99 protein-coding genes and 1 other annotated feature (2 of these 100 running past the window's edge) are annotated in these 115,343 nt (G+C 51.2%); of the genes, 54 read left to right on the top strand and 45 right to left on the bottom strand.

Annotated elements, in window-relative coordinates:
• The 5 genes from NR114_RS01400 to NR114_RS01420 form a co-directional block, all read right to left on the bottom strand.
• On the bottom strand, positions 1 to 3 hold the 5' end (the start) of the coding sequence (locus NR114_RS01400) for a malate:quinone oxidoreductase (RefSeq protein WP_020825962.1). 1,575 nt of this gene lie to the left of the window's left edge; the window shows 3 of its 1,578 coding nt (coding positions 1-3); it begins with the start codon at positions 1 to 3; its stop codon lies beyond the left edge, outside the window.
• Between the two features lie 447 nt (positions 4 to 450).
• Positions 451 to 1,023 carry a GNAT family N-acetyltransferase gene (locus NR114_RS01405; RefSeq protein ID WP_020825963.1) on the bottom strand — a complete coding sequence of 191 codons (573 nt, stop codon included), beginning with the start codon at positions 1,021 to 1,023 and terminating at the stop codon, positions 451 to 453.
• Positions 1,024 to 1,211: 188 nt separating this feature from the next.
• Positions 1,212 to 2,639, bottom strand: a complete 1,428-nt coding sequence (gene phoA / locus NR114_RS01410) for an alkaline phosphatase (RefSeq protein WP_256813903.1) — start codon at positions 2,637 to 2,639, stop codon at positions 1,212 to 1,214.
• Positions 2,640 to 2,906: 267 nt separating this feature from the next.
• Positions 2,907 to 3,614, bottom strand: a complete 708-nt coding sequence (locus NR114_RS01415; RefSeq protein ID WP_256813904.1) for a glutathione S-transferase N-terminal domain-containing protein — start codon at positions 3,612 to 3,614, stop codon at positions 2,907 to 2,909.
• Positions 3,615 to 3,676: 62 nt separating this feature from the next.
• The gene (locus NR114_RS01420; protein WP_020825967.1) at positions 3,677 to 4,360 is read right to left on the bottom strand and encodes a helix-turn-helix transcriptional regulator; all 684 of its coding nucleotides are present in this window, start codon (positions 4,358 to 4,360) and stop codon (positions 3,677 to 3,679) included.
• Between the two features lie 79 nt (positions 4,361 to 4,439).
• Here NR114_RS01420 and NR114_RS01425 point away from each other — a divergent pair, with 79 nt between their 5' ends.
• The 3 genes from NR114_RS01425 (at position 4,440) to NR114_RS01435 (ending at position 6,567) form a co-directional block, all read left to right on the top strand.
• Complete coding sequence (locus tag NR114_RS01425; protein ID WP_256813905.1) at positions 4,440 to 5,504, top strand: cytochrome P450; 1,065 nt, start codon at positions 4,440 to 4,442, stop codon at positions 5,502 to 5,504.
• Entirely contained in the window at positions 5,501 to 5,848 is a 348-nt protein-coding gene (locus tag NR114_RS01430; RefSeq protein WP_256813906.1) for an antibiotic biosynthesis monooxygenase, read from the top strand. Before NR114_RS01425 ends, NR114_RS01430 begins: the two co-directional genes overlap by 4 nt.
• Positions 5,849 to 6,072: 224 nt before the next feature.
• Positions 6,073 to 6,567, top strand: coding sequence for an ATP-binding protein (locus NR114_RS01435; protein WP_115059424.1), 495 nt, complete (start codon positions 6,073 to 6,075; stop codon positions 6,565 to 6,567).
• Positions 6,568 to 6,638: 71 nt separating this feature from the next.
• Here the strand turns inward: NR114_RS01435 and cynS are convergent, their stop codons facing one another.
• Together cynS and NR114_RS01445 are read right to left on the bottom strand one after the other, a co-directional pair.
• Positions 6,639 to 7,109: a cyanase gene (gene cynS / locus NR114_RS01440; protein ID WP_046374089.1), complete on the bottom strand. Its 471-nt coding sequence runs from the start codon at positions 7,107 to 7,109 to the stop codon at positions 6,639 to 6,641.
• 18 nt (positions 7,110 to 7,127) lie between these two features.
• Positions 7,128 to 7,781 (bottom strand): carbonic anhydrase, encoded by a 654-nt coding sequence (locus NR114_RS01445; protein ID WP_046374088.1) that lies wholly within the window; start codon positions 7,779 to 7,781, stop codon positions 7,128 to 7,130.
• 114 nt (positions 7,782 to 7,895) lie between these two features.
• Between NR114_RS01445 and cynR the strand changes: the two genes are divergently transcribed.
• The 3 genes from cynR (at position 7,896) to NR114_RS01460 (ending at position 11,049) form a co-directional block, all read left to right on the top strand.
• Positions 7,896 to 8,798 carry a transcriptional regulator CynR gene (cynR, locus tag NR114_RS01450; RefSeq protein ID WP_256813907.1) on the top strand — a complete coding sequence of 301 codons (903 nt, stop codon included), beginning with the start codon at positions 7,896 to 7,898 and terminating at the stop codon, positions 8,796 to 8,798.
• An 82-nt stretch (positions 8,799 to 8,880) separates the two neighbouring features.
• Positions 8,881 to 9,297 (top strand): MchS3 family protein, encoded by a 417-nt coding sequence (gene mchS3, locus NR114_RS01455; RefSeq protein ID WP_046374086.1) that lies wholly within the window; start codon positions 8,881 to 8,883, stop codon positions 9,295 to 9,297.
• Positions 9,298 to 9,456: 159 nt separating this feature from the next.
• Positions 9,457 to 11,049, top strand: coding sequence for an ABC-F family ATPase (locus NR114_RS01460; RefSeq protein ID WP_071827008.1), 1,593 nt, complete (start codon positions 9,457 to 9,459; stop codon positions 11,047 to 11,049).
• Between the two features lie 99 nt (positions 11,050 to 11,148).
• Here the strand turns inward: NR114_RS01460 and moeB are convergent, their stop codons facing one another.
• Positions 11,149 to 11,904 (bottom strand): molybdopterin-synthase adenylyltransferase MoeB, encoded by a 756-nt coding sequence (gene moeB, locus NR114_RS01465; RefSeq protein WP_234529095.1) that lies wholly within the window; start codon positions 11,902 to 11,904, stop codon positions 11,149 to 11,151.
• A 2-nt stretch (positions 11,905 to 11,906) separates the two neighbouring features.
• Positions 11,907 to 13,145 (bottom strand): molybdopterin molybdotransferase MoeA, encoded by a 1,239-nt coding sequence (gene moeA / locus NR114_RS01470; protein WP_046374084.1) that lies wholly within the window; start codon positions 13,143 to 13,145, stop codon positions 11,907 to 11,909.
• 92 nt (positions 13,146 to 13,237) lie between these two features.
• Here moeA and NR114_RS01475 point away from each other — a divergent pair, with 92 nt between their 5' ends.
• The 7 genes from NR114_RS01475 to NR114_RS01505 all read left to right on the top strand — a co-directional run bounded on the left by NR114_RS01475 (position 13,238) and on the right by NR114_RS01505 (position 20,740).
• Positions 13,238 to 13,774: a DUF924 family protein gene (locus NR114_RS01475; RefSeq protein WP_234529096.1), complete on the top strand. Its 537-nt coding sequence runs from the start codon at positions 13,238 to 13,240 to the stop codon at positions 13,772 to 13,774.
• 409 nt (positions 13,775 to 14,183) lie between these two features.
• Entirely contained in the window at positions 14,184 to 15,140 is a 957-nt protein-coding gene (locus NR114_RS01480) for an isoaspartyl peptidase/L-asparaginase family protein (RefSeq protein ID WP_020825978.1), read from the top strand.
• 19 nt (positions 15,141 to 15,159) lie between these two features.
• Positions 15,160 to 17,037: a dipeptide ABC transporter ATP-binding protein gene (locus tag NR114_RS01485; RefSeq protein ID WP_234529097.1), complete on the top strand. Its 1,878-nt coding sequence runs from the start codon at positions 15,160 to 15,162 to the stop codon at positions 17,035 to 17,037.
• 23 nt (positions 17,038 to 17,060) lie between these two features.
• The gene (gene gsiB / locus NR114_RS01490) at positions 17,061 to 18,599 is read left to right on the top strand and encodes a glutathione ABC transporter substrate-binding protein GsiB (RefSeq protein WP_234529098.1); all 1,539 of its coding nucleotides are present in this window, start codon (positions 17,061 to 17,063) and stop codon (positions 18,597 to 18,599) included.
• A 50-nt stretch (positions 18,600 to 18,649) separates the two neighbouring features.
• Complete coding sequence (gene gsiC / locus NR114_RS01495; RefSeq protein WP_046374081.1) at positions 18,650 to 19,570, top strand: glutathione ABC transporter permease GsiC; 921 nt, start codon at positions 18,650 to 18,652, stop codon at positions 19,568 to 19,570.
• A gap of 9 nt (positions 19,571 to 19,579) precedes the next feature.
• Positions 19,580 to 20,488: a glutathione ABC transporter permease GsiD gene (gsiD, locus tag NR114_RS01500; RefSeq protein ID WP_170868507.1), complete on the top strand. Its 909-nt coding sequence runs from the start codon at positions 19,580 to 19,582 to the stop codon at positions 20,486 to 20,488.
• 27 nt (positions 20,489 to 20,515) lie between these two features.
• Positions 20,516 to 20,740 (top strand): hypothetical protein, encoded by a 225-nt coding sequence (locus NR114_RS01505; RefSeq protein ID WP_234529099.1) that lies wholly within the window; start codon positions 20,516 to 20,518, stop codon positions 20,738 to 20,740.
• A gap of 679 nt (positions 20,741 to 21,419) precedes the next feature.
• Here NR114_RS01505 and fghA read toward each other — a convergent pair.
• From fghA to NR114_RS01520, 3 genes are read right to left on the bottom strand one after another with little or no spacing between them, the layout of a single operon-like run.
• On the bottom strand, positions 21,420 to 22,262 hold the full coding sequence (gene fghA, locus NR114_RS01510; protein ID WP_044549306.1) for an S-formylglutathione hydrolase: 843 nt from the start codon (positions 22,260 to 22,262) through the stop codon (positions 21,420 to 21,422).
• A gap of 14 nt (positions 22,263 to 22,276) precedes the next feature.
• Entirely contained in the window at positions 22,277 to 23,404 is a 1,128-nt protein-coding gene (locus NR114_RS01515; protein ID WP_020825986.1) for an S-(hydroxymethyl)glutathione dehydrogenase/class III alcohol dehydrogenase, read from the bottom strand.
• A 28-nt stretch (positions 23,405 to 23,432) separates the two neighbouring features.
• On the bottom strand, positions 23,433 to 24,350 hold the full coding sequence (locus NR114_RS01520) for a LysR family transcriptional regulator (protein WP_046374078.1): 918 nt from the start codon (positions 24,348 to 24,350) through the stop codon (positions 23,433 to 23,435).
• 107 nt (positions 24,351 to 24,457) lie between these two features.
• On the opposite strand from NR114_RS01520, the gene NR114_RS01525 reads away from it, so the two are divergent.
• The 7 genes from NR114_RS01525 (at position 24,458) to mglC (ending at position 32,890) form a co-directional block, all read left to right on the top strand.
• A complete protein-coding gene (locus NR114_RS01525; RefSeq protein WP_020825988.1) occupies positions 24,458 to 25,615 on the top strand; it encodes a YbfB/YjiJ family MFS transporter in 1,158 nt (385 codons plus the stop codon).
• A gap of 247 nt (positions 25,616 to 25,862) precedes the next feature.
• A complete protein-coding gene (gene folE / locus NR114_RS01530) occupies positions 25,863 to 26,531 on the top strand; it encodes a GTP cyclohydrolase I FolE (RefSeq protein WP_041414357.1) in 669 nt (222 codons plus the stop codon).
• A 68-nt stretch (positions 26,532 to 26,599) separates the two neighbouring features.
• Positions 26,600 to 27,781 (top strand): DUF418 domain-containing protein YeiB, encoded by a 1,182-nt coding sequence (gene yeiB, locus NR114_RS01535; protein WP_306217641.1) that lies wholly within the window; start codon positions 26,600 to 26,602, stop codon positions 27,779 to 27,781.
• A 129-nt stretch (positions 27,782 to 27,910) separates the two neighbouring features.
• Positions 27,911 to 28,948, top strand: a complete 1,038-nt coding sequence (gene galS / locus NR114_RS01540) for an HTH-type transcriptional regulator GalS (protein WP_020825991.1) — start codon at positions 27,911 to 27,913, stop codon at positions 28,946 to 28,948.
• A gap of 254 nt (positions 28,949 to 29,202) precedes the next feature.
• The gene (gene mglB, locus NR114_RS01545) at positions 29,203 to 30,195 is read left to right on the top strand and encodes a galactose/glucose ABC transporter substrate-binding protein MglB (RefSeq protein WP_020825992.1); all 993 of its coding nucleotides are present in this window, start codon (positions 29,203 to 29,205) and stop codon (positions 30,193 to 30,195) included.
• A 164-nt stretch (positions 30,196 to 30,359) separates the two neighbouring features.
• Complete coding sequence (gene mglA, locus NR114_RS01550) at positions 30,360 to 31,868, top strand: galactose/methyl galactoside ABC transporter ATP-binding protein MglA (protein WP_020825993.1); 1,509 nt, start codon at positions 30,360 to 30,362, stop codon at positions 31,866 to 31,868.
• 11 nt (positions 31,869 to 31,879) lie between these two features.
• Positions 31,880 to 32,890 (top strand): galactose/methyl galactoside ABC transporter permease MglC, encoded by a 1,011-nt coding sequence (gene mglC / locus NR114_RS01555; protein WP_012005998.1) that lies wholly within the window; start codon positions 31,880 to 31,882, stop codon positions 32,888 to 32,890.
• A 66-nt stretch (positions 32,891 to 32,956) separates the two neighbouring features.
• Here mglC and sanA read toward each other — a convergent pair whose 3' ends face one another.
• The 7 genes from sanA to metG all read right to left on the bottom strand — a co-directional run bounded on the left by sanA (position 32,957) and on the right by metG (position 41,508).
• Positions 32,957 to 33,694, bottom strand: coding sequence for an outer membrane permeability protein SanA (gene sanA / locus NR114_RS01560; RefSeq protein WP_020825994.1), 738 nt, complete (start codon positions 33,692 to 33,694; stop codon positions 32,957 to 32,959).
• Positions 33,695 to 33,861: 167 nt separating this feature from the next.
• Positions 33,862 to 35,559 carry an NAD-dependent malic enzyme gene (locus NR114_RS01565; RefSeq protein WP_020825995.1) on the bottom strand — a complete coding sequence of 566 codons (1,698 nt, stop codon included), beginning with the start codon at positions 35,557 to 35,559 and terminating at the stop codon, positions 33,862 to 33,864.
• Between the two features lie 222 nt (positions 35,560 to 35,781).
• Positions 35,782 to 36,666 (bottom strand): cytidine deaminase, encoded by an 885-nt coding sequence (cdd, locus tag NR114_RS01570; protein WP_256813910.1) that lies wholly within the window; start codon positions 36,664 to 36,666, stop codon positions 35,782 to 35,784.
• 135 nt (positions 36,667 to 36,801) lie between these two features.
• Positions 36,802 to 37,497, bottom strand: a complete 696-nt coding sequence (locus NR114_RS01575) for a CidB/LrgB family autolysis modulator (protein WP_020825997.1) — start codon at positions 37,495 to 37,497, stop codon at positions 36,802 to 36,804.
• A complete protein-coding gene (locus NR114_RS01580; RefSeq protein ID WP_020825998.1) occupies positions 37,494 to 37,901 on the bottom strand; it encodes a CidA/LrgA family protein in 408 nt (135 codons plus the stop codon). Before NR114_RS01580 ends, NR114_RS01575 begins: the two co-directional genes overlap by 4 nt.
• 136 nt (positions 37,902 to 38,037) lie before the next feature.
• Positions 38,038 to 39,261: an MFS transporter gene (locus NR114_RS01585; RefSeq protein WP_256813911.1), complete on the bottom strand. Its 1,224-nt coding sequence runs from the start codon at positions 39,259 to 39,261 to the stop codon at positions 38,038 to 38,040.
• Positions 39,262 to 39,480: 219 nt separating this feature from the next.
• Positions 39,481 to 41,508, bottom strand: coding sequence for a methionine--tRNA ligase (metG, locus tag NR114_RS01590; protein WP_020826000.1), 2,028 nt, complete (start codon positions 41,506 to 41,508; stop codon positions 39,481 to 39,483).
• 160 nt (positions 41,509 to 41,668) lie between these two features.
• On the opposite strand from metG, the gene apbC reads away from it, so the two are divergent.
• Complete coding sequence (apbC, locus tag NR114_RS01595; RefSeq protein ID WP_256813913.1) at positions 41,669 to 42,781, top strand: iron-sulfur cluster carrier protein ApbC; 1,113 nt, start codon at positions 41,669 to 41,671, stop codon at positions 42,779 to 42,781.
• Between the two features lie 67 nt (positions 42,782 to 42,848).
• Here the strand turns inward: apbC and NR114_RS01600 are convergent, their stop codons facing one another.
• A complete protein-coding gene (locus tag NR114_RS01600) occupies positions 42,849 to 43,463 on the bottom strand; it encodes a phosphatase PAP2 family protein (protein WP_020826002.1) in 615 nt (204 codons plus the stop codon).
• Positions 43,464 to 43,706: 243 nt separating this feature from the next.
• Between NR114_RS01600 and udk the strand changes: the two genes are divergently transcribed.
• The 4 genes from udk (at position 43,707) to dcuC (ending at position 48,488) form a co-directional block, all read left to right on the top strand.
• Complete coding sequence (gene udk, locus NR114_RS01605) at positions 43,707 to 44,348, top strand: uridine kinase (protein WP_020826003.1); 642 nt, start codon at positions 43,707 to 43,709, stop codon at positions 44,346 to 44,348.
• A 126-nt stretch (positions 44,349 to 44,474) separates the two neighbouring features.
• The gene (gene dcd, locus NR114_RS01610; RefSeq protein ID WP_012006010.1) at positions 44,475 to 45,056 is read left to right on the top strand and encodes a dCTP deaminase; all 582 of its coding nucleotides are present in this window, start codon (positions 44,475 to 44,477) and stop codon (positions 45,054 to 45,056) included.
• A 44-nt stretch (positions 45,057 to 45,100) separates the two neighbouring features.
• Positions 45,101 to 46,936, top strand: a complete 1,836-nt coding sequence (gene asmA / locus NR114_RS01615; RefSeq protein WP_256813914.1) for an outer membrane assembly protein AsmA — start codon at positions 45,101 to 45,103, stop codon at positions 46,934 to 46,936.
• 193 nt (positions 46,937 to 47,129) lie between these two features.
• Positions 47,130 to 48,488 (top strand): anaerobic C4-dicarboxylate transporter DcuC, encoded by a 1,359-nt coding sequence (gene dcuC, locus NR114_RS01620; protein ID WP_020826005.1) that lies wholly within the window; start codon positions 47,130 to 47,132, stop codon positions 48,486 to 48,488.
• 28 nt (positions 48,489 to 48,516) lie between these two features.
• On the opposite strand, the gene NR114_RS01625 is transcribed toward dcuC, so the two are convergent.
• On the bottom strand, positions 48,517 to 50,103 hold the full coding sequence (locus NR114_RS01625; protein ID WP_129983570.1) for a TerC family protein: 1,587 nt from the start codon (positions 50,101 to 50,103) through the stop codon (positions 48,517 to 48,519).
• Between the two features lie 694 nt (positions 50,104 to 50,797).
• Here NR114_RS01625 and galU point away from each other — a divergent pair.
• From galU to NR114_RS01695, 14 genes are all read left to right on the top strand, one after another.
• On the top strand, positions 50,798 to 51,697 hold the full coding sequence (gene galU, locus NR114_RS01630; protein WP_149573379.1) for a UTP--glucose-1-phosphate uridylyltransferase GalU: 900 nt from the start codon (positions 50,798 to 50,800) through the stop codon (positions 51,695 to 51,697).
• Positions 51,698 to 51,742: 45 nt separating this feature from the next.
• A complete protein-coding gene (locus tag NR114_RS01635) occupies positions 51,743 to 52,636 on the top strand; it encodes a UTP--glucose-1-phosphate uridylyltransferase (protein ID WP_256813915.1) in 894 nt (297 codons plus the stop codon).
• A gap of 292 nt (positions 52,637 to 52,928) precedes the next feature.
• Positions 52,929 to 54,065, top strand: a complete 1,137-nt coding sequence (locus NR114_RS01640; protein WP_256813916.1) for a polysaccharide export protein — start codon at positions 52,929 to 52,931, stop codon at positions 54,063 to 54,065.
• 13 nt (positions 54,066 to 54,078) lie between these two features.
• A complete protein-coding gene (locus NR114_RS01645; RefSeq protein WP_197820405.1) occupies positions 54,079 to 54,513 on the top strand; it encodes a protein tyrosine phosphatase in 435 nt (144 codons plus the stop codon).
• 16 nt (positions 54,514 to 54,529) lie between these two features.
• Complete coding sequence (wzc, locus tag NR114_RS01650; protein WP_197820407.1) at positions 54,530 to 56,701, top strand: tyrosine-protein kinase Wzc; 2,172 nt, start codon at positions 54,530 to 54,532, stop codon at positions 56,699 to 56,701.
• 251 nt (positions 56,702 to 56,952) lie between these two features.
• On the top strand, positions 56,953 to 58,386 hold the full coding sequence (gene wbaP / locus NR114_RS01655) for an undecaprenyl-phosphate galactose phosphotransferase WbaP (protein WP_256813917.1): 1,434 nt from the start codon (positions 56,953 to 56,955) through the stop codon (positions 58,384 to 58,386).
• Positions 58,387 to 58,449: 63 nt separating this feature from the next.
• The gene (locus NR114_RS01660) at positions 58,450 to 59,487 is read left to right on the top strand and encodes a glycosyltransferase family 4 protein (protein ID WP_256813918.1); all 1,038 of its coding nucleotides are present in this window, start codon (positions 58,450 to 58,452) and stop codon (positions 59,485 to 59,487) included.
• An 89-nt stretch (positions 59,488 to 59,576) separates the two neighbouring features.
• Positions 59,577 to 60,788, top strand: coding sequence for a hypothetical protein (locus tag NR114_RS01665; protein ID WP_256813919.1), 1,212 nt, complete (start codon positions 59,577 to 59,579; stop codon positions 60,786 to 60,788).
• Positions 60,785 to 61,771 (top strand): glycosyltransferase family 1 protein, encoded by a 987-nt coding sequence (locus NR114_RS01670; protein ID WP_197820415.1) that lies wholly within the window; start codon positions 60,785 to 60,787, stop codon positions 61,769 to 61,771. The genes NR114_RS01665 and NR114_RS01670 overlap by 4 nt, the downstream gene beginning before the upstream one ends.
• 57 nt (positions 61,772 to 61,828) lie before the next feature.
• Positions 61,829 to 63,010 (top strand): cellulase family glycosylhydrolase, encoded by a 1,182-nt coding sequence (locus NR114_RS01675; protein WP_197820417.1) that lies wholly within the window; start codon positions 61,829 to 61,831, stop codon positions 63,008 to 63,010.
• A gap of 69 nt (positions 63,011 to 63,079) precedes the next feature.
• The gene (locus NR114_RS01680; protein ID WP_197820418.1) at positions 63,080 to 64,597 is read left to right on the top strand and encodes a hypothetical protein; all 1,518 of its coding nucleotides are present in this window, start codon (positions 63,080 to 63,082) and stop codon (positions 64,595 to 64,597) included.
• A gap of 35 nt (positions 64,598 to 64,632) precedes the next feature.
• Positions 64,633 to 65,610, top strand: a complete 978-nt coding sequence (locus NR114_RS01685) for a polysaccharide pyruvyl transferase family protein (protein ID WP_197820420.1) — start codon at positions 64,633 to 64,635, stop codon at positions 65,608 to 65,610.
• 454 nt (positions 65,611 to 66,064) lie between these two features.
• On the top strand, positions 66,065 to 67,219 hold the full coding sequence (locus NR114_RS01690; protein WP_256813920.1) for a glycosyltransferase family 4 protein: 1,155 nt from the start codon (positions 66,065 to 66,067) through the stop codon (positions 67,217 to 67,219).
• A 235-nt stretch (positions 67,220 to 67,454) separates the two neighbouring features.
• Positions 67,455 to 68,633, top strand: a complete 1,179-nt coding sequence (locus NR114_RS01695) for an O-antigen ligase family protein (protein ID WP_256813921.1) — start codon at positions 67,455 to 67,457, stop codon at positions 68,631 to 68,633.
• 13 nt (positions 68,634 to 68,646) lie between these two features.
• Here NR114_RS01695 and NR114_RS01700 read toward each other — a convergent pair whose 3' ends face one another.
• Entirely contained in the window at positions 68,647 to 69,711 is a 1,065-nt protein-coding gene (locus NR114_RS01700; RefSeq protein WP_256813923.1) for a glycosyltransferase family 1 protein, read from the bottom strand.
• 496 nt (positions 69,712 to 70,207) lie between these two features.
• Here NR114_RS01700 and NR114_RS01705 point away from each other — a divergent pair, with 496 nt between their 5' ends.
• From NR114_RS01705 to wecA, 8 genes are all read left to right on the top strand, one after another.
• Positions 70,208 to 72,850: a DUF4214 domain-containing protein gene (locus NR114_RS01705; protein ID WP_256813924.1), complete on the top strand. Its 2,643-nt coding sequence runs from the start codon at positions 70,208 to 70,210 to the stop codon at positions 72,848 to 72,850.
• Positions 72,851 to 73,236: 386 nt separating this feature from the next.
• Positions 73,237 to 75,003 (top strand): type I secretion system permease/ATPase, encoded by a 1,767-nt coding sequence (locus NR114_RS01710; protein ID WP_020826025.1) that lies wholly within the window; start codon positions 73,237 to 73,239, stop codon positions 75,001 to 75,003.
• Positions 75,004 to 75,057: 54 nt separating this feature from the next.
• Positions 75,058 to 76,389: an HlyD family type I secretion periplasmic adaptor subunit gene (locus NR114_RS01715; protein ID WP_020826026.1), complete on the top strand. Its 1,332-nt coding sequence runs from the start codon at positions 75,058 to 75,060 to the stop codon at positions 76,387 to 76,389.
• Between the two features lie 2 nt (positions 76,390 to 76,391).
• Positions 76,392 to 77,771: a TolC family outer membrane protein gene (locus tag NR114_RS01720; protein ID WP_044549370.1), complete on the top strand. Its 1,380-nt coding sequence runs from the start codon at positions 76,392 to 76,394 to the stop codon at positions 77,769 to 77,771.
• 304 nt (positions 77,772 to 78,075) lie between these two features.
• Positions 78,076 to 79,500, top strand: coding sequence for a mannose-1-phosphate guanylyltransferase/mannose-6-phosphate isomerase (locus tag NR114_RS01725; RefSeq protein ID WP_197820430.1), 1,425 nt, complete (start codon positions 78,076 to 78,078; stop codon positions 79,498 to 79,500).
• A 15-nt stretch (positions 79,501 to 79,515) separates the two neighbouring features.
• A complete protein-coding gene (gene cpsG / locus NR114_RS01730; protein WP_116690849.1) occupies positions 79,516 to 80,883 on the top strand; it encodes a phosphomannomutase CpsG in 1,368 nt (455 codons plus the stop codon).
• 216 nt (positions 80,884 to 81,099) lie between these two features.
• On the top strand, positions 81,100 to 82,113 hold the full coding sequence (galE, locus tag NR114_RS01735; RefSeq protein WP_048761738.1) for a UDP-glucose 4-epimerase GalE: 1,014 nt from the start codon (positions 81,100 to 81,102) through the stop codon (positions 82,111 to 82,113).
• A gap of 514 nt (positions 82,114 to 82,627) precedes the next feature.
• A complete protein-coding gene (gene wecA / locus NR114_RS01740) occupies positions 82,628 to 83,665 on the top strand; it encodes a UDP-N-acetylglucosamine--undecaprenyl-phosphate N-acetylglucosaminephosphotransferase (RefSeq protein ID WP_048761739.1) in 1,038 nt (345 codons plus the stop codon).
• A 153-nt stretch (positions 83,666 to 83,818) separates the two neighbouring features.
• Here wecA and NR114_RS01745 read toward each other — a convergent pair whose 3' ends face one another.
• The 5 genes from NR114_RS01745 to NR114_RS01765 all read right to left on the bottom strand — a co-directional run bounded on the left by NR114_RS01745 (position 83,819) and on the right by NR114_RS01765 (position 89,571).
• Positions 83,819 to 84,967 carry a glycosyltransferase family 4 protein gene (locus NR114_RS01745; protein WP_048761744.1) on the bottom strand — a complete coding sequence of 383 codons (1,149 nt, stop codon included), beginning with the start codon at positions 84,965 to 84,967 and terminating at the stop codon, positions 83,819 to 83,821.
• 14 nt (positions 84,968 to 84,981) lie between these two features.
• Positions 84,982 to 86,151, bottom strand: coding sequence for a glycosyltransferase (locus tag NR114_RS01750; RefSeq protein ID WP_242498836.1), 1,170 nt, complete (start codon positions 86,149 to 86,151; stop codon positions 84,982 to 84,984).
• Positions 86,079 to 86,972 (bottom strand): glycosyltransferase family 2 protein, encoded by an 894-nt coding sequence (locus NR114_RS01755; RefSeq protein WP_123905307.1) that lies wholly within the window; start codon positions 86,970 to 86,972, stop codon positions 86,079 to 86,081. Before NR114_RS01755 ends, NR114_RS01750 begins: the two co-directional genes overlap by 73 nt.
• Before the next feature lie 78 nt (positions 86,973 to 87,050).
• Positions 87,051 to 88,289 (bottom strand): oligosaccharide flippase family protein, encoded by a 1,239-nt coding sequence (locus NR114_RS01760; protein WP_129983577.1) that lies wholly within the window; start codon positions 88,287 to 88,289, stop codon positions 87,051 to 87,053.
• Positions 88,270 to 89,571, bottom strand: a complete 1,302-nt coding sequence (locus tag NR114_RS01765) for a hypothetical protein (RefSeq protein ID WP_234530996.1) — start codon at positions 89,569 to 89,571, stop codon at positions 88,270 to 88,272. Before NR114_RS01765 ends, NR114_RS01760 begins: the two co-directional genes overlap by 20 nt.
• A gap of 277 nt (positions 89,572 to 89,848) precedes the next feature.
• Here NR114_RS01765 and gndA point away from each other — a divergent pair, with 277 nt between their 5' ends.
• Positions 89,849 to 91,255, top strand: a complete 1,407-nt coding sequence (gndA, locus tag NR114_RS01770; RefSeq protein WP_020826040.1) for an NADP-dependent phosphogluconate dehydrogenase — start codon at positions 89,849 to 89,851, stop codon at positions 91,253 to 91,255.
• Positions 91,256 to 91,329: 74 nt separating this feature from the next.
• Here gndA and hisIE read toward each other — a convergent pair whose 3' ends face one another.
• From hisIE to hisL, 9 genes are all read right to left on the bottom strand, one after another.
• Complete coding sequence (gene hisIE / locus NR114_RS01775) at positions 91,330 to 91,944, bottom strand: bifunctional phosphoribosyl-AMP cyclohydrolase/phosphoribosyl-ATP diphosphatase HisIE (RefSeq protein ID WP_048761750.1); 615 nt, start codon at positions 91,942 to 91,944, stop codon at positions 91,330 to 91,332.
• The gene (gene hisF, locus NR114_RS01780; protein ID WP_046374042.1) at positions 91,938 to 92,714 is read right to left on the bottom strand and encodes an imidazole glycerol phosphate synthase subunit HisF; all 777 of its coding nucleotides are present in this window, start codon (positions 92,712 to 92,714) and stop codon (positions 91,938 to 91,940) included. Before hisF ends, hisIE begins: the two co-directional genes overlap by 7 nt.
• Complete coding sequence (gene hisA / locus NR114_RS01785) at positions 92,696 to 93,433, bottom strand: 1-(5-phosphoribosyl)-5-[(5-phosphoribosylamino)methylideneamino]imidazole-4-carboxamide isomerase (RefSeq protein ID WP_020826043.1); 738 nt, start codon at positions 93,431 to 93,433, stop codon at positions 92,696 to 92,698. Before hisA ends, hisF begins: the two co-directional genes overlap by 19 nt.
• A gap of 5 nt (positions 93,434 to 93,438) precedes the next feature.
• Complete coding sequence (gene hisH, locus NR114_RS01790; RefSeq protein ID WP_046374040.1) at positions 93,439 to 94,029, bottom strand: imidazole glycerol phosphate synthase subunit HisH; 591 nt, start codon at positions 94,027 to 94,029, stop codon at positions 93,439 to 93,441.
• Positions 94,029 to 95,096 carry a bifunctional histidinol-phosphatase/imidazoleglycerol-phosphate dehydratase HisB gene (gene hisB / locus NR114_RS01795; protein WP_129983578.1) on the bottom strand — a complete coding sequence of 356 codons (1,068 nt, stop codon included), beginning with the start codon at positions 95,094 to 95,096 and terminating at the stop codon, positions 94,029 to 94,031. The genes hisH and hisB overlap by 1 nt, the downstream gene beginning before the upstream one ends.
• A complete protein-coding gene (gene hisC, locus NR114_RS01800) occupies positions 95,093 to 96,181 on the bottom strand; it encodes a histidinol-phosphate transaminase (protein ID WP_187962584.1) in 1,089 nt (362 codons plus the stop codon). The genes hisB and hisC overlap by 4 nt, the downstream gene beginning before the upstream one ends.
• Positions 96,178 to 97,485 carry a histidinol dehydrogenase gene (gene hisD / locus NR114_RS01805; RefSeq protein WP_256813925.1) on the bottom strand — a complete coding sequence of 436 codons (1,308 nt, stop codon included), beginning with the start codon at positions 97,483 to 97,485 and terminating at the stop codon, positions 96,178 to 96,180. Before hisD ends, hisC begins: the two co-directional genes overlap by 4 nt.
• A 4-nt stretch (positions 97,486 to 97,489) precedes the next feature.
• Positions 97,490 to 98,389 carry an ATP phosphoribosyltransferase gene (hisG, locus tag NR114_RS01810; protein WP_041414374.1) on the bottom strand — a complete coding sequence of 300 codons (900 nt, stop codon included), beginning with the start codon at positions 98,387 to 98,389 and terminating at the stop codon, positions 97,490 to 97,492.
• 195 nt (positions 98,390 to 98,584) lie between these two features.
• Positions 98,585 to 98,711, bottom strand: a sequence feature (His leader region).
• Positions 98,687 to 98,734 carry a his operon leader peptide gene (gene hisL / locus NR114_RS01815; RefSeq protein ID WP_101495319.1) on the bottom strand — a complete coding sequence of 16 codons (48 nt, stop codon included), beginning with the start codon at positions 98,732 to 98,734 and terminating at the stop codon, positions 98,687 to 98,689. (Overlaps the previous feature by 25 nt.)
• Before the next feature lie 229 nt (positions 98,735 to 98,963).
• On the opposite strand from hisL, the gene NR114_RS01820 reads away from it, so the two are divergent.
• The gene (locus NR114_RS01820; RefSeq protein WP_020826049.1) at positions 98,964 to 99,788 is read left to right on the top strand and encodes an SDR family oxidoreductase; all 825 of its coding nucleotides are present in this window, start codon (positions 98,964 to 98,966) and stop codon (positions 99,786 to 99,788) included.
• Here NR114_RS01820 and NR114_RS01825 read toward each other — a convergent pair.
• Positions 99,781 to 100,722: a LysR family transcriptional regulator gene (locus tag NR114_RS01825; protein WP_256813926.1), complete on the bottom strand. Its 942-nt coding sequence runs from the start codon at positions 100,720 to 100,722 to the stop codon at positions 99,781 to 99,783. The genes NR114_RS01820 and NR114_RS01825 overlap by 8 nt on opposite strands.
• A gap of 246 nt (positions 100,723 to 100,968) precedes the next feature.
• Between NR114_RS01825 and speB the strand changes: the two genes are divergently transcribed.
• Both speB and NR114_RS01835 read left to right on the top strand, forming a co-directional pair.
• A complete protein-coding gene (gene speB / locus NR114_RS01830) occupies positions 100,969 to 101,901 on the top strand; it encodes an agmatinase (protein WP_256813927.1) in 933 nt (310 codons plus the stop codon).
• A 73-nt stretch (positions 101,902 to 101,974) separates the two neighbouring features.
• Positions 101,975 to 103,357: a sodium:solute symporter gene (locus NR114_RS01835; RefSeq protein WP_256813928.1), complete on the top strand. Its 1,383-nt coding sequence runs from the start codon at positions 101,975 to 101,977 to the stop codon at positions 103,355 to 103,357.
• Between the two features lie 39 nt (positions 103,358 to 103,396).
• Here NR114_RS01835 and corA read toward each other — a convergent pair whose 3' ends face one another.
• Positions 103,397 to 104,377: a magnesium/cobalt transporter CorA gene (gene corA, locus NR114_RS01840; RefSeq protein ID WP_122077970.1), complete on the bottom strand. Its 981-nt coding sequence runs from the start codon at positions 104,375 to 104,377 to the stop codon at positions 103,397 to 103,399.
• Positions 104,378 to 104,388: 11 nt separating this feature from the next.
• A complete protein-coding gene (locus tag NR114_RS01845; RefSeq protein ID WP_020826054.1) occupies positions 104,389 to 104,808 on the bottom strand; it encodes an N-acetyltransferase in 420 nt (139 codons plus the stop codon).
• Positions 104,809 to 104,939: 131 nt separating this feature from the next.
• On the opposite strand from NR114_RS01845, the gene NR114_RS01850 reads away from it, so the two are divergent.
• On the top strand, positions 104,940 to 106,037 hold the full coding sequence (locus NR114_RS01850) for a PQQ-dependent sugar dehydrogenase (RefSeq protein ID WP_046374033.1): 1,098 nt from the start codon (positions 104,940 to 104,942) through the stop codon (positions 106,035 to 106,037).
• A gap of 39 nt (positions 106,038 to 106,076) precedes the next feature.
• Here the strand turns inward: NR114_RS01850 and NR114_RS01855 are convergent, their stop codons facing one another.
• Both NR114_RS01855 and NR114_RS01860 read right to left on the bottom strand, forming a co-directional pair.
• Positions 106,077 to 106,697, bottom strand: coding sequence for a glutathione S-transferase family protein (locus NR114_RS01855; protein WP_020826056.1), 621 nt, complete (start codon positions 106,695 to 106,697; stop codon positions 106,077 to 106,079).
• 106 nt (positions 106,698 to 106,803) lie between these two features.
• On the bottom strand, positions 106,804 to 107,460 hold the full coding sequence (locus NR114_RS01860; RefSeq protein ID WP_048761769.1) for an HAD family phosphatase: 657 nt from the start codon (positions 107,458 to 107,460) through the stop codon (positions 106,804 to 106,806).
• A 294-nt stretch (positions 107,461 to 107,754) separates the two neighbouring features.
• On the opposite strand from NR114_RS01860, the gene NR114_RS01865 reads away from it, so the two are divergent.
• Positions 107,755 to 108,774 (top strand): isopenicillin N synthase family oxygenase, encoded by a 1,020-nt coding sequence (locus NR114_RS01865; protein ID WP_256814037.1) that lies wholly within the window; start codon positions 107,755 to 107,757, stop codon positions 108,772 to 108,774.
• Positions 108,775 to 108,843: 69 nt separating this feature from the next.
• On the opposite strand, the gene NR114_RS01870 is transcribed toward NR114_RS01865, so the two are convergent.
• Both NR114_RS01870 and NR114_RS01875 read right to left on the bottom strand, forming a co-directional pair.
• Positions 108,844 to 109,989 (bottom strand): PLP-dependent aspartate aminotransferase family protein, encoded by a 1,146-nt coding sequence (locus NR114_RS01870; RefSeq protein WP_256813930.1) that lies wholly within the window; start codon positions 109,987 to 109,989, stop codon positions 108,844 to 108,846.
• Between the two features lie 14 nt (positions 109,990 to 110,003).
• Entirely contained in the window at positions 110,004 to 111,371 is a 1,368-nt protein-coding gene (locus tag NR114_RS01875) for a cystathionine beta-synthase (protein ID WP_256813931.1), read from the bottom strand.
• Positions 111,372 to 111,835: 464 nt separating this feature from the next.
• Here NR114_RS01875 and NR114_RS01880 point away from each other — a divergent pair, with 464 nt between their 5' ends.
• Positions 111,836 to 113,041 carry a serine hydrolase gene (locus NR114_RS01880; RefSeq protein WP_020826062.1) on the top strand — a complete coding sequence of 402 codons (1,206 nt, stop codon included), beginning with the start codon at positions 111,836 to 111,838 and terminating at the stop codon, positions 113,039 to 113,041.
• A 68-nt stretch (positions 113,042 to 113,109) separates the two neighbouring features.
• Here NR114_RS01880 and NR114_RS01885 read toward each other — a convergent pair whose 3' ends face one another.
• Both NR114_RS01885 and NR114_RS01890 read right to left on the bottom strand, forming a co-directional pair.
• Positions 113,110 to 114,477 (bottom strand): L-serine ammonia-lyase, encoded by a 1,368-nt coding sequence (locus tag NR114_RS01885; RefSeq protein ID WP_020826063.1) that lies wholly within the window; start codon positions 114,475 to 114,477, stop codon positions 113,110 to 113,112.
• A gap of 90 nt (positions 114,478 to 114,567) precedes the next feature.
• A protein-coding gene (locus NR114_RS01890; protein WP_020826064.1) for an HAAAP family serine/threonine permease crosses the window boundary here: on the bottom strand, positions 114,568 to 115,343 show its 3' portion. The gene runs 520 nt beyond the window's last position; 776 of the gene's 1,296 nt are visible here — the last part of the coding sequence; its start codon lies off the right edge, out of view; its stop codon occupies positions 114,568 to 114,570.

Consider the following 115,343-nt stretch of genomic DNA (forward strand, 5'->3'; position numbering starts at 1 on the left):
CATTGAATCAAATCTCTTGTGTGTAAATTCTACTCATTGCAGGTGAAAGAATTTATCGGGAGTTACCCTGGAAATAAGTAAAACTAACCCGCCCGGCTAAGCCGAGTGACAGTGATAATGTCTTTTTGTTAATCGTTTTCTTAACGAAAAGTGGATTATTACAGGCTGTCTGGGGACAGGTTGTTCAACTCTGGTTACTGCGGGGATATTATTGTTTGCAATATTGTTAAAAACTACTTTTGTAACTAAAAAAATCCCATTAAAGGCAGGAATCATTCATTTATTATTTTTATTTAAATATAACCGCTAAATTAATAAGGTCTAATTGCCGCTGATTTAAACGATATGCCATTATCACACAATATTTATGGAATAATGGCAAATAGCAGCAGGTAACAAAATGAAAATGGCCGCCGGGCATTTCAGTGTGGCCAAGATGCTGGTTGACGCTTAGCGGCGGGCCTTCATTGCTGCCGACGGCCACTCTTCTTTCAGCAGTGCATAAATCAGTTCATCACCCCATTGGCCATTGAAACGATCGTTTTGTCGCAGGTGCGCCTCTTTGCGCATCCCCAGACGTTCGACGACCCCGATAGACCCCTGATTGGCAGCATCGAGCCGGGCAAAAATGCGGTGGCAGCCCACTTGGTTAAACCCCCGATCCAACACCGCTTGCACGGCTTCGCTGGCATAACCTTTACCGGCATAAACCGGGCTGAAGATATAACCGATCTCGGCTTGTAATGCTGCGCGGTTAGCCAGTTTCAACAACACTTCACCGATCAACTCTCCGCTGTCCTTTAGGGTGACGGCGCAATAAAAAATATCGCCGTCCTGACAGAAGCGCGAAGCTATCGCCTGAGCAAGCTGATCGGCCAGTTGCGCGTTGTCCGGGGTGGGGGCATACAGATAACGATAGACCTCCGGCAAACGGTGGTAAGTCGAGTAGGCTTCGAGATCGTCGGGCGTGAAGCGGCGCAGTTGCAGGCGTTCGGTGTCGAAGGGCAGGGTAATCAAATGCAAGAGCTCATCCTTATTGTCGGGTGGGATCACATTGGTTTGTTTACGGACAGGGCAGAACATTTTTGCGAGGAATACAGGTCCCACAATATAGCAGTAGCCTGGAGGTTTCAAACGGCGAAAACCCTGTTCATCGCCGGCGTGAGCAACGATGAACAGGGTTTAATTAATCAGTGGACGGGGTCGTTAGCTTACTTGATCGCCATGGCGTCACGCATGGTATAGAACAAATCTGTCTGATCGGTCAGCCCGACGACGTTGGCGGCATGCGGGCCGTAGGCGGCAACACGCAGCTGGGTGCCGGTGTGGCCCTGCGAATCCTCTTCCGAGTTGCCGTAGCTGATGGTCATCGGCGCGCCATCTTTGGTGGTCAGCATTTGCGTCAGGCCGGGCGCTTTGGCGTCGGCGGCGATAATCTGGCTGGAGTGAGCATGGTCAGCGGTGACGATCACCAGAGTGTTGCCGTCGGCACGGGCGAATTCCAATGCTTTCTGCACGGCTTCATCCAGATCGACAGTTTCCCCGAACTGGCCGCACGGGTTGGCGGCATGATCCTGTTTGTCGATCGATGCGCCTTCAACCTGCAGGAAGAAACCATTTTTGTTGGTTTTCAGCAGGTCGATGGCTTTCTCGGTCATAACCGCCAGCGTCGGGATATCCGCCGTACGTGCCGGGTTGTTCTGACAGGTAACCGCAGGCTGGTCGAGATTACCGTGATAGCTGGCCTTCGGCCCCTGCCAGCGTACCGGCATATTGCCGGCGGCAAACAGCCCCAACAGCGGCTTTTTCTGATTGGCGACGTTAACGGCGTTCAGGGCATCGAGGTTTTCCACCCACTGATAACCTAATGCAGTTGCCTGCTCTTTCAGTGATTTTCCCTGCCATTCGCCGCTTTTGGCTAACTGATTAAAGGATTTTGCTCCGCCGCCTAAGGTGACGTCGGCGCGGGCTTTGAGTAACTGTTCACTGATCGAACCGCGGCCGCCATTTTCCAGCGCGTTGGTTGCGCATTTTTCACTGGTCTCTTCCGGGCCGTAACATTTACGCGAGGTGACGTGGGAAATCTGTGCCGCAGGTGTGGCGTCTTGCAACTCTGCGGTGGAAACGTTGCCGGTGGCTTTACCCGCCGCTTTGGCAATTTCCAATAAGGTCGGTTGGTCTTTGCCATTAACGTCAACGCCCAGCGCGCCGTTATAGGTTTTGACGCCGGTGGACCAGGCAGTCGCCGAGGCGGCGGAGTCAGTGACGTAATCCGGCTTGTGGGTTTTCTTGTCCAGCGAATAATGGGTGTATTGGCCGGTTAACGGCAGGGCATCGATGCCTTTAAAATAGCCGCCTGCGCCTTCGGCATAATTGCGTGCCGAAGTGATTTCCGAATCGCCCATGCCGTCGCCAATCAGCAAAATCACATTCTTGACCGTTTTATCAGACAACGAAGCTTTCAATGCCGCGGTTTGATCACCACTCAGGCGACGTGCTCCGCCGGGTTCAACGATATTGCCGCGAGCCGCACGCTCGGAAAGTCCGGCAGCGTTGGCCGGCGTCTCATCGGCGAAGGCGCTTGAGCATAATAAGGCGGATAACACGGCACTGGCGATCAGGGAAACTGGCTGCAACATCGGGGAAAGCTCCTTGTCGTAATATAAAAACATAAATACCCGGTCGCCTTTCAAGCTACAGCGTGGTTACCAGCACTCGCTAACCCCAAGTTACTTACTGGAGTAAGCGCCTGGGGATGAGCGAGCAGGATGCCTGACTGTGGCTTAAAAATCATAGGGGTATAACACGAACTTGTTAGGCAGGGAGGGTAATGCAGGGGTGTGACACTTTTATGACGACAAAGAAGACGCAAAAGGGATAGCCGGGCGGCTATCCCAGGCAAGCCATTATTCGCTGCGGGCGGGAATGTTGACGCCGCGTTGCACCGCCGGTCGTGCCAGACCGCGCTCCAGCCATTGCTCTACGCGTGGGAAACTGTCGAAATCGACTACCTCGCGGGCTTCGTAGAAGCCGATCAGATTACGCACCCAGCCCAACAGTGAAATATCGGCAATGGTGTAATCCTGGCCCATGATCCAGTCGCGGCCTTCAAGCCGGCTTTCCAGTACGCCCAGCAGGCGTTTCGACTCATTCTTATAACGCTCAAGCGGGCGCTTATCTTCGTATTCACGACCGGCGAAACGGTGGAAGAAGCCGAGCTGACCGAACATGGGGCCAACGGCTGCCATTTGGAAAAACACCCACTGAATGGTTTCATAACGCAGAGCCGGATCCTGCGGCAGGAACTTGCCACTTTTTTCCGCCAGATACAGCAGAATGGCGCCGGATTCGAACAGGGGTAATGGCTTGCCGCCAGGGCCATCGGGATCGATGATTGCCGGGATCTTGCCGTTCGGGTTCAGCGACAAAAACTCGGGCGTCCAGGTCTCGTTTTTGCCGATGTCGATCAGGTGCGCTTCATACGGCAGGCCGATCTCCTCCAGCATGATAGAAACTTTTACCCCGTTCGGCGTGGGCAGCGAATAGAGCTGCAGCCGCTCCGGATGCTGCGCCGGCCACAGTTTGGTGATTGGGAATTGGGTTTGATCGAGCATGGGAGTCCTCGGGTTGACGGTTTGCTTATTGAGTATTGCACCAAAACTAACCTGTTGTGAGGTTAAACAGTGAGGTCAAAATGTGCTTTAAGCGCTTTTTTCCCGCTGGCGGTGAGCTGCAGTTCACGACTCTCCAACTGGCGTTTTATCCAGCCACGACGGATAAATGCGGTAAGCATCGCCGCACCTAATGCACCACCCAGATGGGCCTTGCGCTCGCTCCAGTCCAGGCAACCGCAGGCGAAGCGCCTTCGTGAGGGCGCAGGGGAACAGTCGACGCCCAACCGAGTGAGTGCAGCGTGGCCAGCCTCACTTAACCGATAGTCTTCCTCACCTTCTAACCAGGTTAGCTGATGCAGGCGTTGGTGCAGTTTTACCGCCACTTCACCGGCCAGATGGTCATAACAGGTACGAGCGAATTGCAATGACGTCGGAGTAGTGCTTTTCACCACGGGCTTTTCGACGCCAGCCAGTGCCATTAGCGTTTCCAGCGCGGCGGCGACTTCCGGCCCCGCCAGACGGAAATAGCGGTAACGCCCTTGCTTGACGCAGGCGATCAGTCGCTGTTCCTGCAGGCGTGCCAGATGGCCGCTGGCGGTAGAGGCGGCAACGTCCACCGCGGCGCTGAGTTCGGTGGCGGTATAAGCGCGACCATCCATCAGCAGGCACAGCATGCGCGCCCGGGTGCGGTCGGCAATGGCACCGCTCAGTGCCGCCAGACGATCTTCAATATCGATGTTATTCATACTTCGAGATTAGGCGAAGTATGGCTGTGCGTCCACCGTTAGGATGAGTTCACACCGGCCAAGCCTACTGGAGAACAACATGGCAACCTGCCCTTATTCCCGCGCCATTGCTGCCGTCACGGCCGATGATCCGCGGGCCAATTATATGCAATTGGAACCCATGCAGTTTCAGCCGCAAAAGCAAAGTTGGATCGCCGTTTCGCCTTTAGCCGTGCGGGAGGTTTTGCACAATATTGACTTTGGCGTTCGGCCCACCGATGAACCTATCCCGGCAGCCTTGCTGGGTACACCGGCGCAATCCATCTTTGGCAATTTGGTGCGTATGCGAGATGGCGACGAGCATGTCAGGCTTAAAAAGGCCATCGTGCAAACTTTAGCGGCTTTTGACTCATCTCTAGTCCAACAAACCGCGAGGGCTGTGGCGCAAGAATTGATGCCTGCAATAGCGAATGCGAGGCAGATCACCCGTTTTAATTATGCTCTGCCAGTGTGTGTTATCGCGGCACTTTTGGGCATCCCCGCCAAGGAATGGGCTGAGCTGGTTGACGAGATACTGGACTTTTCCCGCTGTATAGCGCCTGGCGGCAGTGCGCCTCAGGTGGCGCTCGGGATCCGGGCGGTAGAATCTATTTCGGCACGTCTCACAAACTGTTGTGGTCCACTATGGCAGGAATTGCAGCAGGTATCTGCACAACTCGGCCTTGAAGATCGGGTCGTGGTGGCCAACGCCATCGGTTTGATGCTCCAGGCCTGCGAAAGCACCGCCGGTTTGATCGGTCAGACGTTATTGCTGATGGGCGACAACACGGAAAGTGTGCCACAACGAATTGAACAGATACTGACTGAAATGCCCTCGATCCAAAATACTCGCCGCTTTGTCCGGCAGGATACCCAGGTCGCCGGCTGCCAGGTGTTGGCCGGACAAAGCGTATTGGTTTTGCTGTGTGCGGGAGACGAAAGTTTTGCTTTCGGCGAAGGTGCGCATCGCTGCCCGGGGGCTGACTGGGCGAAAATTATCGCACAGTGTGGCATTCAGCATTTATTGGCATTGGGCGTTGATGTTCAGACGTTGAACAACGTTCGCTGGCGGGTTTCGCAAAATGCGCGCGTACCCGAATTTTTCTCTGACAGGAGCGCCCTATGATTGCCGTTATTTTTAAGCTGCAGGCCGCTGACGGCCAACGTGAGACCTACCTTGATTTGGCCGCCGATCTGAAGCCGTTACTGGCAGAAATTGACGGTTTTATTTCCATTGAGCGTTTTCAAAGCCTGGCCGATCCGCAGCGGCTGCTGTCACTGTCCTTTTGGCGTGATGAGGCGGCGGTACAGCAGTGGCGAAATGTCGAGCAGCACCGAGCCGCACAGAAACGGGGCCGCCATGGCGTGCTGGCACAGTATCGCCTGCGGGTGGCTGAGGTGGTGCGGGACTATGGTCTGGATCAGCGAGAACAGATCCCGCATGACAGCCGCGGCTATCACGCGGGGTAAAGTGCGCGGCCATTATCAGTTATGACTCTGTGAGGCACAGCGTTGTTGACAATATGTGGGGATTTGCCTTATTGATAATGTATGAGCATAAACAAGGTTTCATTCGCGCAGATTATTATCACCATTCTCGGAGTGGTGGGATAGCGCGTCTCTGTCATGCTAAAACCCGCCGGTAAGGCGGGTCATCTTTTCCTCCTGCCGGTACTCACCTTCAGGAGAACGCCATGAATAATTCCTCCCACGCCGTTTTACATTTGATGTGCGGCAAAGCCGGCTCCGGCAAATCAACCCTGGCAAATCGACTGGCGCAGCAGCCCCATACGCTGCTGATCGTTGAAGATAGCTGGTTGGCAACGTTATATGACCAGCAGATGAAAACCCTACAGGACTACGTTCGTTATTCCGCCAACCTGCGGCAGGTGTTGAGCGAGCATTTGGTGCAACTGCTGCGGCATGGTCTGTCGGTGGTGCTGGATTTTCCGATGAATACGCCGGATCGGCGCTTATGGGCCAGACAACTGGCGGAGGAGGCCGGTGTAGCGCACTGCCTGCATTTTCTGGACGTCAGCAATGCGCAGTGCAAGAGCAGAATAAAACACAGAAATGAGCAAGGTGAACATCCCTTTGTGCTCAGTGAAGAGACTTTCGATCTGCTCACGCAATATTTTGTCGCCCCTACCGAGGAAGAACGCCTGAGCCTTATCAGATACGATGAATAGATGGGGTGAAGCGCAGAGACTGCGGAGAAAAGCACCCAATGCCGGCGACGCTATCGCCGGCATCGTCAGGATCAGAAAGGCTTGGTCGGCAGGTATTTACCGTCCAAGGTGATCACCGCGCGTTCGCCACCGTCCGGATCCGGCACTTTCTTGATGTCCAGTTTGAAGTTAATCGCACTGATAATGCCGTCGCCAAACTGCTCATGCACCAGCGCTTTCAGCGTGGAGCCGTAAATTTGCACCATTTCATAAAAGCGATAAATGGTTGGATCGGTCGGCACACCGCCAGGGATGCTGCCGCGCAGCGGAATGGTTTGCAGCAGACGGATGGCGTCTTCGTCCAGATCGAGCTTGGCGGCCACCACACGTGCCGCCTGTTCTGGCAGCGGATGCTGACCCAGCAGAGCGGCGGTGACGAAGGCCAGACTCAGCCCGGTACCCTGGTTGATCGCTTCGAAGGTCAGGTTTTTACGGATCTTGGCGGCCATAATGGTGTCGGTCAAGGTTTCGCGTGGGGATGAATAATGCAGGGACTGTGTCATGTTATCTCCTTATTGAGATTAAAAACGGGATACGGCAGGGGTAGCCGTGACATTTGGATTGGTGGCCAGTGGAATAAAGCGGCGGGTTTCGCCATCCAGCGCTTCAATACAGCCGCTGGCAATGTCATAGACCCAACCGTGCAGCTTCAACCGGCCCTGCTCAAGCGCCAGCGCCACTGAAGGATGGGTTTTAATATTGGTCAGTTGTGCGATGACGTTCTCACGCACCATCGAACTGACGCGTTCACTTTCAGAGGTATGCGGATGGGCCTGATTCACCGCCTTGGCTGAATCGGCGTAACGCAGCCAATTCGCTACGGTTGGCATATGATCCAGGCACTGACAGGTGGCGATGGCGGTCATTGCGCCGCAGTCGGAGTGTCCGCAGATCACGATATCCTCCACGCCGAGTGCGGCGACGGCATATTCCACAGAAGCTGTTACGCCACCCGGCTCCGGGCCGAACGAAGGCACGATATTGCCGGCATTGCGGATCACGAACAGGTCACCCGGCTCACGCTGGGTGATCAGTTCCGGCACCAGGCGGCTGTCGGAACATGAGATAAACAGGGTGCGCGGGTTCTGGCGCGTGGCCAACTGCCGGAACAGTTCGGACCGTTCGACAAACGCCTCGCGCTGGAACTTCAAAAAACCCTCAATAACCTCTTTCATGCTGTCTCCATCAGGATGCTGTTAAGCGATGGGGGCATGATGCGCCGCTCTGGCTATAGGGTCTAAGACCCATTTATAATGGTCTCCATAGGAATTACTAATAGTTGAGGCGTTATGCTGCTGCGACACATCCGTTATTTTCTTGCCGTTGCCGAACAGGGCAACTTCACCCGCGCCGCCGAAGCGCTACACGTTTCGCAACCGACGCTGTCGCAACAAATCAAGCAGTTGGAAGAAAACCTGGGGACGCCTCTGTTTGATCGTTCCGGCCGAACGGTGCGCCTGACCGACGCCGGTATGGCCTGGATGCGCTATGCCCGGCTGGCGCTGCAGGATCTGGAAGCCGGCACTCGGGCGATCCACGACGTGGCGACGCTGGAACGCGGTAATTTGCGGCTGGCGATGACGCCAACCTTTACCGCCTATCTGGTGGGGCCTGTTATCGATGCTTTTTATCGGCAATATCCGGGCGTTTCGGTGAGTATTCATGAAATGACGCAGGACAGGATCGAGGCGCTTCTGGCGGAAGACCGGCTGGATGTGGGGATCGCGTTCAGTCAGGCGCAATCGGTGGACATCGTGGCCGAGGAGCTGTTTACCGAGTCACTGAATATGATGGTTGGGGCTCAGCACCCGCTGGTTCAACAGCGTGAGCCTTTGAGTGCGCAGGTGTTCGAACAGCAACCGCTGGTGTTATTGAGCGAGGACTTCGCTACCCGTCAGTTTATCGACGATTATTGTCGTCGACAGGGGATCCGCCCCCGGGTAGCAATGGAGGCCAACGCAATTGGTGCCATCATTGAAATTGTGCGCCGTGGCCAACTGGCTACCCTGCTACCGGCAGCGGTTGCGCAGGAAAACCCGCAGTTGCACCCGGTACGGCTTACCGACGTCATGCCCGCTCGCCGGGCGGTGTTGCTGCAACGTAAAGACGCCTACCGTAGCGCGGCGTCACGGGCGTTTATCGAGGTCTTGCACCGACAGAAATTTAGCCAGGGACATTCCGACCCGGTATAAAACCGGCTGAATACCGTGGTAGTGTGGAGCACAGAGCTGGTCCGATCGTCACTTTCACTCTTGGCTGAATAGGGAGGTTTTTGTGAAAAGGATCTTGAGCGTTATTATTTTGGTTTTTGTTTCTTTCTGTTCCCTCAACGGTTACGCCGCTGAGCAACACCGTGAAGCGACAGAAAATAATTTATCCAAGGTGACTCATTTCTCTTTGGGAATGAACGGGTTTGTTGGCATTGGCAGTGCCGGAGAAACCGAAGTAATAGAAATCCTAACCTACCAGGACGCGGGGGCCGTTTTCTTGCGTATTGCTAATAACCCGCAGGCAACCCCAGAAGCGAAACTTTATGCTGTCTGTGGCTTAAAAAAGCTCAATAACAAAACCGGCGAACCCAATTTCACCCAAGTGTGGGATCAACCGGTTTCGGTATTGAAAGGGGATGTTTTAAGGAAAGAAAAATTCAGCGATGTTTATTTCAGTATTCTAAAACAGGGGTGTTGGTAAACCTCTGCATTCACCTCCCTCAGGCCGAGACGTTCTTTCCACTTGGCCTGCCGCCGCACCTTTGCTCAAATTGTCACCGAAACTTCCCGCGATCTCTGTTGCCCGTTATGGCATAATGCGCGCCAAATCACATTCCCAATGATATGAAGAGCGAGCGCTGTGTTAAGCACTAACAACATCACTATGCAGTTTGGCAGTAAGCCGCTGTTTGAAAACATCTCCGTTAAGTTTGGCGGCGGTAACCGCTATGGTTTGATCGGCGCCAACGGCTGCGGCAAATCTACCTTTATGAAAATCCTGGGCGGCGATCTGGTGCCGAGCGGCGGCAACGTGTTCCTCGATCCGAACGAGCGCCTGGGTAAACTGCGTCAGGATCAGTTCGCTTTCGAGCAATACAGCGTGCTGGACACCGTCATCATGGGCCACAACGAACTGTGGGCGGTGAAGGAAGAACGCGATCGCATTTATGCGCTGGCTGAAATGAGCGAAGAAGACGGCTATAAAGTGGCCGATCTGGAAGTGGCCTACGGCGAGATGGACGGTTATACCGCTGAAGCGCGTGCCGGCGAACTGCTGCTCGGCGTCGGCATCCCGGTTGAACAACATTATGGCCCGATGAGCGAAATCGCACCGGGCTTCAAACTGCGCGTGTTGCTGGCGCAGGCGCTGTTCTCCGATCCGGAAATTCTGTTGCTCGACGAACCGACGAACAACCTGGACATCGACACCATCCGCTGGCTGGAGCAGGTGCTGAACGAACGTAACAGCACCATGGTTATCATTTCGCACGACCGTCACTTCCTGAACATGGTTTGTACTCACATGGCGGATCTGGACTACGGCGAACTGCGCGTGTATCCGGGTAACTACGACGAATATATGACGGCGGCCACTCAGGCGCGTGAACGTCTGGTTGCGGATAACGCCAAGAAGAAGGCGCAGATTAACGAACTGCAATCGTTCGTGAGCCGCTTCAGTGCCAACGCCTCCAAATCCAAGCAGGCAACCTCACGTGCCCGCCAGATCGACAAGATCCAGCTGGAAGAAATTAAGGCTTCAAGCCGTCAGAACCCCTTCATCCGTTTCGAACAGGACAAAAAACTGTTCCGTAACGCGCTGGAAGTGGAAGCGCTGGCCAAAGGTTTCGACAACGGTCCTCTGTTCAGCAAGTTCAACCTGATGGTTGAAGTGGGCGAGAAAGTGGCGGTGTTGGGCCCGAACGGTATCGGTAAATCTACCCTGCTGAAAACGCTGGTGGGCGATACGTTGCCGGACAGCGGTACCGTGAAATGGTCTGAAAATGCCAAGATCGGTTACTACGCTCAGGATCACGAATATGAATTCGATGACACCCTGACGGTGTTCGACTGGATGAGCCAGTGGAAGCAGGAAAAAGACGACGAGCAGGCGGTGCGCAGCGTGCTGGGCCGTTTGCTGTTCAGCCAGGACGACATCAAGAAGAAAGTGAAGGTGTTGTCCGGGGGTGAGAAGGGCCGCATGCTGTTTGGCAAGCTGATGATGCAGCGCCCTAATATCCTGGTTATGGATGAACCGACCAACCACCTGGATATGGAATCCATCGAGTCGCTGAACATGGCGCTGGAAATGTACGAAGGCACCTTGATCTTCGTTTCTCACGACCGTGAGTTCGTTAGCTCGTTGGCGACCCGCGTACTGGAAATGACGCCGACCAAAGTGATCGACTTTACCGGCAACTACGAAGATTATCTGCGTAGCCAGGGTATCGTGTAACCCAGCGGCAGGGGCGCGGCATGCTGCGCCCGAAGCTATAACCGGTGACGAATTTGTCATCAAACTCAGGCGGGAGCATTCCCGCCTTTTTTGTCTCTGCTATTTTCCGCCGCAAACTTCGCACTGCGGATCCTTCGGCAGCTTCATCTCGCGGAACTGCATCGTCATGGCATCAAACATCAGCAGTTTTCCGGTGAGCAGTAGGCCGTACTGCGTCAGCATTTTGATGGCCTCCATCGCTTGCAGCGTGCCGATGGTACCGACCAGCGGTGCCATGACACCGGCCTCGACGCAGGTGAGGGCGTTGTCGCCGAATAACCGACTCAGGCAGCGGTAGCAGGGTTCTCCGGGCTGATAGGTGAAGACGCTGAGCTGCCCTTCCATGCGGATCGCCGCGCCGGACACCAGGGGTTTGCGCTGAGCATGACAGAGGCGATTTAGCAGATTGCGCGTCGCCACGTTGTCAGTGCAGTCCAGCACCAAATCGCAGGCGGCAATCTGCGCCGCCATCTGGTCGTCGTCCAGCTGTGCATCAACAGTTTCAATCTGAGCATGTGGGTTGATGGCACTGAGTTCGAGACGGGCCGATTCAACTTTCGCCATACCGATGCGCGCGTCGCGGTGCAGGATTTGGCGCTGCAGGTTAGAGAGTGAAACGGTGTCGAAATCAACCAGCGTCAGGTGGCCGACGCCCGCCGCGACCAGATAGGGGGCGGCGGCACAGCCTAACCCGCCGAGGCCGACAATCAATACCCGGGCGGCCTTCAGTTTTTCCTGGCCGTCGAAGTCAAAGCCACGCAGGATAATCTGGCGGTTATAGCGCAGCGCTTCGGCATCGGTTAATTCCGGCAGCATGCTCAGCTCCTCAGCAAGGCGTTGAAGGGCTCAATGTCCACTTTTTCGCCCACTGCCACGGAGCCGCGTTCGCGCTCCAGCACGATAAAGCAGTTACCCTGGCTGAAAGAACTGAACACGTGTGACCCTTGATGGCCGGTGGTGCTCACTTCCAGCTCGCCCTGAGCGTTACTGCTAAATACACCGCGCTGAAAATCAAGGCGTCCCGGCGCTTTCTTCAAGGGGGTCAGGGCACGAGCCTGCAAACGCGGTGGCAAATGCCAGTCGCTGTGGCCCGCCAGCTTCGCCAACAGCGGCTGCACCAGTTGGTAGAAGGTCAGCGCTGCGGATACTGGATTGCCCGGCAGGCCGCAGAACCAGGCCTGTTTGAGCTTGCCGAAGGCAAAGGGTTTACCGGGTTTGATCGCCAGCTTCCAGAAGCCGACTTCGCCCAGCTCGTCGAGCATCTGCTTGGTGTAGTCGGCTTCACCGACCGAGACGCCACCGCTGCTGATCACCACATCGGCCTGGCGGTCTGCCTGCTCGAAGGCGGCGCGCAGCGCGTTTTGGTCATCACGAATAATGCCCAGATCCAGCGTTTCGCAACCCAACTGTTCCAGCATCAGGCGCACGGCAAAGCGGTTGGTATCATAGATTTGGCCCGCCTGCAGCGGCTGCCCGACCGGCTGTAACTCGTCGCCGGTGGAGAACACCGCTACCTTCAGCTTACGTACCACCTGCACCTCGGCGACACCGAGCGAGGCCAACAGCGGCAACTGCGCAGCGCCCAGTCTGATACCCTCAGGTAAAACCCCGGCACCCTGGCGAATATCTTCCCCCGCCAGGCGAATATTTTGCCCAGCTTGCACTTCGGCCGTGAAGCGCACGCCGGCATCGCCGACTTCTGCCTGTTCTTGCATGATCACCGCCTCGGCCCCTGCTGGGACAGGCGCGCCTGTCATGATGCGTACGCAGGTACCGGCTGGCCAGTCGCCGTCGAACGGAGCACCGGCAAAAGCTTTGCCCGCGACCGGCAGCGGCGCGTTGGCTTGCAGATCGGCGAGGCGCACGGCATAGCCGTCCATGGCCGAATTGGCGAAGGGTGGTACATCAATCGGCGAAATGACCGGCGCGGCGGTAATGCGGCCGGCGGCGGCGGTCAGGGCAATGGATTCGCTCTGCTGAAGGGGGGAGATCTGGCTGAGCATCTTCTCCAACGCCTGCTCCAGGGAAATAAGATCGGAAGTATGGCAATGATCCATAAGGAACTCCGTAATCAGGGTGCGCGACAAATGGCGGCAAAGTGGGGGTATTATGAAGGATGCTATGCTGAAGTAAACAACGGGAGGCAGTGATGCACAGACAGGTATTAGACTTTTGGTTTGACGAGATCGAACCGGCAATGTGGTTCAAAAAGGACGATGATTTCGATCGCCTGTTGCATACGCGCTTTGGTCAGATCTGGCAGGCCGCCGCCGCAGGCGAGCTGGCGCACTGGCGAGACACCATTGAGGGGCGGTTGGCCGAGGTGATCGTGCTCGATCAGTTCAGTCGCAACCTGTTCCGCGGCACGCCGCGTTCATTTGCCAGCGACTGCATGGCGTTAGTGCTGGCACAGGAAGCGATCCGTAGTGGGCAATGTGAACGACTTACGCCAGAGCAACGGGGTTTTCTCTATTTGCCCTTTATGCATTCAGAGTCGGCGTTGATTCATCAACAGGCTTTGGCGTTGTATACCGAGCTGGGCAATGCCAATCAGTTGGAGTTTGAAGTGCGGCACAAAGCCATTATTGACCGCTTTGGCCGTTACCCACACCGTAATGCGATATTAGGCCGAGTCTCTACCCCGGAGGAGGAAGCATTTCTGCTGTTGCCGGGGTCAGGATTCTAAATATTGATCATCTGCGTTCAGCCGGCTAAAAAACAGCAGGTTGAACGCACAACGGCCGGATATTTAGAGATATCGATTATTTTTGCCGGTAATTACTGTGTGCCCCTCACGGGTTTCTACCAAAAATCCCAATCGTTATTCAGAACGGTTTTTCCAATTTATAACTCTCTGTTTTTATTCCATTAAGCTATTTCAATGTGCGAAATAATCTAAGCGGGCTACGCTAAAAGCTGGGCGAAGACTTTATGCTTTACTTCGATAGCGCGGCTAAATATAGTCGGGAAAAGGCCGAATAATAATTATACCCGTCGCCTTGCCGGCCGCCGCGTTGTGGGCTGCCGCCGAGGTGAATCTATTTCCCCTTCAATGAGGGGCGGGATTGGCAGGATTAACACAGGGTGACAGGCAAATGAGCAAACCAGTGATTGCCATTCATGGCGGCGCGGGCGCAATTACCCGTGCGGCGCTGAGTGCTGAAAAGGAACAGGAGTATATTCAGGCGTTGTCCGACATCGTCGCCGCCGGCCAGCAGATCCTGGCCCAGGGTGGCAGCGCCCTGGATGCGGTCACCGAGGCGGTAAGGCTGCTGGAAGAGTGCCCATTGTTTAATGCCGGTAAAGGCTCGGTATTCACCCATCAGGGCACCCACGAGTTGGATGCCTGTGTGATGGATGGGAGCACCTGCGATGCCGGTGCCGTGGCCTGCGTCAGCCGGATACGCAATCCGGTGCTGGCTGCGCGCGCGGTATTGGAAAACAGCCAGCACGTGCTGTTCGCTGGGGAGGGTGCGGAGAAATTTGCCGCCGCCCACGATCTTGAAATGGTCGCACCCGATTTCTTCTTTACCCAACCACGTTTTGACCAACTGCACCGTGCTCAGGCAGAGCTTGGGCGTGTGTTGCTCGATCACGATGGCGCTGCGCAAAGCGGTGAGCCGATCGACCCCGATCGTAAATTCGGTACCGTTGGCGCGGTGGCGCTGGATGCCCTGGGCAACCTGGCGGCCGCAACGTCGACGGGCGGCATGACCAACAAACAGGCCGGCCGGGTGGGGGATACGCCGATCATCGGTGCCGGTTGTTACGCCAACAATGCCACGGTGGCGGTCTCCAGCACCGGTACCGGGGAAACCTTCATGCGCGGTGTGTCGGCTTATGACGTTTCCGCGTTGATGGAGTACGCCGGGCTCAGTCTGCAGCAGGCCACTGACCGGGTGGTGATGGAAAAACTGCTGGCGATGGGTGGCAGCGGCGGCATGATTGCCATCGACAGTCACGGCAACGTGGCGCTGCCTTTCAACAGTGAAGGCATGTACCGCGGTTTCGGTTATGTCGGCGATGCGCCGTCCGTAGGGATTTACCGCTAACCGATCGCCAGGAGGGTGCATGACCGATGCCTTAATGCCGCTTGCGGCCGACGCCGGGCTATTATTGCCGCCGCAGCGCGTGCTGTCGGTGCGCGATCTGAGCGTCCAATTTCAACAACAGGGCGATACCGTAGAAGCGGTGCGCAACCTGTCATTCGATCTCGATCGCGGCGAGACGCTGGCGATCGTCGGTGAATCCGGTTCGGGTAAATCTGTCACCTCTCTGGCATTGATGCGCCTGGTCGAACAGGGCGGTGGCAACATCGTCAGCGGGACGATGCCCTTTCGTCGGCGTAACGGCGAGGTGCTCGATCTGGCCCACGCACGTCAGGGTACATTACGCACGGTGCGCGGTGCCGATATGGCGATGATCTTTCAGGAACCGATGACCTCGCTGAACCCGGTATTCCCGGTAGGGGAACAGATCGCCGAATCTCTGCGCCTGCATCAGGCGATGGATCACCGCGCCGCCAGACAAGCCGCCTTGCAGATGCTCGATTTGGTGCGCATTCCCGAAGCCAAAGACGTACTTAACCGTTACCCACATCAGCTCTCCGGCGGTATGCGCCAGCGGGTGATGATCGCCATGGCGCTGTCCTGCAAGCCGGCCTTATTGATTGCCGATGAACCTACCACAGCGCTGGACGTCACCATTCAGGCGCAAATCCTGCAGCTTATTCGCGTACTGCAGCAGGAAATGCAGATGGGGGTGATTTTTATTACCCACGATATGGGCGTAGTGGCGGAGATAGCCGATCGGGTACTGGTCATGCGTCATGGGGAACAGGTGGAGCAGGGGCCGGTGCGCGAACTGTTTGCCGCGCCGCAACAGCCCTACACCCAAGCGCTGCTGGCGGCGGTACCCAGGCTGGGATCAATGGCGGAGTTGGACTTCCCGGCGAAATTCCCGTTGCCAAACGGCGCAGACAATGGCGGGCCGCAGGATACCGTACCGCCGGGGGCGACGCCGATCCTGCGGGTAGAAAATCTGGTGACGCGCTTTGACCTACGCAGCGGTATTTTAAATCGCGTCACCCGGCGAGTGCATGCGGTGGAAAACGTCAGTTTTGATCTCTACCCCGGCGAAACGCTGGGGCTGGTGGGAGAGTCCGGCTGCGGCAAATCCACGACTGGCCGCTCGTTGTTGAAGCTGGTGGACAGCCAGCGCGGCACCATTACCTTTGACGGTCATCAGATCAATCAGTTGAAAGGCCCGGCGCTGCAGCACCTGCGGCGGGACATCCAGTTTATCTTCCAGGATCCTTACGCCTCGCTCGATCCGCGTCTGACCGTCGGGTTCTCGATCATGGAACCGCTGCTGGTACATAACGTGGCACGTGGCAAGGCGGCACAAGAGCGCGTGGCCTGGCTGCTGGAACGCGTCGGGCTTAAACCAGAGCATGCGCGTCGTTATCCGCATGAGTTTTCCGGCGGCCAGCGGCAGCGAATCTGCATTGCGCGCGCGTTGGCGCTTAATCCCAAGGTGGTGATCGCTGACGAATCGGTGTCGGCGCTCGACGTGTCGATTCAGGCGCAGATCGTCAATCTGCTGCTCGATCTGCAGCGTGAGTTCGGCATCGCCTTTTTGTTTATCTCACACGATATGGCGGTAGTAGAGCGCATCAGCCACCGCGTTGCGGTGATGTACCTCGGGCAGATTGTCGAGATTGGCCCGCGTCGGGCGGTGTTTGAGAACCCGCAGCACGCTTACACCCGCAAGCTGATGGCGGCGGTGCCGGTGGCCGATCCTAACCATGCTTATAAACGCCAGCCGCTGCTGGTCGATGAAATCCCCAGCCCGATCCGCGCGTTGGGCGATGAACCCGTTACCGCACCGCTAGTGCAGGTTGGACCGGGGCATTTTGTCGCCCGCCATCCGATCGCCGGTGCCTTTTAGTGACCTCAGGAGAGACAAGCACCATGAAGCACTCATTCAAACGTAAGGCATTAGCGGGCGCCGTGCTGCTGGCGGCCGCGGTCGCCGGCCCAGCCTGGGCTGCGAAAGATGCGGTGATCGCCGTCGCGTCCAATTTCACCACGCTTGATCCGTATGACGCCAACGATACGCTGTCGCAGGCGGTGGCCAAATCCTTCTATCAGGGCCTGTTCGGTTTCGATAAAGACATGAAACTGCTGAACGTGCTGGCGGACAGCTATGAGGTGAGCAAAGACGGCCTGACTTACACCCTCAAGCTGCATCCGGGGGTGAAATTCCATGACGGCACCGAGTTTAACGCCGAAGCGGTGAAGGTGAACCTGGATCGCGCCAGCAACCCGGACAATCACCTCAAGCGCTACAACCTGTTCAAAATGATCGACAAAACCGAAGTGGTGGACGCCAATACGGTGAAGATCGTGCTGAAAGCGCCATTCTCGGCCTTTATCAACAACCTGGCGCACCCGGCGGCGGTGATCATTTCGCCGGCCGCGTTGAAGCAGTACGGCAAAGAGATTGGTTTCCACCCGGTGGGGACCGGCCCTTATCAGTTCGTGACCTGGAACCAGACCGATTTCGTCAAGGTGAAAAAGTTTGACGGTTACTGGAAACAGGGGCTGCCGAAGCTCGACAGCATCACCTGGCGCCCGGTCGTGGATAACAATACCCGCGCTGCCATGCTGCAGACCGGTGAAGCGACCTTTGCCTTCCCGATCCCCTATGAGCAGGCCAAGGTGCTGGAAGGCAATGCCAAGCTCGATTTGGTGGCCGCGCCGTCGATCTTGCAGCGTTATATCAGCCTGAACGTGACTCAAAAGCCATTCGATAACCTGAAAGTGCGTCAGGCGTTGAACTACGCCATCAATAAAGACGCGCTGATCAAGGTCGCGTTCTCCGGCTACGCCGTTCCGGCGGAAGGCCCGGTGCCGCCGGCGATCGATTTTGCCACCCGTTACCAGCCTTGGCCTTATGATCCTGCCAAGGCGCGCGAACTGCTTAAAGAGGCCGGTTACCCTAACGGTTTCACCACCACCCTGTGGTCGTCTCATAACCACAGCACCGCGCAGAAAGTGCTGCAGTTTGCCCAGCAGCAGTTGGCGCAGGTTGGCGTGAAAGTGACGGTGACGGCGATGGATGCCGGTCAGCGTGCGGCCCAGGTGGAAAGCGTTGGGGTGAAAGACACCGGCGTGCGTATGTTCTATACCGGCTGGTCAGCATCAACCGGTGAAGCGGATTGGGCCTTGTCACCGCTGTTCTCAACCCAGGCTGCGCCGCCGAAGCAGTTCAACACGGCGTTTTACAGTAATCCGCAGGTGGATCAGGATCTGACCGGCGCGCTGGCGACCACCGACCGCGCAGAGAAGCAGAGACTGTACAAGGACGCGCAGGATCGTATCTGGGCAGATGCGCCTTGGATTTTCCTGGCCACCGAGCGCTTGCTGTCGGCTAACAATAAACAGCTGAGCGGCTTTTACGTGATGCCGGATACCTCGTTCAACTTTGATAATGCCGATCTTAAATAAGGCACCGATCCCCGCTCTCCTGGAGGGCGGGGTGAAGGGACGCACCCAAGATGCTTAATTATTTTCTTAAACGACTGCTGGGCCTGATCCCGACGCTGCTGATTGTCGCGGTGTTGGTGTTTTTGTTCGTCCATATGCTGCCCGGCGATCCGGCGCGGCTGGCGGCAGGACCGGAAGCCGACGAAGCGGTAGTACAGCTGGTGCGTAAGGATCTGGGGCTGGACAAGCCGCTGCCGCAACAGTTCGTGCACTTTTTTGTCAATGCGCTGCGGGGGGATTTCGGTACCTCGATGGTTTCCAAGCGCCCGGTGAGCGAAGAGATCGGCTCGCGCTTTTTACCGACCCTGTGGCTGACGCTGAGCAGCATGCTGTGGGCGGTGATTTTCGGTATGGGCATCGGCATGGTGTCTGCCGTGTGGCGCAACCGCTGGCCCGATCGTCTCGGCATGACCCTGGCGGTCTCCGGGATTTCGTTCCCCGCCTTTGCGCTGGGTATGCTGCTGATGCAGGTGTTTTCCGTCAATCTCGGTTGGTTGCCGACGGTGGGCGCCGACAGTTGGCGGCACTATATTTTGCCTTCCATCACCCTTGGGGCTGCGGTAGCGGCGGTGATGGCGCGTTTTACCCGCGCTTCGTTTGTTGAGGTGCTGCAGGAAGACTACATGCGTACCGCGCGCGCCAAAGGCGTACGGGAAACCATGGTTGTGGTGAAACACGGGCTGCGCAACGCGATGATCCCGGTCGTCACCATGATGGGATTGCAGTTTGGCTTCCTGCTCGGTGGCTCGATCGTCGTGGAGAAGGTCTTCAACTGGCCGGGGTTGGGCAGGCTGCTGGTCGATTCGGTGGAGATGCGTGATTACCCGGTGATCCAGGCCGAAGTCTTGCTGTTCTCGCTGGAGTTTATTCTGATTAATCTGTTGGTGGACCTGCTGTATGCGGCAATTAACCCGGCAATACGATACAAATGAGGGCGCTGCATGATTAAGCATTGGCGACGCGACGCCGCACTGAAGGCGATGCCGACAATCGATCCTAACGCGGTACGAACGCCGTGGCATGAATTCTGGCGGCGGTTCCGTCAGCAACGCGTGGCGCTGGTCGCTGCGCTATTGGTGTTACTGTTGGTGTTTGCTGCGCTGCTGGCACCCTATCTGGTTCCCTTTGACGCGGAAAATTACTTTGATTACGACCGCCTGAACGAAGGCCCTTCCCTGATGCATTGGCTGGGGGTGGATTCGCTGGGGCGAGACATTTTCAGTCGCATTCTGATGGGGACCCGCATTTCGCTGGCCGCCGGGGTGTTCTCGGTGCTGGTGGGCGGGCTGATCGGTACGCTGCTGGGGCTGCTGGCGGGCTATTACGAAGGTTGGTGGGATCGCATTACCATGCGTATCTGTGATGTGCTGTTCGCCTTTCCCGGCATCTTGCTGGCGATCGGCGTGGTGGCGATTATGGGCAGCGGCATGGCCAACGTGATTATCGCCGTGGCCATTTTCAGCATTCCGGCATTCGCCCGATTGGTACGGGGCAACACCCTGGTGTTGAAGCATCTGACCTACATCGAGTCGGCACGCAGCATTGGCGCGTCAGACTGGACCATTATCATGCGGCATATTCTGCCGGGGACAATTTCGTCGATTGTGGTGTATTTTACCCTGCGTATCGGCACTTCAATCATCACCGCCGCCAGCCTGTCGTTCCTCGGGCTGGGTGCCCAGCCGCCAACGCCGGAGTGGGGCGCGATGCTCAATGAAGCGCGGGCGGATATGGTGATCGCGCCGCATGTCGCGATTTTCCCGAGTCTGGCGATATTCATCACGGTGTTGGCGTTTAACCTGCTGGGGGATGGCTTGCGCGATGCGTTGGATCCGAAGTTGAAGGGATAACCGTTTTTTAGTCCAAAGGAGCTGGCTATGAGCCATTTCAGTAAAAAGGGAATTAAAACAAGCATGCTGATTACCATCATCACCTATTGGGGAGGATCCTATCTGGTGCGCAATTCGTCGCTTCTGGTAGCCTACCCCAATATTAGCTATGTGGATGTGGTTGTTGGTTTGCTGACATTTTTTGGTATCTGGAAGGCCTGTAACCTGATGCAAGCCTTCTACCGTTGGTATAACGGCATCGAGAATGTTTGATGATCTTTAGCGTGAGAGAAGGCTAACGTACCGGATAAGATGAATTTATCTCAAGGTTAATACGCTAAGTTTTTAGTGTTCTATTAAATTGAGTCTTTTAGTGTTGTCGGTTAATAACCGAAGAATACATGATTAACCTATTGCTCTCGTCACGTTTTTACTAAATGAAATTCGTGTTTCATTTTTGTGGTTATATTGTTATTTTGATTGTCCGGTGTGTTAGTTTGTGAGGGTTTAATAACCTTAATTTATGGGGTGAATAATAGGGCTGTTCGTGAGTTAACATCACAGGATCTTGATTTATTTCGGGTGGAAATGCTGACTCTGGTTATGCAGACCGGGGCCGATAGGGTGCTCTGGGTGGAAATAATAGTCCTAATAGTGTGAATGGTCAGTGCCGTTGATAATATTCACCGCATCAATGGAATATCAAATGAAAGACGTTATATATGTCGTTTATAGATATCATTTGGTTTAATCCAATACTCATCACTGGCCCTTATGAAACCTCATAATAGCTATGTGGATATTGCCGTGGCGGTTTTCGCCTTTTTTGGCGTGAAGCCGGTACTGACTTCAGTTGAGAATTTTTATTATTGGTTTAATGGCCGGGAATAAGCAGTCGCCGTAATAAGTGCTTGCGATAGCGATTATCGCAAGCACTGTTACGGTTTTATGATCAGCGGAACAGATGTTCGGCGTGGAAGCGCAGATGGTCTTCGATAAAGCTGGCGATGGTAAAGTAGCTGTGATCGTAGCCCGGCTGAATGCGCAGGATCAGCGGCCAGTCGCGCTGGCGTGCCAGCTCGGCCAGTTTTGCCGGCTGCAGTTGATCTGCCAGGAACTGATCGTCGTCACCTTGATCCACCAATACCGGCATTTTTTCCGCGCCGTTGGCCAGCAGGTGACAACTGTCATACTGCAGCCACTGGCTTTCGTCGTCGCCCAAATAGGCGGCAAAGGCTTTACGCCCCCAGGGCACCTGACAAGGGTTAACGATCGGCGCAAACGCCGATACCGACCGGAAGCGCTGCGGATTACGAAACGCCATCATCAGTGCGCCGTGGCCCCCCATCGAGTGACCGAAAATCGACTGGCGATCGCTGACGCTGAAATGCTGGTTGATCAACGCCGGCAGCTCATCGCTGATGTAGTCGTACATGCGAAAATGCTTGTCCCACGGTGCTTGGGTGGCATTCAGATAGAAGCCTGCGCCCTGGCCCAAATCGTAGCCTTCATCATTCGGCACATCGTCGCCGCGCGGGCTGGTGTCGGCCATCACCAATACCAGTCCCAGCTCGGCGGCGATACGCTGCGCACCGGCCTTCAGCGTGAAGTTTTCGTCATTGCAGGTCAGCCCCGACAGCCAGTACAGCACCGGCGGCGGGTTATCATCGCGCGGTGGCGGCAGATAGATGCTGAAAGTCATGTTGCAATTCAGGCTCTGCGCCGCATGGCGGTAACGCTGTTGCCAGCCGCCAAACATGCGGTGCTCTTCGAGAAGTTCTAATGACAAGGTCATCTCTGCCTCCTGGCTTATTTTTTGTCGAAGTGAATAACGGAACGAATGGATTTGCCTTCGTGCATCAAATCGAACGCCTCGTTAATCTGCTCCAGGCCCATGGTGTGGGTAATAAAGTCATTCAGCGCGAATTCGCCGTTCATATAACGCTCGACGATACCCGGCAGTTGCGAACGGCCTTTCACCCCACCAAAGGCAGAGCCGCGCCAGACGCGACCGGTCACCAGTTGGAACGGACGAGTAGAGATTTCCTGACCTGCACCGGCGACGCCGATGATTACGGATTCGCCCCAGCCTTTATGGCAGCATTCCAGCGCTGAACGCATTACGTTGACGTTGCCGATACACTCGAAGGAGAAATCTACGCCGCCGTCGGTCAGTTCAACGATCACGTCCTGGATCGGTTTATCGTAGTCTTTCGGGTTGATCAGATCGGTAGCGCCCAGCTTGCGCGCCAGATCGAACTTGCTGGTGTTGATGTCGATGCCGATGATACGACCTGCACCGGCCATCTGTGCGCCGATAATGGCCGACAGACCGATGCCGCCAAGGCCGAAGATGGCAACGGTATCGCCTTTTTGCACTTTGGCGGTGTTAATAACCGCACCCATGCCGGTGGTGACGCCGCAGCCGAGCAGGCAGACTTCTTCCAGCGGTGCTTCTTTACTGATTTTGGCCAGTGAGATTTCCGGTACCACGGTGTATTCGGAGAAGGTTGAAGTGCCCATGTAGTGGAAAATAGGCTTGCCGTCCTTAAAGAAGCGGGTAGTGCCGTCCGGCATCAGGCCCTTGCCTTGGGTGGCGCGGATCGCCTGGCACAGGTTGGTTTTGCCGGATTTACAGAATTTGCACTCGCCGCATTCCGGGGTGTACAGCGGGATCACGTGATCGCCTACCGCCACGCTGGTCACGCCTTCGCCGATGGCTTCCACCACGCCGCCGCCTTCATGGCCGAGGATTGCCGGGAACACGCCTTCGGGATCGGCACCGGACAGGGTGTAGGCGTCGGTGTGGCAGACACCGGTGGCGACGATCCGCACCAGCACTTCGCCTTTTTGCGGTGGCATCAGATCGACTTCTTCGATCTTCAGCGGCTGGTTCGGTCCCCAGGCAACGGCGGCACGAGTTTTGATCATTTCCATCATAGTCTCCAGTGGTCTATTTTTTAAATCAGGCTATGTCGATAGCATCGGGTAAGTCATGGGCAGTATTTTCAACCGCAACGGTTTCTGCCTGTTCAATAATCAGTTCTTTCAGGGCGCGAACGTTCGGGCCAAAGGCGTCGCGTCGCCACAGTAGCCAGGTGGCAGTTTGGGCAATGTCGTCCGGCAGGGTGTGTACTTTCACCCGTTCATGGCCGGGCAGCAGGCTGAGTACCGAATGCGGGATCATCGCCAGCCCGGCGCCGCTGGCGACGCAGGCCAGCATGGCGTGGTAGGACTGGATTTCCATAATCTGGCCTGGCAGTGCACCTTCGCGCTTGAACCAAGACTCCAACCGCAGACGGTAAGAACAGCTTGCGCGGAAGGCAAACAGGGTTTCGCCCTTGGCATCTTTGGCGTTATGGATCGGCAGGTGGTCGAGACAGGAGATCACCACCATATGTTCGGGGAAGGCAATACAGCCATTGAGTTCGTCATACTGTACCGGCCCGTCGACCAGCGCGGCCGCCAGCGTACCGGCGCGGACTCGCTCGGTGATCTCGCCGGAGGTGCCGGTGGTCAGCGACAGCGACACCTGCGAAAAACGCTGATGATACGCCGCCAACAGGGTGGGTAACCGGGTGGCGGCGGTGCTTTCCATCGAGCCGATGGCGAAGTTACCCGCCGGCTCACCGGCATGGGTGATGCTCATGGCTTCTTCGCTCAGTGCCAGGATACGGTTGGCATAGCAGAGAAAGTTATGGCCCATCGGCGAAAGGCGCAGTCGCTGTTTTTCACGGATAAACAGATCGGTGCCCAGTTCCTGTTCGAGCTGACGCAGGCGTGTGGTCAGGTTCGAGGGGACGCGGTGCAATTGCTCTGCGGCACGGGCGACGGAGCCGGTTTCGGCGACGCTGCAAAACATGCGGAGCTGGGTCAGATCCATTATCTTCTCTTTTCGTGATGAACTTGATGAGTATTATTCAGTTTTTGTGAGTGTAATACTGCTGCATGATACTGGCAACTTTCTTTTAACAGTATGGATAACTCTACATGGCCTTAAGAATTGCCCTGAGCGGTTTTATCGCGTTGATCGTAGCCATGGGGATCGGCCGCTTCGCCTTTACCCCGCAGGTGCCGCTGATGATTGCGGAGCATCAGTTTACTCTGACCGGCGCCGGGTTGGTGGCGGCCATCAACTACCTGGGCTACCTGTGCGGCGCTTACGATGCCATGCGTGCCAGCCGACATGTTGAACGTCGGCTGTGGTTGGGCGTGTGGGGGGCGGTGATCTTGACGCTGCTTTCCGCCTGGGTGCAGGGGGAGTGGTGGCACGGAGCGGTACGTTTCTTCATCGGGTGGGCCAGCGGTTGGTCGATGGTACTGGTAGCGGCCTGGACCAACGAACGGTTGGCGCACTACGGCCGACCCGCGCTAAGCGCGGCGGTATTTGCCGGCCCGGGAGCCGGGATTTTTATCAGCGGCATGCTGGCGGTGGGGATCCACAGCCTGGCGTTGACCGCGTCACAGGCCTGGCTGGTCTACGGCGTACTGGCGCTGGTATTGATTGGCGCGATCAGCATTAATCTGCCGAAGACCGGCGAATTGCATCGTCCTGACGTGGCCCCTGAGCCGCTGTTGTTGACCCCGGCGCTGAAACGTCTGGTGTGGAGCTACAGTCTCGCAGGCTTTGGTTATATTCTGCCGGCCACTTTTTTGTCGCAAATGGCCGCGGCGCGTTTTCCCGGCAGCCTGTTCGCGCAATTTGTCTGGCCGATCTTTGGTGGGGCGGCGGTGCTGGGGATTGTCATCGGTATTCTGACCCGTCACCGGCTGACCACTCAAACCCGGCTGGCTATCACCCTGTGGGTACAGGCATTGGGGGTGTTAAGCGCGGAAATCGTACCGGGAGTTGCCGGCTTGGCACTGGGCGCGTTGCTGACCGGTGGCGGCTTCCTCAGCGTGGTGCAGCTGTCGATTCAGCATGGCCGTGAGTTGGCACCCAACCATGCCCGTTATATGGCGGGACTGCTGACCACCGGTTATGCGATTGGCCAACTGGTTGGTCCGACGCTGTCGGCGTTGTCAACCGCATTGACCCACCGGCTGGAACCGGCATTGTACGTGGCCGTGGCGGCGCTGATTGTGGCCGGTCTGCTGGTGGTCAATACGTCGGCGCGCGAGCTGGCGCGAAAACCGATGGCGCAGTGATTAAATTCCGTACAAAAAACGTGGAATAGCCGCAGCCGGCCTGATTGTGCTAAATGCGAATATTTCACCTGCGGATGAAACACAATCACTGGATAATCCCCTCGCTCTCATCTAGAGTGGGGGCAAAATCTTGACTGGGTTCACGTTATCAACTGCGGAAACGTCTGTCGTCAGGAGAGTATGCAATTCATCCCTCTGCTCGGTAAAACAGCCGGATGGGTGAGTTCAAGTCCGTTGGAGAGAAGAAATGACATCATCATTAAGTAAAGAAGCTGCATTGGTTCACGCGGCGCTCGAAGAGCGCGGTCTGGAAACTCCGTTGCGCGGCGAAGTGCTGGATCGCGAAACGCGTAAACGTCGTATTAAAGAGCACATGACCGAAATCATGCAACTGCTTAATCTCGATCTGTCCGACGACAGCCTGGCGGAAACCCCGCACCGCATCGCCAAAATGTATGTCGATGAGATTTTCTCCGGCCTGGACTACGCCAACTTCCCAAAAATCACCGTCATTGAAAACAAGATGAAAGTGGATGAAATGGTGACGGTGCGTGATATCACGCTGACCAGCACCTGCGAGCACCATTTTGTCACCATCGATGGCAAGGCTACCGTTGCCTACATTCCCAAGGATGCGGTGATTGGGCTGTCGAAAATCAACCGTATTGTGCAGTTCTTCTCCCAGCGCCCACAGGTGCAGGAGCGCTTAACTCAGCAGATCCTGGTGGCATTGCAAACCTTGCTGGGCACCAATAATGTGGCGGTATCAATTGATGCGGTCCATTATTGTGTTAAGGCGCGCGGTATCCGTGACGCGACCAGCGCCACCACCACGACCTCTCTGGGCGGGCTGTTCAAGTCCAGCCAGAACACCCGTCAGGAATTCCTGCGCGCGGTGCGCCATCACCAGTCGTGATGGGTCGCTAGAATGGTAACAGGCGCCTGCGGGCGCCTTTTTAATGAGCGGAATACAGCGATAAAATAATGAACACTAGCCCAACGGCTCCTTTGCCGCGCATCGCCACGCTGGACTGCGTGCGCGGTATCGCCATCCTTGGCATTTTGCTGCTGAATATCAGCGCCTTTGGCCTGCCGAAGGCGGCCTATCTCAATCCGGCCTATCTGGGCCTGCCTACAACGCGCGATACCTGGACCTGGGCGCTGTTGGACATTTTCGCGCAGGCTAAATTCCTGGCGATGTTCGCCCTGTTGTTTGGCGCGGGGTTGCAGATGCTGCTGCGCCGCGGCAAAGGCTGGATACGTGCACGGCTGTCGTGGCTGGTGCTGTTTGGCCTGGGACATGCCATTTTCCTTTGGGATGGCGATATCCTGCTGGCCTATGGGCTGATCGGGTTGGTGTGCTGGCGGATGATCCGCGATGCGAAAGAAACCTATCAACTGTTGAAAACCGGTGTGGTGCTGTACCTGATTGGCGTCGGGGTGCTGTTGGTGTTGGGCTTCATTTCGCACGGTGAACCTGGCAGTTTCTGGCAACCCGGCGTGGCAGAGCTGCAATATGAGAAGTTTTGGAAGCTGCAGGGCGGGATGGAAGCCTGGCGCAGCCGCACCGATCTTCTCTCCTCCAGCCTGCTGGCGATTGGCGCGCAATACGGTTGGGAGTTGGCGGGGCTGATGCTGTTCGGCGCCGGTTTAATGCGCAGTGGCTGGCTACGCGGCACTTATTCACCGGGTTACTACCGCCGGCAGGCAGCATGGCTGATACCGCTTTCATTGCTGATCCAACTGCCGGCCGTGGTGCTGCAATGGCATCTTCACTGGGACTACCGTTGGAGCGGTTTTTTATTGCAGGTGCCACGTGAGCTGGGGGCGCCCCTGCAGGCGATGGGCTATCTGGCGCTGTGCTACGGTTTTTGGCCGACGCTGTCGCGTTTGCGCATTGGACACTGGTTGACGCAGGTCGGGCGCATGGCGCTGAGCAATTACCTGCTGCAAACGCTGATCTGCACCACGCTGTTTTATCGCTTTGGCCTGTATCAACAGTTTGACCGCCTGCAACTTTTGGCTTTCGTTCCGTTGGTTTGGCTGGCTAACCTGTTGTTTTCAAACCTGTGGCTGCGCTATTTCGAGCAGGGGCCGGTGGAGTGGCTGTGGCGCAAACTCACCGCCCTGGCTACCGGCAAGGTGGAGCCCAAGGTGGTGAATTGAGATCTGGCGCAGGTAGGTTAAAAAAATGTATGTAAACGTTTTCTTTCCTGTGACGTAATTCACGCAGAGGAGGATGACAAACGGGGTAGGATAGCGCCACTGTCAACTACCCCGACCTCAGGATCCTTCATGACCTCTGTTCACCCAACCACCATTCGCGACGTGGCGAAGCGTGCGGGCGTGTCTGTAGCGACAGTCTCCCGCGTGCTGAATCACAGCGCCTTGACCAGCAAAGAGACGCGCGAGCAGGTATTGAAGGCGGTGGCTGAACTGGGCTATCGACCCAATGCCAATGCGCAAGCCCTGGCCACCCAGAGCAGCGATACCCTTGGGGTGGTGGTGATGGACGTCTCCGATCCCTTCTTCGGCGCACTGGTGAAAGCGGTAGACACCGTGGCGCAACAACACCACAAATACCTGTTGATCGGTAACAGTTATCACCAGGCGGATAAAGAGCGCCACGCCATCGAGGTGCTGATTCGCCAACGCTGCAACGCCTTGATTGTTCATGCTAAAACTCTATGTGATGCCGAGCTGATCGCCTTTCTCGATCAGGTGCCGGGTATGGTGCTGATCAACAGAATCATACCCGGCTATGAACATCGCTGCGTCGGGCTCGATAACGTCAGCGGCGCAGAGATGGCGATGCGTTTGCTGCTGTCGCAGGGCCACCAGCGTATTGGTTATCTGGGCTCGAACCATCCAATCGAAGACGGGCCGCTGCGCCAGCAAGGCTACACGCAGGCGATGGCGGCGGCCGGGCTGGCAACGCCCGACAGCTGGCGCGCCTATGGTTCGCCAGATTTGCAGGGCGGGGAAGAGGCGATGATCGAACTGCTTGGCCGCAACCTGCATCTTAGTGCGGTATTCGCCTACAACGACGCCATGGCCGCCGGGGCGATGGCGGTGCTGAAAGAAAACGCTATCACAGTACCGCAAAACTTTTCGCTGGTTGGGTTCGACGACATCCCCATCGCTCGTTACACCAGCCCCAAGCTCACCACGGTGCGTTACCCGATTGTCACCATGGCGACGCTGGCCACCGAACTGGCCTTGCTGGGCGCGGCAGGCAAGCTGGAGCCGCAGGCCCGCCATTTGTTTATGCCGACCCTGGTCCGACGCCATTCTGTGGCCCCTTGGCAAAGTGAGGCGGCGGTCACTCTCTGAACATTTAATCTTGTGTAACCGTTTTCAATCTGTGAGAAAATTCACAGATTATTAACATCACGCCGTCTATGCTCTAGGCGTTTTCCAGCGTAAAGGCACTTGCCGCTGCTGTTTTAACTCACGCTGGCGCCACATTTTTCAGGAATAACATGATTCACGGATGACAGGGAAACTGCCAGGCCCGGTCGTGCTGACACCGCCGGTTGCCCTTGGCCTAATACCGAGCAAGACCCTACATAAACCGGAGACACACAATGAATAAGAAGGTTTTCACCCTGGCCGCGACGGCCGCAGCCATGATGTTTGGCGCCGCAGCTCACGCAGATACCCGTATTGGCGTCACGATTTATAAATATGACGACAACTTTATGTCGGTGGTGCGCAAGGCAATCGAGAAAGACGCCAAGGCCTCTCCGGATGTCACCCTGCTGATGAATGACTCGCAGAACGACCAATCCAAACAAAACGACCAGATCGACGTGCTGATCGCCAAGGGCGTAAAAGCGCTGGCGATTAACCTGGTGGATCCAGCGGCTGCCCCGGTGGTGATTGATAAGGCACGCGCAAACGATATCCCTATCGTGTTCTACAACAAAGAGCCTTCCCGCAAAGCGCTGGACAGCTATGACAAAGCCTATTACGTGGGCACCGACTCTAAAGAGTCCGGCGTGATCCAGGGCCAACTGATTGAGAAACACTGGAAGGCCAACCCGAACTGGGATTTGAATAAAGACGGCCAGATCCAGTACGTGTTGCTGAAAGGTGAACCGGGCCATCCGGATGCAGAAGCGCGTACCACTTACGTGGTGAAAACGCTGAATGACGACGGTATCAAAACTCAGCAACTGCAGATGGACACCGCGATGTGGGACACCGCACAGGCAAAAGACAAGATGGACGCCTGGCTGTCCGGCCCTAACGCCAACAAAATCGAAGTGGTTATCGCCAACAACGATGCCATGGCGATGGGGGCGGTAGAAGCGCTGAAAGCGCACAACAAATCCAGCATCCCGGTATTCGGTGTCGATGCCTTGCCAGAGGCTCTGGCGATGGTGAAATCCGGCGCAATGGCAGGGACGGTGCTGAACGATGCCGACAATCAGGCCAAAGCCACCTTCGAGCTGGCGAAAAACCTGGCGGCGGGCAAACCTGCTGCCGACGGCACCCAATATAAAATCGACAATAAAGTGGTGCGCATTCCTTACGTTGGCGTAGATAAGGACAATTTGTCCAAATTTGTTAAGTAAGTTCTGAATGGCCCCGCCTGCGGTGCGCTGCCCAGCGCCAACACCAGGAAAGCCGCCGGCGGGGTAATTTTTCTTAAAATCACAGCCCAGATCCGATGAGTTTCAAGCTGCAGCTAATTAGGCGGCGGTTTGGAAGGTGTCGGGTCACATAGCCAGGTGTATTTATGGCCGACAGCCCACGCGAATTTTTGCTGGAAATGACTGATATCAGTAAATCATTTCCCGGCGTCAAGGCATTGGATAATGTGAATCTGCGCGTTCGTCCGCACTCCATTCATGCATTAATGGGAGAGAACGGCGCGGGGAAATCGACATTATTAAAATGCCTGTTCGGCATTTATAAAAAGGATGCCGGCAGTATTATTTTTCAGGGCCAGGAAATAGATTTCAAAAGCTCTAAAGAGGCGCTGGAACACGGCGTGTCCATGGTGCATCAGGAATTAAACCTGGTCTTGCAGCGCACCGTGATGGACAACATGTGGTTGGGGCGCTACCCGACCAAGGGCATGTTTGTCGATCAGGACAAGATGCTGAAAGATACCCAGGCGATATTCGACGAGCTGGATATTGATATTAACCCGCGGGATAAAGTGGGCACGCTATCGGTATCGCAAATGCAGATGATTGAAATCGCCAAGGCTTTCTCCTATGACGCCAAGATTGTCATTATGGATGAGCCCACTTCATCGCTGACGGAAAAAGAGGTGAACCACCTGTTCACCATTATCCGCAAGCTGAAGGAACGCGGCTGCGGCATCGTCTATATCTCGCATAAGATGGAAGAGATCTTCCAGCTGTGCGACGAAATCACCATTCTGCGTGATGGCCAGTGGATCGCCACCCAGCCGCTGGAAGGGCTGGATATGGACAAGATCATCTCGATGATGGTGGGGCGTTCGCTCAGCCAGCGTTTCCCCGATCGACAGAATACGCCGGGTGAGGTGATTCTGGAGGTGAAGAACCTGACCTCCTTGCGCCAGCCTTCGATTCGCGACGTCTCTTTCGATCTGCATCAGGGTGAGATCCTCGGCATCGCCGGGCTGGTGGGGGCCAAACGTACCGACATCGTCGAAACCCTGTTTGGCATCCGCGAAAAAATTGCGGGTACCATCAAGCTGCACGGTAAAACCATCAACAACCACAGCGCCAATGAGGCGATAAACCACGGTTTCGCACTGGTCACCGAAGAACGTCGTTCCACCGGGATTTATGCCTATCTGGACGTGGGGTTCAACTCGCTGATCTCCAATATTCGCAACTACAAAAATAAAATCGGCCTGTTGGATAACGCCCGCATGAAAAGCGATACCCAGTGGGTGATCGATGCCATGCGGGTCAAAACCCCGGGCCATCATACCCACATAGGTTCGCTGTCGGGCGGTAATCAGCAGAAGGTGATCATCGGCCGTTGGCTGCTGACTCAGCCGGAAATATTAATGCTGGATGAGCCGACGCGCGGCATTGACGTCGGCGCCAAATTCGAAATTTATCAGCTGATGACCGAACTGGCGAAGAAGGGCAAGGGGATCATTATTGTCTCGTCTGAAATGCCGGAGCTTTTGGGAATTACCGACAGAATACTGGTGATGAGTAATGGTCAGGTTGCGGGCATCGTCAACACCAAACAGACCTCGCAAAATGAAATTTTACGTCTCGCATCCCTGCACCTTTAAGGATCAGAATTATGAACGCGCTGAATAAAAAAACTTTGTTCACCTATTTCAAGGAAGGTGGCATTTACGTAGTGTTGCTGGTGCTGCTGGCAATTATTATTATCCAGGACCCGACCTTCCTCAGTCTAATGAACCTGAGCAATATCCTGACCCAGTCTTCGGTGCGCATCATTATTGCACTGGGGGTGGCGGGGCTGATTGTTACCCAGGGGACCGACCTGTCCGCCGGGCGCCAGGTTGGCCTGGCGGCGGTGATCGCGGCGACGTTGTTGCAGTCGATGGATAACGTGAACAAGGTATTCCCGCATATGGAAACCTGGTCGATCCCGCTGGTGATCCTGTTGGTGTGCGCCGTGGGTGCGGTGATCGGTCTGGTGAACGGTTTGATCATCGCTTACCTCAATGTGACACCGTTTATTACCACGCTGGGCACCATGATCATCGTTTACGGCATCAACTCGCTGTATTACGACTCCGTTGGCGCCTCGCCAGTGGCGGGGTTTGATCCCAAGTTTTCCACCTTTGCCCAGGGGTTCCTGCGTTTTGGCGACTTTAAGCTGTCGTACATCACCTTCTACGCCATCATTGCGATTATTTTTGTCTGGATCCTGTGGAATAAAACCCGCTTCGGCAAAAATATTTTCGCCATCGGCGGCAACCCTGAGGCAGCCAAGGTTTCCGGCGTGAACGTTCCGTTGAACCTGATCATGATTTATGCGCTCTCGGGGGTGTTCTACGCCTTCGGTGGTTTACTGGAAGCGGGCCGTATCGGCAGCGCCACCAATAACCTGGGCTTTATGTATGAACTGGACGCCATTGCGGCGTGCGTGGTAGGCGGGGTGTCCTTTGCCGGCGGCGTCGGGACGGTTCTGGGGGTCGTGACCGGGGTCATCATCTTTACGGTTATCAACTACGGCCTGACCTACATTGGCGTTAACCCTTACTGGCAGTACATCATCAAGGGCGGCATCATTATCTTCGCCGTGGCGTTGGACTCCTTAAAATACGCCAAGAAAAAATAGTTGTGTCTCAGCTATGAAAACGGCCAGCAAAAGCTGGCCGTTGCTGTTTCCAGGGCGGGATAAAGCTTATTTGGCCTTTTGTTTTTCCGCAGCCAGCTTGTGTTCCAGCTCAACCAATTGCTCTGGCGAAACTGCCGGGTAGCCTTGGGCATCTTCCGGTACGGTATGCATGGCTGAAATTGGGATCAGTGGCCCGAGGAAGCGCGGCTCGCGTTTTAGTATGTACAAATCGGTCAGTGCGCCAAGGCGGGCGAAGATCTCGCGTGCCCGTACCGTCATCATGTCTTTTGGCGAAGGAACTGCGTAGCACTGAGCCTGGATCCCCATATGCAGCGCGATAAACAGCGCGCGCTCGCAATGGAAGCGCTGGGTGATAATGATAAAGTCGTTGGTGTCGAACACTTTGCGGGTGCGTACGATAGAGTCAAGAGTACGGAAACCGGCATAATCCAGCACGATATCGCTGGGTGCTACGCCGGCGGCGATCAAATCGCGGCGCATGGTCATCGGCTCGTTGTAGCTTTGCTGGGCATTGTCGCCGCTCAGCAGCAGGTATTTCACTTTGCCGCTGTTATAGGCATTAATCGCGCCCTGAATGCGGTAGCGATAATATTGGTTGATCACGCCGGTGCGGTAATATTTGGCCGTGCCCAGTACCACGCCGACCTGGCGATGAGGCAGGCCTTGCAGTTCGTCATAGACGTAAGGCGCGGTTTTCCAACTGATCCAACGATCGAGCGCGAGAGCCGAAAGCATCAACAGCGCAGTGATGATGAACAGGCTGATTATCAGGCGTTTCCACATGTTATTGCCTTACGCGCACAGGGGCCAAAAAAGATGGCTCAAGGCTACTTTACCTGACAGGCCGACGCAAGCTTGACGCCCTATCAAGCAAGCATTGCACCGCATTTTTAGGCGGTTTGAGCATAAAAAAAGCCCGGCGAGCCGGGCCTGATGTTTAACTGTGCAAATCAGAATGAAGTGCGCTTATAGCTGCGGTATTGCGGGCGCCAGAAGTTGTGTTCGATGCCTTTCGACAGCGCTTCTTCTGAGGTGACCACAGCAACGCCTTGCAGCTGTGCCGCTTTACCCACTTCCATGGCAATGCACTTGGACACGCCCTGAATATCGTCGATATTCGGCAGCAGTGCGCCATGCCCATCAGTTGCCAGCGGCGAACAGTCGGCCAGCGCACGGCTGGCGGCCATCAGCATCGCGTCGGTGACGCGGGTGGCGCCGGAGGCCAGTACGCCCAATCCAATCCCCGGGAAGATATAGGAGTTGTTGCACTGGGCAATCGGGAATACCTGATCTTTGTAGCTCACCGGCGCAAACGGGCTGCCGGTTGCTACTAATGCAGCGCCTTCGGTCCAGTTAATGATGTCTTCCGGGCGGGCTTCCACGCGGGAGGTTGGGTTGGACAGCGGCATGACGATCGGGCGCGGGCAGTGCTTGTGCATTTCGCGGATCAGTTCTTCGGTAAACAGGCCTGGCTGGCCCGAAACGCCGATCAAAATGGTTGGCTTGGCATTACGCACCACGTCCAGCAGGGAAATGGCATCGCTTTCTGTCTGCCATGCAGTCAGATTCTCGCTCTTTTGCACCAGCTTGCTCTGGAAATCGAGCAGGTTAGGCAGTTTGTCGGTCAGCAGGCCGAAACGGTCGACCATAAAGACGCGCGCACGGGCTTCGTCTTCGCTCAGGCCTTCGGATTTCATCTGCGCGATAATTTGCTCGGCAATACCGCAACCTGCAGAGCCGGCACCCAGGAAGGTGACGGTCTGATCGCGCAGTTGGCTGCCGGCGGCGCGGCTGGCGGCGATCAGGCTGCCCAGCGTGACGGCTGCGGTGCCCTGAATGTCGTCGTTGAAGCAGCAGATTTCGTCACGGTAGCGGTTCAGCAGCGGGGTGGCGTTATTCTGCGCAAAATCTTCGAACTGCAGCAGCACGTTCGGCCAGCGGCGCTTGACTGCCTGGATAAACTCTTCAACAAAGGCGTGGTATTCGTCGCCTGAAATACGCGGGTGACGCCAGCCCATGTACAGCGGATCGTTCAGGCGCTGCGGGTTGTTGGTGCCGACGTCCAGCACCACCGGCAGGGTATACGCCGGGCTGATGCCGCCGCAGGCGGTGTACAGCGACAGTTTACCGATTGGAATGCCCATGCCGCCGATACCCTGGTCGCCCAGACCGAGAATGCGCTCACCGTCGGTGACAACGATCACCTTAACGTTTTGCTTGGTGGCGTTTTGCAGCATGTCGTCAATGCGGTCGCGGTTAGGGTAGGAGATAAACAGCCCACGCGCCCGGCGGTAAATATCGGAGAAGTGCTCACAGGCCTCACCCACCGTCGGCGTGTAGATGATCGGCATCATCTCGCTCAGGTGCGCTTCCAGCAGGCGATAGAACAGGGTTTCGTTGGTGTCCTGGATATTACGCAGATAAATGTGTTTATCGCTGTCGTTTTTGAAATCCTGGTACTGGCGGTAGGCACGTTCCGCCTGCTCTTCGATGGTTTCTACCGCTTCTGGCAGCAACCCGTGCAGGTTGAAATGGCTGCGTTCATCCTCGGTGAAAGCGCTGCCTTTATTGAGCAGCGGAAATTCCAGCAGAATAGGGCCGGCATAAGGGATGTAGAGAGGGCGTTTGCTTTCGTATTCAAGTTCCATGGCTTTTGCTCTTCAACGTATCGGATAACTTTATGGGCTAGATCCTAAAAGATCGGGGAAATATGTACAGCAATTGTTATCGGATCATGAGGTAAATTGGCGTAATTATCGACGATCAAGTCCTAATTTAACTAAAGAAAGTGTTTTAAGACGTGAATGCCATTGTAATCGGCTGGCGGGGCTGGTAACAGCGGTGCCGGGCAGCACCGCCGGGGGGCAGATTTAGAAAGTGATACGACTGACATTTTGGCAACCCAGCGCGGCCAACGTGGCGCGGGTGGCATCCCATTGGGTGAGGATGGCACTGTCGGGCTCGGCCAGCACCGCTCGAACCACTTTTTGGCAGTCGCCGCCGGAGACGTTCATCAGAATCAGCGCGGCCTGCAGCGGCGGCAGGCTGGGGTTGAAGGCTGCGTTTTCCGCATAGCGACCGCTATAAATCGTCCCGTCTTCGGCTTCCAGTGCGACGCCGCTGTGGGCATTGCTGTAGGGCGCGTGACTCTGATTGGCGGCAGCCAGCGCGGCCATCTCCAGTTCGTCGGTCAGCGTCAGTTGGAAACCATGATCGACGTGGTCCATCAGCAACGTGGCGATATTCAGGTCTTTCGGGCCGAAGGCATCCGGCAGATAGTCGCCCAGGGTGGCCGGTTCGCGACCGGGCAGACGAATTTTCAGCGTGGTACCACTGTTGAGTTCGTTCATAAACTGACGGCAGTGACCACAAGGCGTGTAATTAACGGTGATGGAGGCTAACGCTGATTCGCCGCGTAGCCAGGCATGAGTCACGGCACACTGCTCTGCATGAATGGTTTGTTGCATCGGCGCGCCGCTGAACTCCATGTTGGCGCCAAAATACAGGTTGCCGCTCTGCCCGCGAGCAATGGCGCCAACATAAAACTGCGAAATCGGCGCTAACGAGCAGGCCGCCGCCAGCGGCAGCAGAGCGAATGCCAGAGCATCATCATCCAGCCCGCAGCGCTGCTTGATAGCATCCACTTGTTCCGCCTTGAGCATGGCCGGAAAATCAGGCGCATCAAAATAAGGCAGCAGGGCGGATTGCAATGTGGCGGGCAGTTCAGCAAAAGCGGTTTGAAAACGCGGGTGCATAGAAACTCTCTCTACAGGTTAACGGGATAACATTCTAGGCAGCCCGGCGCGAATAAAGTGTGATGTAAATCTCTTTATTGATGAAATCAATGCAATGAAAACCATAAATGCGAGATGTATCGCAAGTTTTAGACCTTAGGCAAACAGGTGCAACAGTACCGGAAACAGAAACGGCGCCAGCAGCGAGGTGATGATGCCGCAGATCACCAGGGCCAGTGAACCAAATGCCCCTTCCTGATAGTCCATTTCCGCACAGCGTGCCGTGCCGAGCGCATGTGACGCGGTCCCCATAGCCAACCCGCGTGCCGAGCGGGTTGTGATTTTCAATACTTTGAACAGCGTATGCCCGAAAACCGCGCCGAGAATACCGACGAAAATCACGCAAACGGCGCTGATTGCCGGAATGCCGCCGAGCGACTCTGCGACCGCCATGGCGATGGGCGTGGTGACCGATTTTGGCATGATGGAAGCGGCAATTTCCGGCGTAGCCCCCATCCATAAAGCGATGGCGCCGCCGCTGATCATCGCGGTGAGGCTGCCGATAAAGCAGACGGCGATAATGGACTTCCAGCGCGCGCGGATCTGATGCAGCTGTTCATACAGCGGATAAGCCAATGCCACTACGGCCGGTTGCAGCAAGTCATTGAGGATTTTACTGCCCTGAAAATAACGCTCATAAGGAATGCCGGTCAGCAACAGCAGGGGGATGATCACCGCCATCGACACCAGCAGTGGGTTCAGCAACGGCATGTTCAGCCATTGCGCCAGTTTGCGCGCTGCAAAATAGATGGCCAGCGTCAGCGGTAATGACCACCAGATTTCATGGATCATTTTTCGCCCTCCGCGGCATCAGGCTTGCCGATGATGGTGCGTTCCCGGTGGAAATAATGTGAGGTGTAGCCGACCACCACCAACACCATCAGGGTGCTGACGATGCAGGACACCACCAGCGGCCCCAGATGCTCGATAATTTGGTCATAGTATTTCATCACTCCCACGCCGATAGGCACGAACAACAGCACCATATAGCGGATCAGCAGGTGGCAACCGGGTTTGACCCATTTGGCCGGCAGAATTTGGGTGGAGAGCAGGGCGAACAGCAACAGCATGCCGATAATGCTGCCCGGAATGGCGATCGGCAGCAGAGCCGCGATGGCATTGCCGGCGAACAGACAAAGGTAGATAAGGACGAATGCCCTCAGGTATTTCCAGCACAGAGTGAGTAGCTTGGCCATAACTTAATCCCGTTTAACCGATGCATTCATCATACAATTAAACTGTGATCTTCGCCACAAATCACACCATGAATTCTCTCTATGGCTACCATGCCGATGGGGCTGGTTGACAACCGCGATGAAAAGGGACGCAGGTTTATTCTGCACTGGCGAAGTTGGCATTCTGTTGTTGCCTCTGCGCCAGGCGATGCCCGAGAAAAAAGAATAGCAGGCTGAGCAGCGCAGCAGCAATCAACATCAGAAACATCATTTGCGGCGCGGCGTAGCTGAGAATAAAACCGCACAGTACCGGATTGATGGCGCCGCCCAGAGCGCTCAGGTTTTGTACGCCGTAATAGCTGCCTTTCAGGTGCTGTGGCGCGATGAAGTCGATAAACATATATTCCACCGGGATCACTATGATTTCGCCCAGGGTGAATATCGCCATGGCAAGGATCCAGAGCCAGAGCGATTGCCCGGCCAGCCAAAAACCGATCAGCCCGAGAATGAAAAATAGCGTGCCCAGCGTCAGCCAGCGCAGCATATTTTCCTGACGCATGCCGCGGCTGAGCAGATACTGCAGGGCGATGACGATACAGGCGTTGACGATCATCACCGCCCCAATGACCTGATAAGCGAACTCTGCATTAGAAACGGTGATCAGGTATTGCGATAAATAGCCGGAGAACTGGCCGAAAACCACCGCACCCAGCGTACTGCCAAGTGTGAAGTAAATCAGCCGGCGATCGTTACGCAGAATGGTCAGCGTTTGGCGAAAATTAGGGCGCGCGGTGGGCGTTGCATCCAGCGCGACCGGGGCCGTAGCGGGCTGCTTGCCCAGGATGAAGTTCAGCGTCGCCACCGTGAATAAAGCCAATCCACCGGAAAGGTAAAACGGCAACAGCGGATCCAGACCTGCCACCAGTACCCCCAACGATGATCCAACCGCCCAGCCGACGTTGACCAGCGTATAGTTTATTGAAAAGGCTTTGATGCGCTGCGCGACCGGCAGCCAGTCGGCAAAGCACGCTTTAATGGTGATGCCCAATACGGAATAGGCGGTATGTAAAATAGCCAAAACCACAACGATACCCCCCGGCCGCGGGATCCACGGGATAGCGAAAAAACTCAGGGCGAACAAAAGAATGGAAATCAGGATCAGCGTGTTTTTGTTGAATTTGTCTACCAGGTAGCCGCCATACAGGCTGGCGAAAATGCCGATCGCCAGGCTGATACCCAGAATGATGCCGACGCTTTTGGGCAGCAGATGAAAATGCCCGGTCAGATAGATGGTAATGAACGGCAGCGTTACGCCGCGGCCAATGGTCAGTACCAGCGAACTGACCAGCAAGGCGTTAATCAGCGGTGGGAATCCCTTCATATCAGACCTGTTTATGCATACAGTGATAAAACCAGTATGGATAACATAGCTCATTTTGGCCGTCTGGGAAGAGGCGATGTAAAAAAAGAGGTTACTTCGGTAAGCTCCTGGAGAGGGATTACTTGCCGGTTTTAGCCTGAAGCCTGGCGTATCACTACTGGACTAAGCGCATAAAAAGGGCCGAGCAAGCTCGACCCTTTAGAGGTTGGAAAACAGGTATTATTTCACCTGCATTCCTGGCTGTGCGCCGCTGTCCGGGCTCAGCAGGAAGATCTCTTTCCCTCCTGGGCCGGCAGCCATCACCATGCCTTCAGAAATCCCGAAGCGCATTTTACGCGGTGCCAGGTTGGCGACCATGATGGTCAGACGGCCTTCAAGCGCTTTCGGATCCGGGTAAGCGGAGCGAATGCCAGAGAAGATCTGACGTGATTCGCCGCCCAGATCCAGCTGCAGCTTCAGCAACTTGTCTGAACCTTCAACAAAGTCGGCGCTCTTGATCAGCGCAATGCGCATATCAACCTTGGCGAAATCGTCAAAGGTGATGGTTTCCTGAATAGGATCGTCCGCCAACGGCCCGCTGACCACTTTCGTTGCCGCCATGTCTTCTTTCGAGGCGCTAACCATTTCATTGACCTTATCCAGGTCGATACGGTTGAACAGCGCCTTGAATGCGTTGACCTGATGCCCCAACAGCGGTTGCTGGATGCTGTCCCAGGTAAGCTCGCAGTTGAGGAAGGCTTCGGTACGTTCGGTCAGTGACGGCAGCACCGGTTTCAGATAGGTCATCAGCACGCGGAACAGGTTGATGCCCATGGAACAGATGGCCTGCAGATCGGCATCGCGGCCTTCTTGCTTCGCCACCACCCAAGGAGCCTGTTCGTCCACATAGCGGTTAGCCAAATCGGCCAGCGCCATGATTTCGCGGATTGCACGGCCCGACTCACGGCTGGCGTAGGCGTCGGCGATGCTTTGCGCTGCGTCAACGAAGGTCTGGTACAGCGCCGGATCGGCCAGCTTGTCGGCCAGTTGGCCACCGAAACGCTTGCTGATAAAGCCGGCGTTGCGCGAAGCCAGGTTGACCACTTTGTTGACGATGTCGGCGTTCACCCGCTGCACGAAATCTTCCAGATTCAGGTCGATATCGTCAATGCGTGAAGACAGCTTGGCGGCGTAGTAATAACGCAGGCAGTCGGCATCCAGGTGTTGCAAGTAGGTGCCGGCCTTGATGAAAGTGCCGCGAGATTTGGACATCTTGGCGCCGTTCACTGTCACATAGCCGTGCACGAACAGATTGGTCGGTTTGCGGAAGTTACTGCCTTCCAGCATCGCCGGCCAGAACAGGCTGTGGAAATAAACGATGTCTTTACCGATAAAGTGATACAGCTCGGTCGTGGAGTCCTTACGCCAGAACTCGTCGAAATCCAGATCGCCGCGCTTGTCGCACAGGTTTTTGAATGAACCCATGTAACCGATAGGCGCATCTAGCCAGACGTAGAAGTATTTGCCCGGCGCGTCCGGGATTTCAAAGCCGAAATACGGCGCATCGCGGGAGATATCCCACTGTTGCAGGCCGGATTCGAACCACTCCTGCATCTTGTTTGCCACCTGTTCTTGCAGCGCGCCGGAACGGGTCCAGGCCTGCAGCATTTCGCTGAACGACGGCAGATCAAAGAAGAAGTGCTCTGAATCACGCAATACCGGTGTTGCCCCGGAAACCACGGATTTCGGCTCGATCAACTCGGTCGGGCTGTAGGTCGCGCCGCAGACTTCGCAGTTGTCGCCGTATTGGTCCGGTGATTTACATTTCGGGCAGGTGCCTTTGACGAAACGGTCGGGCAGGAACATGCCTTTCTCCGGATCGTACAACTGGGAAATGGTGCGGTTCTTGATAAAGCCGTTTTCTTTCAGGCGGCCGTAAATCAGGCTCGACAGTTCACGGTTTTCATCGCTATGGGTGGAATGATAGTTATCATAGCTGATGCCAAAACCGGCGAAATCCTGTTGGTGCTCCTGGCTCATCTCCGCAATCATTTCTTCCGGCTTGATACCCAACTGCTGAGCTTTCAGCATGATTGGCGTGCCGTGCGCATCGTCCGCACAGATGAAATGAACCTCGTTGCCGCGCATTCGTTGGTAACGAACCCAGATATCTGCCTGGATATGCTCGAGCATGTGGCCGAGATGGATGGAACCATTTGCGTACGGTAGCGCGCACGTCACCAATAATTTTTTCGCGACTTGAGCCATAGTGAGAACTTGGTTTCTGTAATGAATAAAAAGGGTCTTCGATGTTACCCGATCGCGCCCGCCACGGCTAGGGCGGTTTCTTTGTGCGGACATGCGCCGACCGGCTCTCACTTCTGATATGCTTAGCGGGAAGCTATCCATTCAAAATCAAGGAGCCGGGATGAACGCAAAATCCCCCGAGCAGACCAACCCCGAAGTTCTGCGTGCCCTGGTGACCGGTGTACTGGCCGCCTTTGAACACCCGACGTTAAAAAACAATCTGACTGCGCTGAAGGCAATTCACCACTGCGCGCTGCTGGATAATGTGCTGCATATTGAATTGACCATGCCCTTTGCCTGGCAAAGTGGTTTTGAGGCGCTCAAAGACAGTGTCAGCGCAGAACTGCTGCGCGTGACCGGCGCCGAGGCGATTGACTGGAAACTGAAGCATGATATCACCACGCTGAAACGCGCCAACGATCAGGCCGGCATCAAGGGTGTGCGCAATATTATCGCCATCAGTTCCGGCAAGGGCGGGGTGGGCAAATCCACCACAGCGGTTAACCTGGCGTTAGCGCTGGCGGCAGAAGGCGCCAAGGTCGGTATTTTGGACGCCGACATCTATGGCCCGTCAATTCCGAACATGCTGGGGACGGAAAACGAGCGACCAACCTCACCGGACGGTCAGCACATGGCGCCGATCGTGGCCCACGGGCTGGCGACCAACTCGATCGGTTATCTGGTGACCGATGACAACGCCATGGTTTGGCGTGGCCCAATGGCCAGCAAGGCGCTGATGCAACTGCTGCAGGATACGCTGTGGCCAGATCTGGACTATTTGGTGCTGGATATGCCGCCGGGCACTGGCGACATCCAGTTGACGCTGTCGCAAAATATTCCGGTCACTGGCGCTCTGGTTGTTACAACACCGCAGGATATTGCGCTGCTCGATGCCGCCAAGGGCATTGTGATGTTTGAAAAAGTGCATGTGCCGGTCTTGGGTATCGTGGAAAACATGAGCGCGCATATTTGCAGCAACTGCGGACATCACGAGCCGATCTTCGGTACCGGCGGGGCGGAGAAGCTGGTGAAGAAATACCACAGCCGCCTGTTGGGGCAACTGCCGCTGCACATTTCTCTGCGCGAGGATTTGGATCGCGGTGCGCCAACGGTGATAAGCCGACCGGACAGTGAGTTTGCCGAACTGTATCGCCAACTTGCCGGCCGGGTGGCCGCGCAAATGTACTGGCAGGGCGAAGCTATCCCAACAGAAATTTCTTTCCGCGCGTTGTAGTTGTAATCGTCGCAGGCAGAAAGATAAAACCCCGGATATTTCCGGGGTTTTGCTTATGGGGAATAACTTATTTGTGCAAATCAGCCCTGGTGTACGGGCGTTCGATCTGTGCCAATACGGTGGCAATATGCTCCAACAGCCCCTGAGTCGGTGCCGGTTGCCGTACGCCCATGAGCACCATTGGCAGCGCCAGTGCGACGATAATCTGCGGAACGGAAAGCTGGGGGCGTGGTTTACCACGCTGCAACCACAGGAACAGGGTGCTGGCCAGATAACCCAGAATCAGTCCGCTCACCACTTCCGAAGGTGAGTGCACATGGATAGCAAGCCGAGAGAGCCCGATGGTAAGCGGCAAGACCAGACCCACCACCAGCGCCATGCTGCGCACGGCATGAGAAAATCGGCCGGTCAACGTCCAGAGCAGTACTGGCCAGATGCTGGCCGCCAACGCAGAGTGGCCGCTAAAACCGGTAAAATCATAGCTTTTAATGCCAATGCCCCAGCCCATAAAGGCCAGTTTGGATGCACACACCACGCCACCGGCGCAGCCGAAGACCAGCGCCCACTGCCAGCCGGCAGTCCGGGTGGTGCGAGGGGCGACCAATACGGCAAAAAGAATCAGCGAGCAGGGCAACAGCAACATGCTGTCGCCAAAAAATGTCAGAAAATGCCAGTCCAGCACGTCAATCTCCGGTAAAAGATATCATCCCATTAGCAGGATGATGAGCAAGCGTCGGAGTTTACCCTGTGGCGTTCAATTGCCCTAGACGCAATAATCTTAAAACGCTGCCATGCCTATTCTGGCGAAATAACCGCAGATAGCGCCCAACGGCGCCAATATAGTCTGGCGCAATGCCCGCTAACTCCCTATAATTGTCGCGTTTTAGTCCCCCCCTTCACACTACGAAATCAGGTCTTTAATTTTATGACTGACAAGCCGCATCAGTGCGTCATTATTGGTATCGCCGGCGCATCTGCCTCCGGAAAAAGCCTTATCGCCAGTACATTGTATCGTGAGCTTCGCGATCAGGTTGGCGATGAACATATCGGCGTTATTCCTGAAGACAGTTACTACAAAGACCAGACACACCTGACCATGGAAGAACGGGTCAAGACCAACTATGACCACCCGAGTGCCATGGACCACAATCTGCTGTTCCAGCATCTGCAAATGCTGAAATCAGGCAGGGCGATAGAATTACCTTTGTATAGCTACACCGAACACACACGCAAAAAAGAGACTGTTCACCTGGAACCGAAAAAGGTGATTATTTTGGAGGGGATCCTGCTATTAACGGACATCCGTTTGCGTCAGGAAATGAACTTCTCGATCTTTGTCGATACGCCACTGGATATTTGCTTGATGCGCCGTATGAAGCGCGACGTGAATGAGCGTGGTCGTTCAATGGATTCGGTGATGGCGCAATACCAGAAAACCGTTCGTCCGATGTTCCTGCAGTTTATCGAACCTTCCAAACAATATGCTGACATTATCGTTCCTCGCGGGGGTAAAAACCGCATTGCGATCGATATTCTGAAAGCCAAAATCAGCCAATTCTTTGAATAATGCCGTTCAATGGCCGGGAAACCTGTGTTTCCGGCCAGCGGGCAACTATTTACGCTGCGGCGTAGACCTTTCGCTCGTTGTGTGGCAATTTTTGTTTTAGTGACACGCTTTGATGGAGATAAACAAATGAGACTGTGCGACCGTGATATAGAAGCCTGGCTGGATTGCGAAAAACTGGTGATTTCACCGCGTCCGCCGATTGAGCGTATTAACGGGGCCACAGTGGATGTCCGTTTAGGCAATCAGTTCCGCGTGTTTCGCGGCCACACCGCCGCGTTTATTGATCTCAGCGGACCCAAGGATGAAGTCAGTGCCGCGCTGGATCGCGTGATGAGTGATGAAATCGTTCTGCCAGAAGGCGAAGCCTTCTTCCTGCATCCTGGCGAACTGGCACTGGCGGTGACGCTGGAGTCGGTAACGCTGCCAAACGATCTGGTTGGGTGGCTGGACGGTCGTTCCTCTCTGGCGCGCCTGGGGTTAATGGTGCACGTTACCGCACACCGTATCGACCCAGGCTGGCAGGGCCGAATTGTTCTGGAGTTCTATAATTCAGGTAAGCTGCCGCTGGCATTACGCCCGGGCATGCTGATTGGCGCGCTGAGTTTTGAACCGCTTTCAGGGCCGGCGGCACGTCCTTACAACAGCCGGCAGGATGCAAAATACCGCGATCAACAGGGTGCGGTAGCCAGTCGAATCGACAAGGACTAACAGCGCTGGAAGCACTGTCGGTGTGGCGTTGACAAGAGGATGGCATGAGAAGATTACTGACGACTTTGGTGATTTTGCTGGTGGTGCTGGTGGCGGGGATGTCTGCGCTGGTGCTGTTGGTTAATCCGAATGATTTTCGTGCCTACATGGTCACGAAGGTTGAACAAAAGAGCGGTTATCATCTGACGTTGGATGGCGATCTGCGTTGGCATATCTGGCCACAGCTCAGCATTCTTGCAGGGCGTATGACGCTGACCGCGCCGGGGGCCACAGCCCCAGTGGTCAGCGCAGAAAATATGCGTCTTGATGTCAAACTGCTGCCGTTGCTGTCGCATCAACTGTTTGTAAAACAGGTGATGCTGAAAAATGCCGTCATCCGCCTTACGCCAGACAGTGAAGAGCAGACTCAACCTGACGCACCGATCGCCCCCGCGGGCCATTCCGAAGAGTCGGCAGAGGCGCCGTGGAAATTTGATATCGATAACCTTCGCGTGGTGGACAGCCTGCTGATTTGGCAGCGCCCCAATAACGAACAGATTAACGTTCGCGATATCAACCTCAGCCTGCAGCAAAATGCCAAACGCCAGGCGCAAATGGAACTGTCCAGCCGGGTGAACCGCAATCAACGCGATCTGAGTTTCAGCATCGCAGCGGATATCGATTTACAGCAATACCCTCGGCGTATTGCGGCCAATGTGAGCCAGTTCAGTTACCAACTGGAAGGTGCAGACATTCTGGCCGGTGGCATTAAGGGTGATGGCACCACTCAGGTGGTATATCAACAAACACCACAGCAAGTCGCGCTGAGCCAACTGAATGTTAGCGCTAATGACAGCCGGTTTACCGGTGCAGCCGATATTAAACTCGGTGAAATCCCGACTTATGTGCTGAACCTGGCATCCACTGCGGTGAATATGGATGCGTTTACCGGTTGGCAATCCACCGATTCGCAAGTCCAGCAAGCGCAGGGCGTGACTTCGGCGCCGGTCATTGCCAGCCAAATTGACGATCCGCAACAAAATCTAGAGGTGTTGCGAGACTTTAACGCGCAACTCAAACTGAACGTGGATCAACTGACCTATCGCGGTATGAGCATTGCCCATTTGGTGCTAGAGGCGGAAAACCGCCAGGGCTTGTTAACATCGCATTCGCTCTCCGGGCAATTGGCCGGTGGTGATTTCGCGTTGCCGGGGACGCTCGACGCCCGGGGCAGCCACCCGGTAATCACTGTGCAGCCGGTTGTGAAACAGGTTGAACTTGGCACCGTTTTGAAAGCGTTCGAGATGCCACAGGTGTTGACCGGCAAATTCAGCATGCAGGGGGATTTAACCGGCGATCGCTTTACCTCACAGTCATTTGAACGACGCTGGCAGGGCACGGCTCAGATGACGATGCAGGATGCGCAGTTGCATGGCCTGAATATTCAGCAACTGATTCAGCAAGCGGTGGCGCGTAACGACAACAGCGTGCGCGGGCAAGACGATTACCAGCGTTACACCGAAGTGAAGCAATTGTCGGCGAAAGCCAGCCTAAATCACGGCATGATAAAAATCACCGAGCTGGGCGCAGACTCACCGTTGTTGAACCTCAGTGGTGGCGGCAGCGTAAATATGCCGGGTAAACAGTGCGATATGGCGCTTAATGTGCGGGTAACCGGTGGTTGGCAAGGGCGCAGCGATCTGATCGAACAACTGCAGAAAACGCCGATTCCGTTGCGGGTTTATGGCCCGTGGAATCAGCTCAACTACCAATTGCAGGTCGATCAGGTACTGCGTAAAACGCTGCAGAACCGGGCGAAGGACGCGCTGAACAAATGGGCTGAAAAGAACCAGGATTCACGCGAAGGGCAGGATCTGAAAAAGCTGCTCGATAAACTCTAATCTTAACGATGCGGGTCGGTTCTCGGCCCGCATTTTTGATAAACCCCGTAAAGTGTTTCTCCCCCCAATAATTTCCTCCCGTAACATTGACGAACATCATGATGCATTTGGCTGAGTTTGTGCAGAGTGTGCGCAGTTAAGCGATTTATACGCTTTGGCATGGTCAATAACGATAAAGATAAGTTGAGGGAATATGATAGAGCTTCTGATTGGGGCGGTCGTCGCGGCGGGCGTTGGCCGCTACATCATCAAGGGCTACTCCGCTACCGGGGTGTTGATGGTGGGGGGCTTATTGCTGTTGGCAATCAGCGCCCTGATGGGCAAAAGCCTGTTGCCTGCCAGTGCTGCCACTACCGGGTGGCGTGCGACTGACATCATCGAATACGTCAAAATCTTGCTGATGAGTCGCGGTGGCGATCTTGGCATGATGATTATGATGCTGTGTGGCTTTGCCGCTTATATGACGCACATTGGCGCGAATGATGTGGTGGTGAAGCTGGCTTCTCGTCCGCTGCAGATGATCAACTCTCCCTATCTTTTGATGGTCGCGGCTTATTTTGTCGCTTGTCTGATGTCACTGGCGGTCTCTTCAGCTACGGGCCTGGGCGTGTTGCTGATGGCCACGTTATTCCCGTTGATGGTAAACGTCGGCATCAGCCGAGGGGCGGCGGCAGCTATCTGTGCTTCGCCTGCGGCGATTATCCTGGCGCCAACCTCGGGTGACGTTGTGTTGGCAGCCAAGGCGGCGGAAATGCCGCTGGTCGATTTTGCATTTAAAACCACTTTACCGATTTCCATTGCGGCCATTGTCTGCATGGCCATCGCGCATTTCTTCTGGCAACGCTATCTGGACAAAAAGAACAACGAACAGCATCACATTATGGATGTGAGTGAAATCACCACCCACGCACCGGGTTTCTACGCCGTACTGCCTTTCACACCGATACTCGGTGTATTGGTATTTGACGGCAAATGGGGGCCGGAACTGCATATCATCACCGTGTTGGTCGGGTGCATGTTGCTGGCGGCGGTAATCGAATTTCTGCGCAGTTTTAGCGCCAAACAGGTATTCACCGGGTTGGAAGTGGCCTATCGCGGTATGGCGGATGCGTTCGCCAGCGTCGTTATGCTGTTGGTGGCAGCCGGCGTTTTCGCTCAAGGGTTGAGTACCGTCGGGTTTATCAGTGGGCTGATTAGCCTGGCGCAGTCGTTCGGTACCGGTGGCATTATCATGATGTTGGTGTTGGTGGTGATTACCATGCTGGCAGCCATGACGACCGGTTCGGGTAATGCGCCATTTTATGCTTTCGTTGAACTTATCCCTAAATTGGCGGCACAGATGGGGGTTAATCCGGCGTATCTGGTGATCCCGATGCTACAGGCGTCAAATCTGGGACGCACCCTGTCACCGGTTTCCGGCGTGGTGGTTGCGGTGGCCGGCATGGCTAAGATCTCGCCTTTCGAGGTGGTAAAACGCACTTCGGTGCCGGTGATCGTCGGGTTAATCGTGGTTATAGTGGCGACGGAGTTGCTGGTTCCCCAGCATTTATAAAAGAAGCCGGGCTAGGCCCGGCCTGAGTTTAAACTTCGTAGTCCGGTTCTGGTACTGACAACGGCGTGATTTTCACTTTCAAAATACGGTGGCTGCTGACTTCCAGCGGTTCAAACAGGTAGTCACCGATCCGCAATTGCTCACCTTCCTGAGGGATACGTTGGCTGTGCTCCATCAACAAGCCAGCCAGCGTGTGGTACTCACGCTTATCCTCCAGTGGTAATGGCAGATAAAGTACCAAATCCTCCAGTGGCATATAGCCATTGGCAGTCCAACTGCCATCCTCATTTTGCTGGATGTCATGCCGGGCATCGACTTCTTCACCTGCTTCCGGCAGGTTACCGGCGATGGTTTCCATCACGTCGGTCAGCGTGACAATCCCTTCGACCGAGCCGAACTCATCAACCACAAAGGCAAAATGCGTCTGTGCCTGGCGGAATTGCTCCAGCGCACTCAGCAGGGTTAACTGTTCGGGGAAGATCAGCGGTTGCAGCACCAGAGAGCGTAAATCAAGTGGGGCTTGATTCAACTGCTGTTTCAACACGTCAATAGTATGGATGACGCCGAGCGGCTCATCACTGGCGCTGTTTTCCACCACCACGATGCGCGTATGCTGGTTTTTTTCCAGCAACTGGGTCAGTTTTTCTTGTGGATCGTTCAACTCAAGGTATTCCACATCATGGCGGGAGGTCATGATGCTGCTAACCGTACGCTGTGCCATGCCCAGCACGCGTTCTATCATGTGACGTTCCTGCTGATTGAAAATCTCGCCGTTTTCACTGTCGCTGTCGGCCAGAAGATTGGCGGAGTGGCTGTCCACTTCCGCTTCCTCATGTTTGCCGCTCAGCATACGCAGCACGGCTTCAGCCGTTCGTTCCCGCAGGGGCCGCACCTTGGAAAGAAAACGGCGGCGATTAAACTGTGACAGCTGGTTTAATGCTTCAATCATTACGGAGAAGCCTATTGCAGCGTACAAATAGCCTTTAGGAATGTGGTAGCCAAAACCTTCGGCGACCAGGCTAAAGCCGATCATCAGCAGGAAGCTCAGGCACAGGATGACGATTGTCGGATGGGCATTGACGAAGCGTGTTAATGGCTTGCTGGCCAACAGCATCAAGCCGATAGCGATACAAACCGCAATCATCATGACGGCGAGATGGTCGACCATGCCGACGGCAGTTATCACCGAGTCGAGCGAGAAGACGGCATCCAACACCACAATTTGCGCCACCACAGGCCAGAAGCGGGCGCCTTTGCGCGAACCATGTTGCTCTTCATCTTTACCCTCCAGCCGCTCGTTAAGCTCCATGGTAGCTTTGAACAACAGGAAGATACCCCCGACCAGCATAATAAGGTCGCGTCCGCTAAACGGATGACCGGCGGCAAAAAACAGCGGTTGGGTGAGCGTGGCCAACCACGAGATGGAAGCCAGCAGGGCCAAGCGCATCAGCAGTGCCAGTAACAAACCAACGACGCGGGCTTTATCTCTTTGATGTTTAGGTAATTTTTCCGCCAGAATGGCGATAAAGATAAGGTTGTCTATACCCAGAACGATTTCCAGCACGACCAGAGTGGCCAGGCCGGCCCAAATTGTTGGATCTGCGATCCATTCCATACGCCCAATTTCACCTGTAAGTTCGACGGCTTATGCCGCCTGTGAATGATGGGTGCTGGGCGGGGAAAATTCAACTTTAAAACCGCTGTCTGGCATGACAAGCAAGCAAAATGAAGGAAATGGCCAAAATAGTGCATAAAAAATCACCCCCTTAAGTGGAGAACAACACAATACGATGTGGAAATACGAGGATTTTGGAGTGAAGAATCTGCTGCCGGAGCAGAAGTATGGGAAGTTGTAGATAAAATCAACGGAAATATAAGGTTTTAAAAACATATCGTTAGGGACATTATGGACTATTAGACTTTGTACAATCTTTCCGTCTTGGTAGTCTTATTCTGAAAAGGGTACTTAACGGGTATCTTAGGCTTGTATCGATAAGGCAATAGTATAAGAATCTTAGCCATATAAACATTTACAAGTATCATCGTTTGGTTATAAGGGTGTATTTATTTTGTCTTTTCTGTGATCTGTCTATCGCTTAACAAAAGAGCAGGATCCTTAACTTACATTAAAATGCGATTAGTCGCCGGACGCCCATACAACGCCGACATAAGAGAACGATGACAGTGCATTGGTAGCTGAAAGCCAGGGGCGGTAGCGTGGCTAAACCACGTTGAGCCAGATTTCATAAGCGTCTCGGGATAGGCTGAGTTCAGCTGCGTTATAGTTATTTGATTGTGGATAAAAAAACATGCAAAAGAGACTGAAGGCTGTGATCCCCGTAGCTGGCCTGGGAACCCGTATGTTGCCGGCGACAAAAGCTATTCCTAAAGAAATGCTGCCGGTGGTCGATAAACCACTGATTCAGTACATTGTTAACGAGTGTGTGGCTGCCGGGATCAAAGACATTGTGCTGGTCACCCACTCCTCAAAAAATGCGATTGAAAACCACTTCGATACCTCTTTTGAGCTCGAGGCCGTTTTGGAATCCCGCGTAAAGCGTCAGTTACTGGAAGAAGTGCAGACCATCTGCCCAGCCGACGTGACGGTTATGCAAGTGCGCCAGGGTCAGGCAAAAGGTTTAGGTCACGCGGTGTTATGTGCCAAACCTATGGTGGGTGATGAGCCATTTGTCGTTTTGCTGCCTGACGTATTGTTGGATGATTCCACCGCAGACCTGCGTAAAGAAAACCTGGCCAAGATGATCGAACGTTTTACGGAGACTGGTTTTAGCCAGATCATGGTGGAACCGGTACCGGAGCAAGACGTCTCGAAATACGGGGTTGTCGATTGCGGTGGTGCAATGTTATCTGCAGGTGAGAGTACCCCGATGACGGCGGTCGTTGAAAAGCCAGCGCTTGAAGATGCGCCTTCTAACTTGGCGGTTGTGGGGCGTTATGTTCTGTCGGCCGATATCTGGCCGCTACTGGAAAAAACCTTACCGGGCGCCGGTGATGAAATTCAGCTGACCGATGCCATTGCGGCATTGATGGAGCAGGAAACCGTAGAGGCTTTCCACATGAGCGGCAAATCACATGACTGTGGTGATAAGTTGGGTTATATGAAGGCATTCGTGCAGTATGGTCTGCGTCACACCTCGGAAGGCGAAGGCTTTACCCAGTGGTTAAAGCAGACGTTGAACAGCAAGTAAGAGTTGCGGCTGAAAAGACGATCATAATATTGAAAGAGGATTACCATGACCAAGTTGAAAGCTGTCATTCCTGTTGCAGGGTTGGGTATGCGCATGCTGCCTGCAACCAAGGCTATTCCAAAGGAAATGTTGCCGATCGTCGATAAGCCATTGATTCAATATATTGTCAATGAGTGTGTTGCGGCAGGAATCAAAGAAATTATTTTGGTGACGCACTCTTCTAAAAATGCGATTGAAAACCATTTCGATACCTCATTCGAACTGGAAGCCATGCTTGAAGCGCGTGTAAAACGTCAGTTGCTGGACGAGGTTCAGTCGATTACACCAAAAGGCGTAACACTGATGCATATTCGTCAAGGTCAACCAAAAGGGTTAGGGCATGCGGTACTTTGTGCTAAACCCTTGGTAGGTGATTCGCCTTTTGTCGTTTTACTTCCCGATGTCTTACTTGATGACGCAAAAGCCGATCTGAAAAAAGACAACCTTCCGCATATGATTGCCCGCTTTGAACAGACAGGCCTGAGTCAGGTGCTGGTTCAAGCAGCCGATGAGCATGTGCTGCATGATTACTCCGTTGTTGAATGTGAGACTAACAGCTTACAGCCAGGTGAGAGCTCGCGGATGACTTCTATTATCGAGAAGCCAGGTCGCGAGCTGCAACTGAAGTCCAATTATTCCGCAGTAGGGCGCTATGTTTTGTCCGCGGATATTTGGCCACTGTTGGAGAAAACAGAGCCAGGCGCTTGGGGAAGAATTCAGCTTACAGATGCCATTGCTGAACTGTTGAAACACCAACCAGTCGAGGCGATGGAGCTGGTAGGTGAGTCTTTCAACTGTGGCGAGAAGATGGGTTATCTGCGGGCATTTGTCACCTATGGCTTACGTCACCCTACACAGGGTAAGGCGTTTCGAGAGTGGGCTGACCAACTCTCATTGTAACGCTAATCACGAAAATTCTATGGCTACCTCAGAGCAATTCTGACGTGGCCTTTTGCTTTGTTTGGCTGAAATGAGTTTAGATAGCCATACTCTTTTTTTTAATTATTATGCAATAATACCCTTGACGTAACTTTTATAGTAGCAGGTATGAATTCAATGCTTGCACAATGAGTGCGAATTTTCTATACCCGCTTGAGTAGTTGACAAATCATTTTGCTGAGTGCCGCATTTAGCGTGGTGACACGGGACTTAGCACCGCAAACATTCTTACTTTGATAGTGATGATAACTCGATGGCAAAAAAACAATGGAAACTGATACCTCTTTTGGTATCAATTAGTGTGATTAGCGGTTGTACGATGGTGCCGGGATCTCACCTTTCAACCAGTGGCAAAGATGTTGTCAAACAACAGGATAGCGATTTTGACATTGATAAGTTGGTGAATATTTATCCAATGACACCAAGCCTTGTTGAAAAAATGCGCCCTAAACCCGTGGTTGCCCAACCGAATTCCTCGCTTGAGCGTGAATTGCAGAATTATGAATATCGCATTGGTGTAGGTGATGTGCTGATGGTGACAGTGTGGGATCATCCGGAGTTAACTACACCAGCTGGTCAGTACCGCAGTGCCAGTGATACCGGTAACTGGGTTAACTCAGATGGCACAATTTTCTACCCGTACATTGGTAAAGTGAAGGTTGCGGGTAAAACAATGGCACAGGTTCGAAATGAAATATCCAGCCGCTTAGCGCAATATATAGAAAGTCCACAGGTCGATGTTAGCATTGCAGCGTTTCGTTCTCAGAAGGTTTATGTGACAGGTGAAGTTACAACTTCGGGTAAACAAGCAATCACAAACGTACCTTTAACTGTCATGGATGCCATCAATGCTGCGGGCGGGCTTGCAGAGAATGCTGACTGGCGCAATGTAGTATTGACTCATAACGGCAGAGAGCAACGTATCTCTTTACAGGCTTTGATGCAACGTGGTGATCTGATGCAAAATCATCTGCTCTATCCAGGAGATATTCTATATGTTCCACGTAATGATGATTTGAAAGTTTTCGTGATGGGTGAAGTTAAGAAGCAGACCACGTTGAAGATGGATCGTAGTGGTATGACTTTGACAGAAGCTTTAGGCAATGCTGAAGGAATGGATCAAAGTTTCTCGGATGCAACAGGTGTATTTGTCATTCGTCCGCTACATGGTACAGAAGATAAAAAACTGGCTAATATTTACCAGTTAAATGCATCTGATGCCGCTGCTATGGTTATGGGGACTGAATTCCACCTCCAGCCATACGATATTGTTTATGTAACGACAGCACCAGTTGTGCGTTGGAACCGGGTTATAAGTCAGCTTGTGCCTACAATCACAGGGTTTAATAACTTAACCGAAGGTTCATTACGTGTCCGTAATTGGCCGTAGGATGGTATGCAGCATGTTTGATTCTATTTTAGTAGTATGTGTCGGCAATATATGCCGTTCCCCTACTGGGGAACGTTTATTGAGAAAAGGCTTACCTGATAGAAAGATCAGTTCAGCGGGGCTGGGAGCTTTGGTTGGCAAACCTGCAGATACTAGGGCAACAGAAGTTGCAAATGAACATGGCCTTTCGCTTGAAGGCCATCAAGGTAAGCAACTTACAGCTTCAATGTGCCGTGAATATGACTTAATTTTGGTTATGGAAAAGGAGCATATAGATGCGGTCTGCCGGCTAGCTCCTGAAGTCAGAGGAAAAACAATGCTTTTTGGGCATTGGCAGAACAAGCGAGAAATTGCCGATCCTTTTCGTCAAAGTCGTGAAGCCTTTGAGTTTGTATATCGCCTCCTTGAAGAATCATCCTTGCAATGGGTGAAAGCCTTAAGCCGATAATCAGTCAGGACTACCAATGTCAGAGAAAAATAAAGTAATTAATTCGGGAAATGATAAATCAGATGACGTCGACTTAGGACGTCTGCTCGGTGAATTGGTTGATAACCGCTGGTTGATCATTGGTGTTACAGCATTATTCTTAACTTTAGGTATACTATACTGCCTATTTGCCACTCCGATTTATCGAGCGGATGCTATGGTGCAGGTTGAGCAAAATGCGGGTAATTCTTTGCTAAATAATATTAGTCAAATTTTGCCTAATAACCAACCGGAGTCGGCCCCTGAGATTGAATTATTAAGATCAAGAATGATCTTGAGTAAAACAGTCGAAGACTTAAACTTACGTATAGTTATCGCGCAAGAATACTTTCCAGTATTTGGAAAGGGTTATTCTCGGCTTGTAAAAGATAAACCAGGGGAAATTTCGATTACGAAATTAGAAATCCCAAATGATTGGATTGATGACCCCTCAATTGTTGTAACGTCGAATGGGGATGGTACTTTTAGCATAAAAAAAGATGGTGCTGAAATAGCATCAGGAAAAAGTGGGGAACTAATTAAAAAAGGCCAGCTTGTAATTTTAGTAAACGAAATTCAAGCTAAAAAGGGAACAAGCTTTAAAGTTTCAAAAATAAGTGAGTTAGCAGCAATAAATGATCTCCTCGATAAATTTGATGTTGGAGATAAAGGCAAGAATACTGGGGTTTTAGGCCTGAGTATGACTGGTGAGAACCCTGTACTTATCAAAGAAATATTAAACTCAATCGCGAAAAATTATCTAGAGCAAAATGTTGAGAGAAAATCAGAAGAAGATGCGAAGAGTTTAGGATTTTTAAATGATCAGCTTCCTAAGATAAGAGAATCTCTTGATGTTGCTGAGGAAAAGCTTAATAAATTTAGGCAAAAAAATGATTCTGTAGACTTATCGCTAGAAGCCAAATCTGTATTGGATTCGATTGTTTCAGTAGATACACAGCTCAATGAGTTGACATTTAAAGAAGCTGAGATTTCTAAGCTTTATACAAAAGTGCATCCTTCATATAGAGCATTACTTGAGAAACGTAAGACTTTAGAAGATGAACGAGACAAGTTGAATAAACGTGTAAGCGCAATGCCGAATACACAGCAAGAAATATTACGCTTAAGTCGTGATGTACAGTCTGGCCAAGAAGTATATATGCAATTACTGAACAAAGAGCAGGAATTGAATATATCGAAGGCTAGTACCGTAGGTAATGTTCGTATAATTGATCAGGCAATAACACAAGTAAAACCAGTAAAACCACGTAAAGCAATAGCGCTTTTACTTAGCATTATTCTAGGCGCAGCTGCATCTATAGGATATGTGTTATTGCGGGCATTCCTACACAGGGGAATAGAAAGTCCTGAACAATTAGAAGAATTGGGAATAAATGTTTATTCTAGTGTGCCACTTTCGGAATGGCAGCAGAAGAAAGACTTTGAATTCCGCTCAAAAAACAAAAAGAAAAATGCAGATTCAAATTTGCTTCTTGCCTTTGGTAATCCTGCTGACCTTGCAATAGAAGCAATACGTAGCCTAAGAACTAGTTTACACTTTGCAATGATGGAAGCTAAAAATAATGTTTTAATGATTTCGGGAGCTAGCCCAGGGATCGGTAAAACATTTATTTCAGCCAACTTAGCTGCTGTCATTTCTCAAACGGGGAAAAAAGTACTGTTTATTGATAGCGACATGCGAAAAGGGTATGCACACGAGCTAATTGGTCTGGATGGCAAAAATGGTCTATCTGATGTATTATCAGGAAAAATAAATGTAGCAGCAACAATCAAAAAAACTGCGTTTGAGAATTTTGATTTTATGCCTCGAGGTCAGATACCGCCGAATCCATCTGAGTTACTGATGCATAGCCGTTTTTCTGAGGTTATAAAGTGGGCGTCAGAAAACTATGATTTTGTCTTAGTTGATACTCCTCCAATATTAGCAGTAACAGATGCGGCGATAATTGGAAAGCATGCGGGCACAGCATTAATGGTTGCTCGTTTTGAACTGAATAGCCCAAAAGAAGTTGAAGTCAGTATAAGACGCTTTGAGCAAAATGGCATTGATATTAAAGGTGTGATACTAAATGCTGTGATGAAAAAGGCCTCTAACTATTATAGCTATGGCTATGATTACTATGATTACAGTTATAAATCTAAAGACTAGATTATGATTAGTGAAGGCTACGGAGCTAAGGAACGCTCTGTAGCCATTACATCATATGTTGGAACTCTCAATGCTTTATGTGAGAAATAATTCTACTTCAATAAATTTTAAAATAAAATTAAAATTAGCATATCTAATTTTATTAAAGTTTAGGTTGTGCCATTTCCGAATTTATTATTATGTTAAAAGCATTTTCTTTTCGTTGGGCTTATTAGACCGGATTAACAGTAATTCAAATCAAAGGTAATTATATGAGTGCTCTAGCTTACTCAAAAAGAACTAACTTTATAAAGCTTACTTTGGCTCTCTCGGATTTTGTTTTCTTTACGGTATCTTTGTTTTTTGCAATGTATTTAGTTGGTCTATTTGGCGGCGATGTCAATGAGTTTATTCCCAGTTCTGAGGTATCAGCTCGTATAATAACTCATATTACATTAGCAATAGTATGTGTTGGTTGGTTTTGGATCAGACTCCGACACTATACATATAGGAAACCTTTTTGGTTTGAATTAAAAGAAATATTTCGTACTATCTTAATATTTGCCGTGTGTGACCTGGCCATTGTAGCATTCTCTAAGTGGCAGTTTTCACGATATGTATGGGTTCTTACGTGGATGCTAACTTTACTATTAGTCCCACTTGCACGAGCTATAACCAAGCGTTTGTTGAACAAATTTGGTTTATGGCAAAAGCATACGATAATTATTGGAACAGGAAAGAATGCTTGTGATGCCTATGCAGCATTGCAGAGTGAAGAGGTTTTAGGATTTGCAATCTGCGCTTTCTTCTCAAGTAGTAAAACGAGTGAAAAAGAGTTACTAGGGAAACCAATCATTAGTGATGAGAAAGAACTTTGGGCACAATGTGATCCTGAAACAACTCAATTTATAGTTGCTCTTGAATTTGAACAGCATGCTCTACGTGACCAATGGTTGAAAAAGCTTGCAAAGCACCACTGTCGTTCAATATCAGTTATACCTACATTGAGAGGGGTTCCTCTGTATGGTACAGACATGTCGTTCATCTTTAGCCATGAAGTGATGATACTACGTGTAAGTAATAATTTAGCAAAAAGAACTTCACGTTTTGTTAAGCGCTGTTTTGATATTATTGGTGCGTCAGCTATCATCGTTATGTTGTCCCCTGTATTAATTATATTGGTTTATTTAGTCTCGAAGGATGGAGGAAATGCTATTTATGGTCATGAACGTATTGGTCGCGATGGTAAAAAATTTAAATGTCTAAAATTCAGATCGATGGTTGTTAACTCTCAAGAAGTGCTCAAGACGCTACTAGAAAGTGACAATGATGCTCAAGCAGAATGGAATAAAGATTTTAAATTAAAGAATGACCCACGAATAACAAAAATTGGAAAGTTTATTCGTAAAACTAGTTTGGATGAACTCCCTCAGTTATTCAATGTGTTGAGGGGGGAAATGAGTTTGGTTGGGCCACGTCCAATAATTGAAAAAGAATTGGAGAGGTATGCGGGGGACGTTGATTATTACCTCATGGCAAAGCCGGGAATGACGGGGTTGTGGCAGGTTAGTGGGAGAAATGATGTTGACTATGATACTCGGGTTTATTTTGATGCGTGGTATGTGAAAAATTGGTCTTTATGGAATGATATCGCAATTTTATTTAAGACAATTAATGTCGTCTTGAAACGTGATGGAGCATATTGATTTTATCAAATACGCATATTAGCAAAGATGAAGGGACTTATCTTGCATTCTTGAGGTATTATATTGAAACGTAAAAAAATAGCTGTTGTTTTCTCTGCTTCTATTGTTGGTGGCCATGAGTTAATGGCGATAGAGCATATAAGGAAATTCATTAAAAAGGGATTCCTTATCTCATGTTATATACCAAGAAACAATGATAAGCTTAGAGATATATTTACAAAAAATAATATAGAGTTCTCTTTGCATGAAGTAAATCATAGAAGAATGGAGTCAATTCAGAGCTTTGTTAATCCTAAATTTATTTTTGATTCTCTAAGGCTATTAATGGAATTAAAAAAAACATCAGATGAAATAGTGATTGTTCAGGGCGACATTGAATTGGGTTCTGGATTTATCAATGCAGCAAGGTTGATTAGGTTTCCTATAGTCAGTTACATCCCTTATGCGCATGATTTTGATGTTATGGGTAGCAAGTTTTCAAAAGTGAAAAATTTACTTTCAGCTATCTTGTATAGGAATTGTCAGCGCTACATAACAATTTCTCATTGTTTTAAAAAGGAAATTATTTATAAAAATAAAAACGCTGTTGTAAAAGTCATCAGGAATTTTGTACCAGAGCCGCCAGTTAAACAAGTACGAGGTAAGGGGTATTTCTTCGAAAGGAATGTCGATGGAGTTAAATTATTAATGGCTGGCCGTGTCTATTTTAGACAAAAAGGACAAGATTTGCTAGTTGAAGCATTGAAAAATATGAAGCAAAAAATCGAACTCGTTATTATAGGTGATGGTCCTGATTTAGAAAAGTTAAAAAATATCACACAAACATTACCTGATAACATTACCGTTAGATTTCTGGGATGGAAAAACAACGTATGGGATTATTCGAACGATATAGATTTGATATTGATACCTTCAAATTTTGAGGGAGTACCTCTAATTATGTTAGAGGCTTTAAAAAGGAATGTTCCGGTAATCGCCCCTGCGAGGGATGGCATGGCAGATTATTTGGAAAAAAAATCTCTATATGAAGTTATAGGTGTTAGCCATGAAGGCAAGGTAGTCAATCTACGTAAAAAAATTGAGGAGTATTGCAACAACTAAGCTACAGCTTTTGCTGTGCTAGAATGAAAAATTATTGTGTAGGATAAGTTAATGAATAATAAAAAACTAAGAGTATGGGTGGTCATCAGATGAAAAAAATAATCAAAATACTGGTTACCGTTTTGCTCGCATTTGCTACTTTAGATGGATTAAGAGATACTTTTTTACCGGATAATCCGATATCTTATGTCAAAGAGATTGGAGCTGTCTTATTGTTCTTTTTATTATTTATAATTTCATATAAAAGAAAAATAAACATAAATAGTCGATTTATTCTTGTATGTAATTTCTTTGTGCTTTTTTTAGTGTTAGTGAGTTTTGTCACAACAAAGTATGCCATTTCGGGAGCAACACGTGGGACTCTCTCTTTTGGCGGTTGGAGTGTATGGATAAAGCTTCTATCTTTCTATTGCTTGATGAATGCACTTTATCTACTCAGATGCAACTACCCATCAATTTTCTACAAAATACCTAAAACATATATAAAATTTGCACTGTTTTATTGTGGTCTAACTTTTTTCTTCATTTTTTCAGGGTTAAGTTCTCAATTGACTCAGCGAAATTGGGGGGGGCGACTATCAATAGGATACCCGACTATGGATAGCCTTATTCTTATTGTGGCAATTGTTTTTTCAATCTATTTTATAAAATCAAAAATAATAAAATCTCTGTGTGTATCGATCTTTCTAATTGTTCTATTGATGCAGAATACAGCTTCAGGATACGTTATGTTGTTTGTTCTTTTCTTATGTAGCACTGTTTTTCTTAAAGGAATTTATAAAGTACTCCCCGTTTTATTTACTGGTGTTTTCTGTGTTCTTGGTTTTTATGTATATAACTATTGGTATATGGATATGGGAGCCTTTGGCTTCCTCTTTGTTGATAAGGTAAATGGTTTTTTATTGGGTTCAGACACAAGTTCTATCGAGCTAAGACAGCAACAGATTAGTTACCTTATGAATGATATGAACTCATATACTTTATATTCTATATTTGGTAAGGGTGGGGAAGAAGCCTATTTAGTCGAGAGCACGTATTATGCGCTATATGGATTTGTTGGTGCAGCAGGTGTGGCAATTTTTGCTTCGTTATTTATATTTCTTCTATTCAAGTTCCCTCGTTCATTTAGGGACTCCTCATTTTATTGCCATTGCTTAATTATTATGGTTGTATTCTTAATTTCTTGCGCTGGTCTTATTGGCTTCTATTTGTTCCCAATGATTTTTGTATTAGCATATCTGATATCTGTTTATAGTACATCTGAAGTAACTCATGAAAATGATATAAAGGAATTAGCATGAAGGATATTTATTACGACTGGCGTTGGTGTGGTAGCCATGGTATAGGACGTTTTGCCATGGAGATAAAGAAATCAAAATTAAATTTAATAGATATTCCGCTTCATGGTAATCCCGCTGATAAGTATGACGTATTTAAATTGACCGCGGCACTATCAAAAATAAGAGGGTTATATTTTTCTCCTGGATATAACGCACCACTTTTCTATTTAAAAAGAACTGTTATAACAGTACATGACTTAAATCATATTGACTTAACCTACAATAGTTCATTCTTGAAAAGATACTATTATAACTTTGTTTTGAAACGTGCGTGCAAGCGTTGTGCTAAAATATTAACTGTATCTGATTTTTCAAAACAAAGAATAATCGAATGGGCCAAAATCCCTGCTGAAAAAATAAATGTTGTAGGGAATGGTGTCTCAGAAGAATTCAATATTGACATTGAACCATTTTGCCCTGGCTATCCTTATGTATTTATTGTGGGAAATCGGAAACCACATAAAAATGAAGAGCGAGCACTGCAAGCTTTCTTAAATGCCAATATATCAAGAGGCATTAAAATTGTTTTTAATGGTAGCGTATCATCAAGCTTAAAGGATATTATCGAACATCAAGGTGCCAACGAAAGAGTATTATTTATGGGGCATTTAAGTAGTACCGATCTAGCTAGTGTTTATAAAGGAGCTGAGTTACTTTTATTCCCTTCTCTTTATGAGGGGTTTGGGCTTCCTGTTATAGAAGCTATGGCTTGTGGTACCCCAGTTATTACATCTAACTCAACATCTTTAAAAGAAATATCTGGAGATGCCGCATGCTTAGTTAATCCTGAAGATATTGGGGAAATTACATCAGCAATTGAAATGGTTATAAATGATGTCGCATATAAGCAGCAGTTGATTAACGCAGGGTTACAAAGATCAAGTATATATACATGGAAAAAAACGATTGAGAAAGTTGAGAATGCAATTGAGCCACTTCTATAATTAATAGCATGCCTCTGTAAATTATTTAATGATCGTAAATAGTATATCGGAGAGGTTATGAGAATAGCGATTAATGTTTTCTATGTGATACTTTTATTTGGATGCTTTACATTCAAAAGTTATTCATTTGAGCTTGGTGTTGGTACCCACTTAGCTTTCTATCCTAATAGTTATGATTATTACATTAAACTAGCGAAAAGCTATGGGTTTTCATCTTTACGCGATGAGGTTTCTTGGCAGCAAATAGAGAAAATGCCCAAAGTTTATGCGATACCCAAAATAATAACAAAGACTGATAGTGCTTTTACCAGTGCTAGTACCACCAGTGAGTTATCAATGATTCTCATCCTTAGCTATGGTAATGGTTTATATACTAAGAACGGATATCCATCAAATGACAAGGAGATTCAGGGTTTTGCTAATTATGCATCCTGGGTAGTTAAACGCTACAACGGTCGAGTAAAATATTATGAAATATGGAATGAATGGTTAGCTGGAACAGGGGTAGGTAATAAAAAAATAGGAAGGCCTGGAGATGATGTTTTTATCTCTTTAGTAAAGTCAACTTCTTCTGCAGTAAAAAATCTTGATAAGAATGCGGTGGTTATGACCGGTTCTATTAACCCACTAAAATCTCGAGAAAGGCAATGGATATATAATTTGATTAACGCTGGTTTATTGAAATATGTAGATGCTATATCTATTCATCCTTATTCGTTTCAATTTCAGGGGAGTCCATTACAGAAGCCTGAAGGAAATTTAATTGAAATAGATAAGTTTGAAGAAGAACTAAAAAAGATTGCAGGGAAGGATGTTCCATTATATATAACAGAGGTAGGATATCCGACTACTTATGCCGGTGGCGGGTTTGATCCAGAAAAGGCTGGGGTTGACACGCTAAAATACTCATTACTTTCAAAATCTAGAAGTTATATTAAAGGAGTGTGGTGGTACGACTTCATAGATGATGGGAAAAGTTATTTCAATAGGGAACATCACTTTGGTCTATTAGGTATTGATGAAAAACCTAAACCATCAGCATTGTATTTGAAAGAGTTTGGCAATTTAATAAAATATGCAACAGTAAAAGTAATTAACGAGTCAGTTGATGGTCTTGTGAAGGTAAATATTTCTCGCGGAGATGATTCTATCGATATTGAGTGGGATAACTCAAAACCGGACTCGGATAAACAGTTTATCGTTAAATTGCGACAAGCTAAGAAAGTATTGGGTTACTAATTAGATGCTAAATTCAGTGTTTTTTAAGTATAACAATTAATAGACTTATTATTACCGTGAGATATTCAAGTGGTCGATAAAAAGCTAATGGCAAAAAACACTTTTATGTTGTTTGGCCGAATGTTATTAATAATGTTTGTGACATTTTATACATCAAGAATGGTGTTAGAGGCTTTGGGGGTATACGATTTTGGTTTATACAGTGTTGTAGGCAGTATAATTGTCCTATTTTCCTTCATACAAAACGTTTCCGCTCTCGCTACACAACGTTTCTTATCTGTAGGGATTGGAAGGAAGGATGATAAATGGACAAATGATGTATTTAATGCCAGTATCGTTGTTCATCTGATTATATGTTTTTTAATACTTATTTTAGCTGAAACAGTGGGGCTGTGGTTCCTACTGCACAAACTAAAAGTGCCGACAGAAAGACTAGATGATGTTTTTTGGGTATATCAGATATCTGTTGTTTCATTATTATTCCAGATAATGCAAACTCCATTTATGGCATCACTCATTGCCTGTGAAAAAATGGACTTGTTTGCAAAAATAGGCATTTTTGATGCATTTCAACGATGGTTAATGGTCTTTCTCTTCACCTTTATTGGTTTTAATAACAAGATAGTGAGCTATGCTTTGTTCTTGTTAATAGGCTATATTTTTGTTTTTTTAGTTTATGCTGTAATTTGCATCTCGAAAATATCTATTTGTAAAATCAATATAAGGTTAAAAGAAAATGGATTGTTACTCAAAGAGATATTTTCTTTCTCAAGTTGGTCAATGATAGGTTCTTTGAGTGTGGTTGGTGTATCTCAAGGAACTGCTTTACTAACTTACTATTTTGTCGGTGTAGTCGCGAACGGTTCAATTTGGTTGTCTGAACAAGTTTTAATCGCATTTAACAGGGTTATTGGCACCTTACAGACGGCAATAAATCCACAAATAATAAAACAATATTCTGTCGGAAATAGTGGCGAAGTTGAACAATTACTATCACTCTCTTATAAATTGACTGCGTTTGTTATTATGATATCAGCAGTGCCGGCTTTTGTAGATGCTTCTTTTATTATTGGATTGTGGTTAAATCAGGTGCCACCTTATTTAGTGGATTTGGTAAAAATAGTTATTATTTATATATTGGTCGATTCATTATCTGGACCATATGTCACGGCAATATATGCTGTTGGGAAATTAAGGAATTATCAGTTTTTTGTTTCGATAATTATGATGTCTTCTTTGCTATTGACATTTATATTATATTACATGGGGTTTTCGATATATACGGCAGTTTCCGCAAGGGTTTTTTGTGCATTTTTCTTGTTAATTTTCAGGGTGCTATATGTCAGCAAAGCTATTAATATAAGTGCAAAAAAGTTTATATTTATAGATTTTCCAAAATTGGCCTCGGTAGCATTTCTTTCAATATTATTCAGCCGTTATATAAAATGCTTTTTTAATGACGGATTTATAGGGTTACTTTCACTAATTTCATTAAATTTAATTTTTGTTATGGTTATGTTCTTTCTTGTTGTTTTAAGCGCTGCGGAAAGAAAAAAAATTTTTCATTTGTTAAGAAAACGATTTTAAATTATCTATAGTTGATATCCTTAAAGGTGGGAATAATGAGTTTTAAATATAGTGTGTTGACATATGAAAGCGATATTTATGTTAAAAGAAACTGGATCAACTTAGGTGATTATGTTCAAAGTACTGCGGCAAAACAATTTATTCCATCAGTAGATGCTTTTATTCCTCGGGATCATATGAACACATATCATGGTGATCCTATGAAAATGATAATGAATGCCTGGTATATGGATATCCCTGAGAATTTTCCTCCTTCTAATGACATAGAACCTCTCTATGTATCCATACATATTAACTCGACAATTGTTGATAAAATATTTACTCCCGAATCCATTGCTCACTTTAAGAAATTCCAACCAATTGGTTGTCGAGATTTCTATACAAGAGACCTTTTAATTTCAAAAGGTATTGATGCATACTATTCAGGTTGTATGACTTTAACTCTTGGTCAAACATATAAGCGTGATAATATTACTGACGACGTTTATTTTATTGATGTTATGTATGACTCAATGACCTTATCTGAATTAATTCGGCAACCATTAAGGTTTGGAAAACGTATTCTTAATGGACGTGCATTTGAGTTCTCTCATCGGAATAAAGTAATAAAAAAATACTTCGCTCCTGAGTTAATTAAAAATGCTAAATTTGAAACTCAGATAATACCTTACGTTTCCGCTAATGAGGGCTTCAAGTTGGCTGATGATTTTCTTAAACGTCTGGCCAATGCCAAGCTTGTGGTTACATCGCGAATTCATACTGCATTACCTTGTTTAGCTATGGGAACTCCAGTTATATTTGTTAATGGCGGTTTTAAAAACAAAATAGATAATTGTAGATTTGATGGTCTTTTTGATTTCTTTAACAGAATTGATGTAGATGCAAATGCTAACTCAACCATTAATTTTGATATCAATGGCGAAAAAATAGGGTTAAATAGTGATATTACTAATAAGCAGTTGCATTTAGAGTACTCTAAAAAGTTAATTGAAAAATGTAGTTCATTTATCTAAATCCAACATTAAATTAGTTTAAACACATTGGAATATAAGTTTTAATAAAGGCTTATGAGTTTTTTACTACTGGATTGCCTAAAGCCGTGGGTAGAAAACGGCATGTGATAATTAAGAATGTTACATTAACGGCTTACCTCCCTGTAATATTAATACTACAGGGAGTTGTCTTAATTACTTGTTTTTAGATGTGTATTGTTGGCCTCAGATATTTCATATCAAAATCATTACGCTAAGTTTATATGTGCATTTAGTAGCTGTTAATTATTTTTAATTCCCTAATAATTTAAGGATGTAGCAGTAAGTTGAGAATTTAATAATTCCGTGACAGATATTCATTGGGGCTATACTCTAGAAGATTGATTCCAATAGGTAGTATTTAAATTTATTTTTATTGTAATCGAATTTGTTTTTATTCGATAATTAGTGCTATATTTATATATAAGGTATCGATATGTCTCGCGATTTAAGTGTTGGGCTTGTGGCTGATTGGTTGGTAACATACGCTGGGGCAGAAAAGGTTATTGCTGAGTTTATTAGTATCTTTCCCGAATCTGATCTGTATTCGGTAGTCGATTTTTTGTCTGATGAAAATAGGGCGCTTTTTGGGAATAAAAAAGCAAAAACTACCTTTATCCAAAAACTCCCAAAATCCAGATCCAAGTATCAAAATTATTTACCCTTAATGCCATTAGCGATTGAGCAATTAGATGTTTCAAAGCATGATATTATTTTATCAAGTAGCCACGCAGTTGCCAAAGGTGTTCTTACCGGACCAGATCAGTTGCATATAAGTTACGTTCATTCACCAATTAGATATGCATGGGATTTACAGCATCAATACTTACGTGAAGCTGGCTTGAACAAAGGCCTTAAAGCGCAGGCTGCTCGCTGGTTACTTCATAAAATTAGAATGTGGGATTATCGTACTGCTAATGGAGTCGATCATTTTGTTGCTAATTCTCAGTTTATTGCAAGACGTATTAAAAAAGTATACGGCCGGACCGCAGATGTTATTTATCCTCCAGTAGACGTTGATAGATTCACACTTAATGAGAATAAAGATAACTATTATTTCACCGCATCAAGAATGGTTCCTTATAAGCGAATAGATCTTATTGTAGAGGCTTTTAGCCAAATGCCAGATAGAAAGCTTGTAGTCATTGGTGATGGCTCAGAAATGAGCAAAATAAAGTCCAAAGCAACGAAAAATGTCGAGATTCTTGGATATCAACCAAATCATGTCATGCAAGAGCACATGCAAAAAGCTAAAGCATTCGTTTTTGCGGCAGAAGAAGATTTTGGTATAACTCCTGTTGAAGCACAGGCATGCGGTACACCAGTTATTGCTTTTGGCAAAGGTGGGTCATTAGAAACTGTAAGGCCTTTTGGCGTTGATAATCCGACAGGGTTATTTTTTGAGAATCAAAATGTAGTTGATATTATTAAAGCAATTAATGATTTCGAGAATTTAGCAGAACAAATATCCCCTCTACATTGCCGTGAAAATGCTGTTCGCTTTTCTAATGAACGTTTTCAGACGCAAATGAAAATGTACATTAATGAGAAGTGGGAACAATTTTCTGATTCTAAGAGATTGATATATTAATTATATTTTTTATTTTCTGCTTATGCTCTTATCGGCGATGGTGTTTTTACATTTCATCGCTCTTTTGCGCTTGTCATTCAATAATGACTGGATGGTATTTAAATTAATCAAAATTAATTATGATATTTTCTCTATGAAATACTCTAGATAACGGTTCATGGTTTATCTTTATAATAAATAATAATACATACTTTATTATTTACTCTAAAATGTAAAGTGCTCTGGCCAAATTTAAATGAAAACAAATAGATGCTGGTTAGTTTCTTTCATTGCGACACTGTTGATTGGCGTAGATGTTATACAGATTTTTGGGGTGAGAATATCACTTGTGCCATTGTTTTTTTATGGTGTTTATATAGTTTACAAAAATAAATCTGTTGATGTTTGGTTCCTATACGTTTTCTTTTTTTCTGTGGCTTGTATCCCTTCAGTTTTTTTCTCTCATAACCCAGGAAAATCGATAGGTTATTTGTTTTGGATACTTTTTAATTATTTCTCAATCTCAGTAGTTTATAAACACCTTGTCGTAACAAATAGAAGTGAGGCTATTTTTGGAATAAGAGATTCATATCGGTTTCAGATCGTTATCGGAGGGGTTTTATATTTTTCTGGTATGCAATTCCGAGCTCAGGTCCTTTATTATGAACCATCGTATTTTGCCATCGCCTTAATTCCATTTATCGTTATGGTATTTTGTGATTTATTAAAAAATGGAATAAAACAAGAAAGTTCCACTAAAAATACATCTTACATTGATTTAATATTGTTACTTGTTGCTCTATATACCACAAAAAGTGCAAATATGATATTGGTAGGAATGTTAACTGCAATTATTGTTTCATTATATGGAGAGGGTAAAATAAAAAAAATAATTATAATGTTTTTAGTATTTATCGCGTCCTGGCTTCTTTTATCATGGTATTCGAATAATTATAATGATTTGTTGTCGACTACTTTCCAGAAAATTGCAAATGCGGATAGTTTTTTTGATGCTATCCTAGAAAGAACGGGAAATAGATGGCCCCGAGCACAATTGACTTTTGATACTGCGATGCATACGTTCTGGGGAGTTGGGATTGGCGCCTTCAAAGAGTTTACCTCTGATAATTATTTCCCAAAGTTTGTAGAAATTCCGGCATATTACTCACCTTTAGCTAATGAGGCGGTTAATATATATTTTGAAATAGCGGCCAGTTGTGGTTGGATTGCGTTAGCTATTTGGTTGTTTTTTCACTTTAATATGTTGAAGAAAATAAGCAGTGATGAACGTAATGCTCGTATTTTAGTATGTTCACTTATAGTTGCAATGCTTGCATTATTCATAGAATCAAACTTTTTGCGGCCCTATTACTGGATGCTCATTGGTATGGTTATGGGGCAGGTATCATTGTCAAAAAATATTCGTAGTGATTAGATTATATTTTTAGCTAATTTTTAGTTAGAGTTCTTGCCAATAAGTTCAGTTTTTTTGCTGACTCTTCCCATGAGAAGCGATTTACATTTTCGCTTCCTTCCTTTATTAATCTGTTCCTCAATTCCTCATTTTCTATTATATTTATCATTACTTGTGTCATTTCTGATTTGTCAAATGGGTTAAAATATAGAGCGCTATTTCCCAATATCTCCGGTATTGACGCTTGGTTTGATGCCAAAACAGGACAGCCACATGCCTGTGCTTCTAAAGGAGGGATTCCAAAACCTTCATAAAAAGAAGGAAAAATAAACGCATAAGCATTTTGATACAGTTTTATTAGCTCTTTATCACTGACTCGACCCAAATATTCTATACCTTCCATGTTATTTCCCATTTCACTTCCTTCATTTGAGAATGGATTTAAAGAATAACCAATTATTTTTAATGTCACTTTCTTATTAATAGTGTTATTTCTTTTAAAATCACAAAAAGCATCTATCATGCCATGATGATTTTTATGATAATTTTTCGAAGCAACTGCTAGGAAATATATATCAGAATCGGTTTTTTCTTTTGGTGAAAAATGATTCCCGGTTGCATTATATATGACGGATGTTTTCTCAGTAGAAAAATGATAGGTATCTGTTATTTCTTTTTTTGAAAATTCACTGACAGTCAATAGGTGTTTTGATGTTTTAATCATCATAGGTATGAATGATTTATAAAACAAAATAAACGATTTTGAATAACTTTGAGGGTATCTTAAATAATTTATATCATGGTGCGTGATTATTTTATTCTGATAAAAAATAGGTCCGGTGCTTCCTAGATTTATCAGTAATGGGGAGCCGATCTTTTTTAAGAAAATGGGGAGTTCAATTTGCTCCCAAAAATGCCCTTGACATATACCTATTGTTTTAACTTTTAGTTTTTTTGCAATCGCTTCCCTTAATATTCCTTTAGGACAAACAAAGATAATATCATCATATTTCTTGCTTAGTTCCAAAGAAATCATCTCTGCAAATCTTTGTACTCCAGTTATCTCCTGCGTTAAAAATCTGGCATTCACGTATATCATGTTGTTGTCTATTATCTTTTTAATATATCATTTCTAAGATACTAATCCTCCTCGATCCAAGTATCTTAGTCAAGTGATATAGCGTGCACAATTGGCGCTGTGAGCATGCATTTTCAATGCCGCATGATAACTAATGAAACTATTTCAATTGTAACTAGTATTTTTCATCCACTACTCATTAAAAAAATGCATAAAATCATGTTTTATAAGGAAATATTGATTTTTAGTGTAATCAACTATTGTTGTTTCAAATGGCGATATTACACTTGTCTTTCTTGGTTTTAAATTTTGCCAAAGTAACTATTTTTAGATTTTTATTCTTTTTTATCTTTTTGTTTATTATTGTGCTCGGCAGCGTTGACAGGTTCAGTCTTTTGGACTTTTCTTACCATGACATGGATCGCATGTTTTTTTATGCTGCGATTAATGTCACGTCTAGTTCATATTTATTTAGGTTTGCGATTGAATTTCAATTTGAAATTTTGAGGATATGATTATGGCTTCTCAAGTACTGCTTTACCAGAAAGAAGTGGCAGCTATACTTTATGCAGTGTTAGGTAATGATACTTTTACGGGGCCTACTGCATTTGATGCCGTTGCCGGGCAAATCCGCACAGGGCAATTAACGCAGCAAGATTATATCGGAGGGCTAATTTCATCAACTGCGGGTCAAGCCCTGTACGGCGCGCAATCAGACTTACAAATTCTGAGAACTATCTATACAAAAGTTTTTGGTTCTGCTCCGTCAGATACCACTCTTCAAGGTTATTTAACCGGAACAACCTTAAGTGGCGCAGTCTACAATGTTATTGATTTATTATTAAACAATAAGACATTTGATAGTGCAACGCTTGCTGCTCAGTCATCGTTCGAAAATCACCTAGATTCAATGCTCTTTAATAATTATGGGACAACAGCATGGAATCAGTGGAGTGTAGCGTTGCCTTCTCAAGAGCAAGTTGCATCAGTTTATCTTGCGGTTGCCAATCGATCTGCTGATTCGAATGGTTTGAATTATTGGACTAGCTATTTACTTCAGCCAGGGAAAACATTTCAATCTCTGGTGCAGTCACTCATTAGTTCCCCTGAATTTCAGCAGAAAGGCGCTAATTTAACGGGTGATGCATTCATTACTTATGTGTATCAAGGAGTTTATGGTTCTGCACCCAGCGCTGCTGATCTAGCGTTGTATCGTGCGTTGCCGAATAAAATGGCAATTACTTCTGCCATTATTAATGATTTACGTACATCGACGGCTAGCGATGTGGCTAGTGTGACCGAGCAACATGCATTTGAGTATGCAATTGGTACTAGCCTGCTATATAAAACAACCGCAGTACTAACGACGACAGCTGCTGGGGGTAACGCAACTGGAACGATAAATAACGGGCTCTCACATCAGATCAGCAATGCAGAAACCGCGGTGCTACAGAATGTTCAGCTGAACGCTAACTCTGCCAGCGTCGTTAACCTGAAGTTCGCCGACCACCTGGCGAACCTGACTATTAACGGCACTAGTGCAGCAACGGTTAATCTGTCAGACAATGGCGTTAACCCGGGCGTAGGCATTACCGTCAACAACGGCAATATCATTTTGAACGCTAGCTCGGGTGCGGATGCAGTGGTTGTTACTTCAACCGCCAATATTGCCACTGGTACCGGTCAGTTTAACCTTGGTGCGGGTAACGATAGCCTGAAGTGGGCGGGTAATGGGGTATCAAACGGCGCTAACACGGTAGCGACCACCATTAAAGCCGATGGTGGGTCAGGTATTGACTCTATCTCCGCCAACTTTATCACCAAGTCTGTTGTGACTAACCAAAACGCCCTGGGCATTCGTAGCAGCGTTGTCACCAGTAATGCTAATAACTTCTCGAATTTCGAGAAGATTGATCTGACAGGATTTATCGGCAAATCTGTTGGTACCCTGATTACCACGCCATTGATCGGTTCACCAACCACTACCAGCGTAACCACACCGACGCACGTCTTTGATTTTGGTTTAACCAACGGGACGGCGACAGTTGAAGGGACTACTGGGGGCACGGTAACTCAAGGCGCAGCAGCAACTAACCTGGGCTCTCAAGGTTTTGTGATCTCTGGCTTAACCAATGCCAGTGTCATTAACGTTGCGGGCGGTAACGCTGCACAACTGGAAGTGAAGGGCGATGCAACATCTGCAAGCACCCTGGGCTTCACTTTTGTTCAGAATGCGACCGACCACTTCAATATCAATTTCGATGCAGTAAGTTCTTCAAACGTCAATGCTGGCGCTATCAGTCTGACCAGTAGCAGCAGTGCGTTGTTGGGGACGGCATTAGGTACGGTGAATATTGCGTCTGGCGGTACGGGCTCGTTTAGCAATATCATCTCATTGGCTGGTACCAACGCGCAGGTTCAGAACATAAACGTTACTGGCGATCATGCTCTGAATTTAACGCTGGGCAGCGGATTCAGTAATGTGCGTGATGTTAACGCATCCACCAATACCGCCGGTCTGAATCTTGATTCAAACCATGCCGGTACCGGTGACGGTATTATCGTTCAACTGCTGAACATCCTGCCATTGAGTGCGGTAACTACAGCGTTGCTGACCCCACTGTTGAACACGCTGGGCCTGAACGGTTATCAACTGACTGTAGAAGGGACCGGTGCGGCTGACAGCTTCAACGTTCTGGGTAACACCACCCTGGCCGGTGGCAATGGTGTGAATACCTATCAACTGAAGTCCAGTACCACTCAGGCCGGTGTTACCATTACCGACTTTGACAGTACCAAAGACAAGATCGTTGATGCGGCTTCTGCTTTGACCATCTCCGGTAATACCAGCGGCACCGCAGTGGCGGATTACGGCACCCGTGCTTCTGATACTCTGGATGCGCTGCTGGGTACTCTGGTTGGCGGCCTGACCAACGGCGTTATTGGCCTGTTGGGCGGTATCCTCGGCCTTGGTAGCAGCAATGCACTGACGGCTAAAGTGGGTGTGGCGTCAGTGGTGTTTGGCGGTACCGGCGATAATGCCAGCTCTTATGTGATTATTGATAACAACAATAACCACACGCTGGATGCTAACGACAGCGTCGTTTACCTGACAGGTCAGAACCATCAGCAACTGCTGGATACTTTGCATTACGCATAAGGTAAGCTCTGCAGGTTAATAGTTTCCATTGAAACTGTTATTAGTTAAATAATACGGGGAGGTCAAACTTCCCGTATTGTTTTATTTTGTGATCGGCATCATTATCTCTAACTTATTCCATTCCTCATAATTCCCTCATATTTCATCATGTCTTTCATCTTGTTGTTTTCCCTGTGTTTCTAACAAATGTCTTTGCGGTTTTTTTTTACGTATTGCCTTGCTGATATGGCCGTTCACTATCTATAGTTAAAAAAAGTATCTGCAGTCTCGAGCATGTTTGGGGAGGCTTCTTTAGGATTTTCTTTATTTTTGTTTTTTTTTAGGAATTTCCTTAGAAGAAATCAATGCGGATTGGGCTGACAGTGCACATGATGTAAGGGCAGAATGTGAATCAATTTATACCGCGCAATGAAATTGCGGATGTTATACGGACACGCAGTAAAGTTTTTTGGACCGTTGGCATATTCACCGCATTTATTAACTTGTTAATGCTTGTTCCTTCAATCTATATGCTCCAGGTTTATGACCGGGTGCTTCCTTCGCGCAATGAAATCACCTTACTGATGCTGACGCTGATTATGCTGGGAATGTTCGGCATGATGGCGCTGCTGGAGTATGTGCGCAGCATGGTGGTGATCCGTATCGGCAGCCAATTGGACATGCGGTTGAATACGCGTGTCTACACGGCAGCCTACGAATCTAACCTTAAGAATGGTTCTTCCGATGCAGGGCAGATGCTGGGTGATTTGACTACCGTACGGCAGTTCCTGACCGGCAGCGCACTGTTTGCTTTCTTCGATGCGCCCTGGTTCCCGATTTACCTGTTGGTGATTTTTCTGTTCAACCCGTGGTTGGGTTTGTTTGCTCTGGTTGGTTCGTTGCTGCTGGTTGCGTTGGCGGTGGTCAACGAAATGGTGTCCAAGCAACCCTTGGGCGAAGCGAGCAAGTTATCGATCATGTCCAGCAGCCTGGCGAGTACCAATTTGCGCAATGCTGAAGTGATCGAAGCATTGGGCATGCTGCCTAATCTAAAACGACGCTGGTTTGGATTGCATCAGAGATTTCTCAATAGCCAGCGTGTTGCCAGCGAGCGCGCGACTACCGTCAGTTCCATCACCAAATTTGTTCGTCTCTCTCTGCAGTCATTGGTCCTGGGGCTAGGGGGATGGTTGGCGATTGATGGGCATATCACTCCCGGCATGATGATCGCGGGCTCTATTTTGATGGGGCGTACTCTGGCGCCCATCGAGCAGGTGATTAACGTCTGGAAAAGCTGGAGCTCAGCCAAACTGTCCTATCAGCGTTTGGTCAAACTGCTTGATAAGCATCCTCCGCGCGGGATGGGGATGTCGCTTCCCCGTCCTGAAGGGATCATCTCGGTCGAAGGCGTCACCGCCACCCCTCCGGGATCAAAAGCCGATGCAGTGTTGCACAATGTCAGCTTTGCTATTCAACCGGGCGACGTGCTGGGGATTATCGGGCCAAGCGCTTCCGGCAAGTCTACGCTGGCGCGTTTACTGGTCGGTATATGGCCGGTCAGTGAGGGCATTGTGCGTCTTGATAATGCTGATATCTACCAGTGGAATAAAGATGAGCTGGGGCCCTACATTGGCTACTTGCCGCAGGATATCGAACTCTTTGCCGGTACCATCGCCGAAAACATCGCTCGTTTTAACGATATCGACTCCGAGAAAGTTATTGAAGCCGCCAAGCTGGCTGGGGTGCATGAACTGATCCTGCGCTTCCCTAATGGTTACGACTCGATCATCGGTAACGGCGGGGCGGGTTTATCCGGCGGACAGAAGCAGCGAATTGGCCTGGCGCGTGCACTGTATGGCGATCCATCTCTGATCGTGTTGGACGAGCCTAACTCCAATTTGGATGACGCCGGTGAGAAAGCGCTGAATCAGGCCATTTTGTTCCTCAAGCAGCGTAATAAAACGGTGATTCTGATTACCCATCGCACCAACCTGCTGTCGATGACCACCAAGCTGCTGCTGTTGGTCAACGGTAGCGTCAATGCGTTTGGCCCAACGCAGCAGGTTCTGCAAGCCCTGGCCAATGCGCAAAAAGCGCAGACTCCACAGCAAGCCGTGCGTGCGGTCAATTCCGAGCCGGACGAAGGCAATATCCCAAAAACTCAAATTAATTAAGCCGTGAACTTGCCGGGCGGGGCAAAAGCGCCGCCTGCAGTCGAAGGAGTTGGTATGTCTACGCACATTGGCGAGCCGCAAGACTCGTATTCAGAAGAGATCCCACAGGACGAGCGGCGTTTTACCCGCATGGGATGGTTGGTGGTGGGGCTTGGCCTGTTTGGTTTTTTCGCCTGGGCTGCATTTGCACCTTTGGATAAAGGGGTTGCTTCGCCAGGCTCGGTGATTGTTTCCGGCAACCGCAAGACCGTGCAGGCGCCAGCCAGCGGCATCATTAAAAGCATCACCGTAAAAGAAGGCGACAGGGTTAAAGCCGGTGAAGTATTGGTGCAACTGAGTCAGGTACAGGCGCAGGCGCAGGTTGATTCTCTGCGCGATCAATACTACACCACCCTGGCCACCGAAGGCCGCCTGCTTGCTGAACGTGATGGATTAAGCAAAGTGACTTTCTCGCCGGTCTTCGAACAACTTCAGGCTCAGCCGCGGGTTGCCGAGATCATCGCGCTGCAAACCCAGCTCTTCTCCTCGCGCCGTCAGGGGCTGCAAAGCGAAGTCGACGGTTATAAACAGTCGATGGACGGTATGCGTTTCCAGTTAAAAGGCCTGCAGGATTCCAGGGTCAATAAACAGATCCAGCTTTCCAGCCTGCGTGAGCAGATGAACAGCATGAAACAACTGGCTGCCGACGGCTATTTACCGCGTAACCGTTATCTTGAAGTGCAGCGTCAGTTTGCGGAAGTTAACAGCAGCATCGATGAAACCGTCGGGCGGATCGGCCAAGTACAAAAACAGCTGCAGGAGTCTCAGCAGCGGATCGATCAGCGTTTTGCCGACTATCAGCGCGAAGTCAGAACCCAACTGGCGCAAACGCAGATGGACGCCAGTGAATTCCGAAACAAGCTGGAAATGGCGAATTTTGATCTCGGCAACACCGCTATCACCTCGCCGGTGGATGGCACCGTAGTCGGATTAAATATCTTTACTCAGGGGGGCGTCGTGGGAGCGGGTGACCACCTGATGGACGTTGTACCCAGTCAGGCTACGCTGGTGGTGGATTCCCGCCTGAAGGTAGAGTTGATTGACAAGGTGTACAACGGGTTGCCGGTGGATTTGATGTTTACCGCTTTCAACCAGAACAAAACCCCGAAAATCCCGGGGACGGTGACATTGGTTTCTGCCGACCGCTTGGTTGACAAGGCCAATGGCGAACCCTACTACCAAATGCAGGTCACGGTATCTCCTGAAGGCATGAAAATGCTGGGCGGGGAGGATGTTAAGCCGGGTATGCCTGTTGAGGTGTTCGTGAAGACAGGGTCACGCTCACTGCTGAGCTATTTGTTTAAACCTATTTTGGATCGCGCTCATACTTCATTAACCGAGGAATAATTTTGATTCAATTTAAACGACAGGTTGCTGGCCTTGCTATCAGTACCCTCTTGTTTGCGATATCTGCGCCGGTTCATTCGATAGGGATTCTAGACGCATATTCGCTGGCACTTGAAAAAGATCCGACCTTTCGGGCGGCTATAAAAGAAAAAGAAGCGGGGGATGAAAACGAAAACATCGGCAGGGCGGGGCTGCTGCCGAAGGTGTCGGCCAATTACCAGAATTCACCGCGTAACTGGCAGACGCAAAAGTATCCGGCGAGTGACATTTTTGGCAATAGCCTTGGTGAGGCGACCAAACGACAACAGTATCGCAGCCATTCCAGTTCGATAACGCTGACGCAACCGTTGTTCGATTACGAAGCCTATGCGCGTTACAAGGCCGGTGTGGCGCAAACGCTGATGTCAGATGAGCGTTACCGCAGTAAATATTTGGATCTGGCTGTGCGGGTGATCTCCGCCTATGTTGAAGTGGCTTACTCCAAAGACCAGATCGCGCTGGCCTCAGCGCAAAAGGCGGCTTATAAAGAGCAATTGGCGCTAAACGATCGCTTAATGAGCGCGGGTGAAGGCACTATTACCGACGTTTCAGAGACCCAGGCGCGCTACAGTCTGGCAGAGGCGCAGGAAATTGAGGCACGTGATGCCCTGGATGCGGCACAACGCGAGCTGGAGGTGATTATTGGCGTACCGCTCGATCAACTGGATGAGCTACAGGTACTGCGCCCCGGTAAATTCCAGGTGGCGCCGTTAATCCCTTCCAAATTTGAAGAGTGGCAAAAAATTGCCCTGGAGAATAACCCGATGTTGGCTGCCTCACGCCATGGCGTTGATGCCGCCAAGTATGAGGTAGAGAGAAATCGCGCGGGCTTTATGCCGCAGGTTCAGCTCTATGCTTCGCATTCGGAAAATGACTCCAGCAGTGATAACACGGTTAACCAAAAATACCGCACCGACAGTATCGGCGTGCAGGTGAGTGTGCCGATCTATGCTGGCGGTGGGGTGTCCGCATCGACTCGCCAGGCGGCATCACGCTATGGGCAGGCAATGTATGAAATGGATGCACAAGTCGGTACCACGCTGAACGATCTGCGTAAGCAGTTCAATCTTTGCATCAGTAGTCGCGCAAAATTAGCGGCGTATGAACTGGCGGTAAAATCGGCGACAACGCAGGTAACGGCCACCCGCCAGAGCGTGTTGGCAGGGCAGCGCGTCAACGTCGATGTGCTGAATGCCGAGCAACAACTTTACAGCGCGCAGCGAGACTTGGCTTCGGCCAAGTATACCTACATAAAGTCCTGGATCACCCTGTTGAGCGACTCTGGAACGCTTGACGAAAAGGACGTGAAACGAGTGGCGCAGTATTTCTCTATGAATCGCTGACCGGGTAGGGATAAATGGTTCAAATACTCACCATGAGTATTTGTCTGAAAGAGCAGCCTCAAGCTGCTCTTTTTTGTCTCAATACGTTATGTTAGCAACCAGTGGTGCTTCTGCCTCGCCTGTAAAACTGTACTTTTCGCTATAAATCATTGTGTAGATCTATGGGCAGATATTGGCATAGGCAGGGGTTTTTTAACATACATGTAACTTCTGTATGTAATTGTATGACTTTTATAATACTGGGTTGGCTGGCGCTACGCCGCACTCTCGTTTATAAGACAGACGACTGAGTTAAGGGTTAATAATGTCAAAACTAATTCCTGTGGTTATGGCCGGCGGTACTGGCAGCCGGTTGTGGCCACTGTCGCGCGAATCATTCCCCAAACAGTTTCTCTCCATTGATGACAGTGGGTTCAGTTTGCTGCAGCAAACTTTGCAGCGTTTATCTGGACTGGAGGGCGTCGAAGTCGCCGCGCCTTTAGTCATCTGCAATGAAAATCATCGTTTTCTGGTCGCAGAACAGCTGCGTGAAATCGATCAACTTGCAACAAACATCATTTTAGAGCCTGTTGGACGCAATACTGCACCAGCTGTTGCATTGGCAGCACATCTGGCCGCAGAAGAAGACGAAGACAGTATGCTCTTGGTACTGGCCGCAGATCATTTGATTACAAAGGTGGAAAATTTTCACGCGGCAATAAAAACGGCAATTATGCATGCCACAGAAAACAACTTGGTGACTTTCGGTATTATTCCTGGGCATCCAGAAACGGGCTACGGCTATATCAAACGCGGCAGTGCACTTTCCAGCGAATGCTTCAAAGTCGACGCTTTTGTAGAAAAACCTTGTCTGGAAAAAGCCGTTGAATATCTTGCCAGTGGTGAGTTTAGTTGGAACAGCGGCATGTTCATGTTTAAAACTGCCAAATTCCTGCAAGAGCTGCAACAGTTCAGCCCTGAAATATTCAGTACAACACAACAATCTGTGGTCGACAGCCAGCGTGATATGAATTTTATCCGTGTTGATCAAGAAATATTTAAGCATTGCCCAAGTGACTCCATCGATTATGCGGTGATGGAAAAAACACGTGATGCAGTGGTGATCCCCATAGATGCTGGCTGGAGCGATGTAGGTTCATGGACATCTCTGTGGGACGTGTCAGAAAAGGATGCTCTCGGCAATGTTAACGTCGGTGAGATTATCTCCATTGATTCCAGTAATAACTACATCTCATCTGATGGTGCGCTAGTGGCTACTATCGGGCTGGATGACCTTATCGTGATCAATACCAATGATGCGTTGTTGATTTCGACTAAGGATCGCGTTCAGGACGTTAAGAAAGTGGTTGATGAGCTAAAAAAACGCAACCTTCATCACTTTCGCCAGCACTCCTCTGCTTATCGCCCATGGGGCAAGATCTGTGATATCGACAACGGCGAACATTTCCAGGTCAAAAAAATCATTGTTCGCCCTGGTGAGGGATTGTCAGTACAGCGTCATCTTCATCGCGCAGAGCACTGGGTCGTCGTTAGCGGTACGGCAAAGGTGAATGTTGAAGATAAAGAATTCTTCTTATCAGAGAACCAGTCTACATTCATCCCTGCTGGCAGTGTCCACACCCTGGAGAACCCTGGGAAAATCGATCTTGAAATCATTGAGGTTCGATCAGGATTTTACCTGGAAGAAGATGACATTGAGCGTTTACATGATCGGTACGGCCGAGTTTAATTAAAGGATTTGGTGATGGAAAAGTTAGCCTGTTTTAAAGCTTATGATGTGCGCGGCAAGTTGGGTGAGGAGCTGAATGATGATATCGCCTATCGCATTGGGCGCGCGTATGGCGAGTTCCTGAAGCCGAAGACCATTGTTCTCGGCAGCGATGTACGCCTGACCAGCGAAAGCTTGAAGCTGTCTTTGGCAAAGGGCCTACAGGATGCCGGCACCGACGTTATCGATATTGGTATGACCGGCACCGAAGAGGTCTATTTTGCCACTTCCCATCTTAAAGCAGATGGCGGTGTGGAAGTGACCGCAAGCCATAACCCGATCGACTACAACGGAATGAAGCTGGTGCGTGAGGGTTCGCGCCCTATCAGCGGCGATACCGGTTTGCGCGCAATCCAGGAACTGGCGGAGAAAAACCAATTCCCTGAGCCTGCAGCTACTCGTGGCAGCTATGTTCGTCAGGATGTGTTGGCAGATTATGTCAAACATGTGCTTTCCTATGTCGATGTTGCAAACTTTAAGCCGCTGAAGTTGGTTATCAACTCTGGTAACGGTGCTGCCGGGCATGTGATCGATGCCATTGAAGCCTCTCTCAAAGCTTTGAACGTTCCGTTGGAGTTTATCAAGGTTCATCATCAGCCGGACGGTACCTTCCCGAATGGTATCCCTAATCCGTTATTGCCAGAATGTCGTGCAGATACTGCCAATGCGGTGCGAGAACATGGCGCAGATATGGGGATTGCCTTCGACGGCGATTTTGACCGTTGCTTCCTGTTTGACGAAAAAGGCGACTTCATTGAAGGATATTATATTGTTGGTCTTCTGGCAGAAGCCTTCCTGCAAAAACAACCAGGCGCAAAAATCATTCATGATCCACGCTTGAGCTGGAACACCATCGATGTGGTGAGCGAAGCGGGCGGGATACCGGTGATGTCAAAAACCGGGCATGCTTTTATTAAGGAACGCATGCGTGCGGAAGACGCTATTTATGGTGGAGAAATGAGCGCGCACCATTATTTCCGCGATTTCGCCTATTGTGACAGCGGTATGATCCCGTGGTTGCTGGTGGCTGAATTGGTCTGTGTTAAAGGACAAACCCTGGGGCAACTGGTGCAGGACCGCATTGCGGCTTACCCTTCGTCCGGGGAGATCAATATCAAACTGGCACAGCCGGCTGCATCAATTGACAGCGTCAAGCAACATTATCTGGCGCAGGCTGGTGAAGTGGATTACACCGATGGCATCAGCATGGAGTTTGGCGATTGGCGTTTTAACCTGCGCTCGTCCAATACCGAGCCGGTAGTTCGTCTCAATGTTGAGTCACGTGCAGACGTGGTATTGATGCAAGAAAAAACCGACGAAATTTTGGCAATGTTATCACGTTAAGACACATCCGTGATGATGCGCTTTTATGAGGAGCGGCCTAGGCCGCTCTTTTTCTTGGGTTGTGAATGTCTATTATTTTAAGTGTATACTGCGCTGAATCTGAATGAACGAACATGGTTATATAAGGTATTTGAATTAAATAAAGTCGGATAGAAAATTTGCAGACCTGATGCAACAAATCTATTTAAATGGCATGGATAAAAATAAGGAGTTGTTATGGTTATTTTAGTCACTGGCGGTGCCGGTTATATCGGTTCTCACACAGTTCTGACCCTGCTGGAACGTGGTGAAAAGGTCATTGTGTTAGATAACCTGTCGAACTCATCAGAAGAGTCTTTGCGTCGTGTAGAAAAGTTAACGGGCAAAGCTGCCGTGTTTTACCAAGGGGATATCCAAGACGCTGAGTGTCTGCGACGCATTTTTGATGACCATGATATTACGGCCGTGATTCATTTCGCTGGTTTGAAAGCGGTAGGAGAGTCGACTCGTAAGCCGCTGGAGTATTATCAAAACAACGTGGCCGGGACGCTAGTGCTGCTAGAGGAAATGCGTCGCGCTGGGGTGACCCAATTCATCTTCAGCTCGTCGGCAACAGTGTACGGCGCAAATTCTCCGGTTCCTTATATAGAAACAACGCCAATAGGTGGAACCACCAGCCCTTACGGTACATCTAAACTGATGGTCGAGCAGATTCTTCAGGATTTCTCTAAGGCAGAACCTCAGTTCTCTATTATCGCCTTGCGTTATTTCAATCCTGTAGGTGCTCATGAGTCCGGTGAGATCGGTGAAGATCCGAACGGTATCCCGAATAACTTGTTGCCTTATATCTCCCAGGTGGCCATTGGCAAGTTGGAAAAACTGGGCATTTTTGGTGGGGATTACCCGACGAAAGATGGCACCGGCGAGCGTGATTACATCCACGTGATGGATCTGGCTGAGGGACATTTGATGGCTATGGATCATCTGAAGAAAGTTGATGGATTCAAAGCATACAATCTGGGGGCGGGAGTGGGCCACTCGGTATTGAGTATGGTGCAGGGTTTTGAGAGAGCTTCAGGTGTGAAGATACCTTATCAAATCTTGCCGCGACGTGATGGGGATCTCCCCGCTTTCTGGGCGGATGCTAATCTGGCGCGTAAGGAACTGGGGTGGGAGGTGCGTCGTGGTATTGATGAAATGATGCGCGATACCTGGAATTGGCAGAAGAAAAACCCGAAAGGTTACCGGTAGTAAAGCTCACCATATAATATTACCGTGCCAGAAGGTGCGGTAATTGCTTACTTACTCCATTTTCTATTCCCAAATCCCGATGCATCCGCTTATTCATTGCACTGACAATAATTTGACTGCATCTATTTGGTTTTCATCGATTCCAGTGGTCAGGCTTTGCGTTAGAATTTGTAAGCTATTATAAAACAAAATATTTTCGAGTAGCGAACTAGTCTATGTTTATCAAGTACACAGGTCTCGGTTGTCAGGACTGGAGATAGGGGAGAACTATGTACCTATCAATGTTTGTCTCATTGTATCTTTGTTTAGACAAACTTATGCTATTTTGTCAGTATAGTGGCGCGCAGATTGTGGATAATCAGAATAATCTTGACTAATTGCTGTAGCAGAAAACGTGATGTGTCAACTCTATGGGTGTGTAACGACATAGAAGTACGGCATTTTTAGCCTCTGCCTGCAGAAGAAGGCTCGTGTCTGGTAAAATAGCAGGAAAAGTACTAGGGGTATTTGATATATGCAAGAAATTGTGGCCGTTTTTTTCAGTGCGCTTGCCGTTCTTTTTATGGCGAGGAAGGTCGCAAGGAAAGTTGGACTAGTCGACAAACCCAATAGTCGAAAATTTCATCAAGGTCATATCCCTTTGGTTGGTGGGGTTTCTGTCTATCTTTCACTTTGGATTCTTTACTTGATGCAACCGACGTGGTTGCCAGATTTCACTCTTTATATGGTTTGTGCCACGTTGCTGTTAGCTATTGGCGTACTCGACGATCGCTATGATTTACCAGTGTGGCCTCGGGTTGCGCTACAAGCTGCAATCGCTGTATTGATGATCTGTAATGGATTGTACCTCAAAAGTTTTGGTGAGATCTTTTTTGGACACGAACTTGTTTTGGGGATTGGTGGCACCGTTATTACAGTATTTGCAATATGGGGAGCAATCAATGCCTTCAATATGGTTGATGGGGTTGATGGGTTGCTTGGAGCCTTGTCTTGCGTGACTTTTTGCGCATTAACGGTTGTGTTTTATATTCACGGTAATACCGACATGGCGTTGTGGTGTTTATGCCTTATGGTTTCATGTTTGCCCTATCTCTTACTTAACTTGGGTGTGATCTGGGGACGCAAGTTCAAGGTCTTTATGGGAGATGCTGGTAGTACTTTGATTGGATTTACAGTTATCTGGGTACTGATTTTGGGAAGCCAGGGCGAAAATAAAGTCATGCAACCGGTAACTGCCCTTTGGCTGATTGCTGTGCCATTAATGGATATGGTCAGAGTCATGATTAGCCGAATTCGATGTGGCAACAGTCCCTTCAAACCTGATCGTCAACATCTGCACCATATTCTGATGCGTTCCGGCAGTTCTGCTCGTAGGACTGTAATAATTATGGTCTTTATTGCCACTCTTTTGGCGGCTATTGGCATCGTAAGCGAAATGCTGCATATTGCAGAAGTTTTTTCGCTGTTGTTTTTTATGTGTGTTTTTGTTCTTTACTGCTTGGTTATCAATTTACTTGCTCAAGCACGCAGTAATCAAATTTATCTGAAGTAGGTTGAGCCAAATAATCTGGTGGCTTTGTTAGAGAGTTGAGCGTATTACCTCAACAAAGCGAAATCTTAATTTTTGAAGAAATTAAGTACTTTCCTGATTACATTTAGATAGAGCGTGGCTTTGGCCACGCTCTATCTTTTTACATTTAGAATACTAGTTCTGCATTTTATCCTGCGGGATCTCGAGCATCTCCAATAAGCGACCATTGACTTCATGAGCATCAAATTTCTGTTGTGCCAACTGGTAACTTGCGAGCCCCATCTCAACGATTTTTGCAGGATCTTCTATTAACTCAATCATACGTGCGGTCAATTCTTCTGGCGACCAGCGTTGGATTAAAAACCCATTGACCCCGTGAATAACCGTTTCGCGGCATCCTGGCACATCAGTGCTAAGCACCGCTCTACCCATAGCCATTGCTTCTTGAGTGCTGCGGGGGATTCCTTCCCTATAATATGATGGTAGAACGAAAACACTGGATTTCTTTATCCACTCTTGCACATTCGAAACGTGGCCAGGGTAAATAATGACATCGTCTTCTATCAGTTTTTTGAGACTGTTTTCAGTCAGGCTGCCAGGGTTTTGTTTATCGACGGCCCCTAACATATAAAACTGAACGTCAGGATAACGCTGTTTTACTGCCTTTGCCGCTGTAACATACTCGTGTACCCCTTTTTCCGCCAGAAGGCGAGCGATAAAAATAAATGATATCGGCTCTGTTGGAGTAGGAGTGAAGGGATAATCAGTTAGTTTAAGACCTATCCCACCTAACACATGAGCTCTTTTTACTTTTATCCCTGACTTAACTAATAGATCGTTGCGATCGTCTGGATTCAATAAAATTAAAGCGTCTAGCTTGGGAAAAATTAAACGGTATAGTGTTGTCTGGGTTTTCTTCAGCAGATTAACTTTCCAGCTAACCCCTTGAGGTTGTTCAGTGAACAGGTAACCCAAACCTTCGAGCATCGCGTAACGTTTCTTGACGCCGGCAAGGACCGCAGCTAGTGTGCCGAAGATACATGGTTTTGAAAAATAAGAAAACACAAGATCTGGCGCAATGCTTTTCAACTGTTTACTGAGTGTATAAGTATCATAGAGGTCCTTTATCGGGTTAAGACCTGTGCGACTGAAACGATAATTCACTGGCGTGGCGCCCAATGCGGCGACCTGCTTGCGGCTTTTATCATCATAATCAAGCGCAAATGCGTAAACGATATGCCCTTGCTGATGCAATGACTTAATCAGATCTGCTCTGAAACCTATAACGCAGTTTGCTGTTGTGCCTATCAATACTATTTTCATAAAAACCTTATAAGCTATTTGTTCTTATTTTTCAGCTCTGTGTAAATGTTCTCCCACTGAGTAACTATTTCATTCAATGAGAATTTTTCCTGTATTCTGGTCCGCGCGATAGCACCCATTTTTTCTCTTTCATGGGCTGGCATTTTTTCGATAGACATCAGGGCATTCGCTAAAGCCAATGGATCTTTAATTGGCACTATCAATCCTGACGTCCCATCACTGCCGACAATCTCACGTGGCCCGCCGCTATCAGTAACAACTACCGGAAGTTCCGCAGACATAGCTTCCGCAACGACTAAACCATAGCCTTCCCAAGCGGATGACAAAACGAAGCCGTCGACCTGCCGGTATAAAGGTGCAGTATCATCACACAACCCGATAAACTCAACCCGATCTTCGATACCATAGTGTTTTACCAGCTGTTTCAAGGTTGCATCCAGTGGCCCTTGCCCAGCTATCAGTAATTTGCTGCTTGAAATATGCGTGAATGCTTGAATGAGCGTCGGATAATCCTTTTGATCAACGAGTCGTCCTACTGCGAGCCAACAGAAAGGGGAAGTTGTCACCTTTGTTATCGTCGGCGGTATAAACCTATCCGTATCAATTCCATTGAAAACGGTGTAAGTATTATGCCGCGGCAGCACATTTTCATTAGTGAATCTGCGGGTTGCGGCTTCGCTGATAGTCGTGTTTATCTGACATAGGGGGTTTGTCAGACGATAAGCCCAGTCTCTAAGTTTGCCGCCTTCGTGTGTATTATGTGCGGTAGAGATTATTTTCAACGAAGGTAGGAACAGCCGCGCCAAGCGCGTTAGAAGGTTGGCGTGCACCATATGTGCATGCACAATATCCGGTTTTGATTGGCGCAATATCTTGCACAAGCGTAGTAACGCCAACGGCAAGTCCTTGGCAGATTTCATTTCCAAGGATAGTAAGGGAACGCCAGCAGCGGCGAGCCTTTCAATAAAAACAGCCGACGAAGGTGGTGTCAGTGAAATCAATCGCATCTGATGACCTTTTTGAGCCAACCTCTCTAGCAGAGAAACAACCTGATATTCAGCGCCACCAATTTCTAAACCGGTAATAACGTAATCTATTTGCATAACTTTTATTATCCTTGATTCTTCCTGTAAATTAGGAATAATTTTTTTATCAAGGGTTGTGGCAGCCAACTGATGCTCCATAACGCAATCTTCAATTTTTTCCCGAGTGGGGATTTTTTTAAATAATTACGTGCTTGCTGCGGCTCATTACTTAACAGAGTGTAGGTAATAAGTGCCAAATTAATGCGTTGAAATTCTTGTGGGTGATTATTGCGTAATTTATCACCAAAGTTTTCTAATGCTATTTCTGCCAGTTGTTTATGGCAGACCGATTTTTTTATTTGTGATGAGTAATGTGTTAAACGTAATGCGGCGTCATCAGAAACGCGAACTAAAGGGTGATTGTACGATGGTATGCCGAATTTTTCGGCGATTTTCCACCAAAGTAAGTGTTCACCGCCTGCTCGGTTTTCCGGGTAGCGAAAACCGGTATCAAGAAATATTTTCTTGTTGAATACAGGGGTAAAGTCACCCTCAATTTTCTTATTTACGTAGTCATCAAAAGTAATCAGCTGATACTTTTCTTTTTGGTTTTGTGCCGTTATAGCAAATTGGTAAACCGGATGACTGGCATTTTCGTCAAGAGGAAGTATTTTTTCCAGATAATCGGCGGTTCCAGGCTCGAGGGTATCATCATCATCCAGTATCAACACCCACGGTGCGTTGGCTAACGCTATCCCTTCCATACGTGCGGGGCCAGGACCACCATTGACGGGCATGCGATGATAAACCAAACCTTCTGTCTCAAACTTTGGCAGTGGAGTGGTCGAGGCATCATCAACTACAATTATTTCAATCGTATGCTTCGCATTTCTTTCAGCTATGACTGAGTTTACCGCGCGAACAACCAGCTCTGGTCGGTTGTAGGTGGCAATGACGACGCTTAATGTGAAGTTATTCAAACTCATTTCCTTCATTATACTAATAAAGCAAAGCAGTTAATAATAGTTTGCCATGCTTAGCGATAACGTAAATCATTATCATTTGTTGCTTGCTTTGGTGGCTTTCCTACAAAATAACAGTAGAAATAGAGTAAACATTACGATTTCGGCACTTAGGAAGGCAATGGTCATGCCTAAACCGCCCCACATAGGAACTAGCAACAAAGAGAGCAGGCAAATAATAGCGATATTCAGCATCATAGCTCTGCTGGCAATTCTTTCTTTTCCACTAGGAATAAACCATAGTATGGCCAGTGCCATATTATTGATACGTAAAGGAACAACCCATACTAAAATTCTTAATAATTCGATGGCGTCCTCATAACCTGGCCCGAATACCATATTGACAATCCATGGTGCGAGCCAAAGGGTAACGAGTGCAAATAGTGTAGTTGCGATGAATAAGCCAATTAAAATCAGCACAACCATTTTTTTTGCATCACGAGCCGAATTGTGTTGCAGACGTACTAAATGAGGAAATGCGGCATTTAACACCGGTCCGGCAAATCCACTCGCAGCTTTGACCAGTTTTTCAGCTGGCACAAAAGCGCCGACTGCGCGCGCGCCCCCGAGTAAACCTAAGAGTGTAGATGCAATTGAACCCATGATACTTTGGGCCCCTTTATAAAGAAATAGTTCCCAGCTTTCGCGTAAAACGGTGGTTGCTCCCGAGAAACTCATACGGCCAAAACCGGTAGTACGCACAATAAGTAAGGTTGGGAGCAATGTATTGATTATTCCAACCGTAGCCTGGATAGCCAACACACGTTGCGCATGTGCGGGAGTGGAAACCAAAACTATGGTGGCCAGCAAGCCAATACTGCGTAATCCTATATCCAGCAAGGCGGGTAAAATAAGCCTTTCGAGACCGATATAGTACCAAAGCGGGGTAAAACCAAATGCCAGTATGAACAACGATATCCAGATGAACCAGTGGTTCGGGATTGTCGTGGCCCCGATACCTGAAAAAATCAAGATAGCGACAATGATACCCACAACCAGGCTCAATAGCAGTTTCGCTAGCAAGACATTGGTAACCAACTGCGCCAATTGTTTCTGATTACCTTGGGCTTTCACCACACTGCGTGCTGCGCTGAAATTAAAACCAAACTCAACGAATACTGATGCTGTTAACGCGATGCCCAGCGCATACAAAACCTGCCCGTACCCCTGCTGACCTAGCGCATGTGCTAAGACCGGAAGCTCAATCAAGGGGATAACCAATCCCCCGATTTGAGCGATCATTAACCAGGCGGTATTAGTGGCGACGCGAGACATGGGTGACCACAATAGCTAGCGCTGCCAAAATAATACCCCATTCAGTAAGTTCGTTACTTAATGGGTGGAATAATCCCATAAACAGGAACAGAGTCAGAGTCGAAAGTGGGCATAACATAGAGTCAAAACGTTCAACAAACAGCTCTCGTTGGCTGGTGACGAATCTCACCCCTCGGTAGAGAGGGTATAGCAGGAACAGGAGATAGCCAACAAAGGCCAACACACCATCGTCTGCGAGTAATTGCAGGTAAGTCATGTGAATGACACTACTGGCGCCGAAGTCCATCACCCTCGTGCTGCCAAAACCGCCTCCCCAAGGAAATGTCTCTACTGCATGTTGCCAACCTACACGTAACATCTCCAGGCGGGTTGTATTATCACCACTGACTAAGCGGTCTGCCGTTGATTCACTGCTCGGGGTAACATATTCTTTTTGTAATTCATTGATAATATTACCATTGCTTTCGCTTTTACTGAGCAGTTGTGTGATCAAGGGATCATAGTGGCCTGATACCCAATTGAGGAGTATAGGTTGGATGATCGAAAAGGATAAAATGGTAACAAGAAGAAGGCCAAGATGACTACGTACCGGTTTAACATGTCTCTTGCTGGCAAATGCAACAGCGGCTAATCCGCCCCAAACCAGCACCAACCACAACATGGATGTGCGGCTGCCGTCGAGGGCCATAACTAACACAGCGCTAAAAGCTAGTAAGAGATTACGTGTGTGTGGCTGTTTAAGGCAGCGCCAAACAGCGAAAGGCCAGACGAATGCGCCAGCTTTCCAGATAACACCAGGCCAACTGGCAAGCCAGCCCATTCGTCCATCCCCCAAAATCACCATTGCGTCAGTTTGTCGAAACAATGCCAGTAATATTAATGGGATCAATGAAACGATCAACGCTGCGCTTAGCGACTTCTCGAGTAGCTTTGGTGTGAGTGGTGAAATCACAACCAGCATGACGAGCACGAGCATAAAGGCCAAATACTTAGCCAGAGTATAAAACCCTAGACCATGGTTAGCTAATGATGCTGCAGCGATACCCGCCATAAAAAGCAACCAGCCGAGCAACATCGGTTTATAGTCACCAAGTCGGGAGAGACGGCCAAGTAGCGTTTGACCAGTGGAAAGTTGGGATGCCGCCAGAGACGTTACAGTGGCTGCCAATAATAACATTATTTGAATTAACCAATTGATGTTGCCACCGATATAAATTTTGACGGTACCCAACATGGCTAACACAATGAAAAATAATGTAAAAATGCTTGAGGTGGCTCTCACTTTCCATTCCTAAACCAGTTAAATCGCTGGATTGTACAGCATCCCGTGTAAGCAGCAATACTGATTTGTCTTATACAATGAAGAATAATATTATTTTTTGTTTATTATTCATGTTGTTATGTTTTTACACCGTTGCAGTGCTGCCCGTTTGTTACAAAAATAACTATCGCACCAATCACTACCCACGCAGCAGCTTCCTGAGTTAACATGTGTGCCACATCACAAAACCTGTTGGCCACAGTTGTTAACAGGGTCATCCTCAGACAGGAGTTCTTCAATGTCCAAGCAACAAATCGGCGTTGTCGGCATGGCGGTAATGGGCCGCAATCTGGCACTGAACATCGAAAGCCGTGGTTACACCGTTTCGATCTTTAACCGTTCAGGCGATAAAACTGATGAAGTTATTGCCGAGAATCCAGGTAAAAACCTGGTGCCGCACTACACCGTCGAAGAGTTCGTTGAATCGCTGGAAAAACCACGCCGCATCTTGCTGATGGTGAAAGCGGGTGAAGCGACTGACAAGACCATTGCTTCCCTGACTCCGCACCTGGATAAAGGTGACATTCTGATCGACGGTGGCAACACCTACTATCAGGACACCATCCGTCGTAACCGCGAACTGTCTGATCAAGGCTTCAACTTCATCGGTACCGGTGTTTCCGGTGGTGAAGAGGGCGCGCTGAAAGGGCCTTCAATCATGCCTGGCGGTCAGAAAGAAGCTTACGAGCTGGTGGCGCCAATCCTGGAGAAAATCGCTGCGGTAGCGGAAGGTGAGCCTTGCGTGACCTACATCGGTGCTGATGGCGCCGGTCACTATGTGAAGATGGTGCACAACGGCATCGAATACGGCGACATGCAGCTGATTGCAGAAGCCTATTCCCTGTTGAAGCAGGCGCTGAACCTGAGCAATGAAGAACTGGCTGACACCTTTGCCGAGTGGAACAAAGGCGAACTGAACAGCTACCTGATCGACATCACCAAAGATATCTTCACCAAGAAAGATGAAGAAGGTAAATACCTGGTTGATGTGATCCTGGACGAAGCTGCCAACAAAGGCACCGGCAAATGGACCAGCCAGAGCTCTCTGGATCTGGGCGAGCCGCTGTCGCTGATCACCGAGTCGGTATTCGCACGTTACCTGTCCTCACTGAAAGACCAGCGCGTTGCCGCATCTAAAGTGTTGACCGGTCCTAAAGTGACGCCAGTCAGCGGTGACAAAGCCGAATTCGTCGAGAAAGTGCGCCGCGCGCTGTACCTGGGCAAAATCGTTTCCTATGCGCAGGGCTTCTCTCAGCTGAAAGCGGCTTCCAAAGAAAACAACTGGGATCTGCACTACGGCGACATTGCCAAGATCTTCCGCGCCGGCTGCATCATCCGTGCACAGTTCCTGCAGAAAATCACCGACGCTTATGCACAGGACGCGGATATCGCTAACCTGTTGCTGGCACCTTACTTCAAGCAGATTGCTGACGAATATCAGCAGGCGCTGCGTGACGTGGTGTCCTACGCGGTGCAGAACGGCATCCCTACGCCGACCTTCTCTGCGGCAATCTCCTACTACGACAGCTACCGTTCAGCGGTTCTGCCTGCCAACCTGATCCAGGCGCAGCGTGACTACTTCGGTGCTCACACCTACAAACGTATCGACAAAGAAGGCGTGTTCCATACCGAATGGATGGAATAATCCCAACGTTTGAAGCATAAAAAAAGCCGCCGAGGTTAACGCCCGGCGGCTTTTTTATTGCCTGCAAAGCAAGACTATTTCTGGTGGCGTTCGCGCAGCCGGCCAATCACCTTGCTCAAATCCAGATCCTGATCCTGCAATAGCACCAGCAGGTGATAAATCAGATCGGAGGCCTCGTTGGTCAGCTCTTCGCGATCGTTCACCGTCGCGGCCAATGCGGTTTCCACGCCTTCTTCACCGACTTTCTGCGCGATACGCTTGGTGCCGCTGGCGTACAGGCTGGCGGTGTAAGAGCTGTCGGGGCTGGCGTTTTTACGCTCCGCTAGCAGTTGCTCCAACTGATACAGAAAACCCCAATCGCTGGCGGCCGGGTGGAAGCAGCTGGTATTGCCCAGATGGCAGGTCGGGCCAATCGGATTGACCAAAATCAACAGCGTGTCGTTATCACAGTCTGGGGTGATGCTCACTACGTTGAGGAAGTTGCCAGAGCTTTCGCCCTTGGTCCACAGGCGCTGCTTGGTACGAGAGAAGAAGGTGACCTTGCCGCTTTGTTCGGTAGCGGTCAGCGCTTCCTGGTTCATGTAGCCGAGCATCAGCACTTCGCCGGAAACGGCATGCTGCACAATCGCCGGCAGCAGGTGGTCAGTTTTTTCCCAGTCGAGCTGGCTTCTTTGTTGTTCTGTTAACACAGGCGGATCTCCACACCTTGGGCGGCCAGGAACTTTTTCAGTTCGCCGATATTAATGATTTGCTTGTGGAACACCGACGCGGCCAGGGCGCCGTCAACGTCCGCATCACGGAACGCTTCCAGAAAGTGTTCCATGGTGCCCGCGCCGCCGGAGGCAATCAGGGGCACCTTGCATACCTCACGGACCTTCCTCAGCTGTTCCAGATCGTAACCGTTGCGTACGCCATCCTGGTTCATCATGTTCAACACAATCTCGCCGGCACCGCGTTTTTGCACTTCTTTAACCCAATCCAAGGTTTCCCATTGAGTGACGCGGGTGCGGCTTTCGTCGCCGGTGTATTGGTTAACGTGATACTTGCCGGTTGAGGCTTCGAACCAGGTATCAATACCCACCACGATGCACTGTACGCCAAAGCGATCTGCCAGACGGCTGATCAGATCGGGGTCGGCCAGCGCCGGAGAGTTGATGGAAATCTTGTCGGCGCCAAAAGAGAGGATCTGGCTGGCATCTTCCGGGCTTTTGATCCCACCGGCGACGCAGAAGGGGATATCAATCACTTCCGCCACCCGTGACACCCAGCTTTTGTCCACTACACGGCCATCGCTTGAGGCGGTGATATCGTAGAACACCAGTTCGTCCGCACCTTCCTGCGCATAACGTTGCGCCAGCGGCACGATGTCACCGATGATTTCATGGTTGCGGAACTGCACGCCTTTCACTACTTGCCCGTCTTTGACATCCAGGCACGGGATTATCCGTTTTGCCAGCATGCGATTGCCTCCTCAACGCTAAACTTACCTTCCAACAGGGCACGCCCCACAATCACACCTTTAACGCCACTGCCACGCAGTTGGGCGATATCGTCCAGGTTGCCGATGCCGCCGGATGCCTGGAAGTCAATCTGCGGATAGCGTTGGCTGATTTCCTGGTACAGCGCCACGTTGGAGCCAGCCAGCGTGCCATCGCGGGAAATATCGGTGCACAGCACGTGCTTGAGGCCGTAGGGCAGGAACTGTTCCACCACCTGTTCCAAAGTGGCGTCTGAGTTTTCTTGCCAGCCGCTGATCGCCACGCGCTTGGTGCCGTCGGCGTCGATACGCACGTCCAGCGCCAATACCATGGCCTCTGCGCCATAGCGCTCAAACCAGCCTTGCACCAACTGCGGTTGTTTCACTGCGGTGGAGCCGATGACTACGCGGGTCGCACCGGCTTCCAGCAGTGCCGAAACGTCCTGCTCATTACGAATGCCGCCGCCAACCTGTACCGGCACGTTAACCCCGGCGAGCAGTTGGCGCAGCAGCGGGATCTGGCGTGCAGCAGGATCTTTGGCCCCGGTCAGATCGACCAGATGCAATACCTGTGCACCCTGTTGTTGATAGTCCTGCAGGCGTGAGCGCGGATCGTTACCGTAGTCGCGCTGTTGGCCGTAATCACCCTGATGCAAACGCACCACGTTGCCGTCGATCAAATCCAAAGCTGGAATAATCATGCTGCCTACATCTCCAGAAAGTTTTTCAACAGTTGCGCACCGGCTGCTCCAGAACGTTCTGGATGAAACTGCACGCCGAAGAAGTTGTCTTTTTGCACGGCGGCGGTGAAGGGCTCGCCGTAGTTCGCCTGGGCGATGGTGCTTGGGCATATCGGCATCGCATAGCTGTGAACGAAGTAGAAGTAGGCACCGTCTTCAATGCCGCGGAACAGATGGTGGCCGGCCTGTGCCGAAACCTGGTTCCAGCCCATGTGCGGCAGCGGCAGACCGAAGTCGGTCATCTGGGTGACCGGCGTCTCGATAATGCCCAGCGTGTCGATACCGCCATTCTCTTCGCTGCTTTTTGCCAGCAACTGCATACCGAGGCAAATACCCAGCACCGGCTGAGTGCAGGCTTTGATCAAATCGATCAACTCGCGTTGCTTCAACTGATCCATGGCCGCCTGCGCTGTGCCGACGCCCGGCAGGAAAAGCTTATCGGCGCGCAACACGATCTCCGGGTCACGGCTTACCTGCGGCTGATAACCCAGTCGCTGCACCGCGTAGGTGACAGAAGACAGGTTGGCGCAGCCGGTGTCTAAAATCACCACGTTCATCACAACACTCCTTTCGAGCTCGGGAGGGTATTGCCCTCAACGCGGATCGCCTGGCGTAGCGTACGGCCAAACACTTTGAACAGGCTTTCGACGCGGTGATGGTCGTTTTTGCCTTTGGTTTTCAGGTGAAGCGTGCAACCCATGGTGTAAGACAGCGAGCGGAAGAAGTGTTCGACCATTTCGGTGCTCAGATCGCCGACGCGTTGATAGTTAAATTCAGCCTTGTATTCCAGGTGCGGACGGCCGGAGATATCCAGCGCGCAGCGCGCCAGGCACTCGTCCATTGGCAGCACAAAGCCGAAACGTGCGATGCCGCGTTTGTCGCCCAATGCCTTGTTCAGGGCTTCGCCCAGCGCCAGACCGGTGTCTTCTACCGTGTGGTGATCGTCGATATACAGATCGCCCTTAACATTGATGTCCATGCGGAAGCCGCCGTGGGTGGCGATCTGATCCAGCATGTGATCGAAGAAACCCACGCCGGTTTTGATCTTGCTGCCGCCTTCGCGATCCAGCCAGACGTTGACGTCGATCTGGGTTTCTTTGGTGGCGCGGTTAACCTGCGCATGTCGATCGCGCTGGGTCAGTTGGCGGGTGATCTCTTTCCAGCCCAGGGTATCGCGCTGATAGCGCAAGCCCTGAATGCCCATGTTTTCCGCCAGTTGAACGTCGGTGGGGCGATCGCCTATCACGTAGCTGTGGGCGGTATCCATCACGCCGGGCTCCAGATAGCCTTTGACCAGCGCGGTTTTGGGTTTGCGGCAATCGCAGTTGTCCACCGGCAGATGTGGGCAGATCAGGATATCTTCAAAGTGAATGCCCTGGGAGCTGAAGATCTGCATCATCAGGCCGTGCGGCGGATCGAAGGTTTCCTGCGGAAAGCTGGCGGTACCCAGGCCATCCTGATTGGTGATCATCACCAGTTGGTAACCTGCCTGCTGCAATTCAAGCAGGCAAGGAATGACGTCCGGCTCCAGCGCCAGCTTGTCCAGGCGATCAACCTGGAAGTCTTCTGGGGGTTCAGCAATCAGCGTGCCGTCACGGTCAATAAAGAGGAATTTCTGGCTCACATTGGCTCCTGGCGAGTCTCGGTTGCACCGGGCAGGGCAGACAGCGCGTCAACCACGCGCTGGCATTCGTCACGGGTGCCGATGGTGATGCGCAGGCAGCCGGACAACCCAGGTTGTTTATTTTGGTCTCTTAAGATAATGCCCTGATCCCATAAGGTTTTAAACACATTACTGGAAGCAGTGAAACGAGCCAGCAGGTAATTGCTGTCGCTGGCGAAAACCTGCTCAACGCAAGCGCAGTTTTGCAGCGCCTGCTGCAGCCAACTGCGGTTGGCTGCAATCTCGGTAACGCGCTGACGCATCACGCGGATCCCCTCGGTGCTGAGCGCCTGTGCAGCGATATCGGCGACTGGAGTAGACAGCGGATAAGGTGCGATCACCTTCAGCAGCAGGGCGATCAAGTCCTCGTTGGCCAGAGTAAAACCACAGCGCAGGCCAGCCAGCGCGAAGGCTTTTGACAGAGTGCGCAGAACAGCCAGGTGCGGATAGTCGCTCAACCAGGCGGCCACGCTGGCCTGCGGGCAGAATTCGATATAGGCCTCATCCACCGCGACGATTGCCTTACCTTTGGCCATTTCCAGCAGGGTGCGCAGGTCGTTGGGATCGATCAGATTACCGGTTGGGTTGTTTGGGCTGCAGACGTAAATCAGTTTCACGTTATCCAGGCTGTCGGCGATGGCCGCTAAATCCAATTGCCAGTCCTTTTTGGCCGCCACGGTGCGACGCTCCACGCCAAAGGTTTCAGCGCTGACGGCGTACATGCCGTAAGTCGGCGGGCAGAACAGGATGGCGTCTTTGCCCGGCTCGCAGAAGGCGCGGATCAGCAGTTCAATGCCTTCGTCCGCCCCACGACTGACCAGCACCTGTTCCTTTTTAACCCCGGCGTAATCGGCGTAGCGCTCGATCACCCGTGCCGGCTGGCACTCCGGATAGCGGTTAAAGGTTTGAGCGGTCAGTTGGAATTCCGGGGCGATCGGGTATTCGTTGGCGTTCAGCCACACATCGCCATTGCCCCCCAGGCGGCGAGCCGATTGATACGGGGTCAGCTCGCGAACGTTGGCGCGCGCCAGGTTTTCAATGCTCATGCTTGCTCCTTCAGTGCGGCAACGCGCAGGGTGACGGCGTTTTTGTGGGCAATCAACTGCTCGGCGGCGGCCAGGGTTTCAATGGTGGCGGCCAGGTTCATAAAGCCTTGCGGCGTCAGTTCCTGCACCGTCATGCGTTTTTGGAAATCCGCCAGGCCCAGGCTGGAACAGGTCGCGGTATACCCGTAGGTCGGCAATACGTGGTTGGTGCCGGACGCATAGTCACCGGCGGACTCTGGCGACCAGTCACCGAGAAATACCGAACCGGCGCTGGTGATGCTGTCGACCAGGGCACGGGCATCGCGGGTCTGAATGATCAGGTGTTCTGGGCCATACTGATTGCTGATCGCCACGCACTCGGCCAGATCTTTGGCGACGATCAGTCGGCTACTGGCAAGCGCCTGACGAGCGGTTTCGGCGCGAGGCAGTTGCGCCAGTTGCTGTTCGACCGCTTCGGCTACCGCCTGTGCCATAACGGCGTCCGGCGTCAGCAGGATCACCTGCGAGTCTGGGCCGTGCTCCGCCTGCGACAACAAATCAGAGGCGACAAACGCCGGCGTCGCACCGGCATCGGCAATTACCAACACCTCGGAAGGACCGGCCGGCATATCAATCGCTGCGCCGTCCAACCGTTGGCTGATTTGGCGCTTGGCTTCGGTGACAAAGGCATTGCCCGGCCCGAAGATCTTCGCCACGCGCGGTACGGAGTCGGTGCCGAATGCCATAGCGGCAATCGCCTGTGCGCCGCCAACCTGAAACACTTCCTTTACCCCGCACAGCTGCGCGGCATAGAGAATTTCATCGGCAATCGGTGGCGGTGAGCACAACACCACGCGGCGGCAACCGGCGATACGTGCCGGCGTCGCCAGCATCAGTACGGTAGAAAACAGCGGCGCGGAGCCACCGGGAATATACAGCCCGACCGAGTCGATCGGGCGGGTGACCTGTTGGCAACGCACGCCCGGCTGGGTTTCCACATCCACCGGCGGCAGCTTTTGCGCATTGTGGAAGGTTTCGACGTTAGCGACCGCGACTGCCATCGCCTGTTTTATATCATCACCCAGACGAGCGCTGGCGGCGGCGATCTGGTCGGCGGTGACGCGCAGCGCGCCAACCTCGGTTTTATCAAATTTGGCGCTGTAATCGCGCAGCGCCTGGTCACCGTTGGCCTTCACGTTGTCGAGGATCTCGCTCACCGTGCGGGTGATGCTGTCCGAGGCGGAGATCGCCGGGCGCATCAACAGTGCCGCGCGCTGTTCGGCGCTGCAACCTGCCCAATTGACCGGAGTATTGAAAGTCGACATGGCGTTACTCCATCATCTTCTCAATTGGCAACACCAGAATCGAACTGGCACCGAGCGCTTTCAGCTTTTCCATGGTTTCCCAGAACAGGGTTTCGCTGCTGACCATGTGCATTGCCACGCGATTTTGCGCACCGGCCAGTGGCAGAATGGTTGGGCGTTCCGCGCCCGGCAGCAGCGCAACGATTTCGTCCAGGCGCTCGCTCGGCGCGTGCAGCATGATGTACTTGGATTCGCGTGCCTGGATCACGCCCTGAATACGGGTCATCAGGCGGTCGATCAATTGCTGTTTGGCTTCCGGCATTTCGCCGTCACGTTGGATCAGGCAGGCTTTCGAGCGGTAAATCACTTCCACTTCGCGCAGGCCGTTGGCTTCCAGCGTGGCACCGGTGGAGACTAGATCACAGATGGCGTCGGCCAGACCGGCACGCGGTGCCACTTCCACCGAACCGTTCAACAGGCAGGATTTGAAGCGCACGCCTTGTTTATCGAGGTATTGTTTCAGCAGGTGCGGATAAGAGGTGGCGATGCGGGCGTCTTGCAGGCTTTGCGGGCCGGTGTATTCCGTGTCGAGCGAGGTAGCCAAGGACAGACGGCAACCGCCGAAGTCCAGGCGACGCAGGGTGAAGTAACGGGGATCTTCGCCCTGAGCGCGGCGGGTGAGCAGCTCTTCTTCCAGCACGTTCTCACCGATAATCCCCAGATCGACCACGCCGTCCATCACCAGCCCTGGGATATCGTCATCACGGACGCGCAGGATATCAATCGGCATATTCTCCGCGAAGGCAATCAGGCGCTGTTGCTGCAGGTTGATTTTAATGCCGCAGCGCGCCAGTAATTCCTGGGATTCATCACTCAGGCGGCCTGACTTCTGCATTGCTATCCGTAAACGTGTTTTGTCCAGCATGGTAACCTCTGTTTAATCTGTAATTTTATACCCGTCATACTTCAAGTGGCTTGGGTGTTGGCTGCCTTCATTCACCCCAGTCACTTACTTGAGTAAGCTCCTGGGGATTCACTCAGTTGCCGCCTACAAGCAACTCGAATTATTTGGGGTATTTGAATTTATTTTAAAAATTATTTTTTCTGTCTGTCCGGAGCCAAAAAAAAACCCTCGGAAGAAATCTTCCGAGGGCTCTCTCTTGCATTCTGCGCGCCACTGGAAGATTAAAAAACCGTCTTCCAGCACTCATCGCCTGAAAGACTAGTCAGGATGATGGTGATGATGGTGGCTGAACTGAATGCGTGTCATGGTGTTTTCTCTGTATAAAGTCGCTACAAACTCAATTGCTAATTAACCTAAACTATCCGCCGTCTGTCACGCAACCCTTTTTTACGGTCATAAATTTAATTTATTGAAACAGGTTGAGTTATTAGCTGGACGCGACTTTACCTAAGCTTAAACTGGGTGGATTGTATCACTTCACGCAGTGGCGTAGCCTTAATGGGTAAAGCGCTGCGATCTTCAGGAGAGGAAGGTGATGAAAAAGGTAGCCATTATTGGTCTGGGCTGGCTGGGCATGCCGTTGGCCCTGTCGTTGATGAGCCGTGGGTTTGACGTCGTTGGCAGTAAAACGACGCCGGATGGCGTTGAGGCCGCGCGGATGAGCGGCATTGAATGTTATCAGTTGGAAATGACGCCGGAGCTGATTTGCGAACCGGAGGATCTGGAGTCTTTGCTGCGCGTTGATGCGCTGGTGGTGACATTGCCTGCGCGCCGCACTGTCGAGGGCAGCGAGAACTACTTCAATGCGGTACGCATGCTGGTGGACAGCGCGATGGCTTTTGGCGTACCGCGTATTCTGTTTACCAGTTCGACTTCGGTATACGGTGAAACTACCGGCACGGTACGCGAGGATTCGCCGCTGCAGCCGGTTTCGCCGTCGGGGCGAGTGCTGGTGGAACTGGAGCGTTGGCTGCATGAACTGCCGAACACGTCGGTGGATATCTTGCGGTTGGCGGGACTGGTGGGTGTGGATCGTCACCCCGGTCGTTTCCTGGCCGGCAAAGTCGACGTCAAAGGCGGTTCGCAAGGGGTGAATCTGGTGCATCAGGACGATGTGATCGCCGCGATTCAACTGTTGCTGAAACTGCCGAAAGGCGGTCACGTTTATAACCTTTGCGCCCCGGCCCATCCCACCAAGCGTGAATTTTACCCGGCGCTTGCCGAACAGCTGCATCTGGCTCCGCCGCAGTTCGCCATTGAGGCAGAGCAGGGTGGGCGCCTGGTGGACGGTAGCCGCATCTGCAATGAGCTGGGATTCGAATATCAGTATCCGGATCCGGCGCGCATGCCGGTCAATTAATATCAGTATCTGACCCCGCGCCTGCGGGGTTTTTTGTCTGTGGCGCTCGCGCCAATCCGCTCAAATCCTCTATTAGCGCCAACAAAGCCTCCTTTGGCGCTCCGGGCCGGGTCACCAGGCTCAGGGTTGCCTGGTAGGAGAGCGCATGCCCGCCTAACTGCCGCAGTGCTCCCTGTTCAACCCAGCGCGCGGCATAATGGGTCGGCAGGTACCCGAGATATTCGCCGCTGAGCACCAGATGGGCGACCCCCTCCATATGGTGGGCGACGGCACCAAGGTTTAACGGCGCCAACGGGCAGAGCTGCTGTGCCAACAGATAACCGCGCTTGACCCAACGCGCATTCTCAATTTGTTCGCGACCCGGTTGCTCTGCGGTAAACAGCGGATGATCGCTGCTGCAGTAGACCGCCTGCGTTTCGCTTATCCAGGGTTGATACTGCAATGCTTCCAACTGCTGGCCGAAATAACCGATGCCCAAATCGAGCTGCTGATTCAGCAGCCCCTGTTCAATTTCGCCGGGGGCGCAAATTCGGCACTGCAACTGCACGTCCTGATGGCGGCGTTGAAACTGTTTGATAGCACGGCTGAAGGGGTTGCCCGGCAGCGACACCAGATTATCCACCAGCCCGATTTGCAGATCGCCGGTCAGCAGTCCGTTCAGCGACTGGCTGACCCGGGTGAAGTCGCGTGCGGCGTTAAACAGCGTGCGGCAGGCGATCAATATGCGCTCCCCTTTGGGCGTCAGCATAAAGCCGGATCGCCCTCGCTGGCACAGACGAAACCCCAGCCGGGTTTCCAGCGTCGCAAGATGGGTGCTGATAGTCGACTGATTCATCAACAGCGGCTCCTGGGCGGCGCTGACGCCATGGGCTTCTGCGACGGCGATGAACACCCGCAGCAGCCGCAGATCGATGTCGCTTAGATTTGTGAGCATCTTTTCCTCCGCAAAACCTTCCTTGTTAACCGATTGGTAACATCCATGGCGTCACCCTGATGGGCCAAAATCACTCTTTTTATGTCACAGATTACAAATAAAACCAACAGTTCAACGCGTTACAAAACATCGGTGTTTTCAATGCTTACATCACAAAGATGGAATGGTAGCCCTGTCGGCCATCGGGGTAGCCTGTATTTGTTATCTAAATGTTGAAATTAAATCATGCCAGAACGAGGAAAACACATGCTTAATCAACCCCAAAGTGGCAACGACATGCCGCGGTTTGCCGGTATCCCTACCATGATGCGCCTGCCCGTTGCCGAAGATGCACGCGGTCTGGATGCGGCCTTCGTTGGCATTCCTCTTGATATTGGCACTTCAAACCGCAGCGGCACGCGCTATGGGCCTCGGCAGATCCGTCAGGAGTCGGTGATGATCCGCCCGTACAACATGGGTAGCGGCGCGGCCCCTTTTGAACGGTTGCAGGTTGCCGATCTGGGGGATGTCGCCATCAATCCCTACAGTCTGGCGGACAGCGTTCGGCGTATCGAACTGGCCTATAGCGACATTCTGGCCCATGGCTGCATCCCGCTGACGCTGGGAGGCGATCACACGCTGACGTTGCCGATCCTGCGTGCCGCCGCCGGCCGTCATGGCCCGGTCGGTTTAATTCACGTGGATGCGCACTCAGACACCAATGAGGAGATGTTTGGCGAGCAACTGGCGCACGGCACCACTTTCCGTCGCGCCTTTGAAGAGGGGCTGTTGGCACCCCAGCGGGTTGTGCAGATTGGGCTGCGGGGCAGCGGCTATGAAGCTGCCGATTTCGACTGGTCGCGCCAGCAGGGGTTTCGCGTGGTGCAGGCGGAAGAGTGTTGGTATCGCTCTTTAGCGCCGCTGATGGCCGAAGTGCGCGAGCAGATGGGCAGTGGGCCGGTTTATCTGAGCTTCGATATCGATGGGCTGGATCCGGCGTTTGCTCCGGGTACCGGCACGCCGGAAGTTGGCGGGCTATCGGTGTGGCAGGGCCTGGAAATTGTCCGAGGATGCCGGGGGCTGAATCTGATCGGCGCCGACGTGGTGGAGGTCTCACCGCCTTACGATCGTTCCGGTAATACCGCGCTGCTGGCGGCCAACCTGCTGTTTGAAATGTTATGCGTGCTGCCTGGGCGATAAGACGTCGCCACACCTGACCGGCGGAGCCGTTGCGCCTGGATCCAATAACAATAATAAACATGCGGAGTGACTCATGAATCTCGATCTGCTGGTAGTGGTGTTTTACTTTTTGGTGATAGGAGCGGTGGGTTGGTTAGGCGTTCGCCGGGCGACGACCAAAGAGGATTATCTGGTTGCCGGACGTAATCTGGGGCCCTGTTTGTATCTGGGCACCCTGTCTGCGGTGGTGCTGGGCGGGGCGTCAACCATCGGCAGCGTCAAACTGGGTTATACCTACGGCATCTCTGGCCTCTGGCTGTGCGGTGCGCTGGGGGCGGGCATCGTGGTGCTGAGCATGGTGTTGGCAAAGCCGTTGCTTAAGCTAAAGCTCTACACCGTCAGCCAGGTGCTGTCGCGTCGTTATCACCCAGCGGCCAGGGTCACCAGCGGCGCTATTATGTTGGCCTACGATCTGATGGTGGCGGTGACGTCGATCATTGCCATCGGCAGCGTGATGCAGGTGATGTTTGATCTGTCGTTTATCACGTCGATTTTGCTCGGTGGCGGTTTGGTGGTGCTGTATTCAACGTTGGGCGGCATGTGGTCACTGACGCTGACCGACATTATCCAGTTTATCATCATGACCGTTGGCATGATGTTGGTGCTGATGCCGATGAGCATCGTCAAAGCCGGGGGTTGGACGGCGTTCAGTAGCCAACTGCCGGATAGCTACTACCGGCTATCATCCATCGGGCTGGATACTATCGCGGTGTTCTTCCTGATCTACTTCTTCGGCATTTTGATTGGTCAGGATATCTGGCAGCGGGTATTTACCGCCCGCAGCAACACTATTGCTCGTTATGCCGGATTAGGGGCCGGCGTGTATTGCGTGCTGTATGGCGTAGCCGGTGCGTTGATCGGCATGGCCGGCAAGCTGGTGCTGCCGCAGTTGGCTAATACCGACGGGGCTTTTGCCGCCATTGCGCAGGCGGTGCTGCCGCCGGGCGTCAGCGGATTGGTGGCCGCCGCCGCACTGGCTGCGCTGATGTCGACCGCCAGCGCCTGCCTGCTGGCATCATCGACCATCGCGCTGGAGGACGTATTGCCGGCGATTCGCAAGCGCCCCTCGAGCGGACTGGCCGCCGGGCGATTTACTACGCTGATCATGGGCTGCATCATGCTGGGGTTGGCGTTTGTGGTGCGGGATGTGATGGCGGCGCTGACGCTGGCTTATAACCTGCTGGTGGGCGGCATGCTGATCCCGCTGATTGGTGCGATTTTCTGGCAACGGGCCACCAGCACCGGCGCTATCGCCAGCATGCTGACCGGCAGCCTGAGCGTTTTGGGGCTGATGTATTATCAGGGTATTGAAGCCAACAGCCCTATCTACGGCGGCTTGCTGGCGGGCGGCGCGGCCTTCTTGATTGGCAGCTTACTGACCCGGCCAAGCCCACAGCCGCAGGTACAGCCCGAGTAACCGGTAATCAGGGGCTGCCATGCGCAGCCCCATCCTCGTTTAAAGCCAGCCGGAGCGCTTCAGCTTCTGGTAGAGGAAGAAGCAGCCGACGACGGTGACCCCCAGCGTGGCGTGGTAAGCCCAGGGGAACTTCAGCTCTGGCATGTCGGCGAAGTTCATGCCGTACAGGCTGAAAATCACCGTAGGGATCGCCAGGATCGCCCCCCAACCGGCCAGGCGTTTCACCACTTCGTTCTGTTTTACGGTGACCAGCGCCAGATTGACGTGCATCGCATTGGTCAGCATTTCGCGCATATCGTCGATATTGCTGACCACCTGATGCGCATGGTCTTGCACGTCACGTACGTAGGCGCGCAGCTCTTTCGGGATCACTTCTTCATGCAGGCGGATCAACTGATTGCAGATTTCGTCCATCGGCATCGCGGCATTGCGCAGCGCCAGCAGGTGCCGCCGCAGGGTGTAGACGTTCTCGATGGCGGCCTGATCAAATTCCGATTTGAACATGTTGGCTTCAATGCCTTCAATGGTTGCCTCGAACTTCGCCACCACGCTACGGTAGTTATCTACTACAAAGTCCAACACCGAATACAAGGCAAAGCCCGGGCCGCGGCACATTTGCTTATGGTTCTCTTCGGCCTTGGCGCGGATTGGGGCGTAGCTCGGTGATTCGCCGTGGCGTACCGTGATCAGGAAGTTCTTGCCCACGAAGAAGTGTGTTTCGCCGTACTCTATTTCGTCATTGCCCCATTGCGCGGTTTTGACCACGATAAACAGCGAGTCACCGTAGGCTTCAAGCTTCGGTCGCTGGTGGGCGCACAGCGCATCTTCAATCGCCAGATCGTGCAGCCCGAATTCCTCCTGCACTTTGCGCATAAAGGCGTCTTCCGGCTGCCACAGCCCGAGCCAGACGAAGGTATCCGGCTGTTTGACCACCTCGCTGATATCGTCAATGGTCACTTCGCCCAGCCGTTCACCGGCCTTGTATGCCACGCAATTCACAACCATGGTTGCGGTTTCCATCAGGTCACCTGCTATTCAATTAGGGTTTTGGTGAGAAAGTAACATTCATGTTCCACCGGGTAATTCTGCAGCGTCATTTGCAGTTGATAACCGAGTTTTTCATAGAACGGCCGCGCCTGAAAACTAAAGGTATCCAAACGAACATAGCGGCAGCCGCGTGCTTTCGCCTCCCGTTCCGCCGCCAGCAATACTTTACGCCCCAGGCCGCTGCCGCGTTGCGAGTCCGCTACCCATAGCCATTCAACGCTCAGCCAGTTGCCCCAGGTCTCGCCGGTCAGGCCGGCGACCACCTGGCCGGCGGCACCCTGGGCGTAAATGCCAAGCGGCTTACGCAGGCTGGGATCCACATAGGGGCTGTTATGGGCTCGTAACCCCTGACGAATAACGTCGAGGGTGTCTTCATTGAGCGTCTCGGTTACGGTGATGTTCATTTTTCCTCCTTGGTGAACTCTTAACTTAAGCGCAGTCTGACTAAAAGGCAACATATTGAAATTTAAAACAAACGTTAAGAATAGTCTGCTGAACTACACTGAATAGGTCAGTTTTTGTCCAGGAGGACGCTATGCACCGATTAATTATGATGACCGCTTTGCTGCTGTTCAGCGGCTTGCTGCTCGCCGCGCCGACGGTAACGCAATTGCAGGACAAGTTGGAACACCCGTGGTCGCTGGCATTTCTGCCCGGCGAACAGGGAATGTTAATCACCGAACGGCCGGGACGTTTACGGCTCTGGCAGCCGGGCCAGGGGCTTTCGGCGCCTATCGCCGGTGTGCCGCAGGTATATGCCGAAGGCCAGGGCGGTTTGCTGGAAGTGTTGCTGGCGCCAGATTTTTCCACCAGCCGACGAGTTTACCTCAGCTTCGCCGAAGCGGGTGATGAGGGTAAAGCGGGGACGGCGGTAGGCTACGGGCAACTCAGCACCGACAACCGACGGCTGGAGAATTTCAAGGTGATTTTCCGCCAGCAACCCAAGCTGTCGGTCGGCAATCATTTTGGGGGCAAGCTGGCGTTTGATCGTCAGGGGAATCTGTTTATCGCGCTCGGGGAGAATAATCAGCGGCCGACGGCACAGGATCTGGACAAGTTACAGGGCAAAATGGTGCGCTTAACCGCCGACGGCGCGGTACCGCCGGATAATCCTTTTGTCGGCCAGGCCGGCAAACGGCCGGAAATTTGGTCATACGGTCACCGCAATCCTCAGGGGCTGGCGTTGAATCCGTGGAGCGGGGTGATGTGGGAGAACGAACACGGTCCACGCGGTGGCGATGAGGTCAATATTCCGCAGGCAGGGAAAAACTACGGCTGGCCGATAGCAACCTATGGCATCAATTACTCCGGGCTGGCGATCCCGGAGGCGAAAGGGCAGAAGGTCGCGGGCACCGAACAACCCCTGCATTATTGGCCGGTGTCGCCGGGTATCAGCGGCATGGCATTCTATGATTCGCCGCGTTTCCCTGCCTGGAAGCATTCGCTGTTTATTGGTGCGCTGGCCCAGGAAGCGCTGATCCGCCTGACGCTGCAGGGAGACAACGTGGTTTCTGAAGAAAGGCTGCTGGAGGATCGCGGTGAACGCATTCGCGAAGTGCGGGTCGGGCCTGACGGCTATCTTTACCTGTTAACCGATGCAAGCAACGGCAAGCTGCTGCGGGTAGGGCTCTAGGAGAGAATTGCGCCCCAGCGGATGCGGGGCGCAGGAAACTCAGGTTAACTCACTCATCACACCGCGCTGATAGGCTGGTCGCTCGGTCAGTTGCTTATACCAGCGCTCCATGTTCGGACGAGCTTGGCGCTTGATCGGCATGGAGAACCAGGCGTAGGCGAAACTGCCCAGCGGGATATCGCCGATGCCGAAGTCTTCACCGGACAGGTAAGGCTGACGACCCAGGGTGTCTTCCACAATGTCGAAATGCTTTTCCAGTGTGGCAATCGCCGCTTCGATCTTCGCCATGTCACGCAGTTCTGGCTTGGTACGCACCAACCCCCAGAACACCACGCTAAAGTGACTGACAATGGTGGCCGTGGTCCAGTCCATCCATTTTTCGGCGCTGGCACGCGCCTGCAGATCCTGCGGGTAGAAAGGTTCGCTACCAAACTTCGCAGCCAGATAGCGCACTATGGTGTTGGACTCCCACAGCACAAAGTCATCGTCTTGCAGCAGCGGCACCAGTCCATTCGGGTTCAATGAACGGTAGAGTTCGTCGTTCACCTTGCCGAAAGCGCCTCCGGCGTTGATATGGCTGTAACTCAGCTCCAGCTCTGCGGCGCACCACAGCACTTTCCTGACGTTGTTCGAATTTTCACGACCCCAAATGGTCAGCATAGAACGCCTCTTTTACGTGGGTTAATCAACCTAACTAATTATTCCTACTCCACAATTCAGCGCTTGTCACACTGGAAGGCATTTTTTGCCGACGTGGGCGACACATTCAGCGTTCCCAGCGGCAGATCTCCCAGCCTTGCTCCAGCGCCAACGCGTTGAGTTCGCTGTCGGGGTTGATTACCGTGGCGCTGTCGACGTATTCCAGCATCGCCTTGTCGTTGAGGGAGTCGCTGTAGCCGTGGCTGTGCTCGAAGCTCAGTTCCGGATGTTCAGCCAACCACTTTTTCAGGCGGATAACCTTGCCCTGTTGGTAGGTCATGGTGCCGTAGGTGTTGCCGGTGAAGCGGCCGTCTTGCACTTCGACGCCGATGGCCAGCGCGCCGTCGGCGCCAAGCTGGGCGGCAATGGGGGCCACCAGGTGCTCGCCCGTGGCGGAAATGACCAGAATGCAATCACCACGCTCGCGGTGCCACAGCAGCCGCTCGCGGGCGGCAGGGTAGACTCGCGGCAGGATATCGCGGCGAATATAGCGCTGCACCCAGCCGGCCACCGTTTCGGTACTCAGGCCGGCCAGCGGCGCCAGCGTGGCCTGCATGTAGTCCTCCATGGACAGCTTGCCCTGATAATAGTGCTGCATCAGTTGCTGTTCCTGCTGTTCCAGTTCCGCCGGTGCAAACCCTTCAGTGACCAACCAACGCATCCATAGGCTGGCGCTGTCTTCATCAATCAGGGTTTCATCCAGGTCGAATAAGGCTAAATCCATCAGTATTTCTCCGGCAGGCAGGGAGGGGGAATGGGGCTGTTTATAGAATAGCGGATAGCGTTAGTCGCCAGCCAGTGGCGACAACGAAATTGCGCAGAGCATAAGTCGCATTGATGACAGTTTTGCGACGCTTTGTTGAAGGTTTGCATAACTTAGAACGCAACAATATTGGCTGACGCTTGAGCCGCGGTGGTAACTATAGGGGTAATACGCTGGCTATCCAGGAGTTGAAGATGCTGATAATTCGCCTTTATACCGGCCCGATTTTTGTCGGGGATGAAGAGGAACAGGATGATGACACCCCCACTGACGCTGAAGAAGCTGCCGCTGCTGGATCTTTCGCAGCTTGATGGCGACGCCGGGCAGCGGCAGGCGTTTCTTGATGGTTTGCGTATTGCGGCGCGTGACGTCGGCTTTTTCTATTTGCGTGGCCACGGCGTTGATAGTGCCCTGAATGCACAGCTGCAACGGTTGGCGAGGCAGTTTTTCGCCCTGCCGGAAGCCGACAAACTGGCGGTGCAGATGGTGCATTCGCCGCATTTTCGCGGCTATAACCGTGCGGCGGCTGAATTGACCCGCGGCCAGCCGGACTGGCGCGAACAGTTTGATATCGGTGCAGAGCGAGCGGCGCTACCGTTGGCTGAAGCAACCCCACGCTGGGCGCGTTTGCAAGGGCCGAACCAATGGCCGGAGGCATTGCCCGAACTGAAACCGCTGTTATTGCAATGGCAGCAGGCGATGACCGCCATGTCGCTGCGGCTGTTGCGCGCCTTTGCCCTGTCGCTTTCACTGCCGGAACAAGCATTTGATTCGCTCTACGGCGACAAACCCAATGAACATATCAAACTGATCCGTTATCCAGGGCGTGAAGCGACCGCGAGCGGGCAGGGGGTTGGCGCCCATAAAGACTCCGGTTTTCTCAGCTTCCTGCTGCAGGACCGGCAGAAAGGTCTGCAGGTTGAAGTGGATGAAGGGCGCTGGGTTGACGCCGAACCGCTTGAGGGTACCTTTGTGGTCAACATTGGCGAATTGCTGGAGCTGGCAACCAACGGCTACCTGCGCGCCACGGTACATCGGGTGGAGACGCCACCGGCGGGGAGCGATCGACTGTCGATTGCTTTCTTCCTCGGGGCGCGACTGGACGCGGTGGTGCCTGTGTATCAGCTGCCTGAATATCTGGCCGCGGAAGCCCATGGCCCAACCAGCGATCCGCATAATCCGCTGTTGCGCGACGTAGGCTTTAACTACCTGAAAGGACGCATCCGTTCCCATCCGGATGTGGCGCAGCGTTATTACCAGGATGTGGTTGCTTAAGGGAGGAGGCCGCATACCGCGCCCAACCGGGTGAGTCGGGTCGAACATGTTCGACCCGATTGTTTTGAATTACTCTGCCAGTGCCTGCTGCAGATCGGCGATCAAATCTTCTGCGTCCTCAATCCCTACCGACAGGCGCAGCAGTTGCGGCGTAATACCGGTCTTCATCCGCTGTTCCAGCGGGATAGAAGCGTGAGTCATGCTGAACGGCTGGCTGATCAGGCTTTCCACGCCGCCGAGGCTCTCTGCCAGGGTAAACAGCTGTGAACGTTTGATCACCCGGCGCGCATAGGCATCGTCGCCTTTCAGCCGTACGGAAATCATGCCGCCAAAGCTGCTCATCTGCTTTGCCGCCAACGCGTGCTGCGGGTGGCTCGGCAGACCAGGGTAGTAGACTTCTTCTACCTGAGGTTGGCCTTCCAGCCACTGGGCAATACGCAAGGCGCTGTTGCTGTGACGCTCCATACGCAATGCCAGCGTGCGGATGCCGCGCAGCGTCAGGAAGCTGCTGAACGGATCGAGAATGCCACCCACCGCGTTTTGCAGGAAGCCGAGCTGCTCGGCCAACTCTGGGTTATTCCCCACCGCAGCGACACCGGCGACCACGTCGGAATGGCCGTTGAGGTATTTGGTGGCGGAATGCACCACCACATCAAAGCCGAGTTCCAGCGGACGCTGGATATAAGGCGAGGCAAAGGTGTTATCCGCTACGCTGATCAAACCGTGTTTTTTAGCGATGGTGGCGATGGCGCTCAGATCAGCCAATTTCAGCAATGGGTTGGTCGGCGTTTCAACCCAGATCATTTTGGTATCCGGTTCGATGGCCTGTTCCAGCCCGGCAAGGTCCGCCGGGGAAACATAGGTGACGCGCAGGCCTGCGGTACGGCTGCGGACCTTCTCCAGCAGGCGATAGGTGCCGCCGTACAGATCGTCGACCGCCACCAGATGGCTACCCTGATCGAGCAGCTCCAGCACCGTTGAACAGGCGGCCAGGCCAGAGGCAAAGGCATACCCACGGCTACCGCCTTCCAGTTCGGCAATGGCGCTCTCCAATGCGGTGCGCGTTGGGTTGGCGCTGCGTGAATATTCATAACCGGTATGCTCCCCCGGCGCCGGTTGGGCGTAGGTGGAGGTCGCATAAATGGCCGGCATTACCGCACCGGTGGCATCTGGCGTGTAACCGGCATGAACCGTCAACGTATCAAACTTGGCCATACAATCATTCCTTATTAACGTAATTTTTGGCGCCAGGCGTTAAGCACGTCTGTGCGGGTAATCAAACCGAGGAAACGCTCACCGTCGAGGACGACCGCTACGTGGCCGTGATTGAAGGTGGCCAGTAAATCCTGATAGCTGGCTTCTTTTTGCAGCGTATTGACCGAATGGGTCATGGCACGGGCGGCCGGCAGACTGAAGTGGCTGGCGTCCGCCTGCACGGCATTGAGCAGATCCCACTCGTCGATCAGGCCGACAACCCGATCGCCTTCCAGCACCGGCAGCTGCGAGATGTCATACAGCCGCATGCGGGCATGAACGATAGCCAGCGTGTCTTCCGGTGCGACCGAAACGGCGGCCCCTTCGTCATGACGGTAGGCGATCAAATCGCGTAAATCCTGATGCTGCGGCTTGCTCAGCAGGCCTTGTTCCAGCATCCAGTGGTCGTTATACATTTTAGACAGGTATTTGTTGCCGCTGTCGCAGACGAAGGTGACCACGCGTTTCGGCTCTGTTTGTGCCTGGCAATAGCGCAGCGCTGCCGCCAACAGGGTGCCGGTGGATGAGCCTGCCAACACGCCTTCTTTGCGCAGCAGATCGCGTGCGGTGGTGAAGGCTTCGGCATCGCCGATACGATAGGCATTGCGCACCTGGTTAAAGTCGCTCAGCGGCGGAATGAAATCTTCGCCGATCCCTTCCACTAGCCAACTGCCGGCCTCGCCGATTTGGCCGTTATCAAGATAGTCCGCCAGGATCGAGCCGGCCGGATCCGCCAACACGAACTCGGTTTGCGGCGAGACTTCGGCAAAATAGTGGCTCAGGCCGCCGAGTGTGCCGCCGGAACCGACGCCAACCACGATGGCATCGACCTGATGCTCCATCTGCTGCCACAGTTCCGGCGCGGTGGTACGGGTATGGGCCGCCGGGTTGGCGGGGTTGTTAAACTGATCGATATAAAACGCACCGGGGATTTCGTCGGCCAGCCGTTTGGCGTAATCCTGATAGTAAGCCGGGTGCCCCTTGCCCACGTCGGAGCGGGTCAGCACCACTTCTACCCCCAGGGCGCGCAGATGGAAAATCTTCTCGCGGCTCATCTTGTCCGGCACCACCAACAGCAGCTTATACCCCTTCAGGGCCGCCACCAGCGCCAGGCCCAAGCCGGTGTTGCCGGCGGTGGCTTCAATGATGGTGCCCCCGGGCTGCAGGCTGCCGTCGTGTTCCGCTTGCTCGATCATCGACAGCGCTACGCGGTCTTTGATGGAGCCGCCGGGGTTTTGATTCTCAAGCTTGACGAACAGGCGGCAGGGGCCGGTATCAAACTGAGTCAGTTCCAGCATCGGGGTGTTACCGATCATATCGATGACGGAATGCGGTATTGCCATGAGGATCTCCAGAATAATTCGGTTTAAAGCCGTTATCTGGATGATAGCGCTGTCAATAAGCCCATTAAAAAGAACAAATAACCACTCAATATGCTTTTTTGGAATATATTAATTCAATTTGGACGTATGGAGGCATGGATGTTCAGCGGTGCAGATGTTCAGCCGTATGGCCGTGGGCCGTTTAAAAAAACGACGCACCGTCGGCTTTTCATCCAATTTACGCGTAACAGCGTACAGTTATGTAAAAATGCTGAAAATTCGCGCTAAACCCTGCAAAAATAAGATGAATCTAATAAACTCACAGCAAGGGCATTTTCGGTACGCCGCTCAACCCGTCATGGGGCCGCAGGGAGTTTGCGGTTGGAAAACGCGTATCGGGCCACTCTCGCTGGTTGGCTGAAAACGTGAATATGTTTGAAAGTTAACGCTATTTCAATGATTTGAATGGATACTCTGGCGACGTCATGATGAAAAAAAACTTTTCCACTACCCTGAAAAAATTAACCTTTAGCGTCAGCATCCTGTTGTTGGCTGCGCCTGTCGTACAGGCGGCGGAAGCGCCGGCTGCCCCGCAGGTCGATGCCAAAGCTTTTGTGCTGATGGATTACAACAGCGGCAAAATTCTGACGGAGGGCAATGCCGATACCCGGCTCGATCCCGCCAGCCTGACCAAGATCATGTCCAGCTACGTGATTGGCCAGGCGATCAAGGCCGGCAAGATCAAGCCGGAAGACATGGTCACCGTAGGTAAAGATGCCTGGGCTACCGGTAACCCGGCGTTGCGCGGCTCCTCGCTGATGTTTATCAAGCCGGGCGACCAGGTGCCGGTGATGGAGCTCAACAAAGGCATCGTCATTCAGTCGGGCAACGACGCCAGCATCGCGCTGGCCGATTATGTCGCGGGTAGCCAGGATTCGTTTGTCGGCCTGATGAACAACTACGCCAAATCGCTGGGCCTGCAGAACACCCATTTCCTGACGGTGCACGGGCTGGATGCGGAAGGGCAGTACAGTACCGCACGTGATATGGCGCTGCTGAGTCAGGCACTGATCCGCGACGTGCCGGATGAATATGCGCTGCATAAAGAAAAAGAGTTCACCTTCAACAAGATCCGCCAGGTTAACCGCAACCGTCTGTTGTGGAGCTCCAACCTGAACGTTGACGGCATTAAAACCGGTTACACCGGCGGCGCCGGTCATAACCTGGTGGCCTCGGCCACCGACGGCCCGATGCGTTTGATCTCGGTAGTGCTGGGCGCGCCGAGCGATCGCGTCCGCTTTAGCGAAAGTGAAAAGCTGCTGACCTGGGGCTTCCGCTTCTACGAAACCGCCACCCCTATCAAAACCGACAAGCCGTTTGTTACCCAGAAAGTGTGGTTTGGCGACGTTGGCGAGGTGCCGTTGGGCGTAGCGAAAGATGCGGCGGTCACTATCCCGAAAGGGCAGATGAAAAACCTGAAGGCCAGTTACAAGCTGAACCAGCCGACGCTGGAAGCGCCATTGGCAAAAAATCAGGTGGTTGGCACCATCGATTTCCAGCTTGACGGCAAAACTATCGAGCAATATCCGCTGGTGGCGATGCAAGAGGTGAAAGAAGGGAACTTCTTCAGCCGTATCTGGGATATGGTGATGATGAAACTGACCCAGTGGTTCGGCAGCGTGTTCGGCTAGTTATCACGAGGGTTCAAAGACCACGTTGTTATCAAACAGAGGGCGCATGATGGCGCCCTCTGCTTTTATCAGTTACAGGCGACCACCTTGATCGCCAGACCGCCCTGCGACGTCTCACGGTATTTGGCGTTCATGTCCTTGCCCGTCTCATACATGGTTTCAATCACCTTATCCAGGCACACCCGCGGCTCGCTGGTACGACGTAGCGCCATACGTGCTGCATTGACCGCTTTCACCGCGGAAATCGCGTTACGTTCGATACAGGGCACCTGAACCTGGCCAGCCAATGGATCGCAGGTCAGCCCCAGATGGTGCTCCATGGCGATCTCCGCCGCGATGCAAACCTGAGCTGGGCTGCCGCCCATCAATTCAGCCAGACCGGCCGCCGCCATGGAGCAGGCGACGCCCACTTCTCCCTGACAGCCCACTTCTGCGCCCGAAATAGAGGCGTTCATCTTGTACAGCGCGCCAATGACGCCGGAGGTCAGGAAGTAACGGCTATAGGAATTAGGGTTCACCGGACGAATAAACTGGTCGTAATAGGCCAGTACCGCCGGGATGATGCCGCAGGCACCGTTGGTTGGGGCGGTCACCACGCGGCCACCGGCGGCGTTTTCTTCATTCACGGCGAAGGCGAACATATTGATCCAATCAACGACGTTCATCGGATCGATGTTGTTCTTGTCGCCGGTCACCAGAATACGGCGCAGAGCAGCAGCGCGGCGCTGAACCTTCATTGGGCCGGGCAGCAGGCCTTCGGTATTCATGCCGCGTTCAATACCGGCACGCATCACTTGCCAGACTTCGGCGAAGTGCGCGTCGATCTCGGCCTTGCTGTGCAACGCCAGCTCGTTTTGCATCACCAGACCGGACAGCGAAAGACCGGCGTCCTTGCAGTGCTGTTGTAAGTCACGCGCCGAATTGAACGGGAAGGGCACCTGAACCGGATTCGCCTCCGACAGGCCAAAATGTTCCTCATCGACGATAAAACCGCCGCCGGTAGAGTAATAGGTTTTGCTGTGCAGCAGACGTTCGTCGGCGAAGGCGCTGATGCGCATGCCGTTTTCATGCAGCGGCAGATTATTGCTGTGGAAGTTCATGCTGGTTTGCAGCGGAAAATCCACTTCGTGATGACCCTTGGCCATCAGCAGGCGACCGCGTTGCTCAACGTCACGGATAAAACCGGCGATACCGTCGATATCCACGTCGTGCGGCAGGTTACCCGCCAGGCCCATAATAATGGCGATATCGGTGTGGTGTCCTTTGCCGGTCAGAGACAGTGAGCCGTAGACGTCCACCACGACGCGGGTGGTATCCATCAACTGCTGGCTGGCGATCAACTCATCGGCGAACAGCTTGCCGGCTTTCATCGGACCGACGGTGTGGGAGCTGGATGGGCCAATACCAATTTTAAAAATATCGAAAACGCTGACCATGGTTTCGCCTCCTTCTTCAGGTGTTAGGCGTTAATGCAGGAAAGGGGGCCGTGCAGAGAAGCCGGCGCACAGGGCGCCGGCCGGGCTGGATTAGAGGCTGTACAGGATTGCGGAGATGGCGATCAGGCCCATCACTACCACGAACACGTTACTGATGTGGCCGCTGTACTTGCGCATGGCAGGCACTTTACGGATAGCGTACATCGGCATCAGGAACAGCAGCATGGCGATGATTGGACCACCCAGGTTCTCGATCATGCCGAGGATGCTTGGGTTCAGGGTCGCAACAATCCAGGTAGTCACCAGCATGAAGATGGCGGTGATGCGGTTCAGCTTGTTGGTGCTGATGGTTTTACCGCGGCTCTTCATCGATTTGGCGATCAGACCGTTAAAACCTTCACGTGCGCCCAGGTAGTGGCCCAGGAACGATTTGGTGATGGCGATAAAGGCGATAACCGGCGCGATGTAGGCGATCATCGGGTTGTTAAAGTGGTTGGCCAGGTAGGACAGAATGGAGATGTTCTGTGCCTTGGCTTCCGCCAGGTTTTCCGGCGACAGACTCAGCACGCAGCTGAACACGAAGAACATAACGGTCAACACCATCATGATGTGAGCGAAGCCCAGAATGCGAGAACATTTCTTCTCGGCTTCTTCCTGGCCGTATTCTTCACGTTTGGCTACCGCAAAGGCGGAGATGATCGGCGAATGGTTGAAGGAGAACACCATGACCGGGATCGCCAGCCACAGGGTGATGATCAGGCCGTGGCCCATACCGGTACCGGCGCCGGACAGGGAAACGTTGTCGAAGATGGCGGTGGACCAGTTAGGGATCAAGTACAGAGCCAGCAGCATCAGCACGCCAACAA

Origin of the sequence: Serratia sp. Ser99 (genome assembly GCF_024519545.1) — a bacterium.
Classification (GTDB): Bacteria; Pseudomonadota; Gammaproteobacteria; order Enterobacterales; family Enterobacteriaceae; genus Serratia; species Serratia liquefaciens.

Coding starts and splice junctions, on each gene's coding strand:
- phoA (WP_256813903.1), bottom strand. CDS start 2,639: ATGTTGCAGCCAGTTTCCCTGATCGCCAGTGCCGTGTTATCCGCCTTA.
- NR114_RS01415 (WP_256813904.1), bottom strand. CDS start 3,614: ATGCTCGATCAAACCCAATTCCCAATCACCAAACTGTGGCCGGCGCAG.
- NR114_RS01420 (WP_020825967.1), bottom strand. CDS start 4,360: ATGAATAACATCGATATTGAAGATCGTCTGGCGGCACTGAGCGGTGCC.
- NR114_RS01425 (WP_256813905.1), top strand. CDS start 4,440: ATGGCAACCTGCCCTTATTCCCGCGCCATTGCTGCCGTCACGGCCGAT.
- NR114_RS01430 (WP_256813906.1), top strand. CDS start 5,501: ATGATTGCCGTTATTTTTAAGCTGCAGGCCGCTGACGGCCAACGTGAG.
- NR114_RS01435 (WP_115059424.1), top strand. CDS start 6,073: ATGAATAATTCCTCCCACGCCGTTTTACATTTGATGTGCGGCAAAGCC.
- cynS (WP_046374089.1), bottom strand. CDS start 7,109: ATGACACAGTCCCTGCATTATTCATCCCCACGCGAAACCTTGACCGAC.
- NR114_RS01445 (WP_046374088.1), bottom strand. CDS start 7,781: ATGAAAGAGGTTATTGAGGGTTTTTTGAAGTTCCAGCGCGAGGCGTTT.
- cynR (WP_256813907.1), top strand. CDS start 7,896: ATGCTGCTGCGACACATCCGTTATTTTCTTGCCGTTGCCGAACAGGGC.
- moeB (WP_234529095.1), bottom strand. CDS start 11,904: ATGCTGCCGGAATTAACCGATGCCGAAGCGCTGCGCTATAACCGCCAG.
- moeA (WP_046374084.1), bottom strand. CDS start 13,145: ATGGATCATTGCCATACTTCCGATCTTATTTCCCTGGAGCAGGCGTTG.
- NR114_RS01475 (WP_234529096.1), top strand. CDS start 13,238: ATGCACAGACAGGTATTAGACTTTTGGTTTGACGAGATCGAACCGGCA.
- NR114_RS01480 (WP_020825978.1), top strand. CDS start 14,184: ATGAGCAAACCAGTGATTGCCATTCATGGCGGCGCGGGCGCAATTACC.
- NR114_RS01485 (WP_234529097.1), top strand. CDS start 15,160: ATGACCGATGCCTTAATGCCGCTTGCGGCCGACGCCGGGCTATTATTG.
- gsiB (WP_234529098.1), top strand. CDS start 17,061: ATGAAGCACTCATTCAAACGTAAGGCATTAGCGGGCGCCGTGCTGCTG.
- gsiC (WP_046374081.1), top strand. CDS start 18,650: ATGCTTAATTATTTTCTTAAACGACTGCTGGGCCTGATCCCGACGCTG.
- gsiD (WP_170868507.1), top strand. CDS start 19,580: ATGATTAAGCATTGGCGACGCGACGCCGCACTGAAGGCGATGCCGACA.
- NR114_RS01505 (WP_234529099.1), top strand. CDS start 20,516: ATGAGCCATTTCAGTAAAAAGGGAATTAAAACAAGCATGCTGATTACC.
- fghA (WP_044549306.1), bottom strand. CDS start 22,262: ATGACCTTGTCATTAGAACTTCTCGAAGAGCACCGCATGTTTGGCGGC.
- NR114_RS01515 (WP_020825986.1), bottom strand. CDS start 23,404: ATGGAAATGATCAAAACTCGTGCCGCCGTTGCCTGGGGACCGAACCAG.
- NR114_RS01520 (WP_046374078.1), bottom strand. CDS start 24,350: ATGGATCTGACCCAGCTCCGCATGTTTTGCAGCGTCGCCGAAACCGGC.
- NR114_RS01525 (WP_020825988.1), top strand. CDS start 24,458: ATGGCCTTAAGAATTGCCCTGAGCGGTTTTATCGCGTTGATCGTAGCC.
- folE (WP_041414357.1), top strand. CDS start 25,863: ATGACATCATCATTAAGTAAAGAAGCTGCATTGGTTCACGCGGCGCTC.
- yeiB (WP_306217641.1), top strand. CDS start 26,600: ATGAACACTAGCCCAACGGCTCCTTTGCCGCGCATCGCCACGCTGGAC.
- galS (WP_020825991.1), top strand. CDS start 27,911: ATGACCTCTGTTCACCCAACCACCATTCGCGACGTGGCGAAGCGTGCG.
- mglB (WP_020825992.1), top strand. CDS start 29,203: ATGAATAAGAAGGTTTTCACCCTGGCCGCGACGGCCGCAGCCATGATG.
- mglA (WP_020825993.1), top strand. CDS start 30,360: ATGGCCGACAGCCCACGCGAATTTTTGCTGGAAATGACTGATATCAGT.
- mglC (WP_012005998.1), top strand. CDS start 31,880: ATGAACGCGCTGAATAAAAAAACTTTGTTCACCTATTTCAAGGAAGGT.
- sanA (WP_020825994.1), bottom strand. CDS start 33,694: ATGTGGAAACGCCTGATAATCAGCCTGTTCATCATCACTGCGCTGTTG.
- NR114_RS01565 (WP_020825995.1), bottom strand. CDS start 35,559: ATGGAACTTGAATACGAAAGCAAACGCCCTCTCTACATCCCTTATGCC.
- cdd (WP_256813910.1), bottom strand. CDS start 36,666: ATGCACCCGCGTTTTCAAACCGCTTTTGCTGAACTGCCCGCCACATTG.
- NR114_RS01575 (WP_020825997.1), bottom strand. CDS start 37,497: ATGATCCATGAAATCTGGTGGTCATTACCGCTGACGCTGGCCATCTAT.
- NR114_RS01580 (WP_020825998.1), bottom strand. CDS start 37,901: ATGGCCAAGCTACTCACTCTGTGCTGGAAATACCTGAGGGCATTCGTC.
- NR114_RS01585 (WP_256813911.1), bottom strand. CDS start 39,261: ATGAAGGGATTCCCACCGCTGATTAACGCCTTGCTGGTCAGTTCGCTG.
- metG (WP_020826000.1), bottom strand. CDS start 41,508: ATGGCTCAAGTCGCGAAAAAATTATTGGTGACGTGCGCGCTACCGTAC.
- apbC (WP_256813913.1), top strand. CDS start 41,669: ATGAACGCAAAATCCCCCGAGCAGACCAACCCCGAAGTTCTGCGTGCC.
- udk (WP_020826003.1), top strand. CDS start 43,707: ATGACTGACAAGCCGCATCAGTGCGTCATTATTGGTATCGCCGGCGCA.
- dcd (WP_012006010.1), top strand. CDS start 44,475: ATGAGACTGTGCGACCGTGATATAGAAGCCTGGCTGGATTGCGAAAAA.
- asmA (WP_256813914.1), top strand. CDS start 45,101: ATGAGAAGATTACTGACGACTTTGGTGATTTTGCTGGTGGTGCTGGTG.
- dcuC (WP_020826005.1), top strand. CDS start 47,130: ATGATAGAGCTTCTGATTGGGGCGGTCGTCGCGGCGGGCGTTGGCCGC.
- NR114_RS01625 (WP_129983570.1), bottom strand. CDS start 50,103: ATGGAATGGATCGCAGATCCAACAATTTGGGCCGGCCTGGCCACTCTG.
- galU (WP_149573379.1), top strand. CDS start 50,798: ATGCAAAAGAGACTGAAGGCTGTGATCCCCGTAGCTGGCCTGGGAACC.
- NR114_RS01635 (WP_256813915.1), top strand. CDS start 51,743: ATGACCAAGTTGAAAGCTGTCATTCCTGTTGCAGGGTTGGGTATGCGC.
- NR114_RS01640 (WP_256813916.1), top strand. CDS start 52,929: ATGGCAAAAAAACAATGGAAACTGATACCTCTTTTGGTATCAATTAGT.
- NR114_RS01645 (WP_197820405.1), top strand. CDS start 54,079: ATGTTTGATTCTATTTTAGTAGTATGTGTCGGCAATATATGCCGTTCC.
- wzc (WP_197820407.1), top strand. CDS start 54,530: ATGTCAGAGAAAAATAAAGTAATTAATTCGGGAAATGATAAATCAGAT.
- wbaP (WP_256813917.1), top strand. CDS start 56,953: ATGAGTGCTCTAGCTTACTCAAAAAGAACTAACTTTATAAAGCTTACT.
- NR114_RS01665 (WP_256813919.1), top strand. CDS start 59,577: ATGAAAAAAATAATCAAAATACTGGTTACCGTTTTGCTCGCATTTGCT.
- NR114_RS01670 (WP_197820415.1), top strand. CDS start 60,785: ATGAAGGATATTTATTACGACTGGCGTTGGTGTGGTAGCCATGGTATA.
- NR114_RS01675 (WP_197820417.1), top strand. CDS start 61,829: ATGAGAATAGCGATTAATGTTTTCTATGTGATACTTTTATTTGGATGC.
- NR114_RS01685 (WP_197820420.1), top strand. CDS start 64,633: ATGAGTTTTAAATATAGTGTGTTGACATATGAAAGCGATATTTATGTT.
- NR114_RS01690 (WP_256813920.1), top strand. CDS start 66,065: ATGTCTCGCGATTTAAGTGTTGGGCTTGTGGCTGATTGGTTGGTAACA.
- NR114_RS01695 (WP_256813921.1), top strand. CDS start 67,455: ATGAAAACAAATAGATGCTGGTTAGTTTCTTTCATTGCGACACTGTTG.
- NR114_RS01700 (WP_256813923.1), bottom strand. CDS start 69,711: ATGATATACGTGAATGCCAGATTTTTAACGCAGGAGATAACTGGAGTA.
- NR114_RS01705 (WP_256813924.1), top strand. CDS start 70,208: ATGGCTTCTCAAGTACTGCTTTACCAGAAAGAAGTGGCAGCTATACTT.
- NR114_RS01715 (WP_020826026.1), top strand. CDS start 75,058: ATGTCTACGCACATTGGCGAGCCGCAAGACTCGTATTCAGAAGAGATC.
- NR114_RS01725 (WP_197820430.1), top strand. CDS start 78,076: ATGTCAAAACTAATTCCTGTGGTTATGGCCGGCGGTACTGGCAGCCGG.
- cpsG (WP_116690849.1), top strand. CDS start 79,516: ATGGAAAAGTTAGCCTGTTTTAAAGCTTATGATGTGCGCGGCAAGTTG.
- galE (WP_048761738.1), top strand. CDS start 81,100: ATGGTTATTTTAGTCACTGGCGGTGCCGGTTATATCGGTTCTCACACA.
- wecA (WP_048761739.1), top strand. CDS start 82,628: ATGCAAGAAATTGTGGCCGTTTTTTTCAGTGCGCTTGCCGTTCTTTTT.
- NR114_RS01745 (WP_048761744.1), bottom strand. CDS start 84,967: ATGAAAATAGTATTGATAGGCACAACAGCAAACTGCGTTATAGGTTTC.
- NR114_RS01750 (WP_242498836.1), bottom strand. CDS start 86,151: ATGGAGCATCAGTTGGCTGCCACAACCCTTGATAAAAAAATTATTCCT.
- NR114_RS01760 (WP_129983577.1), bottom strand. CDS start 88,289: ATGTCTCGCGTCGCCACTAATACCGCCTGGTTAATGATCGCTCAAATC.
- gndA (WP_020826040.1), top strand. CDS start 89,849: ATGTCCAAGCAACAAATCGGCGTTGTCGGCATGGCGGTAATGGGCCGC.
- hisF (WP_046374042.1), bottom strand. CDS start 92,714: ATGCTGGCAAAACGGATAATCCCGTGCCTGGATGTCAAAGACGGGCAA.
- hisA (WP_020826043.1), bottom strand. CDS start 93,433: ATGATTATTCCAGCTTTGGATTTGATCGACGGCAACGTGGTGCGTTTG.
- hisH (WP_046374040.1), bottom strand. CDS start 94,029: ATGAACGTGGTGATTTTAGACACCGGCTGCGCCAACCTGTCTTCTGTC.
- hisC (WP_187962584.1), bottom strand. CDS start 96,181: ATGAGCATTGAAAACCTGGCGCGCGCCAACGTTCGCGAGCTGACCCCG.
- hisD (WP_256813925.1), bottom strand. CDS start 97,485: ATGTCGACTTTCAATACTCCGGTCAATTGGGCAGGTTGCAGCGCCGAA.
- hisG (WP_041414374.1), bottom strand. CDS start 98,389: ATGCTGGACAAAACACGTTTACGGATAGCAATGCAGAAGTCAGGCCGC.
- NR114_RS01820 (WP_020826049.1), top strand. CDS start 98,964: ATGAAAAAGGTAGCCATTATTGGTCTGGGCTGGCTGGGCATGCCGTTG.
- NR114_RS01825 (WP_256813926.1), bottom strand. CDS start 100,722: ATGCTCACAAATCTAAGCGACATCGATCTGCGGCTGCTGCGGGTGTTC.
- speB (WP_256813927.1), top strand. CDS start 100,969: ATGCTTAATCAACCCCAAAGTGGCAACGACATGCCGCGGTTTGCCGGT.
- NR114_RS01835 (WP_256813928.1), top strand. CDS start 101,975: ATGAATCTCGATCTGCTGGTAGTGGTGTTTTACTTTTTGGTGATAGGA.
- corA (WP_122077970.1), bottom strand. CDS start 104,377: ATGGAAACCGCAACCATGGTTGTGAATTGCGTGGCATACAAGGCCGGT.
- NR114_RS01845 (WP_020826054.1), bottom strand. CDS start 104,808: ATGAACATCACCGTAACCGAGACGCTCAATGAAGACACCCTCGACGTT.
- NR114_RS01850 (WP_046374033.1), top strand. CDS start 104,940: ATGCACCGATTAATTATGATGACCGCTTTGCTGCTGTTCAGCGGCTTG.
- NR114_RS01855 (WP_020826056.1), bottom strand. CDS start 106,697: ATGCTGACCATTTGGGGTCGTGAAAATTCGAACAACGTCAGGAAAGTG.
- NR114_RS01860 (WP_048761769.1), bottom strand. CDS start 107,460: ATGGATTTAGCCTTATTCGACCTGGATGAAACCCTGATTGATGAAGAC.
- NR114_RS01865 (WP_256814037.1), top strand. CDS start 107,755: ATGACACCCCCACTGACGCTGAAGAAGCTGCCGCTGCTGGATCTTTCG.
- NR114_RS01870 (WP_256813930.1), bottom strand. CDS start 109,989: ATGGCCAAGTTTGATACGTTGACGGTTCATGCCGGTTACACGCCAGAT.
- NR114_RS01875 (WP_256813931.1), bottom strand. CDS start 111,371: ATGGCAATACCGCATTCCGTCATCGATATGATCGGTAACACCCCGATG.
- NR114_RS01880 (WP_020826062.1), top strand. CDS start 111,836: ATGATGAAAAAAAACTTTTCCACTACCCTGAAAAAATTAACCTTTAGC.
- NR114_RS01885 (WP_020826063.1), bottom strand. CDS start 114,477: ATGGTCAGCGTTTTCGATATTTTTAAAATTGGTATTGGCCCATCCAGC.